Source organism: Kitasatospora sp. NPDC006697, assembly GCF_042869935.1.
Classification (GTDB): Bacteria; Actinomycetota; Actinomycetes; order Streptomycetales; family Streptomycetaceae; genus Kitasatospora.
Window position 1 is genome coordinate 394,252 of sequence record NZ_JBIAGU010000001.1, and the last position, 113,617, is coordinate 507,868.

98 protein-coding genes and 1 tRNA gene (2 of these 99 running past the window's edge) are annotated in these 113,617 nt (G+C 71.8%); 56 read left to right on the plus strand and 43 right to left on the minus strand.

The annotated features are described in order from the left end of the window. Positions 1-45 carry the beginning of a hypothetical protein gene (locus ACFYNO_RS01730; protein WP_388003485.1) on the minus strand. 483 nt of this gene lie to the left of the window's left edge, so only the first 45 of its 528 coding nucleotides appear in the window; its start codon is at positions 43-45; the stop codon falls past the left edge of the window. A gap of 104 nt (positions 46-149) precedes the next feature. Further along, positions 150-953: an N-acetylmuramoyl-L-alanine amidase gene (locus ACFYNO_RS01735; RefSeq protein ID WP_388003488.1), complete on the minus strand. Its 804-nt coding sequence runs from the start codon at positions 951-953 to the stop codon at positions 150-152. Positions 954-1,159: 206 nt separating this feature from the next. Here ACFYNO_RS01735 and ACFYNO_RS01740 point away from each other — a divergent pair, with 206 nt between their 5' ends. After that, positions 1,160-1,774 carry a TetR/AcrR family transcriptional regulator gene (locus ACFYNO_RS01740; protein ID WP_388003491.1) on the plus strand — a complete coding sequence of 205 codons (615 nt, stop codon included), beginning with the start codon at positions 1,160-1,162 and terminating at the stop codon, positions 1,772-1,774. Between the two features lie 7 nt (positions 1,775-1,781). Here ACFYNO_RS01740 and ACFYNO_RS01745 read toward each other — a convergent pair whose 3' ends face one another. After that, positions 1,782-3,155 carry a protein phosphatase 2C domain-containing protein gene (locus tag ACFYNO_RS01745; protein ID WP_388003494.1) on the minus strand — a complete coding sequence of 458 codons (1,374 nt, stop codon included), beginning with the start codon at positions 3,153-3,155 and terminating at the stop codon, positions 1,782-1,784. 367 nt (positions 3,156-3,522) lie between these two features. On the opposite strand from ACFYNO_RS01745, the gene ACFYNO_RS01750 reads away from it, so the two are divergent. The 4 genes from ACFYNO_RS01750 to ACFYNO_RS01765 all read left to right on the plus strand — a co-directional run bounded on the left by ACFYNO_RS01750 (position 3,523) and on the right by ACFYNO_RS01765 (position 6,133). Further along, positions 3,523-3,942: a hypothetical protein gene (locus ACFYNO_RS01750; protein WP_388003497.1), complete on the plus strand. Its 420-nt coding sequence runs from the start codon at positions 3,523-3,525 to the stop codon at positions 3,940-3,942. Positions 3,943-4,118: 176 nt separating this feature from the next. Further along, the gene (locus tag ACFYNO_RS01755) at positions 4,119-4,835 is read left to right on the plus strand and encodes a DUF3105 domain-containing protein (protein WP_388003500.1); all 717 of its coding nucleotides are present in this window, start codon (positions 4,119-4,121) and stop codon (positions 4,833-4,835) included. Then, the gene (locus ACFYNO_RS01760) at positions 4,832-5,518 is read left to right on the plus strand and encodes a DUF305 domain-containing protein (protein WP_388003503.1); all 687 of its coding nucleotides are present in this window, start codon (positions 4,832-4,834) and stop codon (positions 5,516-5,518) included. Before ACFYNO_RS01755 ends, ACFYNO_RS01760 begins: the two co-directional genes overlap by 4 nt. A 105-nt stretch (positions 5,519-5,623) precedes the next feature. Continuing rightward, complete coding sequence (locus tag ACFYNO_RS01765) at positions 5,624-6,133, plus strand: MarR family winged helix-turn-helix transcriptional regulator (protein WP_388003506.1); 510 nt, start codon at positions 5,624-5,626, stop codon at positions 6,131-6,133. Between the two features lie 7 nt (positions 6,134-6,140). On the opposite strand, the gene ACFYNO_RS01770 is transcribed toward ACFYNO_RS01765, so the two are convergent. The 3 genes from ACFYNO_RS01770 to ACFYNO_RS01780 all read right to left on the minus strand — a co-directional run bounded on the left by ACFYNO_RS01770 (position 6,141) and on the right by ACFYNO_RS01780 (position 10,505). After that, complete coding sequence (locus tag ACFYNO_RS01770) at positions 6,141-7,613, minus strand: AlkA N-terminal domain-containing protein (RefSeq protein WP_388003509.1); 1,473 nt, start codon at positions 7,611-7,613, stop codon at positions 6,141-6,143. Positions 7,614-7,711: 98 nt separating this feature from the next. Then, complete coding sequence (gene rsgA, locus ACFYNO_RS01775) at positions 7,712-8,815, minus strand: ribosome small subunit-dependent GTPase A (RefSeq protein WP_388003512.1); 1,104 nt, start codon at positions 8,813-8,815, stop codon at positions 7,712-7,714. 238 nt (positions 8,816-9,053) lie between these two features. Continuing rightward, positions 9,054-10,505: a YihY/virulence factor BrkB family protein gene (locus tag ACFYNO_RS01780; protein WP_388003515.1), complete on the minus strand. Its 1,452-nt coding sequence runs from the start codon at positions 10,503-10,505 to the stop codon at positions 9,054-9,056. A 148-nt stretch (positions 10,506-10,653) separates the two neighbouring features. On the opposite strand from ACFYNO_RS01780, the gene ACFYNO_RS01785 reads away from it, so the two are divergent. The 12 genes from ACFYNO_RS01785 to ACFYNO_RS01840 all read left to right on the plus strand — a co-directional run bounded on the left by ACFYNO_RS01785 (position 10,654) and on the right by ACFYNO_RS01840 (position 21,209). After that, entirely contained in the window at positions 10,654-10,737 is an 84-nt protein-coding gene (locus ACFYNO_RS01785) for a putative leader peptide (protein ID WP_329492070.1), read from the plus strand. Positions 10,738-10,936: 199 nt separating this feature from the next. After that, positions 10,937-12,661 carry a nitrite/sulfite reductase gene (locus ACFYNO_RS01790; RefSeq protein WP_388003518.1) on the plus strand — a complete coding sequence of 575 codons (1,725 nt, stop codon included), beginning with the start codon at positions 10,937-10,939 and terminating at the stop codon, positions 12,659-12,661. Then, positions 12,658-12,837, plus strand: coding sequence for a hypothetical protein (locus ACFYNO_RS01795; protein ID WP_388003521.1), 180 nt, complete (start codon positions 12,658-12,660; stop codon positions 12,835-12,837). Before ACFYNO_RS01790 ends, ACFYNO_RS01795 begins: the two co-directional genes overlap by 4 nt. Then, entirely contained in the window at positions 12,821-13,519 is a 699-nt protein-coding gene (locus ACFYNO_RS01800; RefSeq protein ID WP_388003524.1) for a phosphoadenylyl-sulfate reductase, read from the plus strand. The genes ACFYNO_RS01795 and ACFYNO_RS01800 overlap by 17 nt, the downstream gene beginning before the upstream one ends. Positions 13,520-13,687: 168 nt before the next feature. Beyond that, complete coding sequence (cysC, locus tag ACFYNO_RS01805) at positions 13,688-14,260, plus strand: adenylyl-sulfate kinase (RefSeq protein WP_388004302.1); 573 nt, start codon at positions 13,688-13,690, stop codon at positions 14,258-14,260. Next, positions 14,257-15,195, plus strand: coding sequence for a sulfate adenylyltransferase subunit CysD (cysD, locus tag ACFYNO_RS01810; RefSeq protein WP_388003527.1), 939 nt, complete (start codon positions 14,257-14,259; stop codon positions 15,193-15,195). The genes cysC and cysD overlap by 4 nt, the downstream gene beginning before the upstream one ends. Before the next feature lie 2 nt (positions 15,196-15,197). Then, positions 15,198-16,529 carry a sulfate adenylyltransferase subunit 1 gene (locus ACFYNO_RS01815; RefSeq protein ID WP_388003530.1) on the plus strand — a complete coding sequence of 444 codons (1,332 nt, stop codon included), beginning with the start codon at positions 15,198-15,200 and terminating at the stop codon, positions 16,527-16,529. Positions 16,530-16,747: 218 nt separating this feature from the next. Further along, positions 16,748-17,896, plus strand: coding sequence for an aliphatic sulfonate ABC transporter substrate-binding protein (locus tag ACFYNO_RS01820; RefSeq protein ID WP_388003533.1), 1,149 nt, complete (start codon positions 16,748-16,750; stop codon positions 17,894-17,896). Between the two features lie 154 nt (positions 17,897-18,050). Next, positions 18,051-18,851: an ABC transporter ATP-binding protein gene (locus tag ACFYNO_RS01825; protein ID WP_388003536.1), complete on the plus strand. Its 801-nt coding sequence runs from the start codon at positions 18,051-18,053 to the stop codon at positions 18,849-18,851. After that, positions 18,838-19,737: an ABC transporter permease gene (locus ACFYNO_RS01830; RefSeq protein ID WP_388003539.1), complete on the plus strand. Its 900-nt coding sequence runs from the start codon at positions 18,838-18,840 to the stop codon at positions 19,735-19,737. Before ACFYNO_RS01825 ends, ACFYNO_RS01830 begins: the two co-directional genes overlap by 14 nt. Positions 19,738-19,764: 27 nt before the next feature. After that, complete coding sequence (locus ACFYNO_RS01835) at positions 19,765-20,493, plus strand: sirohydrochlorin chelatase (protein WP_388003542.1); 729 nt, start codon at positions 19,765-19,767, stop codon at positions 20,491-20,493. Between the two features lie 38 nt (positions 20,494-20,531). Then, complete coding sequence (locus tag ACFYNO_RS01840) at positions 20,532-21,209, plus strand: DUF3152 domain-containing protein (protein ID WP_388003545.1); 678 nt, start codon at positions 20,532-20,534, stop codon at positions 21,207-21,209. On the opposite strand, the gene ACFYNO_RS01845 is transcribed toward ACFYNO_RS01840, so the two are convergent. The 5 genes from ACFYNO_RS01845 to ACFYNO_RS01865 all read right to left on the minus strand — a co-directional run bounded on the left by ACFYNO_RS01845 (position 21,190) and on the right by ACFYNO_RS01865 (position 24,171). Beyond that, complete coding sequence (locus tag ACFYNO_RS01845) at positions 21,190-21,678, minus strand: VOC family protein (protein WP_388003548.1); 489 nt, start codon at positions 21,676-21,678, stop codon at positions 21,190-21,192. The genes ACFYNO_RS01840 and ACFYNO_RS01845 overlap by 20 nt on opposite strands. 34 nt (positions 21,679-21,712) lie before the next feature. Then, positions 21,713-22,291, minus strand: coding sequence for a hypothetical protein (locus tag ACFYNO_RS01850; RefSeq protein WP_388003551.1), 579 nt, complete (start codon positions 22,289-22,291; stop codon positions 21,713-21,715). Between the two features lie 42 nt (positions 22,292-22,333). Further along, positions 22,334-22,585 carry a hypothetical protein gene (locus ACFYNO_RS01855; RefSeq protein ID WP_388003554.1) on the minus strand — a complete coding sequence of 84 codons (252 nt, stop codon included), beginning with the start codon at positions 22,583-22,585 and terminating at the stop codon, positions 22,334-22,336. A gap of 186 nt (positions 22,586-22,771) precedes the next feature. After that, the gene (locus ACFYNO_RS01860; RefSeq protein WP_388003557.1) at positions 22,772-23,011 is read right to left on the minus strand and encodes a hypothetical protein; all 240 of its coding nucleotides are present in this window, start codon (positions 23,009-23,011) and stop codon (positions 22,772-22,774) included. Then, complete coding sequence (locus tag ACFYNO_RS01865) at positions 23,008-24,171, minus strand: methyltransferase domain-containing protein (protein ID WP_388003560.1); 1,164 nt, start codon at positions 24,169-24,171, stop codon at positions 23,008-23,010. Before ACFYNO_RS01865 ends, ACFYNO_RS01860 begins: the two co-directional genes overlap by 4 nt. A 437-nt stretch (positions 24,172-24,608) precedes the next feature. Between ACFYNO_RS01865 and ACFYNO_RS01870 the strand changes: the two genes are divergently transcribed. From ACFYNO_RS01870 to ACFYNO_RS01880, 3 genes are all read left to right on the plus strand, one after another. Beyond that, a complete protein-coding gene (locus ACFYNO_RS01870; protein ID WP_388003563.1) occupies positions 24,609-25,871 on the plus strand; it encodes a helix-turn-helix transcriptional regulator in 1,263 nt (420 codons plus the stop codon). Positions 25,872-25,883: 12 nt separating this feature from the next. Further along, the gene (locus ACFYNO_RS01875; RefSeq protein WP_388003566.1) at positions 25,884-26,243 is read left to right on the plus strand and encodes a hypothetical protein; all 360 of its coding nucleotides are present in this window, start codon (positions 25,884-25,886) and stop codon (positions 26,241-26,243) included. Positions 26,244-26,433: 190 nt separating this feature from the next. Further along, positions 26,434-26,973 carry a hypothetical protein gene (locus ACFYNO_RS01880; protein WP_388003569.1) on the plus strand — a complete coding sequence of 180 codons (540 nt, stop codon included), beginning with the start codon at positions 26,434-26,436 and terminating at the stop codon, positions 26,971-26,973. Positions 26,974-26,985: 12 nt separating this feature from the next. Here the strand turns inward: ACFYNO_RS01880 and ACFYNO_RS01885 are convergent, their stop codons facing one another. The 3 genes from ACFYNO_RS01885 to ACFYNO_RS01895 are packed head-to-tail and all read right to left on the minus strand — an operon-like array spanning position 26,986 to position 29,266. Next, the gene (locus tag ACFYNO_RS01885; protein ID WP_388003572.1) at positions 26,986-27,990 is read right to left on the minus strand and encodes an ABC transporter permease subunit; all 1,005 of its coding nucleotides are present in this window, start codon (positions 27,988-27,990) and stop codon (positions 26,986-26,988) included. Continuing rightward, a complete protein-coding gene (locus ACFYNO_RS01890; RefSeq protein ID WP_388003575.1) occupies positions 27,987-28,871 on the minus strand; it encodes an ABC transporter ATP-binding protein in 885 nt (294 codons plus the stop codon). The genes ACFYNO_RS01885 and ACFYNO_RS01890 overlap by 4 nt, the downstream gene beginning before the upstream one ends. Continuing rightward, positions 28,868-29,266 carry a GntR family transcriptional regulator gene (locus tag ACFYNO_RS01895; RefSeq protein WP_388003578.1) on the minus strand — a complete coding sequence of 133 codons (399 nt, stop codon included), beginning with the start codon at positions 29,264-29,266 and terminating at the stop codon, positions 28,868-28,870. The genes ACFYNO_RS01890 and ACFYNO_RS01895 overlap by 4 nt, the downstream gene beginning before the upstream one ends. A 124-nt stretch (positions 29,267-29,390) precedes the next feature. Between ACFYNO_RS01895 and ACFYNO_RS01900 the strand changes: the two genes are divergently transcribed. After that, positions 29,391-29,693, plus strand: a complete 303-nt coding sequence (locus ACFYNO_RS01900; RefSeq protein WP_388003581.1) for a hypothetical protein — start codon at positions 29,391-29,393, stop codon at positions 29,691-29,693. 12 nt (positions 29,694-29,705) lie between these two features. Here ACFYNO_RS01900 and ACFYNO_RS01905 read toward each other — a convergent pair whose 3' ends face one another. Then, a complete protein-coding gene (locus ACFYNO_RS01905; RefSeq protein WP_388003584.1) occupies positions 29,706-30,785 on the minus strand; it encodes a winged helix DNA-binding domain-containing protein in 1,080 nt (359 codons plus the stop codon). A 145-nt stretch (positions 30,786-30,930) separates the two neighbouring features. Further along, positions 30,931-31,794, minus strand: a complete 864-nt coding sequence (ygiD, locus tag ACFYNO_RS01910; RefSeq protein ID WP_388003587.1) for a 4,5-DOPA dioxygenase extradiol — start codon at positions 31,792-31,794, stop codon at positions 30,931-30,933. Between the two features lie 226 nt (positions 31,795-32,020). Between ygiD and ACFYNO_RS01915 the strand changes: the two genes are divergently transcribed. Next, positions 32,021-32,746, plus strand: coding sequence for a G1 family glutamic endopeptidase (locus ACFYNO_RS01915; RefSeq protein WP_388003590.1), 726 nt, complete (start codon positions 32,021-32,023; stop codon positions 32,744-32,746). A gap of 85 nt (positions 32,747-32,831) precedes the next feature. Here ACFYNO_RS01915 and ACFYNO_RS01920 read toward each other — a convergent pair whose 3' ends face one another. Continuing rightward, on the minus strand, positions 32,832-33,851 hold the full coding sequence (locus ACFYNO_RS01920) for a gluconolaconase (protein ID WP_388003593.1): 1,020 nt from the start codon (positions 33,849-33,851) through the stop codon (positions 32,832-32,834). A 110-nt stretch (positions 33,852-33,961) separates the two neighbouring features. On the opposite strand from ACFYNO_RS01920, the gene ACFYNO_RS01925 reads away from it, so the two are divergent. Further along, complete coding sequence (locus ACFYNO_RS01925) at positions 33,962-34,822, plus strand: helix-turn-helix transcriptional regulator (protein ID WP_388003596.1); 861 nt, start codon at positions 33,962-33,964, stop codon at positions 34,820-34,822. 40 nt (positions 34,823-34,862) lie between these two features. Here the strand turns inward: ACFYNO_RS01925 and ACFYNO_RS01930 are convergent, their stop codons facing one another. The 3 genes from ACFYNO_RS01930 to ACFYNO_RS01940 form a co-directional block, all read right to left on the minus strand. Beyond that, the gene (locus ACFYNO_RS01930) at positions 34,863-36,560 is read right to left on the minus strand and encodes a DEAD/DEAH box helicase (RefSeq protein WP_388003599.1); all 1,698 of its coding nucleotides are present in this window, start codon (positions 36,558-36,560) and stop codon (positions 34,863-34,865) included. 160 nt (positions 36,561-36,720) lie between these two features. Then, positions 36,721-36,927 (minus strand): cold-shock protein, encoded by a 207-nt coding sequence (locus tag ACFYNO_RS01935; RefSeq protein WP_388003602.1) that lies wholly within the window; start codon positions 36,925-36,927, stop codon positions 36,721-36,723. Positions 36,928-37,253: 326 nt separating this feature from the next. Further along, positions 37,254-39,422, minus strand: coding sequence for an MMPL family transporter (locus tag ACFYNO_RS01940; RefSeq protein WP_388003605.1), 2,169 nt, complete (start codon positions 39,420-39,422; stop codon positions 37,254-37,256). 575 nt (positions 39,423-39,997) lie between these two features. On the opposite strand from ACFYNO_RS01940, the gene ACFYNO_RS01945 reads away from it, so the two are divergent. The 3 genes from ACFYNO_RS01945 (at position 39,998) to ACFYNO_RS01955 (ending at position 44,421) form a co-directional block, all read left to right on the plus strand. Next, the gene (locus ACFYNO_RS01945; RefSeq protein WP_388004305.1) at positions 39,998-42,199 is read left to right on the plus strand and encodes an MMPL family transporter; all 2,202 of its coding nucleotides are present in this window, start codon (positions 39,998-40,000) and stop codon (positions 42,197-42,199) included. 96 nt (positions 42,200-42,295) lie between these two features. Next, the gene (locus ACFYNO_RS01950; RefSeq protein WP_388003608.1) at positions 42,296-43,225 is read left to right on the plus strand and encodes a phosphotransferase enzyme family protein; all 930 of its coding nucleotides are present in this window, start codon (positions 42,296-42,298) and stop codon (positions 43,223-43,225) included. A gap of 167 nt (positions 43,226-43,392) precedes the next feature. Next, positions 43,393-44,421: a polysaccharide deacetylase family protein gene (locus ACFYNO_RS01955; RefSeq protein WP_388003611.1), complete on the plus strand. Its 1,029-nt coding sequence runs from the start codon at positions 43,393-43,395 to the stop codon at positions 44,419-44,421. A gap of 22 nt (positions 44,422-44,443) precedes the next feature. Here the strand turns inward: ACFYNO_RS01955 and ACFYNO_RS01960 are convergent, their stop codons facing one another. The 4 genes from ACFYNO_RS01960 to ACFYNO_RS01975 form a co-directional block, all read right to left on the minus strand. After that, positions 44,444-45,172 carry an exonuclease domain-containing protein gene (locus ACFYNO_RS01960; protein ID WP_388003614.1) on the minus strand — a complete coding sequence of 243 codons (729 nt, stop codon included), beginning with the start codon at positions 45,170-45,172 and terminating at the stop codon, positions 44,444-44,446. A 152-nt stretch (positions 45,173-45,324) separates the two neighbouring features. Then, entirely contained in the window at positions 45,325-46,647 is a 1,323-nt protein-coding gene (efeB, locus tag ACFYNO_RS01965; RefSeq protein WP_388003617.1) for an iron uptake transporter deferrochelatase/peroxidase subunit, read from the minus strand. After that, positions 46,647-48,707, minus strand: coding sequence for an iron uptake transporter permease EfeU (gene efeU / locus ACFYNO_RS01970; protein WP_388003620.1), 2,061 nt, complete (start codon positions 48,705-48,707; stop codon positions 46,647-46,649). The genes efeB and efeU overlap by 1 nt, the downstream gene beginning before the upstream one ends. 138 nt (positions 48,708-48,845) lie before the next feature. Continuing rightward, positions 48,846-50,117, minus strand: coding sequence for an SAV2148 family HEPN domain-containing protein (locus tag ACFYNO_RS01975; protein WP_388003623.1), 1,272 nt, complete (start codon positions 50,115-50,117; stop codon positions 48,846-48,848). Positions 50,118-50,478: 361 nt separating this feature from the next. Between ACFYNO_RS01975 and glgX the strand changes: the two genes are divergently transcribed. From glgX to treZ, 3 genes are all read left to right on the plus strand, one after another. Next, positions 50,479-52,584 carry a glycogen debranching protein GlgX gene (glgX, locus tag ACFYNO_RS01980; protein WP_388003626.1) on the plus strand — a complete coding sequence of 702 codons (2,106 nt, stop codon included), beginning with the start codon at positions 50,479-50,481 and terminating at the stop codon, positions 52,582-52,584. Positions 52,585-52,672: 88 nt separating this feature from the next. After that, entirely contained in the window at positions 52,673-54,940 is a 2,268-nt protein-coding gene (gene treY / locus ACFYNO_RS01985; RefSeq protein WP_388003629.1) for a malto-oligosyltrehalose synthase, read from the plus strand. A gap of 3 nt (positions 54,941-54,943) precedes the next feature. Then, positions 54,944-56,635 (plus strand): malto-oligosyltrehalose trehalohydrolase, encoded by a 1,692-nt coding sequence (gene treZ, locus ACFYNO_RS01990; RefSeq protein ID WP_388003632.1) that lies wholly within the window; start codon positions 54,944-54,946, stop codon positions 56,633-56,635. Here the strand turns inward: treZ and ACFYNO_RS01995 are convergent. The 4 genes from ACFYNO_RS01995 to ACFYNO_RS02010 are packed head-to-tail and all read right to left on the minus strand — an operon-like array spanning position 56,616 to position 59,007. Beyond that, positions 56,616-57,506, minus strand: a complete 891-nt coding sequence (locus ACFYNO_RS01995; protein WP_388003635.1) for a transketolase family protein — start codon at positions 57,504-57,506, stop codon at positions 56,616-56,618. The genes treZ and ACFYNO_RS01995 overlap by 20 nt on opposite strands. 18 nt (positions 57,507-57,524) lie before the next feature. Further along, positions 57,525-58,193: a thiamine pyrophosphate-dependent enzyme gene (locus ACFYNO_RS02000; RefSeq protein WP_388003638.1), complete on the minus strand. Its 669-nt coding sequence runs from the start codon at positions 58,191-58,193 to the stop codon at positions 57,525-57,527. 18 nt (positions 58,194-58,211) lie between these two features. After that, positions 58,212-58,448: a hypothetical protein gene (locus ACFYNO_RS02005; protein WP_388003641.1), complete on the minus strand. Its 237-nt coding sequence runs from the start codon at positions 58,446-58,448 to the stop codon at positions 58,212-58,214. Between the two features lie 43 nt (positions 58,449-58,491). Then, a complete protein-coding gene (locus tag ACFYNO_RS02010; protein WP_388003644.1) occupies positions 58,492-59,007 on the minus strand; it encodes a flavoprotein in 516 nt (171 codons plus the stop codon). Between the two features lie 105 nt (positions 59,008-59,112). Here ACFYNO_RS02010 and ACFYNO_RS02015 point away from each other — a divergent pair, with 105 nt between their 5' ends. From ACFYNO_RS02015 to ACFYNO_RS02045, 7 genes are all read left to right on the plus strand, one after another. After that, a complete protein-coding gene (locus tag ACFYNO_RS02015; RefSeq protein WP_388003647.1) occupies positions 59,113-59,598 on the plus strand; it encodes a hypothetical protein in 486 nt (161 codons plus the stop codon). Between the two features lie 85 nt (positions 59,599-59,683). Then, on the plus strand, positions 59,684-60,079 hold the full coding sequence (locus ACFYNO_RS02020) for a DUF6542 domain-containing protein (protein ID WP_388003650.1): 396 nt from the start codon (positions 59,684-59,686) through the stop codon (positions 60,077-60,079). Then, on the plus strand, positions 60,069-61,283 hold the full coding sequence (locus tag ACFYNO_RS02025; RefSeq protein ID WP_388003653.1) for an LCP family protein: 1,215 nt from the start codon (positions 60,069-60,071) through the stop codon (positions 61,281-61,283). The genes ACFYNO_RS02020 and ACFYNO_RS02025 overlap by 11 nt, the downstream gene beginning before the upstream one ends. A 67-nt stretch (positions 61,284-61,350) precedes the next feature. Next, positions 61,351-61,953 carry a helix-turn-helix domain-containing protein gene (locus ACFYNO_RS02030; protein WP_388003656.1) on the plus strand — a complete coding sequence of 201 codons (603 nt, stop codon included), beginning with the start codon at positions 61,351-61,353 and terminating at the stop codon, positions 61,951-61,953. 1 nt (position 61,954) lies between these two features. After that, the gene (locus ACFYNO_RS02035; protein ID WP_388003659.1) at positions 61,955-63,181 is read left to right on the plus strand and encodes an MFS transporter; all 1,227 of its coding nucleotides are present in this window, start codon (positions 61,955-61,957) and stop codon (positions 63,179-63,181) included. Then, entirely contained in the window at positions 63,178-63,636 is a 459-nt protein-coding gene (soxR, locus tag ACFYNO_RS02040) for a redox-sensitive transcriptional activator SoxR (protein ID WP_388003662.1), read from the plus strand. The genes ACFYNO_RS02035 and soxR overlap by 4 nt, the downstream gene beginning before the upstream one ends. 34 nt (positions 63,637-63,670) lie before the next feature. Further along, positions 63,671-64,234 (plus strand): 1,4-alpha-glucan branching protein, encoded by a 564-nt coding sequence (locus ACFYNO_RS02045; RefSeq protein WP_388003665.1) that lies wholly within the window; start codon positions 63,671-63,673, stop codon positions 64,232-64,234. 86 nt (positions 64,235-64,320) lie between these two features. Here the strand turns inward: ACFYNO_RS02045 and ACFYNO_RS02050 are convergent, their stop codons facing one another. The 3 genes from ACFYNO_RS02050 to ACFYNO_RS02060 all read right to left on the minus strand — a co-directional run bounded on the left by ACFYNO_RS02050 (position 64,321) and on the right by ACFYNO_RS02060 (position 66,916). Then, complete coding sequence (locus tag ACFYNO_RS02050) at positions 64,321-65,247, minus strand: hypothetical protein (RefSeq protein WP_388003668.1); 927 nt, start codon at positions 65,245-65,247, stop codon at positions 64,321-64,323. 37 nt (positions 65,248-65,284) lie between these two features. After that, positions 65,285-65,803 (minus strand): hypothetical protein, encoded by a 519-nt coding sequence (locus ACFYNO_RS02055; RefSeq protein WP_388003671.1) that lies wholly within the window; start codon positions 65,801-65,803, stop codon positions 65,285-65,287. Between the two features lie 162 nt (positions 65,804-65,965). Then, complete coding sequence (locus ACFYNO_RS02060) at positions 65,966-66,916, minus strand: AraC family transcriptional regulator (protein WP_388003674.1); 951 nt, start codon at positions 66,914-66,916, stop codon at positions 65,966-65,968. Between the two features lie 750 nt (positions 66,917-67,666). Here ACFYNO_RS02060 and ACFYNO_RS02065 point away from each other — a divergent pair. Next, the gene (locus tag ACFYNO_RS02065; protein ID WP_388003677.1) at positions 67,667-74,209 is read left to right on the plus strand and encodes an RHS repeat-associated core domain-containing protein; all 6,543 of its coding nucleotides are present in this window, start codon (positions 67,667-67,669) and stop codon (positions 74,207-74,209) included. Between the two features lie 122 nt (positions 74,210-74,331). After that, positions 74,332-74,760, plus strand: coding sequence for a hypothetical protein (locus ACFYNO_RS02070; protein ID WP_388003680.1), 429 nt, complete (start codon positions 74,332-74,334; stop codon positions 74,758-74,760). 40 nt (positions 74,761-74,800) lie between these two features. On the opposite strand, the gene ACFYNO_RS02075 is transcribed toward ACFYNO_RS02070, so the two are convergent. From ACFYNO_RS02075 to coaE, 4 genes are all read right to left on the minus strand, one after another. Next, entirely contained in the window at positions 74,801-75,232 is a 432-nt protein-coding gene (locus ACFYNO_RS02075; RefSeq protein WP_388003683.1) for a hypothetical protein, read from the minus strand. Between the two features lie 95 nt (positions 75,233-75,327). Continuing rightward, the gene (locus ACFYNO_RS02080) at positions 75,328-79,350 is read right to left on the minus strand and encodes an SGNH/GDSL hydrolase family protein (protein ID WP_388003686.1); all 4,023 of its coding nucleotides are present in this window, start codon (positions 79,348-79,350) and stop codon (positions 75,328-75,330) included. Positions 79,351-79,891: 541 nt separating this feature from the next. Further along, complete coding sequence (locus ACFYNO_RS02085; protein WP_388003689.1) at positions 79,892-82,018, minus strand: transglycosylase domain-containing protein; 2,127 nt, start codon at positions 82,016-82,018, stop codon at positions 79,892-79,894. Positions 82,019-82,188: 170 nt separating this feature from the next. After that, complete coding sequence (gene coaE / locus ACFYNO_RS02090) at positions 82,189-82,779, minus strand: dephospho-CoA kinase (protein ID WP_388003692.1); 591 nt, start codon at positions 82,777-82,779, stop codon at positions 82,189-82,191. Positions 82,780-82,870: 91 nt separating this feature from the next. Here coaE and ACFYNO_RS02095 point away from each other — a divergent pair, with 91 nt between their 5' ends. Further along, entirely contained in the window at positions 82,871-83,293 is a 423-nt protein-coding gene (locus tag ACFYNO_RS02095; protein ID WP_388003695.1) for a MarR family winged helix-turn-helix transcriptional regulator, read from the plus strand. A gap of 98 nt (positions 83,294-83,391) precedes the next feature. Continuing rightward, positions 83,392-83,544 carry a hypothetical protein gene (locus ACFYNO_RS02100; RefSeq protein ID WP_388003698.1) on the plus strand — a complete coding sequence of 51 codons (153 nt, stop codon included), beginning with the start codon at positions 83,392-83,394 and terminating at the stop codon, positions 83,542-83,544. 19 nt (positions 83,545-83,563) lie between these two features. Here the strand turns inward: ACFYNO_RS02100 and ACFYNO_RS02105 are convergent, their stop codons facing one another. Both ACFYNO_RS02105 and rpsA read right to left on the minus strand, forming a co-directional pair. Then, positions 83,564-85,858: an MMPL family transporter gene (locus ACFYNO_RS02105; RefSeq protein WP_388003701.1), complete on the minus strand. Its 2,295-nt coding sequence runs from the start codon at positions 85,856-85,858 to the stop codon at positions 83,564-83,566. 263 nt (positions 85,859-86,121) lie between these two features. Further along, a complete protein-coding gene (gene rpsA / locus ACFYNO_RS02110; protein WP_230052310.1) occupies positions 86,122-87,612 on the minus strand; it encodes a 30S ribosomal protein S1 in 1,491 nt (496 codons plus the stop codon). A 368-nt stretch (positions 87,613-87,980) separates the two neighbouring features. On the opposite strand from rpsA, the gene ACFYNO_RS02115 reads away from it, so the two are divergent. Genes ACFYNO_RS02115 through ACFYNO_RS02125 form a run of 3 tightly spaced genes read left to right on the plus strand, consistent with a single transcriptional unit; the run spans position 87,981 to position 91,726 of the window. Continuing rightward, a complete protein-coding gene (locus ACFYNO_RS02115) occupies positions 87,981-88,838 on the plus strand; it encodes a class I SAM-dependent methyltransferase (protein ID WP_388003704.1) in 858 nt (285 codons plus the stop codon). Between the two features lie 11 nt (positions 88,839-88,849). After that, on the plus strand, positions 88,850-91,375 hold the full coding sequence (gene hrpB, locus ACFYNO_RS02120) for an ATP-dependent helicase HrpB (protein ID WP_388003707.1): 2,526 nt from the start codon (positions 88,850-88,852) through the stop codon (positions 91,373-91,375). A gap of 42 nt (positions 91,376-91,417) precedes the next feature. After that, positions 91,418-91,726, plus strand: coding sequence for a hypothetical protein (locus tag ACFYNO_RS02125; RefSeq protein ID WP_388003710.1), 309 nt, complete (start codon positions 91,418-91,420; stop codon positions 91,724-91,726). Positions 91,727-91,784: 58 nt separating this feature from the next. Here ACFYNO_RS02125 and polA read toward each other — a convergent pair whose 3' ends face one another. Continuing rightward, positions 91,785-94,469, minus strand: coding sequence for a DNA polymerase I (gene polA, locus ACFYNO_RS02130; RefSeq protein ID WP_388004308.1), 2,685 nt, complete (start codon positions 94,467-94,469; stop codon positions 91,785-91,787). A gap of 238 nt (positions 94,470-94,707) precedes the next feature. Here polA and ACFYNO_RS02135 point away from each other — a divergent pair, with 238 nt between their 5' ends. The 6 genes from ACFYNO_RS02135 (at position 94,708) to ACFYNO_RS02160 (ending at position 101,296) form a co-directional block, all read left to right on the plus strand. After that, positions 94,708-95,205, plus strand: coding sequence for a PaaI family thioesterase (locus ACFYNO_RS02135; protein ID WP_388003713.1), 498 nt, complete (start codon positions 94,708-94,710; stop codon positions 95,203-95,205). A gap of 503 nt (positions 95,206-95,708) precedes the next feature. Then, positions 95,709-96,932, plus strand: a complete 1,224-nt coding sequence (locus ACFYNO_RS02140; protein ID WP_388003716.1) for an ABC transporter substrate-binding protein — start codon at positions 95,709-95,711, stop codon at positions 96,930-96,932. Positions 96,933-97,036: 104 nt separating this feature from the next. Further along, a complete protein-coding gene (locus ACFYNO_RS02145; protein WP_388004311.1) occupies positions 97,037-97,990 on the plus strand; it encodes a branched-chain amino acid ABC transporter permease in 954 nt (317 codons plus the stop codon). 22 nt (positions 97,991-98,012) lie between these two features. Further along, positions 98,013-99,755, plus strand: a complete 1,743-nt coding sequence (locus tag ACFYNO_RS02150) for a branched-chain amino acid ABC transporter permease (protein WP_388003719.1) — start codon at positions 98,013-98,015, stop codon at positions 99,753-99,755. A 3-nt stretch (positions 99,756-99,758) separates the two neighbouring features. Then, entirely contained in the window at positions 99,759-100,580 is an 822-nt protein-coding gene (locus ACFYNO_RS02155) for an ABC transporter ATP-binding protein (RefSeq protein WP_388003722.1), read from the plus strand. After that, positions 100,577-101,296: an ABC transporter ATP-binding protein gene (locus ACFYNO_RS02160; protein WP_388003725.1), complete on the plus strand. Its 720-nt coding sequence runs from the start codon at positions 100,577-100,579 to the stop codon at positions 101,294-101,296. The genes ACFYNO_RS02155 and ACFYNO_RS02160 overlap by 4 nt, the downstream gene beginning before the upstream one ends. A 72-nt stretch (positions 101,297-101,368) precedes the next feature. On the opposite strand, the gene ACFYNO_RS02165 is transcribed toward ACFYNO_RS02160, so the two are convergent. Next, positions 101,369-102,049, minus strand: coding sequence for an ANTAR domain-containing response regulator (locus tag ACFYNO_RS02165; RefSeq protein ID WP_388003728.1), 681 nt, complete (start codon positions 102,047-102,049; stop codon positions 101,369-101,371). Positions 102,050-102,118: 69 nt separating this feature from the next. On the opposite strand from ACFYNO_RS02165, the gene ACFYNO_RS02170 reads away from it, so the two are divergent. Together ACFYNO_RS02170 and ACFYNO_RS02175 are read left to right on the plus strand one after the other, a co-directional pair. Then, positions 102,119-102,191 (plus strand) — tRNA-Leu (locus ACFYNO_RS02170). A 428-nt stretch (positions 102,192-102,619) separates the two neighbouring features. Continuing rightward, positions 102,620-103,630: a glycosyltransferase family 2 protein gene (locus ACFYNO_RS02175; RefSeq protein WP_388003731.1), complete on the plus strand. Its 1,011-nt coding sequence runs from the start codon at positions 102,620-102,622 to the stop codon at positions 103,628-103,630. A gap of 40 nt (positions 103,631-103,670) precedes the next feature. On the opposite strand, the gene pyk is transcribed toward ACFYNO_RS02175, so the two are convergent. Next, positions 103,671-105,098, minus strand: a complete 1,428-nt coding sequence (gene pyk, locus ACFYNO_RS02180; protein WP_388003734.1) for a pyruvate kinase — start codon at positions 105,096-105,098, stop codon at positions 103,671-103,673. A gap of 273 nt (positions 105,099-105,371) precedes the next feature. Here pyk and ACFYNO_RS02185 point away from each other — a divergent pair, with 273 nt between their 5' ends. The 5 genes from ACFYNO_RS02185 (at position 105,372) to ACFYNO_RS02205 (ending at position 111,699) form a co-directional block, all read left to right on the plus strand. Further along, complete coding sequence (locus ACFYNO_RS02185; protein WP_388003737.1) at positions 105,372-106,511, plus strand: hypothetical protein; 1,140 nt, start codon at positions 105,372-105,374, stop codon at positions 106,509-106,511. Further along, entirely contained in the window at positions 106,511-108,169 is a 1,659-nt protein-coding gene (locus tag ACFYNO_RS02190; RefSeq protein WP_388003740.1) for a VWA domain-containing protein, read from the plus strand. Before ACFYNO_RS02185 ends, ACFYNO_RS02190 begins: the two co-directional genes overlap by 1 nt. A gap of 161 nt (positions 108,170-108,330) precedes the next feature. Next, complete coding sequence (locus tag ACFYNO_RS02195; protein WP_388003743.1) at positions 108,331-109,509, plus strand: hypothetical protein; 1,179 nt, start codon at positions 108,331-108,333, stop codon at positions 109,507-109,509. Then, positions 109,506-111,176, plus strand: coding sequence for a substrate-binding domain-containing protein (locus ACFYNO_RS02200; RefSeq protein WP_388003746.1), 1,671 nt, complete (start codon positions 109,506-109,508; stop codon positions 111,174-111,176). Before ACFYNO_RS02195 ends, ACFYNO_RS02200 begins: the two co-directional genes overlap by 4 nt. Beyond that, a complete protein-coding gene (locus ACFYNO_RS02205; protein ID WP_388003749.1) occupies positions 111,163-111,699 on the plus strand; it encodes a hypothetical protein in 537 nt (178 codons plus the stop codon). The genes ACFYNO_RS02200 and ACFYNO_RS02205 overlap by 14 nt, the downstream gene beginning before the upstream one ends. A 3-nt stretch (positions 111,700-111,702) precedes the next feature. On the opposite strand, the gene ACFYNO_RS02210 is transcribed toward ACFYNO_RS02205, so the two are convergent. The 3 genes from ACFYNO_RS02210 to ACFYNO_RS02220 form a co-directional block, all read right to left on the minus strand. Continuing rightward, entirely contained in the window at positions 111,703-112,020 is a 318-nt protein-coding gene (locus tag ACFYNO_RS02210; RefSeq protein WP_388003752.1) for a hypothetical protein, read from the minus strand. A 50-nt stretch (positions 112,021-112,070) separates the two neighbouring features. Then, positions 112,071-113,528, minus strand: coding sequence for an aldehyde dehydrogenase family protein (locus ACFYNO_RS02215; protein ID WP_388003755.1), 1,458 nt, complete (start codon positions 113,526-113,528; stop codon positions 112,071-112,073). A 71-nt stretch (positions 113,529-113,599) separates the two neighbouring features. After that, positions 113,600-113,617, minus strand: partial view of a helix-turn-helix domain-containing protein gene (locus ACFYNO_RS02220; RefSeq protein ID WP_388003758.1) — the final stretch only. Its footprint extends 855 nt past the window's final position; only the last 18 of its 873 coding nucleotides appear in the window; its start codon lies off the right edge, out of view; the stop codon is at positions 113,600-113,602.

Consider the following 113,617-nt stretch of genomic DNA (forward strand, 5'->3'; position numbering starts at 1 on the left):
CGGAATGCTGGACGGGCTGACGCTGTCGTACATGCTGCGGGTCATCAGGCGCTCCCAGGATCAGCGGCAGGCGCACGGTAGCAGATCCACTTAAACGGATTCCCCGAGTCCCCTTGCCCCAAGCCCCTTCTGACCGGTGATCAGTTCATTCAGGAGACCGGGCGCTGCCAGGCCGCGTTCCAGGTCTGCTCACCCACCACGCCGTCCACCGTCAACAGCCAGCCGTGCGCGGTGGAGTCCTGCTGGAACTGCTCGCAGACCGCCTTGGACTGCGCGCCGTACCAGCCGTCCACCGTCAACGGCCAGCCCCGGTCCGCCATCCGCTGCTGCCAGGTGCGCACATTGCCGTCGTGCAGCAGCGGCTGCTGCAGCCGCAGGTACTCGCCCGGCCACGGCGGCGCCGACGTGCCGCCTCCGCCGCCGCTCGCCACGCTGCCGCCGCCGGGGCGCGGCGCCCCCGCCTGCACCCAGGCGTACAGCGGGTCCCCGGGGCAGTCCGTCGCGTACCCGTCCCGGTGCCCCTTGATCTCCGGCCCGGCCCCGCCCTCCTGCCGCAGTAGCTCGATGGCGTCCCGCAGACCGGTGAGCAGATCGTCGGTCGGCTGGGTGATCCCGGAGTTCCCGATCATCCCGCAGACGGCGTAGTGCGCGAGATTGAGGGGCTGGTTGCCGTTGGCACCGGTTTCATGGTGGAGGCCGCGCCCCTCGAAAACATATGAATGTACACAGATCAGATAGTTGTATGCGACGTCGATCCACCCCTGCGTGGTATCGGCCATGTGGGCGGCCTGGATATCCCGCACCCGGCCCGCGCACAGGCCGTGGTCGTTCAGCACGCCCGTCGGCACCTCGGTGCCCTCGTAGTGCACCTTGACGCCCTGGGTGGCGGCGACGTACGCCCACGGCTGCCGCGGCGGCTGCGCACCCCACTCGGCGCGACTGACGAACTTCATCTGCTCTCCTCTGCAAGGGAATTGTCGGGCACTCAAGAGCGATTCATTCGAGCCGAGTCGCTTATACCCAGCCCCCGGCGCTCGACTCCTCGAAAGTCCACGGGAAAGGAGTTCGACCGCGGGCATATCTGAAAGTCGGCCTATTCGACTTTCTCCGCCCCGCTATCGTGTTCCCACCACCAACCCCCATGCCCGAGGAGTCCCCCATGACCTCGCCACGTCCGCGGCGGCCGGCGCGTCCCCGGGAGGAGGTGCTGGCGGTGGCGATGGCGGCGATCGCGGAGCACGGGCTGGCGAAGCTGACCATGGCGGGGCTGGGCAAGCAGCTGGGGATGAGTGCGGGTCACCTGCTCTACTACTTCGGCAGCAAGGACCAGCTCCTCCTGGAGACGCTGCGGTGGAGCGAGGAGCAGCTCGGCGAGCGGCGGCGGGCGGTGCTGGGACGGGCCGGGGCCTCGGGGTGGGAGCGGTTCGCGGGGTACGCCGACCTGTACCTGGCCGACGGGCCGGGGGATCCGCGGTGGATCCTCTGGGTGGAGGTGTGGGGGCGGTCGCCGGCCAGTGCGGAGCTGCGGGCCGGGCAGTTGGAGATCGAGGCGCCGTGGCAGGCGGACCTGCGGGCGCTGATCGAGGAGGGGGTGGCGGCCGGCGAGTTCCGGGCCGGGTCGGCGGCCGCCGAGCGGGCCGCCCAGCTGCGGGCGCTGCTGGACGGGTTCTCGGTGCCGCTGGCGATCGGGCTGCCCGGGGTGGAGCGGGCCAGGTCACTGGCCCAGGTGCGGGCGGCGGCGGCCGCCCTGCTGGGCGTGGCGGCCGGCGACTGACGGCGGGTCAGCCGGTCCACAGGGCGATGGCGGTGCGGTCGTCGGCGTAGCCCTTGGCACGGACCTGGATCTGGCGCAGGAAGTCGACGGTGCCGGGCGGGTGCGGGTGCGACCAGTGGGTGGCGAGGAAGTTGCCGACGGCGGTCTCCTCGGCGATCGGCTCGGCCAGGCCAGGGGAGGCGAGCAGCAGTATGTCGCCGGGCGTGGCCGGGACCAGCCGGAACCGGAACGGGCGGGGCTCCGGGGCGGGCGCGGCGGCCTCCGGCCCGTCCGGGTGGTAGAGCAGCCTGGCGCCGTAGGCGTCGATCCAGTGGCCGGAGCGCAGCAGGTAGAGGCCGCCGGGGCCGAGGCCGAAGGCCGCCCGGTGGGTGGCCTGGGGGTCCAGGGAGATCAGCAGGCAGTGCAGCGAGCCGGCGTCGGGGGCGGCGGAGCGCAGCCCGGCGGCGGCCCCGGCGGTGAGCCGCTGGAGCCCGTAGCGCAGCCGGTCGCGGGCACCGGCGCGCAGGTCGGCGGCGAGTTCGGCGCGGCTGCGGCCGATCGCCTCGGCGAGCTGGACGGCCGCGTTGCGGATGGTGTCCGGCAGCGGCGGGATCGCCAGGTCGGGCTGGGTGGCCGGACCGGCGGAGGGGTCGGCGCCGGCCTCGGGCCAGCCGCCGCGGGCGCTGCGCGGGTCGGTGGCGGGGCGGGCGCGGCTGCCGAGCACGGCCAGCAGCAGGCCGTCGGGGGCCTCGCCGAACCGGGTGAGCAGCAGCGCGTCGGTGCGGGACTCGCCGCGGTAGCGGGCGGAGTCGCCGCGGATGGAGGCGGCGCGCAGGGTGAGGCCGGGGTACTGGGCGCCGTCGAGCACGGTGTCCGGGACCAGGGAGCCGAGCTGTTCGGGGTGGGCGGTGGGCAGCAGGGTCGGCTCGGGGTTGTAGGTGGGCGGGCGGGTGCCGACGTGCGGGGCGGGGTCGGGGCTGACGGCGGGAGCGGGGGCGGCCGGGGGCGGCGCGGGCGCCGCGGTCGGGGGGTCGGGCAGCGGCGCGGGCTCGGGCGCGGGCACCCGCGGGGGCCGGTCCGGCTTCACCAGTGACACCCGCACCACGGGCTCAGCGGGCTCCGCGGACTCAGCGGCTGCTTCAGCGGACTCGACGGGCTCGGCGAAGCCGACGGGCTCGACCGGCGGAGCGGGCTCGACCGGTCCGGCAGGCTCCCGCCGCGCCCTGGACTGGATGAACCCCACCGCCGAGGCGATCGAGTCGAACCACTCGTCCACCGTCTCGTCCCCGCCCTCCGCCTCCGGGGTGTCGGGGAGCCGGCCGGCCGGGCCCTCGTAGACCCGGTGCCACCAGGTGTCCGCCCGGTCGCTCTCGCGCGGTGCGGGCACGCTGTGGTCGGTCATCTGCGGACTCCTGTCGGTCAACCGGTCAGCGGGCGTGCTTGCTCGGTCCGGCGGGGGTCGAGCCGCGACGACATTCTCCCCATCACCGGGCCCGCTGTCCGGGGTTTCCGGAGGATCGCGAACGCACCACGACGAGATCAGGACGAGATCAGGACGAGGTGAAGCGGCCGGCGCGGGAGAGCGCGGACCGTGGATTAATCCGAAAGTAGCCGCCCGAGAGGGGGACCATTTCACCCATTCGGCTGACTAATATGTGCGCATGACCGCGCCAGGACCTGTCCGACCCATGCCGGGGAGCGCCGCATCCGCGGGCCGTCCGGCCGGTCCGGGATCCTCGGCCGCGGTCGGCCCGGGCCGCCTGCTCTCGGTGTCCTGGAGCCTATCGCTGATCGGTCTGCTGATCGCCCTGCTGATGGCGCTGCCGTGTGCGGGTTCGGCGAGGGCCGCCGCTCCGGCCCACCGGGGCGGTTCCGGGCAGGTCGCCGCGAGCGCCGCCGACGCGGTCGCCCCGGCCGTCCCCGCCCCGGCCGTGCCGGGTGCCGTGGCGCCGGCCGAGAAGGCCTGGTGCGCCTCCGACGCCCCGCTGCCCGGCCCGGGCCACGGCTGCTCCAGCAACCCGTGGTGCGCCGAGCAGTCGCAGCTGCCGAACGCCCCGCCGCAGCCCGGTGCCGCCGCGCTGCCGGTGCTGGTGCCCCCGTCCCCAGCGCCCGTGCGGGTACCGCTGGCCGCGGTGGACTGGCCGGCACCGACCCCTGATCTCCACCTGCTCCAGGTCAATCGGCCCTGAGCGGAACCCCCCGCGGGTCCGCCCCCGATCCCGTCCGTCCCCGCCGTCCCTCGGCACCGCTCCGGTGCCCGGCCGGCCGGGTGCGGTCCGGACGGCGGCTCCGCGGTCTCCCCCTCCCCCGTTACACCTCATGCCGCCGCGCGCCCGAGCCGCCGGCGGGGACAAGGAAGATCTCCGTGGGTTCCGCTTCCAAGCAGAGCAACCAGAACAGCAACCAGGCCGAGATCGGCAAGGCCAACGCCAACAAGCCCAAGGGCGGCAGCAAGCAGGCCACCGCCGACCGCCGCGAGCGGATCGCCAAGCTGCGCGCCGAGGAGCAGCGCCGCGAGAAGCGCACCAGGATGATCGCCTTCTCCGTCGCGGGCGTGCTGGTGGCGGCGACCATCGCCGGTGCCACGTACATCGTGATCGACGCCAACAACAAGCACGACAAGCAGGTGGCGGCGGCCAAGGCCCCGATCCCGGGTGTGAAGACCTGGGACAAGCTGACCCGCAACCACGTGCAGACCCCGGTCAACTACCCGATGACCCCGCCGGTCGGCGGCGACCACAACCCGGTCTGGCTGACCTGCATGGGCAACGTCTACGACCAGCCGGTGAAGAACGAGAACGCCGTCCACTCGCTGGAGCACGGCGCGGTCTGGGTGACCTACAACAGCAAGGCCACCCCGGACGACATCAAGACGCTCTCGGACAAGGTCAAGCTGACCCCGTACTCGATGATGAGCCCGTACCCGACCGAGGACGGCACCATCACACTGAGCGCCTGGGGCACCCAGCTGGTGGTCGACAGCGCCACCGACCCGCGGGTGAACGAGTTCTTCACCAAGTACGTGCAGGGCCCGCAGACCCAGGAGCCGGGCGCCTCCTGCAGCGGCGGGGCGATGCAGTGACGGCCGCCGACGAGTACGACGAGACCGCGGAACCGCAGGAGGCGGAGCCGGTGAAGCGGCGCCGCACCCTGTGGTGGCCGGCCGCGCTGGCGGCGACGGTGGCGCTCTGCCTCGGCGTGCCCGCACTGGTGGCCGGCGGATCCTCGGCCTCGGGCACCGCGATCACGGCGCCGGCGGACAGCTCGCCGGAGGCGGGCTTCGCCCGCGACATGGCGACCCACCACCAGCAGGCGATCGACCTCTCGTTCATCGTCCGGGACCGGACCACCGACGAGGAGGTCCGCAACCTCGCCTTCGACGTGATCAACACCCAGGCGAACCAGCGCGGCATGATGATGGGCTGGCTGGACCAGTGGGGTCTGACCCAGAACTCGTCCGCGGCGCCGATGGCCTGGATGAAGATGACCTACCAGGCGCACGACGGCTCGCTGATGCCCGGCATGGCCACCAACACCGAGATGGACAAGCTGCGCTCGCTCAGCGGCAAGGACGCGGAGGTCTTCTACCTCCAGCTGATGATCGAGCACCACAAGGGCGGCGTCGGCATGGCGCAGGGCTACGTGGACCTGTCGAAGAACCAGTCGGAGAAGCGGCTGGCGCAGTCGATGGTGACGGCGCAGAGCTCGGAGATCCAGCTGATGACGGACATGCTGGCCGAGCGGGGCGCGAAGCCGCTCTCCTGAGGCCGCTCCGCTGAAGCGGATCGCACCGCTACGGTTCTGAGACGGGGTCTCAGCTGACGAAACGTCGGCTGAGACCCCGTCTGGCTACGGGTTACGCTGTCCGGCATGCCAGCCGCTCCCCACTCCGACGCCGCCCCGTCCGCCGACGCTCCCGACACCGAGGACCCGCTGGGCTTCGAGCCCGCGCAGCGGCTGACCGACGTGGTGACGAGGCTGCGCCGGGCACTGCGCAGCAGCATCCGCACCGACTACCCGTGGGAGTCGCTGCCGATGGCGCAGGTGGAGCTGCTGCAGACGCTGGCGGCGGCGCCGCTGCGGGTCGGCGAGCTGGCGGCCCGGCAGCGGCTGGCGCCGAACACGGTGAGCGGGCTGGTCAGCAAGCTGCTGGAGGCCGGCTTCGTGGACCGCCAGGCGGACCCGGGCGACCGGCGCACCGCCCGGATCGCGCTGACGGCGGCCGGGCACCAGCAGTTGGAGGACTGGCAGCGGGCCCACGAGCGGCGGATAGCGACGGCGCTGAGCACCCTCTCCGCCGCAGACCACGCGGCGGTGATGGCCGCGCTGCCGGGGCTGGAGCACCTGGCCACCGCGCTGGCCGGCCCGAAGGAGTCCTGAGGACCCCTCAGCCCGCCAGCGCCCAGAGGTGGTGCACGGCGTAGGACCGCCAGGGCGCCCAGGCACGGGCGGCCGCGTCGGCGCCCTTGGGGTCGGCCGGCCCGTCGAGCCGGGTGAGGCCGTGCCGGATGCCGATGTCGGTGGGCAGGAAGACGTCGGGGTCGCCGAGCGCGCGCATCCGCAGGTAGCCGACCGTCCACGGGCCGATGCCGCGCAGCGCGAGCAGCTGCTCGGCGGCGGCCTCGCGGTCCACCCCGCCGTCCAGCTGCACGGTGCCCTCGGCGAGCGCGGCGCACATGCCGCGCAGCGCGTTCTGCCGGGAGACCGGCATCGCCAGGTCGGCGGAGTCGGCGTCGGCGAGCGCGGCGGCGGTCGGGAAGAGCACGCTGAGGCCGCCACTGGGCTCGGGCAGCGGGGTGCCGTAGCGGGCGGCGAGCCGGCCGGCCAGGGTGCGGGCGGCGCTGACGGTGATCTGCTGGCCGAGCACGGCGCGCACCGCGAGCTCGTGCGGGTCGACGTGGCCGGGCGAGCGCAGCCCGGGGCGGGCGGCGACGGCGGGGCCGAGCAGCGGGTCGGCGCCCAGCTGCTCGCCGACGGTGTGCGGGTCGGCGTCGAGGTCGAAGAGCGCGCGCAGCCGGTGCACGGCGGTGGTGAGGTCGCGCAGGTCGGTGAGGTGCAGCCGGCAGTCGAGCCAGCCGCGGTCGGCGGGGGCGCCCGGCGGCAGGCCGTCCACCTCGGCGACGGCGGGGCCGTGCGGCAGGGCGAGGGTGCGGCGGTAGGTGCGGTGGGTGCCCCCCACCACCTCCTCCACGCCGGGGACGGCGCGCAGGGCGAGGAAGTCCATCAGGTGGCCGGTGTCGATCGGCCCCCGGTAGGCGAGCCGCAGCGCGAGCGCGCCGGCGGTCGCGGTGGCCCGCTTCGCCCCGGCCTCGGCGCGCAGCCCGCTGGGCGTGCGGTCGTAGACCTCGCGGACGGTGTCGTTGAACTGCCGTACGGAGGCGAAGCCGGCCGCGAACGCGACCTCGGTGACCGGCAGGTCGGTGGTCTGCAGCAGCAGCCGCGCCGCCTGCGCCCGCTGGGCGCGCGCGAGGGCGATCGGCCCGGCGCCGAGCTCCGCGGTCAGCTGCCGCTGCAGCTGCCGGGCGCTGTAGCCGAGCCGGGTGGCGAGCCCGGCCACGCCCTCCCGGTCGACCACCCCGTCCCCGATCAGCCGCATCGCCCGGCCCACCAGGTCCGCCCGGTGGTTCCACTCCGGCGACCCGGGCACCGAGTCCGGCCGGCACCGCCGGCAGGCCCGGAACCCGGCGCCCTGGGCGGCCGCCGCGGTCGGGTAGAACGTGCAGTTGACCCGCTTCGGGGTCACGGCCGGACAGCTGGGCCGGCAGTAGATCCCGGTCGTGGTGACGGCCGTGAAGAAGACCCCATCGAACCTGGCGTCCCGGCTGTCCACCGCCCGGTACCGCGTCTCGTCATCGATCACGCACCCCAGTCTGCTCCCGCCGCGACCGCAGGCCTAGCGGAAATCGGACACGACCGTCGGCCCGCCCCGGCGAGGGCGGGCGACGGTCGTGAGGGTGCTCAGTTCGGCTGGCGGGACCCGTGCCACGGGCGGATGTTGCCACGGGCGTTCTTCGAGCGCTGCTTCCACAGCCGTTCGCGTTCGGCCGCCAGGCGGGCGTCGCTGCGGGAGGCGATCCACTCGTTCTCGCGCTGCAGCTTGAGGTAGCTCTCCCAGCGTCGCTGCGGCAGGGTGCCGTCGGCCAGCGCCGCTTGCACGGCGCAGCCGGGCTCGGTGGCGTGGGAGCAGTCGGGGAAGCGGCACTGCCCGGCCAGCTCGTCGATCTCGGCGAAGGCGCGCTGCAGGCCCTCGCCGCCGTAGAGGCCGACGCCGCGCAGGCCGGGGGTGTCGATCAGCACGCCGCCGCCGGGGAGCGCGAAGAGCTCCCGGGTGGTCGTGGTGTGCCGCCCCTTCTCGTCGCTGTCGCGGGTGCGCTGGACGGTCATCACCTGATCGCCCGTCAGCGCGTTGGTGAGGGTGGACTTGCCCGCGCCGGACTGCCCGATCAGCGCGCTGGTGCGGCCCATGCAGGCGCGCAGCACGTCCAGGCCGGCGCCGGTCTCGGCGCTGACCACCAGCACGGTGGTGCCGGGGGCGATCCGCTCGACGTCCTCGCGGACGAACTCGGCGTCGTCCACCAGGTCGCCCTTGGTGAGCACGACCAGCGGTTCGGCGCCGCTCTCGTAGGCCAGGGCGAGGAAGCGCTCGACCCGGCCGAGGTCGGGGTCGGCGGCGAGCGAGACGGCGATCAGCACGGTGTCCACGTTGGCGGCCAGCAGCTGGCCGTCCGAGCGCTTGCCCGCCACCTTGCGCACGATGGCGGTGCGGCGGGGCAGCACGGCGGCGACGGTGGCCATCGGCTCGGCCCGCGGGTCGACCGCGACCCAGTCGCCGGTGCACGGGCTGTCGAGCGGGTCGCCGCCGCTGACCGGGCGGGTGTCGACCCGCAGGGTGTGCGCCTGCCCGGTGTCGGGGTCGGTGAGGACTGCGTCGGCGCGGCCGCGGTCGACCCGGGCGATCCGGGCCGGGCACAGGCCGGCTTCGGCGAGGGGGGCGAAGAGCTCGTCGAGCTCGTCGGTCCAGCCATAAGAGGTGAGAGCGGTGGAGACGGGTGCGTCGAACAACGCGGTGAAGCCCTTCGGGAGGAAGTGATCCCGGGGGGGGCTGAGCGATCGTCAGCCGGCGGCCGGGAACTGCAGGGGGGTGCGGGCGCTGCCCTGGGCAGCGTGGAACACGGCGACAGCCATCGGGCCCACCTCCTGCTTCTGCTTCGAACCGACGGTCGGATACGTCTCCAACGGAACGCGGACGCAGCCTAGAACACCCGCCCCGCAGCCCGCACCTGGTTTTCCCGCGGGCCCCTCAGCGCCCGTCCCACGGCGGCCGCGGCGGCTGCGCCGGCAGCGAGGTGTCCGCCGGGCCGGGGTCCGCCGGGTACCGCCCGTCGGCCCCCCAGGGCTCGGCGGGCCGCGGCGGCACCGGCTGCACGGGGGGACCGGGCTGCGCGGGAGGCACCGGCGGCACGGGCGGAACCGGCGGAACCCGGTGCCCGTGCACGCCCGCGGCGCCCTCGCCGCGCTCCGGCCGGTCGCTGTCCGGCGGGGGCGGCTGCGCGCGCCGCCGCCGGGCCCGGCCGCCGCCGGCCAGCCGCCCGCGCACGTTCCCCGGCGCCAGGAAGTCCGCCCACCGCTCCGGGTACTCGCTGGGCGCGTCGTCGTCCTCGCCGTCCTCCTCGGCGTCGTACTCCTCCTCGTAACCGTCCGCGAGCCCCAGCACCCGGGCCAGCTCGGCCCGCTCGGCAGCCCGCCGGGCGCCCGCCTCGCGGACCAGCGCGGCGGCCGCGTGCTCGCTGGCCCGCTCGTTCTCGGCCCGGCCCTCGGCGGTCTCCACGCTGGGCCAGCGCCGGTCTATCGCGGCGTTCATCGCCGCGCCGACCAGCACGGCGAGCGCCACCACGAAGATCCACAGCAGCACGGCGACCGGCGCCGCCAGCGAGCCGTAGACGGTCGGCCCCTCCACCGAGTGCACCAGGTAGAGCCGCAGCACCAGGCTGCAGATCACCAGCACCCCGAGCGCCACCAGCGCCCCGGGGATGTCCTCCCGCCAGGGCGTGTTGGCGGGCACGGCGAGGTGGTAGAGCGTGGTGAGGAAGACGATCAGCAGCAGGATCGCGACCGGCCAGTACAGCGCCGAGACCACCCCGGCGATGGTCGGCACGGCGGCCACCACCAGCCCGGGCCCGGCCACCAGCAGCGGCAGCACCAGCGAGCCGATCACCAGCGCGCCCATGTAGAGGGCCAGCGACATGGCGCGGGTCTTCACGATGCCGCGCTTGCCGTCCAGCCCGTACATCACGGTGATGGTGTCGATGAAGATGTAGAGCGCCCTGGAACCCGACCAGAGCGAGAGCAGGAAGCCGATCGAGATCAGGTCGGGCCGGCCGTTGGCGAAGACGCTGTTCAGCAGCGGCTGCACGATCTGGTGGATCGAGGAGGGCGAGAGCACCGTGCCGGCGGCCGTGAGGATGTCCGCCTGCAGCTTCTCGATGGTGCCGGCGCCGAGCAGGTCGTCCAGGTAGCCGAGGGTGCCCGCCAGGCAGAGCAGCAGCGGCGGGATGGAGAGCAGGGTGAAGAACGCGGCCTCGGCGGCGAGGCCGGTGACCCGGTACTCGACGCAGGTGTTGGTGGTGTCCTTGACCAGCTCCCAGGCGGTGGCCCGCCAGTTCGACCGGCGGGCGGCACGCCGGCTTCCCTTGCCCCGGCGCCGGGAGGGCCGTTCGGCGCCGGCTCTGCTGGTCTCACCTGGTGACTGCACGGTCCTAAGGTATCGGGCGGCGCGGAACCGGTGCTCACAGCCGCCCCGGAACACCGCGAATCCCCAGCCGTACCAGCATTCGAAACAAACGAGTCCGCACTCTGGACAGCAGTGGACCCGGAATAGTTCGGCATGCGAGTCTCTTGCCATGCCTAGCGCCGGAACCACCCTAGTTGGTCGACTCCACGTCGATCTCCTTCGCGTGTCCAGCGCCATCTGTCCGGTGATCTGAGAGCTACCCCCGAGCTGCCCCCCACCGCACCGGCGCCACCCCGCTGCCATCCCCGCCGTCGCGGATGCGCCCAGCTCCCGGTCCCGATCGCCGTCCCGCCGCCCTGCCCGCCCCGCGCACAGGCAGCACCGGGAACCGCAGGTCACGGCCGGGAGCGGGCGCGGCCCCGCATCAGAGCCAGCTGCCCGAAGGACATCACATGGCCACCAACCCCGACCAGGTCGAGGCCCAGCCCGCGAGCGCGCCCGAGGCGCCCCGCACCACTGGCGCCCGCAAGACCCGCCACCGCGGCGAGGGTCAGTGGGGCATGGGCCACTTCACCCCGCTGAACGCCAACGAGCAGTTCAAGAAGGACGACGACGGTCTCAACGTGCGGACGCGCATTGAGACGATCTACGCCCACCGGGGCTTCGACTCGATCGACCCGACCGACCTGCGCGGCCGGATGCGCTGGTGGGGGCTGTACACCCAGCGCAAGGAGGGGATCGACGGCGGCAAGACCGCGATCCTGGAGCCGCACGAGCTGGACGCCGAGTTCTTCATGCTCCGGGTCCGGATCGACGGCGGCCGCCTGACCGTGGCCCAGTTGAACGCGATCGCCGAGGTCTCCCAGCAGTACGCCCGCGGCACCGCGGACCTGACCGACCGGCAGAACATCCAGTTCCACTGGATCCGGATCGAGGACGTCCCGGCGGTCTGGCAGAAGCTCGAGGCGGTCGGCCTGTCCACCACCGAGGCCTGCGGCGACACCCCGCGCACCATCCTCGGCTCCCCCGTCGCGGGCGTGGCCGCGAACGAGATCATCGACGGCACCCCGGCGATCGACGAGATCCAGCGCCGCTTCATCGGCGACCCGGCCTTCTCCAACCTGCCGCGCAAGTTCAAGACCGCGATCTCCGGCTCCCCGCTGCTGGACGTGGCGCACGAGATCAACGACATCGCCTTCGTCGGCGTGGTCCACCCCGAGCACGGCCCGGGCTTCGACCTCTGGGTCGGCGGCGGCCTCTCCACCAACCCCAAGCTGGGCGTGCGCCTGGGCGCCTGGGTGCCGCTGCACGAGGTGGCCGACGTCTGGGCCGGCGTCTGCGGCATCTTCCGCGACTACGGCTACCGCCGCCTGCGCAACCGGGCCCGGCTGAAGTTCCTGGTCGCCGACTGGGGCCCGGCCAAGTTCCGCCAGGTGCTGGAGGACGAGTACCTCAAGTACCAGCTGGTGGACGGCCCGGCGCCGGTCGAGCCGAGCGGCGTCTGGCGCGACCACGTCGGCGTGCACGAGCAGCTGGACGGCAACTTCTACGTCGGCTTCGCCCCGCGGGTCGGCCGGGTGGACGGCGCCCTGCTCGGCAAGGTGGCCGCGCTGGCCGCCGAGCACGGCTCGGACCGGCTGCGCACCACCGCCGAGCAGAAGATGCTGGTGCTGGACGTGCCGGCGGAGAAGGTCGCCTCGCTGGTGGCCGGCCTGGAGGCGCTGGACCTGCGGGTCACCCCCTCCCCGTTCCGCCGCGGCACGATGGCCTGCACCGGCATCGAGTACTGCAAGCTGGCGATCGTCGAGACCAAGGAGCGCGGCCGCTCGCTGATCGACGAGCTGGAGGCCCGGCTCCCCGGGTTCGACGAGCCGCTGACCATCAACATCAACGGCTGCCCGAACGCCTGCGCCCGGATCCAGACCGCCGACATCGGCCTCAAGGGCCAGCTGGTGACGGACGACCAGGGCAACCAGGTGGAGGGCTACCAGGTGCACCTGGGCGGCGCGCTCGGCCTGGACGCCGGCTTCGGCCGCAAGGTGCGCGGCCTCAAGGTGACCAAGGACGGACTGGCGGACTACATCGAGCGCCTGCTGACCCGCTTCCAGGCGGAGCGGTCCGAGGGCGAGCGGTTCGCCCAGTGGGCGGCCCGGGCCGGCGAGGAGCAGCTGTCGTGAGCGAGCGAGCGGCCCCGTTCCATTGCCCGTACTGCGGCGACGAGGACCTGCGCCCGTCGGCCGAGGGCGGGCACGGGGCCTGGGAATGCGGCAGCTGCCGTCGCGCTTTCCAACTGAAGTTCCTTGGCCTGCTTTCACCTTCGAACGGGGGAGCGACAGATGAGCACCGCCACTGATCTTGAGGCACTGGCCACCGCCGCCGGGCGCGAGCTGGAGGAGGCCCCGGCGCAGGAGATCATGCGCTGGGCGGCCGGGACCTTCGGCAGCAAGCTCTGCGTCACCTCCTCGATGGAGGACGCGGTGGTCGCCCACCTCGCCTCCACCGCACTGCCGGGCATCGACGTGGTCTTCCTGGACACCGGCTACCACTTCCCGGAGACCATCGGCACCCGGGACGCGGTGGCGGCGGTCATGCCGGTCAACGTCATCACCCTGACCCCGCGTCAGACCGTGGCCGAGCAGGACGCCGAGTACGGGCCGAACCTGCACGACCGCGACCCCGACCTGTGCTGCTCGCTGCGCAAGGTCGAGCCGCTGCAGCGCGGGCTGATGGCCTACGACGCCTGGGCCACCGGCCTGCGCCGCGACGAGTCGCCGAGCCGGGCCGACACCCCGGTGGTGGCCTGGGACGCCAAGCGCCGCAAGGTGAAGATCGCCCCGATCGCCCGCTGGACCCAGGACGACGTGGACGCCTACGTCCAGGCCAACGGCGTGCTGGTCAACCCGCTGCTGTGGGAGGGCTACACCAGCGTCGGCTGCTCCCCGCTCTCCTGCACCCGCAAGCCGGGCGAGGGCGAGGACGGCCGCTCGGGCCGCTGGGCGGGGTCCGGCAAGACCGAGTGCGGAATCCATCTCTGATGGCCAGACGACACGGCCATCTCTGACGGCCGGACGACACGACCCCCGGGCCTGACCCGCCGTCAGAGTCGAGATCACACCTCCCGGCTCTGGACACCCGAACTGACCTGCGCTTCTCTTAATTTCTCTTACTTAATTTTGGAGTGAAACGTGACCACAGCCGACACCCTGGCCGCCGCGGCGGCGGCCACCGGGGCCGCTGTGGGCGAGCGCGGCGCCACGGTGTGGCTGACCGGCCTGCCCAGCGCCGGCAAGACCACCCTCGCCTTCGCGCTGGCCGAGCGGCTGCGCGCCGAGGGCCACAAGGTCGAGGTGCTGGACGGTGACGAGATCCGGGAGTTCCTCTCCAAGGGCCTCGGCTTCACCGAGGAGGACCGGCACACCAACGTCACCCGGATCGGCTTCGTCGCCGAGAAGCTGGCCCGCAACGGGGTCAAGGTGCTCGCCCCGGTGATCGCGCCCTACGCCCGCTCCCGCGCGGCCGTCCGGGCCCGGCACGCCGAGCAGGGCGCCGAGTTCCTGGAGATCCACGTCGCCACCCCGGTCGAGCTCTGCTCCGAGCGCGACGTCAAGGGCCTGTACGCCAAGCAGGCCGCCGGTGAGATCTCCGGTCTCACCGGCGTGGACGACCCGTACGAGGCGCCCGAGGACCCGGAGCTGCGGCTGCAGACCCAGGGCCGCTCGGTCACCGAGTCCGCCGCCGAACTGCACGCCTTCCTGGCCGAGAGGGGTCTGGCATGACGACCGCGACCGCACGCCCGATCGAGCACAGCGACACCCCGTACGCGCTCTCCCACCTGGACGCCCTCGAAGCCGAGGCCGTGCACATCTTCCGCGAGGTGGCGGGCGAGTTCGAGCGGCCGGTGATCCTCTTCTCCGGCGGCAAGGACTCGATCCTGATGCTCCACCTGGCGCTGAAGGCCTTCGCCCCCGCGCCGATCCCGTTCGCCCTGCTGCACGTGGACACGGGGCACAACTTCCCCGAGGTCATCGCCTACCGCGACCGCGTGGTGGCCGAGCACAGCCTGCGCCTGCACGTCGCGAACGTCCAGGACTTCATCGACGACGGCCGGCTGCGCGAGCGCCCCGACGGCACCCGCAACCCGCTGCAGACCGTCCCGCTGCTCGACGCCATCGAGAGCAACAAGTTCGACGCCGTCTTCGGCGGCGGCCGCCGGGACGAGGAGAAGGCCCGCGCCAAGGAGCGCGTCTTCTCGCTGCGCGACGAGTTCGGCGCCTGGGACCCGCGCCGCCAGCGCCCCGAGCTCTGGTCGCTCTACAACGGCCGGCACGCCCCGGGCGAGCACGTCCGGGTCTTCCCGATCTCCAACTGGACCGAGCTGGACGTCTGGCAGTACATCGAGCGCGAGCGGATCGCCCTGCCGGAGATCTACTTCGCCCACGAGCGCGAGGTCTTCAAGCGCGACGGCATGTGGCTGACCGCCGGCGAGTGGGGCGGCCCGAAGGAGACCGAGACGGTCGAGCGCCGCCTGGTCCGCTACCGCACGGTCGGCGACATGTCCTGCACCGGCGCCGTCGACTCCGACGCCGCCACCATCCAGCAGGTCATCACCGAGATCGCCGCCAGCCGGCTCACCGAGCGCGGCGCCACCCGGGCCGACGACAAGCTCTCCGAAGCCGCCATGGAAGACCGCAAGCGCGAGGGGTACTTCTAAGCATGTCCAGCAACACCGTCGAGTCCGCCGAACTCACCGCCACCTCCCTGCTGCGCTTCGCCACCGCGGGCTCCGTCGACGACGGCAAGTCCACGCTGGTCGGCCGCCTGCTGCACGACTCCAAGTCGGTGCTCGCCGACCAGCTGGAGGCCGTCGAGCACGCCTCCCGCAAGCGCGGCCAGGAGGCCCCCGACCTCGCGCTGCTCACCGACGGCCTGCGCGCCGAGCGCGAGCAGGGCATCACCATCGACGTGGCGTACCGCTACTTCGCCACCGCCCGGCGCCGGTTCATCCTCGCCGACACCCCGGGGCACGTGCAGTACACCCGCAACATGGTCACCGGCGCCTCCACCGCCGAGCTGGCCGTGGTGCTGGTGGACGCCCGCAACGGCGTGGTCGAGCAGACCCGCCGGCACGCGGCGGTCGCCGCCCTGCTGCGGGTGCCGCACGTGGTCCTCGCGGTCAACAAGATGGACCTGGTCGACTACGCCGAGCCGGTCTTCGCCGCCATCGCCGAGGAGTTCACCGCCTACGCGGGCAGCCTGGGCGTCACCGACATCGTCGCCGTCCCGATCTCGGCGCTCGCCGGGGACAACGTGGTCGAGCCCTCCGCGCACATGGACTGGTACGGCGGCCCGACGCTGCTGGAGCACCTGGAGACCGTCCCGGTCGGCTCCGACCCGTCCACCGAGCCGGCCCGGTTCCCGGTCCAGTACGTGATCCGGCCGCAGACCGCCGAGCTGCCCGACTACCGCGGCTACGCGGGCCAGCTGGCCTCCGGCGTGCTGCGCACCGGCGACACCGTCACGGTGCTGCCGGCCGGCCGCACCACCACCGTCGCCGGCATCGACGTGCTGGGCGTGGAGACCGACATCGCCTGGGCGCCGCAGTCGGTCACCGTGCGGCTGGCCGAGGACATCGACGTCTCCCGCGGCGACCTGATCGCGGCCGGCCCGCTGCCGGAGCCGGTCAAGGACGTCGAGGCGACCGTCTGCCACCTGCACGAGCGCCCGCTCAAGGCCGGTGACAAGGTGCTGCTCAAGCACACCACCCGCACCGTGCGCGCGCTGGTCAAGGAGATCGCCTACCGGGTGGACATCGACACCCTGCGGCCCACCGGCGCCGGCGAGCTGCACGTCAACGAGATCGGCCGGATCGTCCTGCGCACCGCCGAACCGCTGGCGCTGGACTCCTACGCCGACAACCGCCGCACCGGCTCGTTCCTGCTGATCGACCCGGCCGACGGCACCACGCTCACGGCCGGCATGGCCGGCGAAGCCTTCGACGGGGCGCTGGCCGCTCCGGCCGAAGCGGAAGAGGAGGACTGGGTCTGATGTCCGGCGAGGCGTTCTCCGGGATGGACAAGGAAGGCGGCCGCATCGGCAGCGGCGTCCGTGGCAGCGGCCAGGGCGGCATCGGCCGATGTGCCAGTGGACGGGGCTGCTGACGCCCCGTCACCGGGAGCAACCCGCCGTCCTCGGCTCCTCGACGACGGCACCCGGCGTGCCTAGCACCACTGCTTCCTTGCCCGTTCCAGTGAAGGACACCTCCCATGGCTTCCACCCAGACGCATTCCTCCGCCCGCCCCAACGCCGGTCGGGTGAGACGCTCCGCGCTCGCCGCACTGGCCGGCCTGACCGTCGTCAGCCTGCTCTCGGCCTGCTCCTACGGCTCCAAGTCGACCAAGAGCAACCCGGCGCCGGCCGCCGCGGCGAGCTCGGACGCGCCGAAGCTGTCCGCGGACACCGTGAAGATCGGCTACTTCGCCAACCTGACCCACGGCACCCCGCTGGTCGGCCTCCAGGAGGGCCTGTTCCAGAAGGAGCTGGGCGGCACCCAGGTGAAGACCCAGGTCTTCAACGCGGGCCCGTCCGAGATCGAGGCGCTGAACGCCGGCTCGATCGACATCGGCTGGATCGGCCCCTCCCCGTCGATCAACGGCTACGTCCAGTCCAACAGCTCCAACCTGCGGATCATCGGCGGCTCGGCCTCCGGCGGCGTGGAGCTGGTGGTCAACCCGGACAAGATCAAGACCGTGGACGACCTCAAGGGCAAGAAGATCGCCACCCCGCAGCTGGGCAACACCCAGGACGTGGCACTGCTCAACTACCTGGCGACCAAGGGCTACAAGGAGGACCCGCAGTCCGGCGCCGGTGACGTCTCGGTGGTCCGCACCGACAACAAGGTCACCCCGGACGCGTACTCCTCCGGCTCGATCGACGGCGCCTGGGTGCCCGAGCCGACCGCCTCCGCCCTGGTCGCCAAGGGCGCCAAGGTCCTGATCGACGAGAAGGACCTCTGGCCGAACCGGCAGTTCGTGATCACCAACATCATCGTGTCGCAGAAGTTCCTCAAGGCGCACCCGGACGTGGTGGAGGCCGTGCTGCGCGGCTCGGTGAAGACCAACGCCTTCATCAAGGCCAACCCGGCCAAGGCCGAGCAGGACGCCAACGACGCGATCAAGGCGGCCGGCGGCAACGCCCTGCCGGCCACCATCCTGGACCCGGCCTGGAAGAGCATCGACTTCCTGGACGACCCGCTGGCGGCCACCCTGCAGTCCGAGGCCGACCACGCCGTCACCGCGGGCCTGCTGAAGAAGCCGAACATCGCCGGGATCTACGACCTGACGCTGCTCGACAAGGTGCTCCAGGCCCAGGGCCAGCCGGCCGTCGCCGACGCCGGCCTCGGCACCAAGTCCTGACCGGCGCCTGACCCGGCCGAACCGCACCGGAAGCTCCGGCGTCCGTCCTCCGCCCCGGTCCCGTCGATGCCCATCACAGGGCCGCGGCGGGGGACGGACTCCGGCCCCCAAGCAAGCTCCCGCTCGCCCCACACACGCCAGGAGGTGCCCGCCCATGGGCACGGCACTCACCACCACCGACCAGACCACCGACACGACCGCCGCCGCCGGCGCCGCCGTGCGGATCACCGGCGTGCACAAGACCTTCGGCCGCCCCGGCGCCGGCACCCACGTGCTGGACGACATCGACCTCGAGGTGCGGGACGGCGAGTTCATCTGCCTGCTCGGCGCCTCCGGCTGCGGCAAGTCCACCCTGCTCAACCTGGTGGCCGGCCTGGACAAGCCGACCGCCGGCAGCATCGAGGTGCCGGCCGGCCGGCCCGCCCTGATGTTCCAGGAGCACGCGCTCTTCCCCTGGCTGACCGCCGGCAAGAACATCGAGCTGGCACTGCGGCTGAACGGCGTGCCGCGCGCCGAGCGCCAGGAGCGCGCCGAGGAGCTGCTGGAGCTGGTCCGGCTCGGCGGCTCCTACCGCAAGCGGGTGCACGAGCTCTCCGGCGGCATGCGCCAGCGGGTGGCGCTGGCCCGGGCGCTCGCCCAGGGCAGCAAGGTGCTGCTGATGGACGAGCCGTTCGCCGCGCTGGACGCGATCACCCGCGACCTGCTGCACGAGGAGATCGTCCGGATCTGGCAGGAGCGCGGGCTGACCGTGCTCTTCGTCACCCACAACGTGCGCGAGGCGGTCCGCCTCGCCGAGCGCGTGGTGCTGCTCTCCTCCCGCCCCGGCCGGGTGGCCCGGGAGTGGCGGATCGACCTGCCCCAGCCCCGCCGCATCGAGTCCGCCGCCGTCGCGGACCTGTCCGTCGAGATCACCGAACACCTGCGTGGGGAGATCCGCCGCCATGGCCAGCACTGAGACCACCGCCCCGGCCGCCCGGGCGGCCGACGACCTGAAGGGCGTCGAGGCCGGCCTGGACGCCCTGGACACCGTGCAGGTGCAGCGCACCCCGCTCGGCCAGGTGCTGCGCGAGAAGGTGCTGCCGCCGGTGCTCGGCGTGCTGCTGGTGCTCGCCGTCTGGCAGATCGTCTACAGCGCGCACGTCACCCCGTCGTACAAGCTGCCCAGCCCGCTGGACGTCTGGCACTCGCTGACCGACCTCTGGTACGCGGGCACGCTCTTCTCGATCATCTGGACCAGCGTCTGGCGCGGTATCAGCGGCTTCCTGGCCGCCGTGGTGATCGGCACGCCGATCGGCCTGGTCGTCGCCCGGGTGAAGTTCGTCCGGGCCGCCGTCGGGCCGGTGCTCTCCGGCCTGCAGTCGCTGCCCTCGGTGGCCTGGGTGCCGGCCGCCGTGATCTGGCTCGGGATCAACGACCAGGCGATGTACGCGGTGATCCTGCTCGGTGCGGTCCCCTCGATCGCCAACGGCCTGATCTCCGGCATCGACCAGGTGCCGCCGCTCTTCCTGCGCGCGGGCCGTACCCTGGGTGCCACCGGCCTGCGCGGTGCCCGGCACATCCTGCTGCCGGCCGCCCTGCCCGGCTACCTGTCCGGGCTGAAGCAGGGGTGGGCGTTCTCCTGGCGCTCGCTGATGGCCGCCGAGCTGATCGCCTCCTCGCCGGACCTGGGCATCGGCCTGGGCCGCTACCTGGAGAACCAGCGGGACGCCTCGGACATGTCCGGCGTGCTGCTCGGCATCATCCTGATCCTGGTCGTCGGCGTGGCCATCGACCTGCTGGTCTTCACCCCGGTCGAGCGGTACGTGCTGCGCTCGCGCGGGCTGCTGCAGACCACCCGCTGACCCGGCTCCCTACCGAAAGCCCCGCCGATGTCCCCCTCCCCCGCCCTCCTGCTGATCGCCCACGGCAGCCGTGACCCGCGGCATGCCGCGACGGTGAACGCCCTGGTGCAGGAGGTGCGGGGGCAGCGGCCGGGCCTGACCGTGACCACCGCCTACCTGGACCACTGCGCGCCGCGGATCGCCCAGGTCGCCCCGCTGCTGCGGAACGCGGTGGCCGTGCCGCTGCTGCTCAACCGTGCCTTCCACGCCAAGCACGACATCCCGGCGGCGCTGCTCGCCGCCGGTGCGGGCGCCCTGCCGGTCGCCGACGTGCTCGGCCCGTCTCCGCTTCTGCTGGACGCCCTGGACCGCCGCCTCGCTTCCGCAGGCCTGGACGCCTCCCTGCGTCCGACTACCGGCGTGGTGCTCGCCGCCGCCGGCTCCACCGACCCGGCCGCCGACGCCGCCACCCGCGCCCTGGCCGCCGCCTGGCAGCGCCGCGCGGGCTGGGGCGCGGTCACCGTCGCCTACGCCTCCGCCGCCGGCCCCCGCGTCCCGGACGCCCTGGCGCTGCTCCGCGCCCAGGGCGTGCGGCGCACCGCCGTGGCGCCGTACCTGCTGGCGCCCGGTCTGCTCCCCGACCGCATCGCGGCGGCCTCGGACGGCGCCGACCACCTCGCGGGCGTCCTGGGCGCGGCGCCGGAGCTGGCCCGGCTGCTGCTGATCCGCTACGACGAGGCGCGCGCGGCGGCCTCATCGCGCTCCGCTGCCGCCTGAGTGTGAACCGCCGGTCGGTAATCGAACGTCCATGAGGTATGGACCGGAAGAACCCGCGCATATCGACCCGCCGTCTCGCCGCGCTCGGCGCGGCCCTGCTGGTGGCCGCCGCCACGGCGAGCGCCGGACTGCTGGGCTGGCCCCCGTTCTCCAAGGACCACTCGCTGCACTTCACCACCGCAGCGGGCGGCTCGCCGCAGTTCGGCACGACCGGGCACGTCTACCGCTACAAGGTCCGGGTGGAGAACGGCCTCCCCGTCACCCCTGACCAGTTCGCCGCCGCCGTCGACACCGTCCTCGGCAATACGCAGCGGGGCTGGGCAGCGGGCGGCGATGTCGCCTTCGAACGCCTGCCGTCCGACCCGGTCGACTTCACCGTCTACCTCGCGACCCCGGCGACCACGGACCGGATCTGCGGCCAGTACAAGCTGGACACCGGAGGCACCGTCAACTGCGGGGCGGGGCACCAGGTGGTCATCAACTACAAGCGTTGGACCGACCTTTCGCCGTTCTACCTGGGCCACCCCGAGGACTACCACGCGCTGGCGATCAACCACGAGGTCGGCCATGTGCTCGGCCACGGCCACGCGGGCTGCCCGGGACCGGGTCAGCCCGCGCCGGTGATGATGCAGCAGATCCTGGGGCTGCACGGCTGCGTGCCGAACGTGTGGCCGTACTCGGAGAGCGGGTCGCTCCTCAGCGGTCCCCCGGCGTGATGCCGACGGCCGCGAGGTTGCGGGCCTCCTGACCGGCCGGGTCGAAGGGCTTGGCGGCGGTGTAGACGATCCGCGCCTTCTCGGGAGTGGTCACGCTGACGTCGCGGGTGTTCCAGGGGGTGTCCTGCGCCACCGCGCCGCACGCCTCGGCGATGGCGTCCACCTCGCTCAGCACGCAGGCGAAGCTCACGCTCACCGCCGGGGCCTCCTCGGGCACCCGCTCCGCCGGCACCAGCAGCACGTCCTGGAACGCCCACCGCCGCAGGTGCACCAACCTCCCGGGGATGCTGAAGAGTTCGAAGAATCCGAGCTTGCGGGTCCAGAACTCCACCGACTCCGTCAGGTCGACGGTGGGGATCGTCACGAAGGCGGGCATCCCGTAGATGCCACGGAACGGCTCCGGCGGCACGGCATCCGGACCGGGGGTGGGCACTGGGCTCATCTCGAAGGCGTTGTAGTAGTCGCTCATGGGAGCGAGGCTTCAGCCTGACGTAGCGTCAGAGTCAAGCGCTGCTGAGCTGGGAGCCCAGGCCGAGGCTCCGGAACAGCTCGTAGACGGCCGCCTCGGTCTGCCGCTCCCAGCGGTTGCGGACGGCTGCGGCCACCGCTGCCGCGTCGACCTCGAGGCCGGCGGCGGCCGCCCAGGCGAGGACCTGCGCCAGCACCTCCGCCCGGGCGGCTTCCCACTGGACGGTGACCGCCTCGACGCACTTCTCCCACTCGGGCTCCCCCTCCCGAACCCCGAACTCCTCGCGCACGGCGTCCCAGAGGTCGAGCTCGACGTTGAACTCCGCCCGCCAGAGCTCGCCGCCGGGAACGCAGCCGCGCAGGGTCGCGTAGTCGCTCCTGTACACCTGGCACACCAGCACCGGCGAGCCGGTGATCGCGGCCACTGCACGCACCGGCCCGTCCGGCACCAACTCCCGGTGCGAATGGTCGCGCAGGCGGAAGACGCGCCAGCCGTCGGCGTAGGTGGCCGGATCGTCCAGGTACTCCTCGGTCCAGGAAGGGAGCCGGAACAGCTCCGCGAAGCTCTCGCGCGTACGAGCGAGCACCAGGTACCCGTAGAAGCCCACCGCCACCAACCCTTCCTGGGGATCACCAGCAGGCTACTCGGCCCAAGGTCAGCGCAGGCGCCCCACTCGCCGGGCCCGCGCCCGCAGGATCGGGCCGCAGCGGGGGCAGTCGCAGGGCGGCCACTCGCCGCCGATCGGGCCGCGCCAGTAGGACTCGCCGCGCCAGACCTGGCGGCGGGAGAGCTCGGTGACGGCACCGGTGGCAGCGGTGATGCGGTAGACCCGCAGGGTCATCACGCTGGCGCCGTCCTCGTCGTCGTCTTCGCCCTCGACGTCGGGGGCGCACTCGGGGTTGTGCATGGGTTGCTCATTTCCTCGCGCACACCGGGCAGTTAGGCCATCCGAGCGGACAGGCCGAACGGTCCGGTGCGATGCGTGTGATCATGGTTGAACGCGGCGGGCGAAGGGTCGCGCCCGCCGATCTCGCCGTCCAACGGCTGACGAGTTCCAACCGCCATGCAAGCGGCGGGCGCCCGTGCCAGCCTCTCAACTCCCCTGCTCAGCGCGGGCTGCCAACGCCTCATGCAGCAGTTGCGTGATCTCCCGCACCACCGCCGGCCGAGCGCGGCCCAGTTCCACCAACACCGCTCCGGTGAAGGATCCCTGCCAGTCCTCTCCCAAGGACGGCAACTGGATCCCGGCCCGCGCCAGCACGGCGCGCAACTCCGCGATGGCCTCCCGCGCCTCCTGCCGGGCTTCGATCGTCAGTGAACGAATGCGCGTCATTCGTCGACCTCCCGCCCACTGAGCAGCTCATTCCCCGGCTCGTCCAGCCATGCGGTCTCCTGCTCAGCGCTGACGGTCAGTCCGAACCTGTCGATCTCGGGTGCGTCCTGCTCCAGCCACCACTCGTGGACGGCTTCGAGGTCGCCCCACAACCGGCGCCGGCCCGACTGGTACACGTCCCAGACCGCTTCCTCGTCGTAGAAGACAGCCGCCCAGGAATCGTCGGTGAGGCTGTAGAGCCAGAGCACCGTCACCCCGTCCTCACGCCGGTGCACGAGGTGCGTCACGCCTGGGAGCATCAGGCCGGCGACGAAGGTGAAGGCCTCCCAGTCCCCGAGCGGAGGGCGGACGGTCGTCGAGGATTCGACCGCATCGCCCGGGAAGTCCGGGTGACGTGGCGGGTGCAGGCGGTGGGCCCGGAGCTTCATGAACTGCACCGGCGCGAGGAACGGCCCCGAGGCCGTCCCGTCGGCCGCGACGGAGAGGCGAACCAAGGCATCCTGGTGCCCGTAGTGCGTCCCCCAAGGTGCCAGGATGACACCGCCTGCGCGGGCCTGCTCCAGCCAGGCGTACGGGATGCGCCGCAGGCCGCAGGTGGCGATGATCCGGTCGTAGGGCGCGCCGGCGGGCCAGCCGAGTCGGCCATCCCCGCACACCACCGTGGGGGCGAAGCCTGCCACCCCGAGCATGGCACGGGCCCGGACCGCGACCTCGTCATCGATCTCGACCGAGAAGACATTTCGGTCTCCGAGTCGGTGCGCGAGGAGGGCAGCGTTCCAACCGGTCCCGGTGCCGATCTCCAACACCCGCATCCCGGCGTCCACGTCGAGGTCGCGCAGCATCGATGCGACAAGGGACGGCATCGATGCCGAACTGGTGGGAACCGAAATGGGGTTCGGGGCCTCAGTAGTCCCGTCGTCCCACTGCGTCACGACCGGAACGTCGGCTTCGGCGGCGGCAGACCAAGCGTGCCCGTCGACGCTACGGGCGAGAGCCCGGTTGGTGCCCGTGGCCATGTCGTGGGCCCAGATCAGGTCCGGTAGGAAGAGGGAGCGCGGCACGGAGGCGAAGGCCCCGGCCCATGCAGGTGTCACGTTGTCGGGAAGGCGCCGTCCCGCTGCGTGGACGGGACGGCCTTCCCGCTCGGAGCCGAGCGTCACTTGCGGTGCCCTCCGTTGCCGGGCGGCGGTCCTCCGTCGGGCGACGGTGGACCGGAGGGCGGATTCGAGGGCGAGGGCGGCGTAATCGGCGCCTTGTCGCCCGAGTGCTTACCCAAAGGGTGATCTCCTTTCGAGTGACGGACAGTCAGGATCTTCGCGTCAGCGGGGCGGAGCTGTCGGGCCGGGCGGCCGCTCGGGCGGGTCACAGAGCATGGATTGATCTCCTCTCCTCCGTCTTGCAAATGGCGGGAAATGATGCGACGGTCAGGCCCATTCGATTACCTTGAGCAATCAGTTGGTGACCGATGACTTCAGGTAACCAGGGCACGTCGCACCGAGCCAGAGCAGAAGTGGCGCACTTCTGCGGCATTCTCGCTGCATCAGGCCCCGGACCTGGGCAAACTCCTTGAACGAGCGAGAGGACGGAGGGAGGCCGCATGAGGCATCGTTTGGCACAGTGCCGAAGGGCCTTGGGTCACAGTCAGGAGTCGTTCGCTGTCGCCCTCCAGGTCGATCGTTCGACGGTCGTACGCTGGGAGCGCGGCAACACTACGCCGCAGCCCCACTTGTGGCCCAGGCTCGCTCAAGTGCTCCAGGTGACGCTTGCCGAACTCAACGTCCTTCTGCTGCCCCAGTCACCAGATCAGGACGCCCCACCGACGCCCGGGAACCGTGCTGATACGGAGGAGTTGGACGAGATGAACCGTCGTGACTTCATCCGAGCACTCAGCACCGCCGGCACCCTCCTCGCGCTACCGGGATTCCAAGTGGAGCCAGGTGACGACACGCCACCCGCCACGACGACAACCGGGCTCGCCGAGCACGAGATGCTCAGCGCTCACCTGTGGCAGGTGTTCTCCCTCTCCAGGTCGAAAGCCTCGGTCTACCCAATGGTGAGGTACCAACTCGGCGTACTCACGACCGCACTGCAGCAGCCCCACGGGCCGACAGCACATCAACGACTGTGCCTACTGGCGGGTGACCTGTTCCAGTTGGCCGGAGAGGTCTTCTTCGACAGCAATCGCTACACGGACGCCGTGTACTGCTACTCACTCGCCACAACGGCCAGCAGGGAAGCGGGGGCCCATGACCTGTGGGCCTGTACTCTCACTCGCCAGGCGTACATCGGCATTCACGAACGACAGTTCGCCGACGTACTTCCTCTCCTCGAAGCCGCCTCCAAGGTCGCGAAGCTCGGAGACAGTCAACTCGCCACACGGCACTGGGTAACCGCCGTTCAAGCCGAGGCATTCGCCGCCGTGGGCGACTTCGGGGCCTGCGAACGCTCGCTGGACGTGATGCAGACCGTACACGCACTGAGTGCGCCTATGCAGAACGGCGGATGGCTACGATTCGACGGTTCACGGATCGCTGAGGGGCGTGGAAGCTGCTACCTCGACCTCGGCCGAACGGAACTGGCCGAACAGGCACTGACCGAGGCCCTGGCGCAGCCTCTTTCCCCCCGTCGGCAAGGAACCGTTCTGACAGGGCTGGCGACTGTAGGAGTCCAACGTGGCGACCACGACCTGGTACTGCACTATGCGACCGGTGCCGTCGAGTTGGCAGGGGGTGGCGATTCCGGATACGTCCGTCGGAAGCTGCAGGGACTTCAGCGACAGCTCGATCCGCTAGTGTCCGATCGACGCATCGCTGAACTGAACCGTCGGATCTCGGATCTCGCCACAACGTCCCAACTCTGAGGAGAACTCGCCATGCACCAAGAACCCGGCCGCCTCTTCCGCGAGGCCTGGATCACCGGCGTCCTGAAGCACTTCCCCGGCGACCCCAAGCCCGGCTACATCACCCCCTGGTCCGACACCCCAGACTGGGAGCGCCTGTCCGCCGCCGCCGTCGAATCCCAGGTCCTCGACTTCATCCGCCTCTCCGACGGCAACACCGCCAAGCTGACCCGCACGCAGAAGGGCCGCTTCATCGCCCTCTGCTGGATCGCCCAGATCCACAAGCACATCGCCGACCCCAAGCCCGCCTACGTCGCCGACTGGGACGACCTGCCCGCCTGGCAACAGGAAACCGACGCCGACATCTTCGAGCGCATCGAACAGGAGTCCTGACCTGCCCGCCCCACTCCGGCAACGAAACCGACACGACCTCATCTCGACCCAACACAACTACCGCACGCAACAACCCTCCGCCTGACCATACTTGGCTACCTCGCGAGCGGGGATCACGGAGCGGGCCCAGGCACCCACCCGGCCCTCGCAACGCCCCGCCCCCACCTCACCACCCCGAGGAGCCAACGCCGTGAGACCCCTGCACACCTGGCGCACCGCGACCGCCGTCCTCCCCCGCCGCGCCGCCCTCCGCCTCCTCGCCGCCTCCGCCGTCACCACCACCGTGGCGGCCTGCAGCGGCAAGAGCGCGCCCGGCTTCACGTCCGTGGCGCTGGGCAAGTTCGCGGCCGGCACCTGGACGGTGGCCATCCCGAAGGCCCACTACAGCAGCGCGGTCATCACCGTCGCCGAATCCGGCACCTGGACGGGCAAGTTCGCCAACAGCGACGACCCCTCGGAGACCGGCGCCTCCTCCGGCACCTGGGCCCTGTCCGGCCAGTCGCTCCAGATCACCTTCGAGCAGACGGACAGCGCCTTCGAGTCCCCGACGGGCACCGCGCTCAACGTGCCGCTGACCGTCTCGGGTGACGCGAAGGCGGCGTTCACCTGGCAGTACGAGGCGATCAGCCAGATGCAGGCCTCCTACGTCTCGGCGACCCGCACGCTCACCCTCGACCGGCATTTCGGTCGCGGGACGACCCACCAGACCATCACCGCCATCCGCACCTGAGCCTGCCCGCCCTCAGGCCAGCCGCCGCCGGATCCACCCGACCGTGACCACCGCCAACAGCACAGCCGCGCCCAGGCAGATCAGGCTCTCCATCCCCTGCAGCGGCCAGTAGTCGGCGGCACGGTGCAGGTCCGTGAACTCCTTCGTCCCCGCGTACTTGGCCGCGCACTGCGCCCCGTCCCCCGGGAAGCAGTCGTAGTACGGCAACCGCGTACCGTCCGGGCGGACGAACCCATGTCCGAACACCCAGGTGGTGTTGGTCAGTTCGGGGCGCTGCCCGACCACCGTCCGCCCGCTCCACAGGTACGGCCGCACCGAGTACAGGACGTACTCCACCAACCCGGTCAGCACCAGCGTGACCGCCATCGCCGGCAGCGTGCGCCGCAGCAGCGCGCCGACCAGCGCGCCCAGCGCCAGCGCGAGCAGGCAGGCCGCAACCAGCGCCGGACCGCCCGAAGCAAAGAACGCCTGGCTGTACCAGCCGATCCCCGACACGTTGTTGCCCGAGGGCTGCCACACCCACCGGTACATCAGCGCCAGCACCCCCGACACCACCGCGACCAGCAGCCCGGCCGACGCCAGCTTGGCCAGCACCCAGCGACCCCGGCCGACTCCCTGGCTCAGCACCAGCTTCCAGGTGCCGCGCTCCAACTCCTGTCCCAGCAGCGGCGCGCCGATGCCCGCTCCGACCACCGCCGGCAGCAGGGCCAGCAGCAGGCCGCTGCCGAGCAGCGTCCGGCCGTAGGTCGCGCGGAACTCCAGCACCCCCTGCTGGATGCCCGGTCCCTGGCAGTGCGGGTCCAGGCTGATGGCCTCGCAGCCCGCGATGCCGTGCGAGGCGATGTAGTCGACCTCCTGCCCGTGGAACCACACCGCAGCCACTCCGGCTACCACCACCAACCCGAACAACACCCAAACCGCCAACCGGAGCTGACGCCACATCAGCCACCTCAGCCCGCGCGGCGCCAGGCCCGCGAACGCGCGGCGCCGCACCGGCGCCTCCAGCACGGCGGTCATCCGCCCACCTCCACCAGTTCCTCGATCCGCGCTTCTGCGGTCAGCAGCGCGGGGGCCTCCCCCGCCCGCAGGTGCTCCAGCACCAGTTCCTCCAGCGACGGCACCCCGCCCTCCCAGGGCGGCGGCACCGGGCCGGCCATCCGCACCAGGGCGGTCAACTGCCGCCCCGCCTCCCGCCGCGCCACCACCCGCGCGGCGGCGAGCGTGCCGGCCGCCTCGGCCGGGCCGGTCAGCATCCGGTGCCGGGCCAGCAACTCCTCGATGTCACCGGCGAGTCGGACCTGCCCGGCGGACAGCAGCACCAGGAAGTCGCAGGCCTCGGCCAGTTCGGCGATCACGTGCGAGGACATCAGCACGGTGGTGCCGTGCTCGGCGGCCTCCGCCATCAGCACACCCATCAGCTCGTGCCGGGCCAGCGGGTCCAGCTCCGCCATCGGCTCGTCCAGCAGCAGCAGTTCGGGCCGGGCGCCGAGCGCCAGGGCGAGCGAGACCCGGGTACGCTGACCGCCGGAGAGCGCACCGATCCGGGCGCCGGACGGGAACCCGCCTGCCGCCAGCACCTGTTCGGCCTTGGACTGGTCCCAGCCGGGGTTCAGCTCCCGGCCCATCCGCAGCACCTCCGCCACAGTGAAGCCCTGATAGAGCGCCCGCTCCTGGGGGACGAAGGAGACCCGCTCCACGGATCGCGCCACCGCCCCGGCGGTCGGCGTGAGCAGGCCGGCCGCCATCGCCAGCAGCGTCGACTTGCCCGAGCCGTTCGGCCCGACCAGCGCGCAGATCCGGCCGGCCGGCAGCGCGAACGAGCACTCCCGCAGCGCCCAGCCTCGCCGATACCGCTTGCCCAGACCGCGCACGGCCAGGGCAACCTGTGGTTCAGTCATCCCTCTCCCCTTTGCTCAGCACCGAACTCCTGCTCCACCACCGAGGCCACCAGGGCCGCGACGTCCTCCCGGCCGAGCCCGGCCCGCCTGGCCCGGGCCGCCCACTGGGCCAGCTCGGCCCGCAGTGGCGAGTCGGCCGTGCCCTCCTCCCGGGCCAGCGAGCGCAGCACGAACGTGCCCAGCCCCGGCTTCGGCGCGACCAGGCCCTCGCGCTCCAGCTCCCGATAGGCCTTGAGCACCGTGTTCGGGTTGATCGCGGTCGCCGCCACCACCTCCTTGGCGGTGGGCAGCTTGTCTCCCGACAGGAGCAAGCCCAACCGAAGCGCGTGCTTGGTCTGCTGGACGATCTGCAGATACGTCGCCACGCCGCTGTTCCGGTCGATGCGGTAGTCCATCCTGCATCACCATTCCACTAAGGCATTAGTGGAATGGTGATGCACGGATGAAAGATCGTCAAGTCCTCGCAGTCGTCGGCGCACGACGGCCGGGGTACTCTCGGGCCCAGAGGGAGGGGACGTCATGGCGGCATGGCTGGGCGGAGTGCTCATGGGCGGCGTACTGATCACCGGCGGGGTCGCCACCCTGCGCGGCTGGCAGCCGGACTCCGCCAAGCGCCCGCGCCTGACCGGCTGGGCGTCGGTCATCGGGGGCCTCGGCTTCCTCGCCTCGGCAGCCATGCTCCGCTTCTCCGACCCGTCCACCGGCCTCCTCAGCTGGTGGAGCGCCGCGATCGGACTGCCCTTGGGCCTCAGTCTGGTGCTGCTGGTCGCCAGCCGACCGAGGACCCGCCTGGACAGCCGTCTCAGGTTCAAGCGGCGCTAGCGCCGGCCCCCGTCAGCCCTCCGCCCGCAGGAAGCGGCCCACGGCAGCCACCTCCACCGCCAACCCCTCCGCGACCGCCGACGGCAGCGGCTCGAACTCCTCGATCCCGACCACCCGCGCGCCGGTCCTGCTCCAGGTGGCGACGGCCAGGCCGTCGGCGAGCGCGGTCGGCCGGATCACCCCGCCGCCCGGCCACACCCGCGCCTGCTGGGGCCCGGGGACGGACTCCTCGCGGGTGCGGTACGCGAGCAGGTAGCCGTCGTAGGCGGGCAGCAGGCGGACGTCGGGGGCCGCCGACGCGTCCCGGGGAGCGGGCGTCCAGCCGGCGGGCACGGTCTGCGTCCCGTACTCGGCCGTCGCCCCGGCGCGCGCCAGTGCCGCCCAGGCCCGCCGCGCCCAGCCGACGGGCAGCCCGGACCAGGCGGCGAAGTCCTCGACGGCGGCGGGCGCGTGCGCGGCGAGGTAGCGGCGGGCCAGTTCGGCGACCGCGGCCTCCCCCTCGGGCCGGCCGGGCTGGTCGGCGGGCAGCCAGTCGTCCAGCAGCGCGTAGGTGGCGGCGCCGTCCCGGCGCGGCCCGTGGCAGAGGATGCCGCCGAGCGCGGCATGGCGGATCAGGTGGATCGGCGCCTGCCCCTCCGGGGCGACGCCGAGGGCGGTCAGACGCTCCGTCAACTCCATACGCGTGAGCGGCCCGTGCTCGCCCAGGGCGCGCCGCAGCAGCCGGTCGGACCGCTGCCGCAGCCCGTCGTCCAGGCCCAGCTGCCCGTAGCGGCGGCCGGTGCCGGCCAGCAGCCGGGGGGCGAGCAGCCGCAGCAGCCAGCGGTACTCCTCGGCGGGAACGGTGTGCAGGGTGCCGCGCATCAGCCAGCCGCGGACGATGCTCCGCTGGTCCTCGTACGCGGCCCGGACGCCCTCGGCGGTGATCTCCCGCCCGCGCACCCGGATGCCGAGGCCGGCCGCGGTGGCGTCCTGCGCCTGCACGGCGAAGACGCGGCGGACCACGGCCGCCACCCCGGCCTCCCGGACACCGCCGGCCAGCGCCTGGGAACGGGCGCGCTCGGTGCGGAGGCTGAGGCTCTGCTGACGGGTCATCTGACGGTCCGTCCGTTCCTGCTCGGGTGGCGGCGGCGGCCTCGGGAGGGCGCCGAGGAGGAGGCTCTGGCCGCCTTCCGGGCAGCCTGACCGGGCGGCAGGCCGACCGCCAAGCAGCCCGGCCCGGCCACCGTACCCGGGCCGCCTACGCGTTCGTCCCCTCCGCCGGCACCCCCTCCGGCATCCCCGCGGCCGGCCCGCTGCCGCCGCCGTCCGGGCAGTTGACGTCCAGGGTGTACGCGGTCATCGAGAGCGAGCCGAAGCTGTACCCGTCCACCAGCACGTCCGTCCCCCGCCCGGCCTCCGCCGCCAGCCCGGCCAGGTAGAGCAGCGGGATGAAGTGGTCGGGGGTCGGCACCGCGTAGCCGTAGTCCCGGTGCCCCAGCAGGTCCAGCGCCGCCTCCGGGGTCTCCGTCATCAACTCCCGTGCGCTGTCGTCGAACCGCTCGGCCCAGGCGAAGCCGCGCTCGGGCTGGCGCGGGTCCAGGCCGCGCAGGTTGTGCACCACGTTGCCGCTGCCGACCACCAGCACCCCGGTCTCCCGCAGCGGAGCCAGCCGCCGGCCGAGGTCGAAGTGGTAGGAGAGCGGCTGGTCGGCGTTGATGCTCAGCTGCACCACCGGTACGTCGGCCCGGGGGAAGGCGTGCCGCAGCACCGACCAGGTGCCGTGGTCGATGCCCCAGCTGTCCCCGTCCGCGCCGACCCAGGTGGGCCTGACGGCCTCGCTGACCTCGTCCACCAGCCCGGGCAGCCCCGGCGCCGGGTACTGGACGTCGAAGAGCTCCTGCGGGAAGCCGTAGAAGTCGTGGATGGTGCGCGGCTGCGGCATCACCGTCACGGCCGTGGCGTTGGTGTACCAGTGCGCGGAGACCACCAGCACGGCGCGCGGGCGCGGCACAGCCTCGCCGAAGGCGCGCCAGGCGGCGGTGTAGCGGTTCTCCTCGATCGCGTTCATCGGGCTGCCGTGGCCGAGGAAGGCGGCGGGCATCAGGGCGGGGGCGGTGCTCATGGGTCACTCCTGTCGCGTCGTCAGCTCCGACGATAGGAAACCGGTCCACCGTCCGCCCGGCGCGACACCGCGTCAGCCCTCGGACGTTTGCGCGCGCACTGAAATGTCCGTCGGACTATTGCCCGGCTCATGACAATAGGTCATCCTGTACTCCCTCGCCCCCAGTCAGTACCCCCACTGGGGCGGGTCCCTGGGCATCCTGCTCGTCCCCCACGAAGGAGCAAGCGTGCGCACGTTCGCCATACGCGTCGCCACCCTCGCGGCCGCGATCACCACCATCGCCGCCCCCATCGCCCCGACCACCGCGGCCGCCGCCGCACAGGGCCTGGCGTTCCGCCCGCTGAGCCACAGCGGCTACAACATCAACGGCTACAACTGGGGTGGCTACGCCGCCCAGGGCAGCGGCTTCACCTCGGTCTCCGCCAGCTGGACCGAGCCGAACGCCAGCTGCAACTCCTCCAACGACCTCTACGCCCCGTGGGTCGGCATCGACGGGTACGGCTCCTCCTCCGTCGAGCAGACCGGCGTCGCGACCGACTGCTCCAGCGGCAGCCCGGTCGACCAGGCCTGGTACGAGATGTACCCGGCGAACCCGGTCTACCTGAGCACCAGCTCCTACCCGGTCCGGGCCGGCGACACCATCAACGCCTCGGTGACCTACGCCGGGAGCAACCGGTACACCCTGAAGCTCAACGACTCCACCCGGGGCTGGACCTACACCACCACCAAGACCCTCTCCGCGCAGCGGGTCAGCGCCGAGGTCATCATCGAGTCGCCGACCGGGGCCTACCCGAACTTCGGCACCCTGCACTTCACCAACGCGACGGTCAACGGCGCCTCCCTGGGCTCCTACAGCCCGGTCGCGATGGACCCCTCGAACGGCGCCTACGAGGCCCGCACCAGCGCCCTGAGCGGTGGCACCGCCTTCACCGAGACCTACCTGACGGAGTAGTAGCAGGCCCCGCGCCGGGGCGGCCCCGCCTGGCCGCCCCGGCGCACCTGTCGCTCCTGTCGCTCCTGTCACTCCTGGCGCTCCGTCAGATCCGGCGGAGCGTGAACTCCTCGGAGAGCCCCCCGCCCAGCAGCACGTCCATCCGCCCCGACAGCACGTAGTGCCGCCCGCCCGGGCCGCGGGTGACGGCGGTCGGCGCCGGGTCGGGCCAGCTGCGCACGGTCGGCAGCGCGGTGCGCCAGCCGTCGGTGGAGCGAAGCTCGACCAGCTGGTCGGTGGTCGCGGCGCCCAGCGTGTTGGTCACCCCGAGGATCCGCCCGGGCCCGGCCCCGAGCAGGCCGTCCAGGCCGAGCAGCCGCCGGTCGGCGATCACCGGCCGCACGTCCTGCGGCCGCACCCGGCCCGCGCGGTCCAGCGGCAGCCGCCAGACCGCGCCCGTCGCGTAGGTGCCGACCAGCAGCTGACGGCCCTGCAGCACGATGCCGTTCAGGCCGAACTGCCCTGGCCCGGCGCCGATCACGTCGAGCCGCAGCAGCACCTCGGCCCGGCCGTCCACGCCGACCCGGTAGACCACGGGCGCGAAGGAGTCGGTCACGTAGGCGGTGCCGTCCTCCGCCACCACCACGTCGTTGGCCAGGTGCGGGCCGCCGTCCCCGGCGACGGCCGCCAGGTCGGTGTACCAGCGCCGGCGCCCGCCGGCCAGGTCGTAGCAGCCGAGACCGGAGACCCGGCCCTGGGTGGCGGCGGTGCTGCGCACCGACCGTCCGGCCGGATCGGCGTTGCAGGCCAGCACCCGGCCGCGCGCGGCGTCCACCTTGAGGCCCACCACGGAGACCAGCTCCGGATCCGCGACCAGGGTCCGCGCCACCCCGTCGGGCCCGACCGTGCTGACCGTGCCCTGGTGCAGCGAGCTGATCACGAACCGGCGGCCCGCCGGGTCCCACCCCGCGCTCTCCGGGTGCAGGTCCTCGCCGTGCCCGTGCAGCACCGGCCCGTACCCCTCGCCCGAGGCCGCGGCCGCCGCCGGCCCGGCCGCGACCAGCGCGCCCGCGGCCGCCAGGCCGGCCACCAGCGCGGTCCGCCTGCTGAACTGATTGCCCGTCATCTGCGGTTCCTCCACTCTTCCGTTCGGTTCCAAGCCTCGAACGGGAACGGCGGGCGCAGCAGTGCGTGGCGATACTGGTAGTCGTACTGCCAGCTTGAGGGGGAACCACGATGTCCGACCAGCAGCAGGTCCGCAGGGACGCGCTGGCCAACTTCCTGCGCACCAGGCGGGCCCGGCTGACGCCGGCCGACGTCGGCATGGCGCCGGGCGTGCGGCGGCGCACGCCGGGGCTGCGCCGGGAGGAGATCGCGGTGCTCGCCGGGGTCGGGGTGACCTGGTACACGTGGTTGGAGCAGGGGCGGGAGATCAACCCCTCCCCCGAGGTGCTGGGCAGCCTGGCCCGCACCCTGCGGCTGGACACCGCCGAGAGCGACTACCTGTTCCGGCTCTCCGGCGCGATGCCCGCGCCGCGGCCGCTGCCGGACACCGTGGAGGTCCCGGCCGCGCTGGTGCGGCTGGTGCACGCGCAGTCGCCCGCGCCGGCCTTCCTGATCGACGCCGACTGGGCGGTGCGGGCCTGGAACCCCTCGGCGGAGGGGCTCTTCGACTTCCCGGCCTGGGAGCCGGAGGACCTCAACCTGGCCTGGATCGCCTTCGCCCACCTGCCGGGCCGGGCCCGCACGGTGGACTGGGAGCAACACGCCCGCCGGCTGCTGGCCCACCTGCGCTCCACCTACGCGGCCCGGGGCGGCCAGGACACGGCGGCCGGGCGCCGGGTGGCCGCACTGCTGCGACGGCTGCGCGAGCACTTCCCCGAGGCCGACGCCTGGCTGGACGAGCACCAGGTGCAGGACCGCGCCGGCGCGGCCAAGGACCTGCTGCACGAGAGGCTGGGGCCGCTGCGCTTCGACCAGGTGGTGCTGGTGGCGCCGGACGCCCTGCAGCTGGTGGTGCTGTCGCCGCGCGACGCTGAGACCGCCGACAGGCTGCCGCTGCTCACGGCCGGCGAAACGGCCCCGGCCGCCGCCTGACGCGTGGTCAGGGGGCGGCCGGGGCCGTGCTGCGGGACCGTCAGCGCGCGGTGCGCCGCTGGCGGCCGGTGCCGTAGTTGGAGCCGCTCTTCGAGCCGCTGCCCGGCTTGGCCGAACCGCTCGTCTTGCCGATGAAGCCGGCCGCCATCCGCGACCCGCCCTCGCCGGAGCCGGCCCCCGCGCCGAGCCGCTGCTTGGGGCGGCGCTGCCTCGGGTTGCCGTTGATGTCCACGTCGGTGGGCAGCTTGCTGCGCGGGCCGGAGCTGCGGCGGCGGTTGCCGCCGCCGGCGCTGCCGCCGGTCTTGGCGGCGGGCGCGGCCGGCTCGGGCGCCGGCGGCAGCGCGATGGTGACCGCGACGCCGCTGGGCGTGCGGGCGCCGGTGATCCGGGTCAGCTCGGAATCGCCCGGGCGCACCTTGGTGGTGGTCGGGCGGATGCCGGCGGTGGTCATCAGCTTGGCCATGTCGCGGCGCTGCTCGGGCAGCACCAGGGTGACCACGGTGCCGGACTCGCCGGCCCGGGCGGTGCGGCCGCCGCGGTGCAGGTAGTCCTTGTGGTCGATCGGCGGATCGACGTTGACGACCAGGTCCAGGCCGTCGATGTGGATGCCGCGGGCGGCGACGTTGGTGGCGATCAGCGCGCTGACCCGGCCGTCCCGGAACTGGTCCAGGGTGCGGTTGCGCTGCGGCTGCGACTTGCCGCCGTGCAGCGCGGCCGCCCGCACGCCGTTGGCCAGCAGCTGCTTGGCGAGCCGGTCGGCGCCGTGCTTGGTGTGCACGAACATGATCACCCGGCCGTCCCGGGAGGCGATGTGCGTGGTGGTCGAGGCCTTGTCGGCCGGGTCCACCTGGAGCACGTGGTGCTCCATGGTCGTGACGGCGCCCGCCGAGGGGTCCACCGAGTGGACCACCGGGTCGGTCAGGAAGCGCTGCACCAGCCGGTCGATGTTCTTGTCCAGGGTGGCGGAGAAGAGCATCCGCTGGCCGCCCTCGACGACCTGCTCCAGCAGCTTGGTGACCTGCGGCAGGAAGCCCATGTCGGCCATCTGGTCGGCCTCGTCGAGCACGGTGATCCGCACCTCGTCGAGGAAGACGTCCTGGCGGTTGATCAGGTCGTCCAGCCGGCCCGGGGTGGCCACCAGCAGCTCGGCGCCCCGGCGCAGCGCGTTGGCCTGCCGGGTGATCGACATGCCGCCGACCACGGTGGCGATCCGCAGGTTGACGGCGGTCGCGTACGGGGTGAGCGCGTCGGTGACCTGCTGGGCCAGCTCGCGGGTCGGGACCAGCACCATGGCCAGCGGACGGCGGGCGTCGGCCCGCTGGCCGGCGGTGCGGGCGAGCAGCGACAGGCCGAAGGCCAGCGTCTTGCCGGAGCCGGTGCGGCCGCGGCCGAGCACGTCGCGGCCGGCCAGCGAGTCGGGCAGGGTGGCGGCCTGGATCGGGAAGGGCTCGGTGACGCCCTCCCGGGTGAGCGCCGAGAGCAGCGCCCTGGGCATCTCCAGCGCGGCGAAGCTCTCCGCCGGCGGGCGGGCCGGGGTGCCGGTCACGGTGGTGAACTCGGCGGCCGCGGGGGCCGGGCGGGGTCCGCGGCCGGCGCCGCCGCCGCGGGGGCGGGACTGGCCGCCGGTGCGGGGGGCGCCGGAGCCGCCGGTGCGGGGAGCGCCGGTGCGGGGGCGGCCACGGCCTGCGGTCCTGGGGGTCCCCCCGGCCGAAGGCTGGGGGAGGGACTGTTCGGTCATACGGGTACTACTCCGTCCTGAGCGGTCACCACTGGGGGTGAGCCTTGGGTCGGCCGCCAGGAGAAGAATTCGCCGCCCCGGCCGATGTGGCGGCATGGGCGAAGGCCCGCACCGTGCGGTGCGGGCCTTCGCCACGTCACGCGTGTCCAGCAGGCGCTGGTCAGCCGATGACGGTGATGTTCTCCGCCTGCGGGCCCTTCTGGCCCTGGGTGACGTCGAACTCGACCTTCTGGCCCTCGACCAGCTCACGGAAGCCGTTCGCCTGGATGTTGGAGTAGTGGGCGAACACGTCCGGGCCGCCACCCTCCTGCTCGATGAAGCCGAAGCCCTTTTCGGAGTTGAACCACTTCACGATGCCGGTAGCCATAACCGTTTCCTCACATACCTGGGGCTACGAGAGCCACACTGCGTGACCCTCGCGTCGCCGCGATCCCCATCCGGAGATGACCTGCCGGACAAAACAAATGCGCCTGTTGGTTGATTACCAGCAGGCGCACACAAACGTTCATGGGAACCAAAACTGCAACTGGTTCGACTGTAGCACGGGGGCAGCCCGGATGATCGGATAATTTTCGGCCGGTTCGGCTCGTTTCCGATCAAGGCGAAACCGCAGGTGAACGTGGGCTGACGGGAACGGGCGGGCCGCCCCGGGGAAACCCCCGGGGCGGCCCGCCGCGCGTGCTGCCGGTCCGGCTACTCCGCGCTGCGGTAGCGGGCCGGGACCATCTCGTCGCGCTCCGTCCACTCGCCGGCGGCGACCGGCTCGGGCTCCTGGTGGCCGGGCCACCAGGCGGCCTTGCCGAGCAGGGCGGTGAGGGCGGGGGTGAAGAACATCGCCATCACGAAGGCCGAGATCGCGATGCCGAACGCGATCGAGAAGCCGATCTCGCTGAAGAGCACGTTGCCGGCCAGCATGAAGGTGGCGAACGAGGCGGCCAGGATGGACCCGGCCGAGCCGACGGTCGGGCCGCCGTGCTTGATCGCCTGGTAGGCCGCCTCGCGCGGGTCGCGGCCCTCGCGGGCCTCCTCCCGCAGACGGGCGATCATCAGGATGTTGTAGTCGGTGCCGATCGCCACCACGAAGAGGTAGATGAAGATCGGCAGCATGAACATGATGCCGGGCTGGTTGTCCAGGTGCTGGAAGACCAGGCTGGTGGCACCCAGGGTGGCGCCGAAGCCGAGGCCGACCGAGGCCAGCAGGTACCAGGGCGCGACCACGCTGCGCAGCAGCAGGCCGAGGATCACCATGATCAGCACCGCGGCGATCGGGAAGACCGTCCGGTAGTCGTGGTTCATCGCGGCGTTGATGTCCGCCTCGACGGCGGTCTGGCCGCCGACCACGGCCTTGGTGCCGGCCGGAGCCGCCTTGTGCGCGGCGTCGCGCAGGCCGCCCATGGTGTCCAGCGCCGCGTTGGAGGACGGGTCGTCCTTCAGCGTGACGGTGAAGTTGGCGGTCAGGCCGTCCTTGCTCTCCTGCGGCTTGGTGCCGACCTCGGAGACGCCCTTCACCTGGCCGAGCGCGTGGGTGTAGGCGTCGAACTGGCCCTTGTCCAGCGGGGTGCCGTTGGTCGAGGTCAGGAAGACCTGCGACGGGTCGGCGGCGCCGGCCGAGAACGCGTTCATCATCGCGCTCTGGACGACCATCGACTCCTTGGTCTTCGGCATCGAGCCGGAGGCCAGGTCGAAGGTGCCCTTGTAGCCCAGCGAGGCCAGGGTCAGCAGGATCAGGAGGCCGCCGGACAGGGCCGCGACCAGACCGGGGCGGCGCTGGGTCGCCCGGCCGAGCGCCGCGAACCGGGCGCCGTCCTTCTCGTGCATCCACTTCTTGCCCGGCCAGAAGAGCGCGCGCTCCGGGATGACCGAGAAGACCGCGGGCACCAGGGTGAGCGAGGCGAGCGCGGTGGTGACCACCGCGATGGCCAGCGCCGGGCCGATCGCCTTGAACAGGCCGAGGCTGGAGAGGATCAGCACCGCGAAGGCGACGGTGACCGCGCCGGCCGCGGAGGCGATCGCCTCGCCGACCCGGCCGATCGCGTTGACCATGGCCTCCTTGCGCGGCTCACCGGCTCGCAGGCGTTCCCGGTAGCGGAACATCAGGAAGAGGAAGTAGTCCGTACCGACGCCCAGCAGCACCACGATCAGGATCGCGGACATGGTGTCGTTCGCCTTCAGCCCGAAGAGCTTGGTGGCGTCGGCGATCAGCGAATTGCTGGCAGGCATGATCACGGCCATGATCAGCAGCAGCGGCAGTACCGAGATGATCGCGCTGCGGAAGATGACCGCCAGGATCGCCACGATCAGCAGGAAGCTGCCGAGGAAGATCAGCGTGTCGGCGGTCTTCGAGGAGTCCGCCTGGTCCAGCTGCTGACCGGCCTGGCCGCCGAGCTGCACCTTCAGGCTGGTGCCCTGGACGAGCTTCTTGGAGTCGTCGCGCAGCTTCTTGGTGTTGTCCGTGGACTGCTGCGGGGCGTCCTTGGCGTAGCCGACCGGCGCGAGGGCGTACTTGCCGTCCTTGGAGATCGACTTGTCGGAGGGCGCGACGATCGTCTGGACGTACGGGATCTTCTCCGCGGTGAGCCCGTCGGTCACCTTGGTGATGTCCCGCTTGTCCTGGTCGGTCAGCTGACCGCCGTCGGTGCGCTCGAAGAGCAGCAGCGCGTTCGGGTTGAACGCGTTCGGGAAGGCCTGCTGCTGGAGGCTGGAGGCGACGATCGACTCGTAGTTCTTCGGGAGGAAGTCACTCTCGTCGTTCGAGCTGACCAGCTTCGGCGCGCTGGCGCCCAGGGCGATGACGGCGACCACCCAGGCGGCTATCACCCACCAGGCCCGCTTGACGACGAATTGTCCGATTCGGTGGAACATGCTGTGCGATGCCTCCTGGCATGGTTCACCGCAGCCCTTGGGGACGGGGGCACTGGGGGCGACGGATGGTCGGCCTCGATCCGCTTCGGTCTCCACGGTCTTAGCCGGTCGGCAGGTAAGTGTGCTGAGGGAAGCATCATACGAGAACTTACCGGCCGCCCGGCAAGCGAGTTCTACCGCTCCTCGAGCCGGACTCCAGCCCACTTCGTGGACGATCCCCCTGAGGCCCTGATGGTGCCCTGGACCATCCTCACCTGCCGGAACGGCCCTTCACCTCGTCCCCCGGGTGGAGATCCCTCCCCCTCAGGGTGGAGTCCACCCCGTACCCAGGGTGGAGCCGGGGGTGGGGTAAACCCCACCCCACCCCTGGGGGAAAGCCCAGGGGTGACTCACCCGCTGGCCGGATTACCCGTCAGCTGCGGCTTCCCTAGGGTCAGTTGCGGCCCCGGAAACCGCTCCGCGGCCACCCCGCACCGCCGCCGTCCTTCCGCACCGTGTCCCTGGGGGAGAGTCCAGTGTCCACCACCCGCCGCGCCAACCGCAGACGAGCGTCCAGGCCAGGCCTGGCCGCGGCGATGGGCGCCTGGAGCGCCCGCCACCGCAAGACCGCCGTCTTCGGCTGGCTGCTCTTCGTCGTGCTGGCCGCCTTCCTGGGCGGCGCCGCCGGCAGCCACAAGATCACTGACGCCGAGTCGATGCCGGGCCAGGTCGCCCAGGCCGCCAAGATCCTCGACCAGGCCGGGATCAAGACCCCGGCCGGTGAGACGGTCCTGGTCCAGAGCACCGACCAGACCGCCGACAGCACCGCCTTCAAGGCCGCGGTGGACCAGGTGGTGACCGCGCTGAACGGCACCGGCAAGGTCGCCGACGTCCGCTCCCCCTACGACACCAAGGCGATCTCGGCGGACCAGCACTCCGCCCTGGTCCAGTTCAACCTCCCCGGCGACAAGGACCAGGCCGCCAGCAACGTCACCGCCGCGCAGAACGCGGTGGCCGGGGTCCAGAAGAGCAACCCGGCGCTGCGGATCGAGGAGTTCGGCGAGGGCAGCGCCAACAAGTGGATCACCGACCAGTTCAAGAACGACTTCTCCAGCGCCGAGTGGACCGCCGTGCCGCTCGCCCTGGGCATCCTGCTGATCGCCTTCGGCGCCCTGGTCGCCGCCGTGCTGCCGGTCGGCCTGGCGCTGACCGCCTTCATCGCCGCCAGCGGCCTCACCGCCCTGAGCAGCAGCTTCCTGCACACCAGTGACGACGCCAGCTCGGTGATGCTGCTGGTCGGCCTCGCCGTCGGCGTCGACTACTGCCTCTTCTACCTGCGCCGCGAGCGCGAGGAGCGGGCCGCCGGCCGCGACGCCGCCACCGCGCTGAAGATCGCCGCCGCCACCTCCGGCCGGGCCGTGCTGGTCTCCGGCGTCACCGTGGTGGTCGCCATGGCCGGCATGTTCCTCACCGGCATCGCCGACTTCCAGGCGATGTCCTACGCCACCATCGTGGTGGTGATCACCGCGGTGCTCGGCTCGGTCACCGTGCTGCCCGCGCTGCTCTCGATGCTCGGCGACCGGGTGGAGAAGGGCCGGGTGCCGTTCCTGCACAAGCTCAAGGCCAAGGACCCGGCCCAGGGCAGCCGGATCTGGAACGCGGTGCTGACCCCGGTGCTGCGCGCCCCGCTGGCCGCCACCGTGCTGGCCACCGCCGCGCTGCTGGCCCTGGCCAGCCCGCTGCTCGGCATGCACACCGCCAACCTGACCTTCAACCAGCTGCTGCCCAAGGGCAACGCCCTGGTGCAGACCTCGGAGCGGATCGAGCAGGCCTTCCCCGGCGCCCCGGCCCCGGCCAGCGTGGTGGTCAAGGCCGAGGACATCAACTCGCCGCAGATGAAGCAGGCCATCGCCGACTTCCAGACCCGGGCGCTGGCCACCCACCAGATGCACGGCCCGATCGAGGTCACCCTGCACCCGGAGCAGAACGTCGCCATCATCGACGTCCCGCTCAACGGCAGCGGCAACGACACCACCAGCACCAACGCCCTCAAGGCGCTGCGCGACGACGTCGTGCCGCACACCCTGCTCACCGTGCCCGGCACCCAGGCGCCGGTCACGGGCAACACCGCCGCCTCGCACGACTTCAACGAGCAGATGACCAACAGCATGCTGCCGGTCTTCGCCTTCGTGGTGGTCTTCGCCTTCCTCCTGATGCTCGCCTCGTTCCGCTCGCTGGGCATCGCGATCACCGCGGTGCTGCTCAACCTGCTCTCGGTCGGCGCGGCCTACGGCGTGCTCACCCTGGTCTTCCAGCACGGCGTGGGCGCCTCGCTGCTGGGCACCGCCGGGGTCGGCGCGGTGGAGTCCTGGGTGCCGCTCTTCCTCTTCGTCATCCTCTTCGGCCTGAGCATGGACTACCACGTCTTCGTGGTCTCCCGGATCAAGGAGGCGCACGACCGGGGCGAGTCCACCCGGGACGCGGTGGCGCACGGCATCCGCTCCACCGCGGGCGTGGTGACCAGCGCGGCGATCATCATGGTGGCGGTCTTCGCGGTCTTCGGCACCCTGTCGATGCAGTCCATGAAGCAGATGGGCGTGGGCCTGGCGGTGGCGGTGCTGGTCGACGCCACGGTGATCCGCGGTGTGCTGCTGCCCTCCGCGATGACCCTGCTCGGCGAGCGCAACTGGTACCTGCCGAGCTGGCTCTCCTGGCTGCCCGACCTGGGCCACGATGAGGTGCCGGCCACCGGCACCGCGGACCCCTCGACCACCGGCCCGGAGCTCGTCGCCCGATGACGGAGACTGTGGTGAACCGGTGATCATCTGACGGTTCCTCAGCGCAGGACCCACCGGCCGTTCCCCATCGGGGGAACGGCCGGTAGGTTCGTCCACATGCACGCCGCCCTCGAACCGCGCTTCGACGAAGACCGGGCCCGCGATCTGCTCGCGCTGGCCTGCGCATCCCTCGGCCTCCCCGAACCGGGCGGCGCCCGCCTGCTCGCCCTCGGCGAGAACGCGGTCTTCGACCTCGGCACGCCCGAGCTGGTCGCCAAGGTCGGCCGGCACCCGGAGCTGGCCGAACGGGCCGCCCGGGAGCTGGCGGTGGCCCGCTGGCTGGACGACGCCGGCATCCCGGTCTGCCGGCCGGCCGACGGGCTGGTCGAGCAGCCGCCGGAGCGGGTGGCCACCGCCGCCGGCCACCCGGTCACCTTCTGGCACCGGCTGGCCCCGGAGGTCCGCCCGGCCACCGCGGCCGACCTGGGGCCGCTGCTACGCGCGTTGCACCTGCTACCCGGCCCGCCCCCGCTGGACCGGCCGCTGCCCCGGCGCAGGCTGCTCGACCCGGTGCCGCGCTGGCTGCGGGCCGGCGAGGGGGTGCTCGACCCGGCCGACACCGAGTTCCTGCTGCAGCGCCGCAAGGAGCAGGAGGCGGCGATGGCCGAGCTGGTGCCGATGCTGCCGACCGGCGTGATCCACGGCGACGCGCTGCCGCGCAACGTGCACCTCGGTCCGCACGGCCCGGTCCTGATCGACCTGGAGACGGCCGCGGACGACCTGCGCGAGCACGACCTGGTGGTCCTCACCCTGGGCCACCAGCGCTACGGCGTGCCCGAGTCCGACTACCTGGCGTTCACCCGCAGCTACGGATGGGACGTCCGGGACTGGGCCGGCTACCCGGTGCTCAGCGGTGCCCGGGAGACGGCCGGCGCGGCCTGGCTGGCGCAGCGGGTGGCGGGCGACCAGCGCGCGCTCGCCGAGTTCCGCCGACGGGTGGCGACGCTGCGCGAGGGCGACCGCTCGGCCCGCTGGTACGCGTTCTGACCTGCGCAAACGCCCGCGGGGACAGGGCTTCTCACGGTTCTCCCAGGAGGCGTGAGATAGCTCTCACAATCCTCTCAGCATTTCGGAACTGAGGGCGGCGCGGCCATCGTCGTAGGGAGCAGCCGCGACCGTCCGGGGGCGGCTGGTCCGACCTCAGGAGCTGCCGCATGCCGGTCCTCGGCACCCACCGCACGCTGCTCCGCCGTGCCGCCTTGGGCGGTACGGCGGCGCTCACCCTCGCCCTCGCCTGCGCCTGCGGCCCGGCCACCCAGGGTGGCGGCGACAGCGCGCAGAGCTCGCCGAGCGCCGTGGCGACCAGCCTGCCGAGCAGCAGCCCCAGCGCAGGCCCGAGCGCCGCGGCCCCGTCGGACCCGGGCACCGCTGCGGCCACGCCCGGCAGCCCGAGTGCCAAGCCCAGCGCCAAACCGAGCGCCAAGCCGACCCCGCACCCGAGCGGCACGCCGTCCGACTCCGGCTCCGGCAGCGCCACGCCGACCGCTCCGGCTCCCTCCGGCTCGACCCCCACCGGCTCGACCCCGACCGGCCCGGCGCCGGCCACCACCGCCGCCGCCCCGCGCCCGGCCCCCGACGCGCCCGGCAGCTCGATCGTCTACGGCACCGCCACCGGCGGCCGCACCGTCGCGCTCACCTTCGACGACGGCCCCGGCAAGGCCACCGGCCAGGTCCTCGACCTGCTCGCCCAGTACCACGCCAAGGCGACCTTCTGCGAGATCGGCCCGCAGGCCGCCGCCAACCCGGCCCTGGTGCAGCGCATCCTGGCCGACGGCCACCGGCTCTGCGACCACACCGTGCACCACCCGCAGCCGATGCACACCCTGCCGCACGACCGGCAGACCTACGAGATCGACGCCGCCAAGGACATGATCACCACCGCCGGCGGCCCGGGCACCCAGGTCAGCTGGTTCCGCGCCCCGGGCGGCGACTTCAGCGCCGAGAACCGCCAGATAGCCGTGCAGGACGGACTGCGCCCGCTCGGCTGGACGGTGGACACCCGCGACTGGGCCAAGCCCGGCGTGCCGCAGATCCTGGCCAACGTGCAGAAGGAGCTCAAGCCCGGCGGCATCATCCTGATGCACGACGGCGGCGGCGACCGCTCCGAGACCGTCGCCGCGCTGGGCCAGCTGCTGCCCTGGCTGGTCCAGCAGGGCTACACCTTCGACTTCCCGGCGGGCTGACGGCCCCTCCCCCGACGGGCCGTCAGTGCATCGGCCAGCGGGCGTCCACCACGGCCTGCGGGTCCTTGCCGGCCCGCAGCCAGGACTGCAGGCCCTCGGCCCACTCCCGGTACCAGTGCACCTGCTGCCGGTGCAGCTCGGCCAGGGTCAGCCGCCCGACCTGCTCCGGGTAGCGGCGGCCGAGCGCCACCGCGACCTGCACGGCCGCCAGCGCGTCGCTGGCCGCGTCGTGCGCCTGGGACAGCTCCACCCCGTAGACCTCGCAGACCCGCTGCAGGCCGCGCGAGCCCTTGCGGAAGCGGTCCACCGCACGGTCTATCACCAGGGCGTCCAGCACCGGCGCGACCAGCTCCCCGGCCAGCCGGTCGGCCAGCGGCGCCCGGCCGTGCCGGCGCAGCTCGGCGTCCAGCAGCGAGAGGTCGAAGGGCGCGTTGAACGCCACCACCGGCGTGCCCCGGCCCAGCAGCTCGCAGAGCGCGACCGCGATCTCCTCCACCGCCTCGGCGGCCGGCCGGCCGCGGCGGGCCTGCTCGTCGCTGATGCCGTGGATCGCCCGGGCCTGCTCCGGTATCGGCACCCCGGGGTCGAGCAGCCAGCACCTGGTCCGCACCGGCTCCCCGCCGGCCGCCTCGACCAGCGCGGCCGTGACGATCCGCGACTGCGCCGGGTCCGTCCCGGTGGTCTCCAGGTCGAATCCGACCAGCGGCCCCTGCCACCACGGCGGGGCCGCACCCGCCTCAAGCTCGCCCATACCAGCGCTTCTCCGTCCCAAGTCGACGTCCCCCTGTCGTTCCGTCGGGTCCCATGATGGCCGCGACCTGTGACAGTGGATCGCCCAGGGTGCTGCTCCGGGCCCCTGGGACGGATGCGAAGCAGCCCGGCGGCGGGGCTGCCGAAGCGGCGTCAGGCCGCCGCGAACATCGTCCGCCCGAGCCAGTCGTTCGCGTCCCGGACCCCAGGCAGGACGAAGAAGTACCCGCCGCCCGTCGGGGAGATGTAGTCCACCAGCGGCTCGTCGATCAGCCGGGTCTGGGTGCCCTCGAACTGGCGCACCACGTCCTGCTGGTAGCAGCAGAACGCCAGGCCCATGTCGAGGTTGCCCACCTTGTCCACGCCGCGGTCGTAGTTGTAGCCGCGGCGCAGGATGCGGGTGTCGTCGGTCTTGTCGGTGCGCGGGTTGGCCAGCCGGATGTGCGCGTCCAGCGGGATCGCCTTGCCGTCCGGATCCTTGGCGTAGTCCGGCGCGTCGGTCTCGTTGGCGCCGTCCAGCGGGGCGCCGGTGTCCTTGCGGCGGCCGAACATCTTCTCCTGCTCGGCCAGCGAGACCCGGTCCCAGAACTCCACCAGCATCCGGATGATCCGGATCACCTGGTAGGAGCCGCCGGTCGCCCAGGCCGGCTCGCCCATGCCGTCCTTGACCCAGACCAGGCGGTCCATCTCCCGGCCGGACTTCACGTCGGGGTTGACGATGCCGTCCTTGAAGCCGAGCAGGTTGCGCTGCGCGCCGGCCGGGCGCGGGGCGCTCTGGAAGCCGTCGATCCGCCACTTCACCTGCATCGCGCCGCGGGTGTGCCGGGCGATGTCGCGCAGCGCGTGCAGCACGGTGTCCTGGCTGTTGGCGCAGATCTGCAGCGAGAGGTCGCCGTGCAGCTCGGCGGCCTGCAGGTTGTCGTTGGGGAAGGTCCTCATCGGGTTCAGCTTGACCGGCTTGGCCTTGCCCAGCCCGTACCGCCCGTCGAAGAGCGAGGCGCCGACGCCGACGGTGACGGTCAGGTTGTCGCTGGGCACGGTCGGGCCGAGGATGCCGTTGTCCGCGGGCGGCGCGCCGACCCCGAGGTCGGGCGGGGTGCCGCCGGCGGTGAGGAAGCGGATCCGCTCGGTCAGGGTGCGGAACAGCTGCTCCAGCCCGGCCCGGTCCTGGGCGATCACGTCGAAGGAGACGAACATCGCCGCGGTCTGCTGCGGGGTCAGCACCCCGGCCTGGTGCTCGCCGTGGAAGGCCACGGCCTGGTCGGGCCGGTTGCCGTCGGCCGCCGCGGCCGGCTGCGAGCCGCTGCCGAGCGCTATCGCCCCGCCGGCCAGCGCCGCGCCGGCCGCGCCGACGCCGAGCGCGGTGCCCAGGAACCGGCGCCGGGCGGGCCCGGCCGGGCAGCCGGCCGGCTCGGCAGCAGCGGCGGCGGCGTGTGGGAAGGGGCAGGAGCCGGTCGTGGGCTGCTGGCTGGTCATCAGGCGGACTTCCGGATCTCAAGAAGGTCGGGAATCGGGGCGAGGTCTTCGAGCAGCTGGCCGGTGGCGCCGTTCAGCTGCATCCGGGCGGCCGGGTCCAGCTGCTGCACCGGGGTCCAGGAGCCGTCCGGGTGCTGGGCGGCCGTCAGCAGGTCGCCGAGCCGCTTCATGCCGGCGTTGACGGTGTCCAGCAGCTGCGGGCTGCGGGCCTGGATCAGCGGCTGCAGCACGGTCAGCAGCTCGCGGGTGCCGGCCACGTTGGCCTGGGCGGTGGCCAGGTTGGTGCCGCTGCCCGCGTCGGTGTCGCCGGAGAGCTCGAACTGGAGGGTGTTCTCCAGGATCTCGTGGGTGCGCAGCGGCAGGTCGCCCGGGTCGAAGTCCTGGCCGGGGAACTTCTGCTGCAGGTCGGCCACGTCGGCGGTGAGCTGGTCGGCGGCCGGGGCGAGGCTGTCCGCACCCTCGCCGTGCCAGAGGCCGTACTCCACCCGGTGGAAGCCGGTGAAGTCCGGGTCCTGGAGGCCGCCGGGCAGGCCGTCGGCCCGGCCGTTGATCTTCTTGTCCAGGTCGGCGAAGGTGCCGTAGGCGGCGCCCAGCGAGGAGTACGCGAGGTGGGCGGTGAGCCAGTCGGCCCGGGCCGCCGCCAGGTCGCCGCCGTGCACGTCGGCCTGCAGCTTCTGGGTGAGCGTCAGCAGGTCGGCCAGGCCGCCGTTGACGTACGCCTTGTACTGGTCGAGCGGCGCGTTGAGGTCGTCCTCGGAGACCGGCAGCACCGCCTTGACCTCGCTGCCGCCGCTGATGTGCACGGTGGCGGAGGTGACCGGGTCGCCGCCGGTGGGCACGCAGCGCCAGGCCAGGTCGCCGTTGCCGATGGTGGCGGTGAGCGGGCGGGTGGTGCCGGGGGCCAGGCCCTCGATCTCGCCGTAGACCGCGTTGGTGGCCGGGTTGACCAGGTAGACCTCGGAGGTCTTGCTGCCCGCGTTGTGCATCTGGAAGGTCTGCTGGCCGGGCCGCGGGGTGCCGAAGCCCTTGCCGCACTCGCTCCCGGCGTCCGAGACGGTGACGGTGGCGGCCGCGGCCGGCTTGCCGCCGCTGACCGCGATCACCGTGCCGGCCAGCACGGCGGGGACGGCGACCAGCGCGGCCGGCAGCAGCCAGCGGTTGCGGGTGGGCGCCTGCGCCACCGGGGCGGCCTCCGGCTTCGGCTCGGCGGCGGGCGACTCGGCGACGGCCGGCTCGGCCGCCGGCTTCGGTGTCCGCACGCCGCGGACGAAGAGCGTCAGCACCACGGCGAGGTAGGCGACGTAGGCGAGCACCTGCAGCCAGGTCATGGTGACGGTCAGGTTGAAGACGCCCTGCACCAGCGTCGCGTACCAGGAGCCGGCGTCCAGCGAGCCGCTCAGGTCGAAGGCGTAGGCGTGCCCGCCGGGCAGCACCCCGCCCTCCTGGAGGTCGCGCAGGCCGTAGCTGAGCACGCCGGCCGCGATCACGATCAGCACCAGGCCGGTGTTGGTGAAGAACCGGGTCAGATTGATCTTCAGCACCCGGCGGTACAGGCCCCAGCAGAGCCCGGCGGCGAGCACCAGGCCGATCGCGGCGCCGATCGCCGGGCCGGTGGCCTCACCGGCGGAGCGGGCGGTGGTCCAGAGGAAGAGCGAGGTCTCCAGGCCCTCCCGACCCACCGCCAGGAAGCTGGTGACGACCAGCACCCCGGCGCCCATGCCGAGCGCGGCGGTGACCTTCTCGCGGATCTCGGCGGAGAGGTTCCGGGCGGACCTGCGCATCCAGAACACCATCGCGGTGACGAAGGCGACCGCGATCAGGCTGAGCACGCCGCCGAAGGCCTCCTGCGCCTGGCCGGAGAGGTTGGCGGCGGTGAAGGTGAGCACGGCGCCGAAGCTGAGCGCGAGCGCGATGGCCGCCAGCACGCCGGTCCACACCTGGGGGAGCCGGCCCTTCTGACCGGAGCGGACCAGGGTGGCGACCAGGATCGAGACGATGAGTCCCGCTTCCAGGCCCTCCCGAAGCCCGATCAGAAAGCTTGGAAACGCGTCGTCCCACATCGGTGGCGACTCTCCTAACCTGAAACCTGGCCCTAGGCGTGCGTGGGCCGCGATCGCGACCGGTGCTTAGCTTAGGCATACCTTAGTCAGGGCCCGGCGCCAGGGTCCATGGGAGCTGGATCACAGGTTAGGCAAGCCTCAGCTCACCGGTCGCGAATCGCCCCAAACCCCCTCGAACTCCTCGCGGTAGACCTCCAGCAGGCCTGGCTCGCCGTCCCGCGCGGGGTCCGGCTGGGGCGCGGCGCGCAGCACCAGGGCCGGCGACTCGATGCCGCGGGCCTTGCGCAGATAGGGCTGGATCACCCCGAGGTCGCCGGTGCGCCGCCGCGAACCGGGCACCCGGGCGCCCTCCACCAGGTAGGCGGTGAACCGCGGGGTCTCGTCGAAGACCCGGATCTCGAAGCCGCCCGGGTCACGCAGCCGGGCCCGCACCCGGCGCACGTGCATGATGTTCATCTCGATCGAGCGGGCCAGCTCGCCGCGCCCCAGGCCCAGCTCGCGCTCGCGCCGGCGGACGGCGCTGCTGGCCGGGTTGAGGAAGAGCAGCCGGGCCCGGCAGCCGTCCGCGGCCAGCTTGACCAGCCGCTTGCCGGTGAAGTTCTGACAGAGCATGCCCAGGCCGATGCCGATCGCGTCCAGCCGGCGGGCCCCGTCCAGCAGGTCCTCCACCGGCAGGTCGCGCTGCAGCCGGACCCGGTCGGCGTGCACGGCGGCGACGTCCGCGTACCGGCCGGCCACCAGCTCCTCGATCACGTCGGCGGGCAGCGCGGCGGCGCCGACCGGGCGCCCGTCCAGCAGGCCGAGCACCCGGGCGGCGGCCCGCTCGGTCTGCGCCAGCACGGTGGCGGAGAGGCTGCGGTTGCGCGAGACGACGTGCCGGGCCACCTCCAGCTCGTCCAGCGCCAGCTCGATCTCGCGCCGGTCGTCCAGGTAGGGCTCGAAGCAGGGCCAGTGCTGCACCATCAGCTCGCGCAGCTGGGGCAGGGTCAGGAAGACCAGCGGGTCGTCGTCGTCCGGGTCGAGCAGGAAGCCCTTGCGCCGGCTGACCTCGCGCACCGCGGCGGCCCGGCGCACCCACTCCTCGCCGACCGGTCCGGCCGCGGCGGTCACCCAGTCGGAGCCGTGCGCGGGGGCGTAGACCGGGCGGAGCAGTTCGTCCAGCAGCGAGCGCAGCCGCTGCTCGACCAGGTTGAGCCAGACGTACGCCCGGCCGGTCAGCCGCACCCGCTGGTAGGCGCGCTGCCACTGGTCCTCGCCCCAGGCCGCGGTGGGCGGCTCGCCGGAACCCGGCGGGCCGGGCAGCAGCCGGCCGCCGCCGGGCGAGCCGAGCAGCACGGTCGGCGCCTCGGCGCGCGCCGAACCGCCGCCGAGCAGGGGCCCGTCCGGCCAGTCGTCGGCGGGGAACCCCATGCGCAACCTCACCTCTAGGCCGCCCCTCCCCGGGTGGAGGCGACGTGACGATCAAGGGTACTGCCCGCCCGGGCGGCCGGGCAGTCCGTTGGCGATCGGGCTTGCGGCAACCGTCCCGACGGGCCGTCAAGGCCGCCGCGCGGCCTGCCGCCCCGGACACCCGTTCAGGCGAAAGTAGGCCGAAAGGGCGTCAGATGCGTGCGGCGCGGAAACATGCCAGTGACAGTGTGTCAGTCGGCGGCACACCGTGCGCCGCGACCGGCGGGCGGCGCGGATGTGACGTGCGCCACCCCTCCGGGCGGCGCCCGGTGTCGGCCGACGGACCGTCAGGACGACGCCATCAGAGGGAAGTTGAGGCTTCATGCAGGTCTGGCCAGGGCAACCGTATCCGCTGGGTGCCACCTATGACGGGGTGGGCACCAACTTCGCGGTCTTCTCCGAGAGCGCCGACCGGATCGAACTGTGCCTGCTGCGGCCCGACGGCTCCGAGCAGACCGTCGAGCTGCGGGAGACCGACGCCTTCGTCCGGCACGCCTACCTGCCCGGCATCCAGCCCGGGCAGCGCTACGGGTTCCGGGTGCACGGACCGTACGACCCGGCGCGCGGGCTGCGCCACAACGCCGCGAAGCTGCTGCTCGACCCGTACGCCAAGGCGATGAGCGGCACCATCGACTGGGACGAGTCGGTCTACGGCTACCACTTCGGCGCGCCCGAGCGCCGCAACGACCTGGACTCGGGCCCGCACACCATGCACTCGGTGGTCATCAACCCCTGGTTCGACTGGGGCAACGACCGGCCGCCGCGCACCGAATACCACCGCTCGGTGATCTACGAGGCGCACGTCAAGGGCCTCACCCGGCTGCACCCGGGCATCCCCGAGGAGATCCGCGGCACGTACGCGGCGCTCGGCCACCCGGCCGTCATCGAGCACCTGTGCAAGCTCGGCATCACCGCGATCGAGCTGATGCCCGTCCACCAGTTCGTCCGCGACCACCGGCTGCGCGACCTGGAACTGACCAACTACTGGGGCTACAACACGATCGGCTTCTTCGCCCCGCACGGCTCCTTCTCCTCGGTCGGCGACCGCGGGCAGCAGGTGCAGGAGTTCAAGTCGATGGTGAAGGCGCTGCACGCGGCCGGCATCGAGGTGATCCTCGACGTGGTCTACAACCACACCGCCGAGGGCAACCACCTGGGCCCGACACTCTCCATGCGCGGCCTGGACAACGCCTCCTACTACCGGCTCGCCGCCGACCGCCGCTACTACACGGACACCACCGGCACCGGCAACAGCCTGCTGATGCGCTCGCCGCACGTGCTGCAGCTGATCATGGACTCGCTGCGCTACTGGGTGACCGAGATGCACGTGGACGGGTTCCGGTTCGACCTGGCGGCCACCCTGGCCCGGCAGTTCCACGAGGTGGACCGGCTCTCCTCGTTCTTCGACCTGGTCCAGCAGGACCCGGTGGTCTCCCAGGTGAAGCTGATCGCCGAGCCCTGGGACGTCGGCGAGGGCGGCTACCAGGTGGGCAACTTCCCGCCGCTGTGGACCGAGTGGAACGGCAAGTACCGGGACACCGTGCGCGACCTGTGGCGCGGCGAGCCGGCCACCCTGGCCGAGTTCGGCTCCCGGCTGACCGGCTCCTCCGACCTCTACCAGCAGGACGGGCGGCGGCCGATCGCCTCGATCAACTTCGTCACCTGCCACGACGGCTTCACGCTGCGGGACCTGGTCTCCTACAACGAGAAGCACAACGAGGCCAACGGCGAGCAGAACCGGGACGGCGAATCCTTCAACCGGTCCTGGAACTGCGGGGCGGAGGGGCCCACGAAGGACCCGCAGGTGCTGGCGCTGCGCGACCGGCAGCAGCGCAACTTCATCGCCACCCTGCTGCTCTCCCAGGGCGTGCCGATGCTCTCGCACGGCGACGAGCTGGGCCGCACCCAGCGCGGCAACAACAACGCCTACTGCCAGGACGGCGAGCTCTCCTGGGTGGACTGGCCGGGGGATCCGGCGCTGCTGGAGTTCACCCAGGGCATGGTCTGGCTGCGCCGCAACCACCCGGTCTTCCGGCGCCGGCGGTTCTTCCGCGGCCAGCCGGTGGCCGGGGTGCGGGACGAGCTGACCGACATCGCCTGGTTCACCCCGGCCGGGCAGGAGATGACCGAGCGGGACTGGCACACCAGCTTCGCCAAGTCGCTGACCGTCTTCCTCAACGGCGCGGCGATCTCCGAGCCGGACCGGCGCGGCGGGCGGATCAAGGACGACTCCTTCCTGCTGATGTTCAACGCGCACTCCGAGTCGCTGCAGTTCACCGTGCCCAGGGACCACGGGGACGGGTGGCGGGTGGTAGTGGACACCACGCTCGCGACACTCCCGACTCCGGGTACCGGGGCGGAATTCGCCTCGGGTGACTGGATCAAGCTGACGGACCGTTCGCTGCTGGTGCTCCGGCGGCCCGCCTGAGGCGCGCGGGGCGGCCTGGCGGGGCGAAACCGTCGTATCCGGGCGGGCGAACGGGTAAGCAAGGGGTGTGACCCCACAGCCACGAAGTGTGACCGCCCTGCCGCGCGCTACCTACCGGCTGCAGCTGCAGCCCGGGTTCACCCTGGCGGACGCCGAGGCCGCCGTGCCGTACCTGGCCGGGCTCGGCGTCTCGCACCTGCACCTGTCACCGCTGCTGGAGGCCGTGCCGGGGTCCACCCACGGGTACGACACGGTGGACCACGCGCGGATCAGCGAGCAGCTGGGCGGCGAGCGGGCGCTGCGCTCGCTGGCCGCGGCGGCGCGGGCGCACGGGCTGGGGCTGATCGCGGACGTGGTGCCCAACCACATGGCGGTGCCGGTGCCCGAGCGGCTCAACTCCGCGCTCTGGCAAGTGCTGCGGGACGGGGCCTCGTCGCCGTTCGCCCGCTGGTTCGACATCGACTGGGCGGCGCAGGGCGGGCGGGTGCTGCTGCCGGTGCTCGGGGACCGGCTCGGGGCGGTGCTGGCGGCCGGCGAGCTGAAGGTGGACCAGGAGACGCTGCGGTACTACGAGCACGTGCTGCCGCTGCGGGCCGGGACGGCCGGGCTGCCGCTGCCGGAGCTGCTGGCGCGGCAGCACTACCGGCTGGCGTGGTGGCGGCTGGCGGACGGCGAGGTCAACTACCGGCGGTTCTTCACGGTGAACCAGCTGATCGCGGTGCGGGTCGAGGACCCGGAGGTGTTCGCGGCGACGCACGGGGTGCTGCTGCGGCTGTACGGGGAGGGGGTGCTGGAGGGGTTCCGGGTGGACCATCCGGACGGGCTGGCGGATCCGGCGGGGTACTTGGGGCGGCTGGCGGCGAGCACCCGTGCTTCCGCTCGGGGCCGCGAGGCCTACACCGTCGTCGAGAAGATCCTCAGCGGCCCCGAGCGGCTCCCCGCCGACTGGGCCTGCGCCGGCACCACGGGCTACGACGCGCTGCGCCGGATCGACGGGGTGCTCACCGACGGGCCCGGCGCCCGCCGCCTCGCCGCGCTCTACGCCTCGCTCACCGGGGCCCCCGGCGATGCCGCCAGCGCCGCCCGGGCCGGCCGCGCCGAGCTCGCCGCGGGGGAACTCACCGCCGAGGTCGACCGCCTGGTCCGCCTCGCCGGCCGGATCAGCGCCGCGGAAGTCGACCTGGCCGACTTCCCCGCCCCTGCCGTCCGCCAGGCCCTGCTGGAGCTCTACACCCGCTACACCGTCTACCGGCCCTATGCCCATCCGTCTGCCACTCCCGAGCGCACCGTCACCGTCCCCGCCGACGCGCACCAGTTCGTCGAGCTGCTGACCCATGGTCAGCTGGGCAGCAGCCCGCTCAAGGACGAGTTCCGCACCCGGTTCGCACAGACCGCCGCCGCCGTGGCCGCCAAGGGCGTGGAGGACACCGCCTTCTACCGCTACCACCCGCTGCTCAGCCTCAACGAGGTGGGCGGCGACCCCGCGCACCCGGGAGTCGAGCCGGCCGACTTCCACGACTGGTGCGCCTGGCAGGAGCGGCACTGGCCCGGCAGCATGACGGTGCTCTCCACCCACGACACCAAGCGCAGCGCGGACGCCCGGGCCCGGCTCGCGGTGCTGGCCGAACTGCCGGAGCGCTGGGTCGAGGAGTGCGCGGCCTGGTCGGCGCTGGCGGGCGGACCGGCGGGCGGGCTGTCGGACCGCAATGCGGAGTGGCTGCTCTGGCAGACCCTGGTGGCGGCCTGGCCGATCGGGCCGGAGCGGCTGGTCGGGGTGCTGCTGAAGTCGCTGCGGGAGGCCAAGCTCGCGACCAGCTGGACGGCGCCGGACACCGGGTACGAGGCGGAGGTGACGGGGTTTGCGCGCCGGGTCCTCGACACGCCCGAACTCGCGGGCCGGATCAGCGCGTTCGTGGACTTCCTGGCGCCGTTCGCACAGTCGAACTCGCTCTCGGCGGCGCTGCTGCACCTGACCGTGCCCGGGGTACCGGACCTCTACCAGGGCTCCGAACTGCCGCTCCACACCCTGGTCGACCCGGACAACCGGGGAGTCGTCTCCTTCGGCGGCCCGGTGCCCGCGGGGTTCGCGGCGCGCAAGCTGCACCTCACCCGCACCGCCCTCGCGGTGCGCGACCGGCTGGGGCCGTACCGCCCGCTGGCCGCCGATCCGCACCTGGTGGCGTTCCAGCGCGGCCCCGACGTCACGGTGCTGGCCCCGCGCCTGCCCTTCGCGCTCGCGCAGCGGACGCAGCCGCTCGTCTTCGACCTTCCGGGTCGCTGGCGGGATTTGTTGAATGAACGTGCATTTACTGGTGCGGTCGACGGCGCCGCTCTGCTGATCCGGGAGAGTGACTGACCCGTGGAGTACCAGGTGTGGGCCCCCTCGGCGGGCCGCGTGGAAGTCGAAGTCGACGGCACCCCCTTCGCCATGACCGCCGCCCCCGGCGGCTGGTGGCATGCCACCGCCCCGGCCGGCCAGTCCTACGGCTTCCGCCTCGACGGCGCGCCCGCCCGCCCCGACCCCCGCTCGCCCCGCCAGCCGGACGGCCCCGACGGGCTGAGCCGGACCGTCGACCACGGCGCCTTCCACTGGTCCGACACCCCGTGGCACGGCCGCCCCCTGGCCGGCGCCATCGTCTACGAGCTGCACATCGGCACCTTCACCCCCGCCGGCACCTTCGCCGGAGCCGAGCAGCACCTGGACCACCTGGTCGCGCTCGGCGTGGACTTCGTGGAGCTGATGCCGGTCTGCCCGTTCCCCGGCACCTACGGCTGGGGCTACGACGGGGTGGCCCCCTGGGCCGTGCACGAGCCCTACGGCGGCCCCGAGGGCCTGAAGCGCTTCGTCGACGCCGCCCACCGCAAGGGCCTCGGCGTGATCCTCGACGTGGTGCACAACCACCTCGGCCCCTCCGGCAACCACCTCCCCGCCTACGGCCCCTACTTCACCGACCGCCACCACACCCCCTGGGGCTCCGCCGTCAACCTCGACGCCCCCGGCTCCGACGAGGTCCGCGCCTACTTCCGCGAGAGCGCCCTGAGTTGGCTGCGCGACTACCGGATCGACGGACTGCGCCTGGACGCCGTGCACGCCCTGGTCGACGACCGCGCGCTGCACTTCCTCGAAGAACTCGCGGGTGCGGTTGACGAGTTGTCCGTCGCTGTGAACCGCCCACTCTTCCTGGTCGGCGAATCCGACCTCAACGCCCCCCGGATCACCGACCCCCGCCAGGCCGGCGGCTACGGCCTGACCGCCCAGTGGAGCGACGACTTCCACCACGCCCTGCACACCGCCGTGACCGGCGAATCCCAGGGCTACTACGCCGACTTCGCCGAGGACCCGCTGGCCGCCCTCGCCCGCGTACTCACCCGCGGCTGGTTCCACGACGGCACCTGGTCCTCCTTCCGGGCCCGCCACCACGGCCGCGAGTTCCCCCTCCCCTACGGCCACCGCCTGCTCGGCTACGCGCAGACCCACGACCAGATCGGCAACCGCGCGATCGGCGACCGACTCACCATCCCCCAACTCGCCCTGGCGGTACCCCTGGTGCTCAGCTCACCGTTCACCCCGATGCTCTTCATGGGCGAGGAGTGGGGTGCGAGCACCCCCTGGGCGTACTTCACCGACCACACCGACCCCGAGCTGGCGGAAGCCGTCCGCCAGGGGCGGCGGCGCGAGTTCGCGGCGATGGGCTGGTCGGAGGAGGACGTCCCCGATCCGCAGGCCCGCGCCACCGTGCTGGGCTCCACGCTCGACTGGTCCGAGCCGCGGAGTGGCGAGCATGCGGAACTGCTGGCCTGGTACCGCGACTTGATCCGGCTCCGGAAGTCCTCTCCCGACCTCACCGACCCCGACCTGCGCCGGGTCCGCGTGGAGTACGACTCCGCCGAGGGCTGGCTGCGACTCCACCGCGGGCGCTTCCAGATCACCGTCAACTTCAGCGATAAGCCCGTCGATGTCGCCGCGGGCACCCCGCTCCTCCACTGGGGCTCGCTGTCCGACACCCGCCTGGGCGCCCGCTCCTGCGTCATCACAGCTTCAGAAAGCTGACCAGCCGCTCCCGAATCCCGGCCGCATCCAGCCCGTAGGCGCGGATGTGGTCGTCCATCTCGCCGTAGTGGCGGTGCTCCTCCTTCGGGACGCCCAGGCCGAGCACCCGGTGCGGGAGGTCGGCGAGGGCGTCGTGGGCGGCGTTGTTCGAGGTGCCGGCGAGGTAGGGCTCGACCAGCACCACGTCGGTGTTGCCCGCGGCCCGCAGCGCCGTCCCGTCGAAGGGGCGGACGGTGGCGGCGTAGAGCACGGTGACGTCCATGCCCTGGGTCGCTTCCAGCACGGCGTCCAGCATCGGGCCGACAGCGACGACAGTCGCCTTGCTCCCCTCGCGCACCGTCAGGAACCTCCCCGCCTCAACTTCCCGCGCCTGCTGGTTCTGATGGTTCGACAGCCGCACGTACACATTGCGGTCCCCATCCGCGACCGCATGCCGCAGCAACTTCTCCGCCTCGTCCGGATGGCCGGGCACGTGCACCGTCCAGTCCGGCAGCGTGTCCAGCAGCGCCACGTCCCCGGGCGACATGTGGGTGCGCCCACCGGTCGGCCAGTCGTACGAGCCGAGCGCGCTCACGAGGACGGCGCCCACGCCCTGGTGGTTGAGGTCCAACTTGATCTGCTCGAACGGCCGCTCGATCAGGAAGCTCGCGAAGGTGTGCGCAATCGGCCGCATCCCGGCCAGCGCCAGCCCACCGGCCACGCCGATCAGCAACTGCTCGCGGATCCCTACATTCAGCACCCGGTCGGGGTGGGCCTGCGCGGCCCCGCCGAACTGGCTGGCGCTGATGTCGGCGAGGACGACCGCCGTGCGCGGGTCCTCGTCCAGCAGGTCGGTGGTGACGGAGACGAACCGCTCCCGCATCGTGTCCATGGTCTGTGGCTCCCCTTCTCAGTTCTTCGGCTCAACGCGGGCGATGACGGCGTGCGGTTGGTTCGGGTGCTTCACGGTGTAGGCCTCCAACAGCGCCCCATGGTCATGGCCATCAACGGTTTCGGTTGACCACCCGTGCACCGCGAACCGCGCGGCGATCCCGCCCTCCCAGCCGTGCGAGGCCGAGGAGTTGTCGATGACGATGACGTGCAGGTTCTCCAACCCGACGGCCCCGGCGTAGGCCAGCGCCTCGTGGTTCGATCCCTCGTCGAACTCGGCATCCCCGATCAGCGTCCACACGGCAGCCGAGTCCCCCTGCGCCCGCAGCCCGAGCGCCGTGCCCACCGCCAGCGGCAGACCGTGCCCGAGCGACCCGGACCCGATCTCGGCGGCCGGAATCAGCACCCGGTCGGGGTGATGCCCGAGCGGCGAGTCGTACCCGCCGAACCCGTCCAGCCACTCCGCGGGGATCAGCCCCTTGGCGGCCAGGACGGCGTAGTAGGCCATCGGCCCATGCCCCTTGGAGAGCAGGAACCGATCCCGCCCCTCCTCCCCCGGCGCCCCTCGGAGGACCCGGTCATACAGCACCCAGAGCGCATCGAGCGTGGAAGTGGCCGCCGGCCCGTGCTTCTCGGCACCGGTCATCCGCCCCATCAGCCGGGGCAGGTCCGCGTAGTTCGTCGTCATGCGGACAACGATGCAACCTCAAGCCGACTTGAGGTCAAGCCTGGCCCAGACGCGCTTCCCGATACCCTCGCGCTCGCCCACACCCCACTCGACAGCGAGCGCCGCGACGAGCATCAACCCGCGCCCCGCCTCGGCCTCACCGCCCACCTGACGGGCCACCGGCTGCCCCGCGCCGGCGTTCTCCACGGAGATCAGCCGCTCCAACACGGCCTCAGGGTTCTGCACGACCGCCTTGAGCTCGGCCTCGATCGCCAACGTCTCTTCCTCACATGACCCGGTGTGCATCCGTCAGCGGTGATCACCCTGAATCAACCATCTCGCACTCCGACAAGGCCCGTGCCCACGGAAACTCCTCCCCCGCCCCCACCCGCTCCAACACCCGAACACCCGCGCCCCTCAGCACCTCAAGGCTCCGCGCCCACTGCGGATGCGCTGCCAGTGCCTCGTTGACACTCGGCACCGCCACCAACCGGATGCCCTTGCCGATCGCCTCCGCCGCGAACGCCACCGGCCACTCACTCGTCAGCCCGAGCGCCCACGAGTTGACCGCGTTGAAGGTCACCGGAGCCACCAGCGCGACCGCCGCCTCCGGCCATGGGTCGACTTCTTCCGGCCGGCGGTGCCGGTGCCGCACCGGACGCCATGTCAGCGACTCCAGCTCCCGTACCCCGGTCCCCAGCCACTCGGCCGCGCTCCCCGTCAGCCCGACGCACACATCCCAACCCGCCGCTTGCGCCAGCTCCACAGCGCCACGGATACCCAGAACCGCCGGTGCGGCCGAACCCAGCAGGTACAACACACGACCTGTCGCCATGCCGAAAAGCTTACGGAGTGCACCGGAACCTGGTACGCCTGAAGACTCGTCATCATCCCCATACCCGCCCACGGGCCGTCCGCATCCACCCCCGAAAGGCCGTCCATGCCCGCAGCCGTCCGCGCCACTTCCCTCCTCCTCGCCGCCGTCCTCCTCGCCTGGTCGGCCGCCGCCCTCGGGGCCCTCGCGCTCTACGTCCGCCTCATCTCGGACATCCGCGCCACCGTCAACGGCGAAGGGCAGTTCGCCGGCCTCCTCTGGCTCACTCTCCTCTCCCCCGGACTGCTCGCCATCACCGTCCAGCTGGCCCTCTGGCTCCGGGCCGCGGCCTCCTGGCGCAAGCAGCGCACCGACGCCACCGAGCGGATCAAGGTCGCCACCGTCCTGACCGCGCTCTCCCCGGTCCTCCTCGCCATCGCCCCCGCCTGGGCGATCCCCTACCGGACGCACCTCCTCATCGCCCTCGCCACGCTTGCCGCCCTCGCACTCGCCACCGCATGGACCGCACACCGCCCGGCGGCCCGCGCCCACCTCACCGAGCGCCCCCGCCGCATCCCCCGCTACGTCCCGACCCACCACCCCACCGCCTGACGCGCCTCCCCCGCCCCGCCCCCACCCCTTGCTACATTGCGCCATCAGGCAACTACAGCACCACGCAGAGCGAGGGCATCCCACCGTGGCAGCGGCACCACCCGGACGCACCCTCGTCCCCGCCCTGTTCCTCGGCATCCCCGCCCTCGGCGCCCTCGTCGACGAGGCCATCGCCCCCGGGCTCGGCCTGCTCTTCGCCGGCTCCGCCGTCCTCGGCACCGCCTCCGCGACCGCCCTCGCCAGCCGGGCCGGCTGGTGGTGGGTACTGCCCGCCTGCCCGATCGTCGTCCTCGCCGTCACCGCCGCCGCCGAACTGCTCGGCGACGGCGCGAAGTACCGGGGCGGCAACAGCCTGCTCGCCGGCGCGATCCGCTGGGCCGTCAACGGGTTCCCGGTGATGCTCGCCGCCCTCGCCGTCGCGGCGCTCGTCGTCCTGGTCCGCATCCTCCGCGACCGGAGGACGGCCCGTCATGCGGCCTGAACGCCTGCCGCGCCTCCTCGGCCGGTCGCTCCTGCTCACCGCCGGCCTCGCCGTGCTGGCTGCCAGCGGGTTCGCCTACTACACCTACACCTCCCTCACCGGCGCCCTCACGACCTCCAGCGCGCTCACCACCGTCCGCCAGAGCGCCCCGCCGCACCTGGACAACTCGGTCAACCTCCTCCTCATCGGCCTGGACAGCCGCAAGGACATGAACGGCAACGACCTCCCCCCGCAGTTCGTCCAGGACGAGCTGCACGCGGGCGACAGCAGCGAGATCGGCGGCTACAACACCAACACGCTCATCGTGCTGCACATCCCGGCCGCGGGCGGCAAGGTGACGGCGCTCTCGCTCCCCCGCGACGACTACGTGCAGACGGACGGCGCCGACGGCCGGATGCACAAGATCAAGGAGGCCTACGGCATCGCCAAGGGGATCGCCGAGCCCAAACTGGCCGCGCAGGGGCTCACCGGCGGCCAGCTGGAGCAGCGGAGCCGGGAGGCGGGGCGGGCCGCGACCCTCGCCACCGTGCAGGACTTCCTGGGCATCCCGATCGACCACTTCGCCGAGGTCAACCTGCTCGGCTTCTACGACATCGCCCAGGCCCTCGGGCCGATCACGGTCTGCCTGAACCACGCCGCCAGCGACCCGGCCGAGCAGGGCCAGGGGTCCGGGTTCACCGGCCGGGCCGGCCTGAACACGCTCGACGCCGCCCAGGCCCTCGCCTTCGTCCGCCAGCGGCACAACCTGCCGAACGGCGACCTCGATCGGACGCACCGTCAGCAGGCGTTCATCTCCTCCGTCGAGCAGAAGCTCAAGAGCGAAGGGCTCTTCAGCGACCTGGGCAAGCTGCAGTCGCTGCTGAACGTGGTCAAGAAGGACGTGGTGATCGACGACCGGCTCGACGTCCTCGACTTCGCCCAGCAGGCCACCAACCTGACGGGCGGGAACGCCGAGTTCAACACCCTGCCGATCACCGGCTTCGCGAACATCGGCGGCGAGGCCGTGAACACCGTCGACCCGGCGCTGATCCGCCGCGAGGTCCAGCAGCTCTTCGGCCACGACCCCGGCCCGGCCCCCACCCCCGCCGATTCCCCGACCCCCACCCCGCCCCCGACCCCGGTAACGCCCTCCTCACCGCCCGCCTCGCCGCTCCCCATGGCCGGCGCGCCCGTCACCATGGGCGGCATCCCCTGCGTCAACTGACGCCGTTCACACCCTCATTTCAAGCAAAGGCTTGAGAACCTGACGCCCCCTCACCTACATTCCAAGCATGTCCTTGGAATCCCCCACCCCCCGCCGCCGCCTCCTCGACGACCCACGCAGCATCCGCGCGCTGGCCCACCCGATCCGCCTCCAACTCCAGTCGATCATCGGCCGGGCCGGCCGGATCACCGCCGCCGACGCCGCCCGCGAGCTGGGCATCAGCCACGGCCTCGCCTCTCACCACCTGCGCCAACTCGCCAAGTACGGCTTCGTGCAGCAGGTCGACGGCGCCGACAACCGCGAGCGCCCGTGGCAGCTGGTGCACACCTCGCACTCCGTCGAGGGCATCGCCGCCGTCCCGGGCGGCAATGAGGCGCTGGCCGCCTTCGAACAGGTCGCCGCCGAACGCGCGCTCGACGACCTCGGCCGCTGGCAGGAGCAGCGCACCGGCTGGTCGACGGGCTGGCTGGAGCACGCCGGACTCAGCCGCAGCACCGTCTACCTGACGGAAGAGGAGTTCACCAGCCTGATGACGGCCTTCGACGCACTGATCACCGCCTACGTCGAACAGCGCCCGCTGGACGACCTCGCCGCCCGCCCACCGGGCTCCCGAGCAGTCGACCTGACGGTGATCGCCACCCCGCAGGACCCGATGGAAGCCGAGCAGTGAGGTGCGCGCCATCGCCCTGGCACTGCGTCAGCGCAACCTGCGCCTGCTACTCGCCGCGGGCCTGATCTCGCTCACGGGCGACTGGATCCTGCGCACCGGCCTCGCCTACGCCGTCTACGCCCTCACCGGCGACACCCTGGCCTCCGCCCTCACCGTGGTCGCCTCCTTCGTCCCGCAGATCCTGCTCGGTTCGCCCGCCGGGGTGTTCGTGGACCGCTGGGACCTGCGGCGCACCATGGTCGTCACCAACCTGCTGCTGGCGGTCGGCCTGCTGCCGCTGCTCGCCGTCCACGATCGGAGCCAGCTCTGGATCGTCTACGGGGTCACCGTGTGGCAGGGCTGTGTGCAGCAGTTCTTCGAGCCCGCCGCGCAGAGCCTGCTGCCGCGCCTGGTGCCGGACCGTCAGCTCGTCACGGCGAACGCGCTGAACGGGCAGAACGCCGACCTGTCCCGCCTGCTCGGCGCCGCGCTCGGCGGGGTGGCGGCCGCGGCGGGCGGCATCACGCTGGTGGCGCTGCTGGACGCCGCGAGCTTCCTCTGCGGCGCGCAGCTGATGGCGGCGATCCGCGTCCCCTCCGCGCCGCCCCCACCCACCGCCGCCCGTCCGCCGCTCCCCAAGGACTGGCTCGCCGGCCTCCGCCTCACCCTCCGCCACCCGGTTCTGCGCGGCGTCCTCGCCTTCCTCCTCGTCACCAGCGTCGGCGAGGGCATCATGAGCACGCTCTTCGCCCCGTTCGTCCGCTCGGTGCTGCACGCGGGGGCGAGCGCGTACGGCGTGATCGGGGCGGCCCAGGCGGTGGGCGGGCTCGCGGGCGGGCTGTGCGCGGCGGCGCTGGGCGAACGGCTGCGCGGGCTGCCGGCGCTGGCGATCTCGGCGGTGGCCTTCGGCCTGACCGGGCTCGCGATCTTCCTCTACCCCACCTTGACCACCGCCCTCTGGCCGGCCGTCACGCTGATGGTCGTGGCGGGCGTGCCCGGCGCCTTCGTGCTCACCTCCGCCATGACCCTGCTGCAGCAGCACAGCACCGATTCCCACCGCGGCCGGGTCTTCGGCGCCCTGGGCACCGTTCAGGGCGCCGCCGTCGTCACGGGCACGGTCGCGGCGGGCCTGCTCGCGGGACCGCTGGGCATCGTGCCGGTGCTCGCGGTGCAGGGCGCGGGCTACGTCGCGGCCGGTCTGCTGGTCGTACTGGTGGCGGGGCGCCGTCCAACTACCATCCCCTCATGACCAGCGCCATCCGTGACCGCCTCACCATCGGCGAGCTCGCCGCCCGCAGCGGCATCGCGCACTCCGCCCTGCGCTACTACGAGGAGCTGGGCCTGATCCACTCCGAGCGCACCGCCGGCGGCCGCCGGCACTACGCGCGGCAGACGCTGCGCCGGCTGGCGTTCATCAAGGCGGCGCAGACGGTCGGCCTCTCGCTGGACGAGGCCCGGGAGGCGATGGCGGACCTGCCGGCCGAGCGCTCGCCCACGCTCGCGGAGTGGAAGCCGGTGGCCACCTCCTGGCAGCAGCGGATCGACGAGCAGATCGCCGACCTGCAACGCCTGCGCGACCACCTGACGGGGTGCGTGGGGTGCGGGTGCCTCTCGCTCGGGCGGTGCGCGCTGTACAACCCGAAGGATATTCAGGGCGCCGAGGGACCGGGAGCACGCAAACTACTCCCGAAGCTAGACCGCTGAAACACTGACAGATCGAGCACCCCCGGAGCACACCATGGCCACCGTCCAGGACACCACCCTGACTCCCGGCAAGCTGGAAGCCCTCGCCGACTGGCTGCCCGCGCAGCCCTGGTACCGCGACCCCGGCGGCGCGGCCGCGCTGCAGCGGTGCGGCGGCTTCCGGCTGGACGACCCGGCGGGCGAGGTCGGCATCGAGTTCATCGTCGTTGTGGAGACCGCCGGAACCGAGCCCACCGCCTACCTCGTCCCGATGACCTACCGCGGCGCCCCGCTCCCCGACGCCCCCGCCGACGCACTGATCACCACCTCCGAGCACGGCATCCTCGGCACCCGCTGGTTCTACGACGCCACCAAGGACCCGGTCGCCCTCGCCGAACTCGCCGCCCTGCTCCGCGGCGAGGCGATCGCCCAGCACCAGTACGAGTCCGACACCCTCGACCCCACGGTCACCGTCGTCCCCGTCCCGCACGCCACCGCCGCGAACGTCCGCATCACCCGCATACTCACCCCGGACACCACCGGCCCCCTCACCGCCGGCTGGACCCAGCCCGACGGCACCCCGGCCCGCGCCGCCTTCGCAGCTGTCGCCCACGGGTGATCGCCTGGCGCACCGGGTGTGGGCGACCATGACGCGCCAGGTCCAGAAGGGTCGGGCGAGTCAATGGCCCGACCGCAGCTCCGGAGTCACGGCCCGGCGAGGACCTCGGCAGCCTTCGCGATGACGGCGTCGAGGGTGCCGCGGTCCGTCTCCAGGGCTGCTCGGTTCTGCTCGATGTACTGCTGTTGCAGCTGGACCTCAGCCTGGTGCCAGACCTCGGCCACGTGCTGCGAGTTCCGGCAGGTGAGATCCGCGGTGGCCGTGGCGACCTCCAGTTTCGAGACGCGACCCTTCGGGTCGAGCCCGAAGCGCGGGTCGTCGTTCGCATCCAGCGGGGACTTGTAGGTGAAACCCCGCTGACTCATGCAGGTGGACCAGTCGGCGAAGGCCGCGAGGACCTTGGGGTCCTTCATGGATTCCTGGTACGACTGGTCGCTGAGATCCTGGACGAGCTTCGAGACACCGTGCGTCGCGCTCCCCAGCTCCTGCCGGGCCTGGCCGAAGCAGCCACCTTGGGGGATCTGCTTCCCGCCCACCACACCCGCCCGGGCGGAGGCGTCGGCCTTGGCCAGCGCCTCCGGTGGAGTGTCGGTGCCGCCGAGCAGCACCTCGGTGTCGGCCGGGGTGGGCGGCAGCTTCGACTGTTCCTGGAGCGCCGCGTTGTAGCGACTCTCATCGGCTGCGTCGAGCTGGTAGCCGCGCTGTTCGGCGAGGTGGAGGTCATGGATGCCGTACCGCCGGTCCAGCATGTTCCGCGGACCATGCGGCGGCAGTTCCGGGTCGATTTGCCACACGACGCCGTAGCCGCGCACGCAGGCCCCCACCAGCTTGATCTCGGCCTTGCTGATCGCCTTGTCCTGCTCGGCGGTGGGTTCGAAGGCCAGCAGGGGAAGCGTCCAGGTCGACGGGTCGACAGTGGCCGGTGCGTTGGCGACCGACGCAGCCGGTGCCGTTGGCTCCGCACGACCGGCCGAGCAGCCCACGAGCACGAGTCCGAGCGCGGTGAGCAGCACTCCGCCCACCCCTCCCCTGCTGGTCTTCATCGGCTTATCAGTTCTGGAAGAACTCGATGGACCGGTTGTTGTTCCTGGTGACGCCCAGATCACGGCCGCTGTTGGGGTAGAATGTCTCGTAGGAGCCCGTGTAGTTGTGGCTGTAGTAGACGTTGGCTTTGTAGCCGTTGTACCAGTTGTACGCGGACGCCGAGTTGTTCCCCGCTCCCTGACCAGCACCGTCGCCAGTGCCGTCACAGAAGTTCAGCGACGCGTAGCTCATCCCGTCAGAGACATAGAAGGACGTCAGATCAGAGAAGTTGTGCCCCACATTGACCCACGCACCTCGATAGCCCGTGTGGTAGTAGAAACGGAAGCGGAAGACATCGCTACTCCCGGCGCAGGTCTCCGGCGAGAAGAAGGCGTCAGAGCCGTTCGAGGCTAGGAAGCCGGTCGGGTCACCTTCGGCCATCGCCGGGCTGGCGAGGGCCAGCGGGCCTGCGAGGGACAGGGCGACGGCGGCCACCGCACCGGCGGCAGCCGTACGCAGGCGGGCGCGCCTCGGGATGGTCTTCATGTCTTCCTCCACAGATTCGGGGCGATGGTCCGGAACGTACGAGGTGTGCTCGTGCTCAGCCTTCCGCGGGCGCCAGCGCGCGCCTATCCACTTCCGTGCCGCATCGGCACGCGCTTCTGGATAGCCACTCCTCAAGGGGTGATCCGCCGACCGGAAGGTCCGTCAGAGGGCACTGCGCAAAGTGGCTGACGGCAACTCGCCGTAGGCCTGCCGGTATTGGGCGCTGAACCGGCCGAGATGAGTGAACCCCCACCGGATCGCGATGTCGGTCACCGTCCCGCCTTCCCGGCCGTCCGCCACGGTCCGCAGGTCGCGGTGGACGAGGTCGAGCCGCACTCGGCGCAGGAACGCGAGCGGAGTGGTGTTCAGGTGGCTGCGAAAGGCAACCCGCAGGCTCTGCTGGCTGACTCGGGCCGCCGCGGCGATGTCGGCCACCGACACGACCTCGTGCGCGTGCTCCTCACAGAACGCCACCGCCCGGCGCAGTGCCGCGGGAGCGACCGCCAAGCCGTGGTCCGGCGCCGGGGCGGACCAGGAGCTGGGCTGGGCGTCCACCAGCGCGTCGACCAGGAGCCGCTCGAAGTGCCCCAGCCCCAGTGGCGAGCGGCTGCCCAACAGCGAGGTGACGAACTCCTGGAAGCTCAGGGCAAGTTCCAGCCAGGCAGCAACCGCCGGGTTCCGCTCGTCCAGCACCGGCTCGAACCGCGGCAGGGCGCCGGGGGACTCCTCCAGGCGGGCTCGAAGGGCCTGTTCGACCATGCGCGCCGGCAGGATGAGGATGCGGTTGCGCGCGGCCCCGTCCCAGGTCATCGCGAGCCGCTGGCCGGGGCCGGCCAGCCACGGGCCGACCGGCAGGGCCGCGCCGTCAACGGTCACCAAGCCGGCGCCGGAGACCGGGAGCTGGATGTTGTAGAAGTCGGGCAGTTCCCCGGGGACCACCTGGACCTCAGCGCCGTAGCCGAGTTCGTAGAGCGACAGCTGACCCTCGTGAAGGCAGTGGAACCGGCCGTTCAGGTGCTGTCGCTCGGACAGTACCGTCAGGCGGTGCGGTGCGAACCGTTCGGCCACCATGTGGTGAATACTCTCGACACGGTCCCCGTCGTACAGCAACACGGTGGCACTCCCAGAAGCGTCCAACCACGGGCCGCCCCACCACGGTAATCCCCGCAGGATTTAAGCATTCGATGCTCGGCCCGACCTGTTGTCGGATTCTCATCACGGCAGGTATCCAGGTGTCAAGAACAATTCTCCGGTTCGGATGCGGTGTACCCCAGGACCTCCCGGATTCACGGGATACCTGGTTTGCCACCTCTTGTCCGATGTGGAGGTGAAAAGAAGTCCAGCCGGAAGCGGTGCGGCACGCTCCACTACTCGACGGCGGGCTACTTTTCGGCCGCTTTCGTCCATTCAGGACAGATCTATGTCAACCGGTCGGCACCGGCCGGGATTTCACCTGAATCGGTGGCATCGCGTGCAAATCACCGCTAGATTGAGCCGGTGCTCCCTGGGGCGGCACGGGTGGCGAACTCGCCTGGACTCCTCTGCGTGGGCCGCAGCCGTCCGCGCCAACCTGCAGTCACTGCTGGGCTCGACCCGACATTACCGATCGCACTCTCGGTAGCGGATTTACGACCGGATCCTCGGTAGCGGATTTACGACGAAGCCTCGGTCCGGGTGCACGGCCATCACGCGGTACCAGTTCCGTGACGAACAGTGCTCCACAGTACTCGCACGCAATCCCATCTTCCGAAGGGGCGTCAGCGACACATGCCATTATCCAGGATTCGACAGAAAACACTCAGGTGGTACACGCTCGGCATCCCCGGCGTGCTTGCTCTCTCCCTCTGCCTCGCCGTCGGGGCCATGTCCCCCGTCCAGGCGGCCGACCGACCGCCCTCTCCCAACACCTCGGCCGCCGCACCCGCGTCCACCGCTCCGCTCGGCCCCGCCGGCGACGTACTGCTCAACGCCTGGGGTGACCAAGCGGGTTACCACCTCGCGGTGGCCCGCGGCGGCAGCGGCTACAACTGGCACGAGGTCGCCCTGCTGCGCCCGGCCGGCATCTCCGACGACTCCTGGACCGGCTACCAGTGCACCTCCGGCGACGGGAAGTTCGCCGCCGTCACGGTGCTGCCCGCCGGAGCCGTCAACCAGGCCGAGGCCCGCGACCACGGCGCCTTCGCCTACTCCGTCAGCCTCACCGACGGCACGGTCAAGCCACTGGCCGCCGGAGTCGCGCTGAAGTACCACTCACCGGGCTGCGGCACCGCGGACCTTGCCACCTTCACCTCGAACCCCGGCACCGGGCAGCAGAGCACCCAGCTGCTCACGGCCGACCTCGCCGCGGGCACCGTGCTGCGCACCACTACGGTCGACGCGCAGGTCACCTCGGTGGTGCCGACCGCCGACGGCCCGGTCGGCGTGATCGGCGCCAACCTGGTGCAGATCCCGGACAGCGGCGAGCCGAAGCAACTCGCCGCGGTCAAGGGCTCCGCCTTCGACCTGCGGCCGCTCGCCGACGGCGCGCTCGGCCTGGTCACCGTCCGACCCGGCGATCCGCGCGCCACCGTGCTGAAGGAGCACGGCGGCAAGCTCACCGAGGTCGGCTCCGGTCCGCGCGACGCGGTGCAACTGCTGCCCGGCCGTGCCGGCAAGCCCGTCGCCGTCGGCACCGACAAGCTGGACGGCAAGGCCGGACTGGTCGCGGCCGGCACGCACGGCCTGCCGCTCGGCGTCGGGGCCGTCTCGCTCGACGGCGGTGCCGTCCTCGGCCCCGGCCCGCAGACCGACGCTGCCACGCCGCTGGTGGTCGCCACGGCCGGCAGCACCCCGCTACAACGCGGCAAGGCGGACAACTCGGCGACGGCGTCCACCGTGCTGCCAAACACCACGGTCGGCACGGATCCGCTCGCCGGCCCGGCGAAGCCCGGCCAGAGCCCACCCGGCGCATCGCCCGACCCGGCCCGGCCGCAGGCCGCGGCCCCCGATCTCACCGCGGCCAACACCACCACCCCGAAATGCGCCGTCCCCCGCCTCACCGAGAACCGCCAGGTGATGCAGCCCTCCGCCGCCCAGGTGGAGTGGGCGATCCAGATGGCCGAGCAGGGGCTGCTGACCGGCACTCAGTACACCCGCCCCGCGAACTTCGCGAACCTCGGCCTCGTCGCGTACGCCCCCAACGGCGACTTCCCGCGGATTCCGCTCCAGCACCCGGCCGGTGACACCTGGGACTCCGTCCCGCGCTCCGTCTACCAGGCCATCGTTGCGCAGGAGAGCAACTTCAGCCAGGCCTCCTGGCACTCGCTTCCGGGCGTTCCCGGTGACCCGCAGATCGCCGACTACTACGGCGCCGGCGGCACGGTCACCCAACTCGATTACTCCAAGGCCGACTGCGGCTACGGCCTGGGTCAGGTCACCGCGGGCATGTCGGCCGGCGACGGCACGTACTCCGTCCACGGCCAGTGGAAGATCGCGGTCGACTACCAGGAGAACGTGGCCGCGGGCCTGCAGATCCTGGAGAACACCTGGAACAAGCTCTACAGCATGGGGGCGCTGGTCAACGGCGGCGACCCGCGCTACCTGGAGAACTGGTACCTGGCCGCCTGGGCCTACAACTCCGGTATCCAGCCGACCGCCGCCTACGGCAACACCACCAACTGCACCCCTTCCGCGACCTGCACCGGTCCGGACGGCACCTGGGGCCTGGGCTGGGGCAACAACCCGATGAACCCGGACTACCCGCCCAACCGCACCCCGTACCTGTCCACCACGTACGACGACGCGCGCCACCCGGGCAGTTGGCCCTACGAGGAGCGGATCATGGGCTGGATTGGCAGCCCGATCCTCCGCTCGACCGGCACCGCCTTCGCTCCCGCCTACGCCAAGCCGACCTACCACGGCGGCAAGAGCTGGCTGCAGATCCCCGCAATCAGCACGTTCTGCACGGCGGACGACAAGTGCGACCCGAGCTACGTCAACTCGTCGAATCCGAGCATCAGTTACTGCACCCTGGCGGACCGGGAGTGCTGGTGGCACTCTTCCGCCGGCTGGGTCCCCGACTGCACCACCACCTGCACCACCAGTGACTACTCCTGGTCCTCCGGTTCCACCGAGCCCAGCCAGAGCAACCCGCATCCGCCCACCTGCAACCTGGACACCAGCAAGGTGCCCACCAGCTCCAACGGCGCGCCGATCATCGTGGACGAGTCGCAGAGCTACCCGCCGCTCAACCTGGTCGGATGCGCCAACCCCAATTGGAGCCAGGGCGGAACGTTCGGCTACTCCTTCGGTACGAACTCCGCCGGCGCACCACTGGGCGCGATCGACACCCACCAGCTCGGCGTCGGCTTCGGGGGCCACATCCTGTTCACGCACACGGTGGACGGCAGCGACCCGAGCCAGGTCGACACCGGCACCTGGACGCCCAACCTGCCCAGTCTGCAGTACTACAAGATCAAGCTTCACCTGCCGGCCACCGGCGCCACCGCCACCAACGTGGTCTACACGATCAACCCCGGTGGCGGCGTCAGTCCGTGGAAGATCCGGGTGAACCAGGACTGGGGATCCGAACAGTGGGTCACCATCGGCACCTTCGCGATGCAGAACGGCGGCAACGTCCAACTCACCAACAAGAGCGACGTCCCCGCCACCGGCAACGTCAACTACGCCAACTACGACGTCGCCTTCGACGCGATCGCGTTCCTCCCGATGGGAGGCACACCGGGCAAGCCGATCGGCGGACCGCCGACGATCCAGGACGCACCGAAGGGCAGCAACCCGGCCTTCATCCAGTGTGGTTGCGCCCGTCGCACCGCCGGTGACCCGGTGGACACCAGCACCGGCTACTTCGGTGACCAGTTCACCGACCTGAGCACCCCTGGACGGGGCCTGCCGCTGGACTTCACCCGCAGCTACGCCTCCGCGCTCGCCGATCCGAACGGGCCCAACGGCTCGCTCGCCGTCAACGGGCCCTTCGGCTGGGGCTGGACCTACTCCTACAACCTCAGCACAAGCACCGACTCCAGCACCGGCAACGTGACCGTGCGCCAGGAGGACGGCTCCCAGGTCACCTTCGTCAACTCGTCCGGCAGCTATGCGCCGTCGGCCCCGCGCTTCGACGCCACGCTGGTGAAGAACGGCCCGTCGTACACGTACACCCGCCGCTCGAAGGAGATCTACACCTTCGACGCCGCCACGGGTCGACTCACCGCCGAGACCGACCTGGCCGGTTCCAAGGCCAACCCTCCCTACGCCACCACCCTGGCCTATGACGGCAGCGGCCACCTGGCCACCATCACCGACCCGGCCGGCCACGTCTACACGCTCACCTGGTCCAGCAGCCACATCACCGGCCTGTCCGACAGCGCCGGACGGCAGGTGACCTACGGCTACGACGCCAACGGCAACCTGACCGACGTCTACGGTGTCGGCACCACCCGCACTCCCGTCCTGCAGGACGACGACCACGCCCAGTACGGCTACACCGCCGCGCACCTGATGAGCTCGATTCGCACGCCCGCCCAGTACGGCAGCACCGCCACCCCGACCCCCGTGGTCTCCATGACCTACGACGCGTCCGAGCGGGTGCTGACCCAGACCGACCAGGTCGGCGGCGTCACGGGGTTCACCTACGGCCCCGACAGCACCGACAACCTCACCGCCGGCCAGACCCTGATCACCGATCCCGCCGGCCACAAGAAGCTGGACACCTACCAGAACGGCCTGCTGGTCACCGAGACCAAGGGCTACAGCACTGCCGACGCCGGCACCTGGAGCTACTCCTACGACCCGGTCACACTTGGCGTCATCGGCATCACCGACCCCAACGGCGCTGTGCAGACCTTTAGTTACGATGACCACGGGAACCAGATCGCGGCCAGCGACCAACGCGGCTACAGCACCTCCAGTGCCTACAACGGCACCGACGACCTGATCGTCACCACCGACCCGGACGGCCTGCAGACCACCTACAACCACGACGAGAGCGGACACACCGCGGTCAGTGGAGCTGATCAGCTCACCAGCATTACCCAGCAGTCCGCCGACGGCCTGACCACGCCCAGGACCCGCTCGGTCTACTACGACGACCCGGCCCACCCCGCCGACGCGACCCGGTCTGTCGACGCCCGAGGAAACACCACCGGGACCACCTATGACAGCGCGGGCGAGGTGGTCACCAGCACCGATCCGCTCGGACACGTGACCAAGAACGGCTACGACCAGGGCCGCGGCCTGCTCACTTCGACCGTCACCCCGACCGGCACCGCTGCCGGCACGGTTCCCGGCTGCACACCACCGGCCAAGGGCTGCACCACCTACCGGTACGACGCCTGGGGCAACCGCACCGGCACCACCGACCCGCTGGGCCACAGTGTCACGTCGGCTTACGACGCCGACGGCAACAAGACCTCGGAGACCGACGCCAACGGCCGCACCACCACCTATACCTTCGACCCGGCCGACCGGAACACGGTGACCACCCAGGCCGACAACACCCAACTGGCCACCAACTACGACCCGGACGGCACCATCGCCAGAACGGTCGACGCCGCCGGCCACGCCACCGGCTACGGATACGACGGCCAAGGCCGCCAGATCAGCCGCACCGACCCCGACAACCACACCACCACCTCGACTTACGACAGCGCCGGCAACCACAAGACCACCACTGACCCCTCGGGCCGGAGGACGACCTTCGGCTACGACCCGGCGAACCACCAGACCTCTGCCACCTATTCGGACACCGCCACGACAGCAGTCACCATGAGCTACGACGCCGCAGGCCGCCAGGTCGGCATGACCGACGCCAGCGGCGCCAGCACGTGGAACTACGACGTCTTCGGCGAGCTGCTCACCCACACCAACGGCTCCGGGGCGGCCACCGGCTACGGCTACGACCCCAACGGGAACCGAACGAGCATCACCTACCCGGGCGTTGCCGGCCAGACGGTGATCCAGTCGTTCGACGCTGCCGACAACCTCGCTTCGGTGACCGATTCGAGCAGCAGAAAGACCGTCTTCGGCTACACGCCGGACGGTCAGTGGTCCTCGACCACCTACCCGAACGGCACCAGTACCACCACCACGTTCGACGACACCGATCAGCCGGCCGGTGACACGCTCTCCAAGGGGGCGAGCACCCTGGCCGCGCTCACGTATACCCGTGACAACACGGGTCGGCTGAGCAGCCAGACGCCGACGGGCTTGGCCGATGTCGCCCAGACCTACCAGTACACCGCGCGCAATCAGCTCAGCACGGTCAGGACCGCCACAGCCACCATCGGCTACTCCTACGACCAGGCCGGAAACCCCGGCCAACTGGGCAAGGTGACCCAGGCCTTCGACCCGGGCGGAGAGCTGTGCTGGAGCACCGGCGGGGCTGCGCCCGGATCACCGTCCTGCGCCCAACCGCCCTCCGGCGCAACCACCTTCGGCTACGACAGCCAGGGCAACCGCACCGCCCGCACCACCGGAACCGCCGTCTCGACGTTCGGATACGACCAGGCCGGGCACCTGACCTCGGTCAAGACGCCAAGCGCCAGTGCGACCTACCAGTACGACGGATCCGGCCTACGGACCAGCAAGACCGTGGGTGGTGCGACCGACAGCTTCACCTGGGACTCCGGCTCGGTGCCGAGGCTGCTGACCGACAGCACGACCACCTACCTGTACGGGCCGGGCGGGCTGCCGATCGAACAGATCACCGCAGGCGGCACGCAGTGGTTCTTCCATGACCAGCTGGGCTCGACCCGGGCGCTGACCGATGCCACCGGAGCGGTCGTCGCCGGCTACGGCTACGACTCCTACGGCACGGTGACGAGCCAGACCGGCACCGCAACCACCGCACTGCAGTATTCCGGTCAGTACCGGGACGCGGAGACGGGGCTGATCTATCTCCGGGCCAGGTTCTACGACCCGACCACTGCACAGTTCCTCACCGTCGACCCGGCGGTGCAGCTGACGCTCTCGCCCTACCTGTACGCCAGTGACGACCCGCTCAACCTGACGGACCCGTCCGGTCTGTTCGGGTGGGGCAGCATCGTCAACTTCGTACACCAGCATGCGGACCTCATCGGCCAGATCAACTCGGTCGCCACCGCGGTCGCTGTGACCGCCGCTGTCGTGGCCGGCGCATGCGGTGCCGTCGGCGCGCTGCCTTGCGCCGCGGTGGCCGGTGTCGTCGCCACCGTTGCCACCGTGGTCGTGGTCGGGACCCAGGCCCTCACCACTGTCGACCAGTGCTCAACCGGAAGCGGATGGGGCTGCGCGTCGTCGGCTCTCTACCTCGGAGCGGACTTGGTGGGCGCGAAGGGGACCTCGAAGTTGACCCAGGCCGTCATCCAGAGTTCGAGGAAGGTCGGGGTCGACACTACCCTCGACGTGTGGAAGAAGATCTGCTCCAGGTAGCCACCGAGCCTTCCTGATCGGGCGCGCTTCGGGGCGTCACGGACTCTCCCGGTCCGTGACGCCCCACTCGCTGCTCCGCTTCCCGTCCAGTCGTTCCGCGCTACCGAACGGTAGGTCCATAGATGTCCGACCCGAGGCCAACCACTCTGCGAGTCAACAGCACGTTCCTCGTGAGAACGCTGGCGGTGTTCGTGCTACTCGCCGCGGCCAGGGCCGTCCTGACCTCGGACCCGGTGAGCATGGCGGCCTGGTCGTTCACCACCGGTGTCCTGGTCGCGGCACTGCTGCTGACCCGGGCCCCGCTACTGCAACTACGCAATGATCGGCTCTACTTCTGGCGGAAGGTGCGCCGTACTTCGGTCGAGGCGGCGGAGGTCACCGGCGTCCGCATCAAATCCGCGGGCCGGTCCACCTTTCTCGTCGTGGTCGTGGGACACCGCGCTCCGATCCGAGTCCCCCTGAGTATGAGCAGGTCGGAGGACCAAGTCCGGCTCTTGGCAGCGCTGCAGGAGTGGCTGCCGCCAGGGGTTCCCGTGACACGTGCCTCCTGACCCGCCGCCGGGTGGCGGCGCCGCCACGTCCGACTGCTCGTCAACGCACTGAGAGCTGCTCGGAGGCCGTTGCCCACCTGGTGGGAAGAGCGGAGCACGAGATGCTCAGCAGTTGGCCGCTGACACCGGAACTGCCGCGTATGAGCGTGTCTTGGTAGCAGTACTGCGCCAGCGAGCCGGTCCAGCCATCCGCGTAGCTCGTCTCGGAGATGAAGGCGATAGTCACGGACGTGCTTGTCTGGTTGGCGAAGACGTTCGTCACGGTGCTGTTCCTCGCCAAGGCCTGCAGGGAGGTCACGGTCTGCGGGCCTGTGGAGAAGGCCGAGGTCAGCTGGTCGGCGAAGGTGTGCGCACGGGCGTCGACGGCTGCCAGTGCCGCCCTCTTGTTCTTCTTTGGAACGTCCACGAGCTGTTCGTAACCGTTGATCCCGATGACAGTGGCGGTGACGGCCAGGATTCCGACGACAGCCAAGCAGCCGATTCGGACAGCTCGCATTGTTTGCTCTCCACGGTTCGTGGCCGGGGCCCGGGCCCCGGCCACGATGAGTTGCAGGTTTGTGTGGCCGGTCAGTACTGGATACCGCTCAGTGCCATCTGCAGCGCCAGGGCGTATCGCTGCGTTCCCGTGTTGTTCGGGTGGTAGGCCTCCATGCTGACACAAAGCCAGGTCGACCAGTCGGTGGGCTTGACCGGGCAGGAGAAGTCTGCCGGGCCGGTGGGCGCTAGGACGACGTCGTTGATGCCCTCCCCACTCGCGCCGCACACACCTTGGCTGAGGAACTCCACGCCGGGCCAGTAGAAGGTGACCGGCGCCGGGTCAGTGGGGTCGCTCTGCGCCGCGGTCGCCGCGCGCTGCTGGGCATCCCGCATGGCGTCCGCCCAGCCGTTGAGTTGGGTCGCTGCGCTCGGTGTCATCACGCTGCAGCCGGCTGCGTAGTGAGACATATCGAAGAGTTCGGGATAGCCGAGCAGGACGATCTTGGCGTTCTTGGCCTTGTCGTGGATGTGCTGGATCAGGCTCTGGAGCGGTGTGACGATGTTGTTGATCTGGGTTGCGACGGTGCTGTTCTGCGGACAGTTCAGCTGTCCGCAGGCTGCCACTACCGAGCCGAATCCTGCATCGTTGCCGCCGGCGGTCAGGGCGACCAGGGTGGTGTTGTCGTCCAGGAAGCCGGAGGTGAGTTGGGGCACCTCGTGGTGCAGGCCGAGTGAGCCCCAGCCGGCTGCTGGACCCATCGTGTCGATGTCGAAGGTATAGGCACCCGAACAGGCTGTGCTGTGGTAGTCGAGGGTGCCGTCATAGGAGTCGGCCATGCTCCCGACCGTGCCCGGCCTACCGGGCAGCACTGACTTGCGGATCCACGAGTTCTGGCTCCGCCGGCAGGCGTTCCAGCCGCGGCCTGGTGACGACTGCGTCTTCTGATCGGCGTACGGACCCGTGTCGGTCCCGGAGATGTACGGCTCGGCTCCTTCGCCCGAGGCGTAGGAGTCTCCCATCTGGACGACGAAGTCCCTCGGCTTGGCCGGGAGCGGTTGGAAAGCGGTGGCGTCCCAGGCCACGTCCTCGCCGCCGACGCCGACGCCGTCCTGGGTGTAGTTCGTCAGCTGCAGCCCTTGGAACCCCGTTCCGGCGGCGAAGTCGAACACGCCGAGGCTGATCCAGTGATTGGAGTTGGAAGCGACGTTCAGGATCCGGTTCTCGGTCTTCCCGTTGCCGAGGTTCACGGTGTAGATGGCTTGCTGGGTCTTCGAGCCGCTGTCGGGAAGGTGGACGAAGACCCGGGTCCAGGCGTTGATCGGCTGGTTCAGCTGCCAGGTGCCCGTGATCGCCATGGTGCCGGTGGGCTGGGGCGGCTGCGTGGACGGGTCGGTGCTGTTGGTGACGTACGAGTTGCTGTTCGGGGCGCCGCGGGTGTGGGCGTACCAGAAGTGGTCGTCGAACCCGCCGCCGATCTGGTGGAGGTCCGCCTTGGCTTCGTAGGTGCCGTTGGCGTCGGGCTGGAAGTTGAAGCTGAGCGTGCCGGCGTCGGTCCAGCTGACAGCGCACTCCGGCCGCAGCGGCGGGGTACCGCCCGATACGGAGTCGATGACGAGGGAGCCGGCCGGCGGGGTGTCACCGCCGCTGCCGATGGCGCGGCAGTCCGGCGCACCGGTGGTGCCGTTGCCCGGTTCGGTGCGCAGGGTCTTGTAAGTCAGCGTCTCGTGGCCGCAGTTCCCACCGGCGCAGTCCTTCCAGGTGGCATCGCCGTGCCACCAGTAGGGGGTGTCGCAGTTCGGGTCGCCGACGTGGTTGAGTTCGCAGCCGGGCGGCGCCAGGACACTGCAGTTGTTGGCGGCGTTGCAGAACGTGTCGAGCGAGGGCTTGACCAGGCTGCGCTCGCCACTGGTGAGCCACCAGGCGGCCGCGTAGCCGGCGGTGTTGCCGTGGTTGGGGTTGCCGTTGTCGTCGTACGAGCGGCCGGTGTCGATGGGCCAGGCCGCCCAGCCCAGCACCTTCTCCTCGTAGGGCCAGTTCTGCGGGTGGGCAGCGTCGGCGTAGTGGTTGTTGTCGAGGAAGGGGGTGCGGATGGGCGGGTAGATCGGGTTGGCCGGGTTGTTGAGGTAGCCGAGTCCCCACGGCGCGCTGGGGTTGCCGGGCTGGTACTCGTTGAAGCCGGCATTGTAGGCCCAGACCGCGGCGAACCAATTCTCGATGGCGGACGGGTCGTTGTTGTTGATCTTGACGGAGCCCAGCGGGTCCTGGAGCTGGTTCCACTTGCTCGCCAGGGTCTGGGCGGCGACGGCGATGTTGGAGGTGTAGTCCAGTGCGACGGCCTTCTGCCAGTTCGCGGGCCACACCACGTCGCCGGGGCGGAGCTGGTTGGGGCCGTGCATTCCGTCGGTCTGCTGGCCGATGCCGTACCCGCAGTCGACCTTCGTCCAGTCGATCTGCCACGGGTTGGCGGCGTTGGAGCCACTGGGGAGGCCGTAGAAGTTGCCGGTCAGCGGGTTGCCGAACTGGCCCGGGATCGCGCCGCCTTCGGCCTGCCAGAGGTTGGATTCCTGGGCCAGGACGCCGAGCAGGATCTGGGCGGGGATGCGGCCGCCACCGGAGAGCGCCGGCAGCGGGAACATGCCCTGGGGGTCGGCGGTGCCCAGTCCTTCGAGGGAACGCCAACCGCCTTGGCGGACCCAGCTGCTGGTCAGATCGCCGCGAACCGCCATGTCCGCGGCCCACTCGACCTGCCCGCCGGTCGGCTGATAGGCCTGTTGGCGGGGATCGTTGCGGGGGACGGAGCAGCCGCGGTCATCGTCCACGGTCGAGCTGGGGCTGCCCGCGATCGACGGGGCGGCGGCACTGCCGGCCTGTGCGTTCGGCGAGCCCTCGCTTGCTCGCGCCGCATTCGCCAGTGCCGGCGACGTGACCTGGCCGCCGCCGCTGGTCGGGTCGTCCGCTGCCAGGGCGAAGGAGAGCTTCTTGCCGGTGGCGGGCACCTCGGTGTCGATCTGCACCGGCCCTTGGCCCCCGTCGTCACTGGGCGGGTCGAGCGGATTCCTCGCCATGGCCCGGACGCGGGCAGAGGTTACCTGGTCGATGGCGATCGCGCCCTTGGTGGAGACCTCGGAATCGGGACGGACGGCGAGGCGCTTCACCGGCGCGGGCAGACTGGAAACGGCATCCGGCTGCCCGGTGAGGAAGACCGTTCCCCCGCTGCCCGCGGAGAGGTCGAGGTTGCCTGGCTTGCCGTGCGCGAGCTCCGCAACGCTGTCCTTGGACAGGCGCTTCGCGGTGCTCGTCGTACCGTCGGTGTCCATGAAGGCGATGCCGCCGTCCGCGTCCGGGTGGACGGAGAAGGCCGGACGGGTGGTGGCGGCGAGGACCTGGCTGTGACCGGCGTCGTCGACGTGCACGAGTCGGGTGCCGGCGGCGGCGACCACGCCGTCCCCGACCGGCACGGCCGAGGTGAGTTCTCCCGGCACGGTGGTCGCCGTGAGCTGCTTGCCGCTCGCAGCGTCGAACCTCAGCAGCCGGGTCCGGCCCAGGTCCCCGTCGCCGCCCTGGGTGAAGACGACGTCCTCCCCCGCGCCGCAGCCCGGGTCGAAGTAGGCCAGGGACACCTGGTCGGGCAGTTTGGTGACGGCGCCGGTCTGCAGGTCTACGATCGCCGCGAACGCGCCGCGTTGCATCAGGTCGGGCGTGTTGGTGAAGCCGCGCGGGGCGTAGACCACCGCCGCGCGCTTGCCGGACGCGGTCACGCAGGCGTTGCCGATCCACAGGTCGGCCGGGACCGGCTCGGAGAGGGAGGCGGCCGTACGCCACTGGTAGGCCTGCCCGCTGTCCGCGACGAGGACGTGAAACCCCGCCTGGTCCCCGCTGGTCGTCACCGCGCGGTCGCCGGAGGTCCTCCAGTCCTTGGGCAGTGACGCATCCGGATCCGAGACCTTGGCGGATCCGCCTTGGCCCGGTTGACCGCCGGCCCCCGCGGAGGGGGTCGCCGTCGCCACCGGGCCCGCCGGTGCGGCATGAGCCGTGGCCGGCAGACCGATCGCCAGGCCCGGCAACAGGGCGAAAACGCCGGCCAGGAGTGTACTTCGTCGTTTGCGTCGCATCGATTCCCCTCGACGAACTTCGTGGTCAGTGGAACCACTGAGGTGCAGGAACGCAGCAGCGCGCAATCACGCCGGCACACCAACCGTCACGCAGGCATGAGCCTTTGTCGAGATCTCCTTGAGGTGCATCGACGTCCGACAATTGGCGGTCACACGATGGCGAATGACGACCTGCCCGCCAGTCAACTCGCCTACTGGAAAACTAATCTGATAGGCAGTCAGCTGAGCAGCCCGCCCTTACCCTCAGCGGGGTTTGCTGCTCCAAACTAGGCGACAGTTCGCCCTCGACGCTACCAGAATCCGTGAAATGGCTTCTGACCAGGACTCGTTGCGGGCGATCGGAAGCGGGTTTCAGTTCGCATGAGATGCAATGTCGGACATGTGCCGCGTGGGCGAGCAAGTAGCCGCGCCCCCAACTGCACTGCGTGGGCGGCCGGTCCGCGTTCCGCCGCCCATGCCTGCCGGAACGCCGAGGGCCCCGGCTCGCGCATCGCTGCGCGGGCCGGGGCCCTCGGACTGTCATACCGTCAGCTCAGGAGCATCACGGCGACGGGCTCCCGCCCGGCGCCGGCGAACCCGAGGCGTTCGGGTCCGGGCTCGGGGTCGGGTTCTGCGGCGGGACCGGCGGCAGGTTGACCTGCGGGAACTGGCTGGCCGGAACGCCGTCCAGGGCGCCGGCCATCGCGGTGCGCCAGACCGGGCCGGCCACCTGGGCGCCGAAGGCCTGCGTGATGGTGGAGCCGCCGAAGCGCTGGCCCTGCAGCGGCTCCTGCGCACCCATGTCGCTGACCAGGGTGGCACCCACCAGGTCGGGGGTGTAGCCGACGAACCACACCTGCTTGCCGTCGTTGGTGGTACCGGTCTTGCCCGCGTTGTCGCGGTCGTCCAGGCCGATGCCGTTGGCGGTACCGCCGTCCTGCACCACGCCCTTGAGCATCGCGCTGATGGTGTCGGCGGTGGTGGAGGTCATCGCCGGGGAGCAGTTGCTCGGCGGGATCGGCAGGTTCTTGCCGTCCGGGCCGGTGACCCCGGTGATCGCGGTCGGCGTGCAGTAGGTGCCGTGCGCGGCGAAGGCGGCGTAGGCGGCGGCCATGTCCAGCGGGGTGAGCTCGTTGGTGCCCAGTGTCATCGAGGCGACGACCGCCAGCTTGTCACCGCCGGCCTGCTGGGTGATGCCCAGCTTGTTGGCCATCTGGGCGACGTTGCAGAGGCCGACCTGGCCCTCCAGGGTGGCGAAGTAGGTGTTGATCGAGGCGGCCAGCGCGTTGGACATCGCGAAGGTGCCGGCCTCACTCGGCGAATCGTTGTGCACCTGGCCGGCCGGCCCGCGCGCGGCGACGAGGCGGGCACCCTGGCAGTCCGTCATCGTCGGCCACACGATGCTGTACGGGGTGTTGAAGTTGGTGTCGGGGCCCATCCCGGCCTCCAGCGCCGCCGCGGCCGTGATCGCCTTGAAGGTCGAGCCGGTCTGGAAGCCTCCGCCGCCGCCCATCGCCTTGCTGACGTTCAGGTTCAGCGTGGTCTGGTTGTCGGACAGGCCGTACGGGCGGCTCTGGCCCATCGCCAGGATCTTGCCTGTGCCGGGCTGGACCATGCTCATCACGGCCACCGGCTTGTCGGTCGCCTTGGCCTTGGTGGTGAGCGCGGTGTTCAGCGCGTTCTGCGACTTGGGGTCCAGGGTGGTGTGGATCTGCAGGCCGCCGCGGTTCCACAGCGCCTGCCGGTCCGCCGCGCTGGCGCCGAAGGCGGGCTGGCTGAGCACCAGCTTCTTCACGTAGTCGCAGAAGAACCCTTCGCCGTTCTTGGCGGTGATGCAGCCCTGCTGCGGGCGGCTGACCTGCAGCTTGATGTCGGTGGCGATCGCGGCGTCGGCGTCGGCCTTGGAGACGGAGCCGTACTGCGCCATCTTCTTCAGGACGGTGTCGCGGCGCTCCTTGGCCTTGTCCAGGTGCAGGATCGGGTCGTAGTTGGTCGGCGACTGCTCGATGCCGGCCAGCAGGGCCGCCTGCGGGAGGGTCAGGTCCTTGGCGTGGACGCTGAAGTACCGCTCGGAGGCCGCCTCGATCCCGTACGCCTGCTCACCGAAGAAGGTGATGTTCAGGTAGTTGGTGAGGATCTGGTCCTTGGAGAGGGTCTTCTCCACGTCGATGGCGTAGCGCATCTCCTGGAGCTTGCGACCGACGGTCTGCCGCTGCGCCTGGGCCACCTTGGCCGGGTCGTCGCCGGCCTCGTCGACGAAGACGTTCTTCACGTACTGCTGGGTCAGCGTGGAGGCGCCCTGGGTGCCGCCGCCGCTGGAGTTGTGGCTGAGTGCGCGGGCGATGCCCTTGGGGTCGATCGCGCCGTGCTCGTAGAAGCGGTTGTCCTCGATGTCCACCAGGGCCTTGCGGACCAGCGGCGAGATCTGGTCGGCCGGCACCACGGTGCGGTCGCGGTCGTAGGCGACGGCTATCAGGTTGTTGCCGGCGTCGAAGATGGAGGAGGCCTGGGACAGCGGCGGAGTCTTGAAGTCGTCGGGCAGGCTCTCGAAGCTGTCGGCCGACGCCTTGGCCCCCAGCCCGATTCCCCCGACGAACGGCAGCGCCATGCCCGCCACCAGCAGACCGGCCGTACCGCTCACGAGCAGGAAGCGGAATCCCAGCACGGTCAGCGCGATCGGGCCGCGCACTCGGGTTGAATTCTTTGACGTCACGTCAGAAGGGTACGATCCTATTTTTTAAAATCGGCCGCCGGGGTGCCCCTGCTCGTAACAACTCCGCTACAAACGGCGTGGCGACTGGGGACCGGACGGCTTCGGAGCGTCAGAACCGCAGGTCAGGGGCCTGAAGGCCCGGTCGCTCAGGCGGCGGTCAGCCGCTCCCAGACGGATTTCACCTGCTCCTCGAGTTCCGCCAGGCTGCCATTGTTCTCCACCACCAGATCGGCGATCGCGAGCCGCTGCTCACGGGTGGCCTGGGCGGCCATCCGGGAGCGGGCTTCCTCCTCGGTCATGCCGCGCAGCCGGACCAGGCGGTCCAGCCGCACCTGCTCGTCGGCGTCCACCACCAGCACCTGGTCGTAGAGCGGCGCCAGCCCGTTCTCGGCGAGCAGCGGCACGTCGTGCACCACCACGGCGCCGGGGGCGGCGGCCGCCTCCAGCTCGGCGGACCGCTCCCGCACCAGCGGGTGCACGATGGCGTTCAGCGCCTTCAACCGCTCGGGGTCGGCGAAGACCACGGCGCCGAGGGCGGGGCGGTCCAGCGAGCCGTCGGGGGCGAGCACGCCGGGGCCGAACTCGGCGGCGACGGCGGCCAGGCCCGGGGTGCCGGGGGCCACCACCTCACGGGCGATCAGGTCGGAGTCCACCACCACCGCGCCGTAGGAGGCCAGCAGCCTGGAGACCGCGCTCTTGCCCGCGCCGATCCCGCCCGTCAGTCCGATCTTCCGCATGGCGGCAGCCTATCCGGCTGCCGCCGAGCGCCGACGGCCCCCCAGCGGAACTGCGCAGTTGGGCTGTACACGACCTGGGTAGAGTGAGCCCATGAGCACCGATCCCGACCCGCTGCAGCTCGCCGCCGAGCTGCGCAGCACCATCGGCGAGCTGGTCCGCCACCTGCGGGACGTGGAGTCCACCATGCCCCAGCCGCAGTCCGCCGCGCTCGGACTGCTGGTCCGCGAGGGGCCGCACACCACGGCCGAGCTGGCCGACCGCCAGCGGGTGCGGCACCAGTCGATGGCCCGCACGGTGGCGCAGCTGCGCGAGGCGGGGCTGATCCGCCAGGAGGCGCACCCGACCGACGGGCGCAAGGTGGTGCTGCACGCCACCGAGGCGGGGGTGGCGGCGCTGCAGGAGCAGCGGCGGCGCCGGGAGGACCGGATGGCGGCGGCGATCGAGCGCGAGCTGTCGCCGCAGGAGCGCCGCCGGCTCGGCGACGCGGTGGCGCTGCTGCGGCGGATCGTCTGAGCCGGCGGGGAACCGTTCACCTGATCGGCAGTCACCTTCCGGCGCTGCGCGCGTTGTCCAGGGCGATCCATCCGCCGATCGCCCCCGAAGGACCGACCGTGACCGCCTCCCTGCGCAACTCCCTGATCGTCGCCGCCGCCCTGGCCGGCCTGCTGCTGGCCGGCGCCGGCAGTGCCGCCGCCTGTGCCAGCGGCGATCTGGCCTCCGCCCTGAACTCCGACTTCGGCAACGCCTGCGTCAACGGCCGGTAGCCGCCCCCGCAGTCGGCCCTCACACCGTGGGGGCCGGCTGCGCCAGCTTGGGCGCCCGCGGCGCCGGCAGGGCGATGCCCGCAGCCGCACCCGTGCCGGTGCCCGCGGCCTGCCGCTCCGGCAGCCCCGCCCCCTCCGCCTCCAGCGGCGAGAGCGGCGGCAGCTCCACGTGCTCGCGCAGCCCGTACCGCCGGTAGAGCCGCTTCAGCGGCGCGGGCGCCCACCAGTTGAACTCGCCGAAGAACGACATCGCGGCCGGCACCAGCAGGCAGCGCACCAGCGTGGCGTCCACCGCCACGGCCACGGCCAGCGCGATGCCCATCTCCTTGACCATCAGCATCTGCCCGGCCGCGAACCCGGCGAAGACGATCACCATCAGCGAGGCCGCCGAGGTGATGATCCGACCGCTCTGCTGCAGGCCCACCTGCACGGCCTGCTTGCAGCCGTACCCCTGGTCCTTCAGCTCCTTGATCCGGGCCAGCAGGAAGACCTCGTAGTCCATCGACAGCCCGAAGGCGAACGCGAAGACCAGCACCGGGACGAAGGTCTCCAGGCCGCCGGTCGGGGTGAAGCCCAGCGGCCCGGCGAACCAGCCGTGCTGGAACACCAGGGTGAGCGCGCCCAGCGAGCAGCCCAGCGACAGCAGGTTCATCAGCAGCGCCTTGACCGGCATCACCACCGAACCGGTCATCAGGAAGAGCAGCACCAGCGTGCCGACCGCGACCAGCCCGAACGCCCACGGGCCGCGGCTGACCAGTTCGTGCTGGAAGTCCACCACGCCGGCGGCGTCCCCGGTGACGTAGGTCTTCAGCCCGCCGCGGTGGTCCCGCAGCTCTTCGACCACCTGTTTGGCGGCGGCGCCCTGCGGATCGCCGTGCACCAGCACGTCGACGGTGCTGACCCGCGGGCTCACCTCCTGCACCGCGCGCACGCCGGAGACGCCGGGCAGCTTCGCCACCACCTGGTCCGCGTACTGCGCCGCGGCCTGCCGCCCGCCCTCCACCACCACGGTGACGGGGGCGGGCGCGGCCTGCGGGAACTTCTCCTTGACCGTCTCGGCGACCTGCCGGCCCACCGAGCTGGTGGGCAGCGCGGCGACGCCCGTGCTGCGCATCTCGGCGCCGAGGAAGGGCGCGCCGGCGGCGGTCAGCAGCGCCACGCAGACCAGCGCCACCGGCACGGCCCGACGCTGCACCAGCCGAACGGTGCGGGCGAAGAAGCCCTCGGACGGCTCGGCCCGCTTGGGCGGCTTGATCCGGTGCCCGGCGAAGCCGAGCAGCGCGGGCACCAGGGTGAGCGCGGCCAGCACGGCGATCACCACCACGCTGACGCCGGCCGCGGCCACCGCCCGGAAGACCGGGCTGGTGAAGACGAAGAGCCCGCTGAGCGCCACGGCCACGGTCAGGCCGGAGAACGCCACGGTGCGGCCCGCGGTGGCGGCGGTGCGGTCGATCGCCTCGGCGATCTCGGCGCCCCGGCCGCGCTCCTCGCGGAACCGGTTGACCATCAGCAGCGCGTAGTCGATCGACAGGCCCAGGCCGAGCACAGTGGCGATCGGCAGCACCGAGGTGTCCAGGTCCATGATCCGGCTGAAACCGAACATCGCCAGCAGCGCCCCGCCCACCGAGGCGACCGCGCCGATCACCGGCAGGCTCGCGGCGGCCAGTCCGCCGAAGACCAGCACCATCACCACCAGGGTCAGCGGCAGCGTGACGATCTCGCCGAAGGTGGTGTCGGACTGGGTCTGTGCCTTGACCTCCTGCTGCACCACCAGGTCGCCGCCGACCTTGACCTGGCTGCCGGGGGCCTGGCCGCCGGGATCCTGGATGGCGGCCAGCCGCTGACTGACGGCCTGCTGCTGGGCGGTGCCGGCGCCGTCCGCCATCCGCACGTCGACCAGGCTGCCGCTGCCGTCGGCCGCGGTCAGCGCGGTGGCCTGGCCGGGCTGGTAGGCGTCGGAGACGGAGAGCACTCCGGGCAGCTTGGCGATGTCGGCGGCCGCCGAGGTGACGGCGGTGCGCACCGCGGGGTCGTCCACCTGACGCCCGGAGACCACGGCGGTGATCGAGCCGGCCGACGGGTTGGCGGCGGCCACCACGTTGCCGCCCTGGGCGGATTCGGCGCCGCCGGAGGCGGTGTGGGTGACCGAGCCCTCGAACACCCGGCCGCCGATCAGCACGCCGAGCGCGAGCACGGCCACCCAGAAGGCCAGGACCCACCGGCGGTGCCGGCGGCAGGCGCGGCCCAGCGCGGCGAGCCGGCCGGGGGCCGCGGCAACAGGGGAGTTCGCGGGGGTGGCAATGAGGCGCAACAAGCGGATCTGCCTAGCGTTCGGGACGGGAGAACCCCGTCGGGCGACTCATCCCACGCTAGGTGTTCTGTCCTAAAAGACCCATAAAAACGGAATGAGCCCCTCATCACAACGCCATCCGCAGTGAATCAAGGACGGTCCGCACACGGACCGATGATCTTGGAAGAGGGCCTGGCAGGAGGCCGGAAACGCCGGTGGGCCCCACCCGGAATCCCGGGTGGGGCCCACCGACTTGCAGCCGTTCAGCTACCTACCGCTGTGCGAGCTCAGCTCTGGCCGCCGGCCAGCTTCTCGCGCAGGGCAGCCAGCGCCTCGTCCGAGGCGAGGGCGCCGGCGCCCTCGTCGCTGGAGGAGGAGTAGTTGCCGCCGGCAGCGGCGGCAACCGCGTCGCCACCCTCGGCAGCGGCCTCGGCATCGGCCTCGCGGCTCTTGATGACCTGGGCCTGGTGCTGCTCGAAGCGGGCCTGCGCCTCGGCGTACTGGCGCTCCCACTCCTCACGCTGCTTCTCGAAGCCGGGCAGCCAGTCGTTCGCCTCGGGGTCGAAGCCCTCCGGGTAGATGTAGTTGCCCTGGTCGTCGTACGAGGCAGCCATGCCGTACAGGGTCGGGTCGAACTCGACCGACGCCGGGTCGGCACCGAGGGACTCGTTGGCCTGCTTCAGCGAGAGGCTGATGCGGCGGCGCTCGAGGTCGATGTCGATGACCTTGACGAAGATCTCGTCGCCGACCTGGACGACCTGCTCCGGGATCTCCACGTGGCGCTCGGCCAGCTCGGAGATGTGGACCAGGCCCTCGATGCCCTCGTCCACGCGGACGAACGCACCGAACGGAACCAGCTTGGTGACCTTACCCGGGACGACCTGGCCGATCTGGTGGGTCCGGGCGAACTGCTGCCACGGGTCCTCCTGGGTCGCCTTCAGCGACAGGGAGACGCGCTCGCGGTCCATGTCCACGTCGAGAACCTCGACGGTGACCTCCTGGCCGACCTCGACGACCTCGGACGGGTGGTCGATGTGCTTCCAGGACAGCTCGGAGACGTGCACCAGGCCGTCCACGCCACCCAGGTCCACGAAGGCACCGAAGTTGACGATGGAGGAGACGACGCCGGAGCGCACCTGACCCTTCTGCAGGGTGGTGAGGAAGGTCTGGCGGACCTCGCTCTGGGTCTGCTCCAGCCAGGCACGGCGGGACAGGACCACGTTGTTGCGGTTCTTGTCCAGCTCGATGATCTTGGCCTCGAGCTCCTTGCCCACGTAGGGCTGGAGGTCGCGCACGCGGCGCATCTCGACCAGGGAGGCGGGGAGGAAGCCGCGCAGGCCGATGTCGAGGATGAGACCACCCTTGACGACCTCGATGACGGTACCGGTGACGATGCCGTCCTCTTCCTTGATCTTCTCGATCGTGCCCCAGGCGCGCTCGTACTGGGCGCGCTTCTTGGACAGGATCAGACGACCCTCCTTGTCCTCCTTCTGGAGGACCAGGGCCTCGATCTCGTCACCGACGGAGACGACCTCGTGCGGGTCGACGTCGTGCTTGATCGACAGCTCGCGGGACGGAATGACGCCCTCGGTCTTGTAACCGATGTCGAGGAGCACCTCGTCACGGTCGACCTTCACGATGATGCCCTCGACGATGTCGCCATCGTTGAAGTACTTGATGGTCTCGTCGATCGCCGCGAGGAACGCGTCCGCGTCGCCGATGTCGTTGACCGCAACCTGCGGGGTGGTGCTGACAGAGGTGTCGGTGGGGCTCGTCATTAGGAAAGGGGCTCCGGTACGGACATGAAAGTCGTAGTAATGCCACGCGGGGGCCCGTATTCGCTCCCACCGAAAAGCCCGTGGGGTCTTCGACAGATGCGAGCGCGACCTGCTCCGTCCGAGGCGCGCAGGCCCGCAGCGCAACTTGTAGCATACGGGGACAGCCAGGCACGGTCAACGCCGAAGAGCACGAGACCGACACAGGCAGGTACGGATCAGGCCATATCCTCCAACTGCGCACGCACCAGGACCGAGAGGACCCGGTGCAGGGCGGCAGCCGGCGGGGCCTGACTCCCCGGATGCCACCGTGTGGAACTGGTTCCACGCAGCGGCGCTTTCCGCAACCCCTAGCCTACGCGAGGCCGGACATGACTCTGGACACCACCCCCGACCGCGACCCGGCCCCGGCGCCCGAGGAGGACGACGACCTCGCGCTGCGCCGGCCGGCCGCCGCCGGGGAGAGCAGCCGGGCCAGCCGGCAGTGGTGGGACCGGAACGCCGACGAGTACCAGGAGGAGCACGGCGCCTTCCTCGGCGACGACCGGTTCACCTGGTGCCCGGAGGGGCTGGACGAGGCCGAGGCCCAGCTGCTCGGCCCGACCGCCGGACTGCGCGGCCGCACGGTGCTGGAGATCGGCGCCGGCGCCGCGCAGTGCTCGCGCTGGCTGGCCGCCCGGGGCGCCCGCCCGGTGGCGCTGGACATCTCCTTCCGGCAGCTGCAGCACTCCCGCCGGATCGACGAGCAGCGCGGCACGGCCCGGGTGCCGGTGGTGCAGGCCGACGCCGCCGTGCTGCCGTTCGCGGACGGCGCCTTCGACCTGGCCTGCTCGGCCTACGGCGCGGTGCCGTTCAGCGCCGACACCGCTGAACTGATGCGCGAGGTGCACCGGGTGCTGCGGCCGGGCGGGCGCTGGGTGTTCTCGGTGACCCATCCGATCCGCTGGGCCTTCTCGGACGAGCCGGGCCCGGAGGGGCTGACCGCGGTCGGCTCCTACTTCGACCGCACCCCGTACGTGGAGCAGGGCGCCGACGGCCGGGCCAGTTATGTGGAGCACCACCGCACGCTGGGCGACCGGGTGCGGGAGCTGGTCGGGGCCGGGTTCACCCTGCTCGACCTGGTGGAGCCGGAGTGGCCGGACCGGCTGGCCCAGACCTGGGGCGGCTGGAGCCCGCTGCGCGGGCGGCACCTGCCGGGCACGGCGATCTTCGTGGCCCGGCGGGCCTGAATACTGGTGCGGTGACCGACCGCATCCCGCTCGACCTGCCGATCCGCCCCGCCCTGCCCGCGCTGGCCGGGGCGCTGGCGGAGACCGGCGCCGCCGTGCTCGCCGCGCCGCCCGGCACCGGCAAGACCACCCTGGTCCCGCTGGCGCTTGCCGGGCTGGCGCCCGGGGGCGGGCCGCGGCGCCGGGTGCTGGTGGCGGAGCCGCGCCGGCTGGCGGTGCGGGCGGCGGCCCGCCGGATGGCCTGGCTGCTCGGCGAGCGCACCGGGGAGAGCGTGGGCTTCACGGTCCGCGGCGAGCGCGTGGTCGGCCCGCGTACGGTGGTGGAGGTGGTCACCACCGGTGTGCTGCTGCAACGCCTGCAACGCGACCCGGAGTTGCCGGGGGTGGACGCGGTGCTGCTGGACGAGTGCCACGAGCGGCACCTGGACGCCGACACCGCCCTGGCCTTCCTGCTGGACGTGCGGGCCGCGCTGCGGCCGGAGTTGCGGCTGCTGGTCGCCTCGGCCACCTCGGACACCGCGGCCTGGGCCGAACTGCTCGGCGGGGCGCCGGTGGTGACGGCCGAGGCGGCGGCCCACCCGGTCGCCGTGGTCTGGGCGCCGCCGCCGCGCGCCGTGCGGCCGCCGCAGGGCACCCGGGTGGACCCGGCGCTGCTGGAGCATGTGGCGGCCACGGTGCGGCGGGCGCTCGGCGAACACGACGGGGACCTGCTCTGCTTCCTGCCCGGGGTGGGCGAGATCGCCCGGGTGGCGGGGCTGCTGGCCGGGGTGCCGGCCGAGGTGCTGCAACTGCACGGGCAGGCACCGGCGGCGGTGCAGGACGCGGCGCTCAGCCCGGGGACGGGCGGGCGCCGGGTGATCCTCTCCACCTCGGTGGCGGAGTCCTCGCTGACCGTGCCGGGGGTGCGGATCGTGGTGGACGCCGGGCTGGCCCGGGAGCCGCGCACCGACCACGCCCGGGGGCTGAGCTCGCTGGTGACGGTGCGGGCCTCGCTGGCCGCCGGACGGCAGCGGGCCGGCCGGGCCGGGCGCGAGGCGCCGGGGGTGGTCTACCGCTGCTGGGCGGAGGCGGCCGACGCGCTGGCGCCGGCCTTCCCGGCGCCGGAGATCGCGCTGGCCGACCTGGCGCCGTTCGCGCTGCAGGCGGCCTGCTGGGGTTCGCCGGACGCGACCGGCCTGGCGCTGCTGGACCCGCCGCCGGCCGGAGCGCTGGCCGCCGCGCGGCAGACCCTGACGGCGCTCGGCGCGGTGGACGCGACCGGGCGCGCCACCGAACGCGGGCAGTTGCTGGCGCGCACCGGCCTGCACCCCCGGCTGGCCCGCGCCCTGCACGACGGCGCCGCCCTGGTCGGCGCGCGGCGGGCGGCGGAGCTGGTGGCGCTGCTCTCCGAGGAGCCGCCGCGCACGGCCGGCGACGACCTGGCGGCGCTCTGGCGGGCGGTGCGCGGCGGCGGCCTCGAACCGGCTTACCGCGCCCGCTGGAAGGACGAGACCCGGCGCCTGCTCAACCAACTCCCCGGCTCCGCGGACGGCGGGCCGGACGACACCGCCGCCGCGGGCCTGATCACCGCCCTCGCCCACCCGGAGCGGGTGGCCCGGGCCCGCACCCCGCGCCCCGAACCCGGCGCACCGGCCGCCTACCTGATGGCCTCGGGCACCGCCGGCGAGACCGCGGCCGGCTCGACCCTCGGCGGCGCCCCCTGGCTCGCCGTCGCCGTCGCCGACCGCCCGGCCGGCGCGCCCACCGCCCGGATCCGCCGGGCCGCCGCCCTGGACGAGCGCACGGCCCGCACGGCCGCCGCCCACCTGCTCACCGAGCGCGAGGAAGTGCACTGGTCACGCGGCGACCTGACGGCCCGCCGGGTCACCGCCCTGGGCGCCCTGGAGCTCGAGACGGCCGCCCTGGACCGCCCCGATCCGGCCCTCGTGCGCGCTGCCCTGCTGGACGGCCTGGCCCGCGAGGGCGTCTCCGACCTGCTCCGCTGGACCGAGGCCGGCCGCTCGCTGCGCCTGCGCCTCGCCTTCCTGCACCGCGTGCTGGGCGACCCTTGGCCGGACGTCAGTGACCCGGCCCTGCTCGCGGCGGCCGAGCAGTGGCTGGAGCCGGAGCTCTCCCGCGCCCGCCGCCGCGCCGACCTGGAACGCATCGACACCGCCTCGGCCCTCAACCGCCTGCTCCCCTGGGCCACCGGCGAAGCGGGCCGCCTCGACGAACTGGCCCCGGAACGCATCACCGTGCCCACCGGTTCCCGGATCCGGATCGACTACACGGCCGACCACCCGGTGCTCGCCGTCAAACTCCAGGAACTCTTCGGCTGGACCGACGCCCCCCGCCTCGCCGCCGGCCGCATCCCGCTCACCATCCACCTGCTCTCCCCCGCCGGCCGCCCAGCCGCCATCACCGGCGACCTCGCCTCCTTCTGGACCACCGGCTACCCCGCCGTCCGCGCCGACCTCCGCGGCCGCTACCCCCGCCACCCCTGGCCGGAGGACCCGACCACGGCGGAGCCGACGAGACGGACGAATCCGCGGAGGTGATGCTGTGGCTAGGCTGAGTCCGAGACAGCCTTGGAGGCTCCGATGAGCTCTCGGCACTACGAGCTTCTGGAAGAAGCCCGACGCGCCCTCCCCCAGGGCTTCAAAGCCGAACTGTCGGGCGACGTCATCGTGATGCAGGCCACCCCTTCGACCATTCACCAGCGCAATCTCTTCCTGGTCCGGCGTCAGTTCGATCCCCATCAGCCCGCCGGGGTGCTGCCCTCCGAGAACACGGACCTGGCCTCGCCCTCCGTGGACAAGGTGCGCAACCCCGACCTGACCTACCTCCCGGACGGGAGTCGATCGACATCCCGCCGCCCTTCGGCTTCACGCTCGACACCAGTGGGCTGATGCCCTACTGACACGCGAACGGGCCGGATCCCATGGGATCCGGCCCGTTGAAGCGGCCTCAGTGCGCCGCCGCCTCCCAGTTCGCGCCCACGCCCACCGAGACGTCCAGCGGGGCCCGCAGGTCGTAGGCGCCGGCCATCTGTTCGCGGACCAGGGACTCGACGCGGTCGTGCTCGCCGGGGGCGAGTTCCAGGACGATTTCGTCGTGCACCTGGAGCAGCATCCGGGAGGAGAGGCCGGCCTCGCGGAGGGCGTCGTCGACGCGGAGCATGGCGATCTTGACGATGTCGGCGGCCGAGCCCTGGACCGGGGCGTTGAGGGCCATCCGCTCGGCCATCTCGCGGCGCTGGCGGTTGTCGCTGGTGAGGTCGGGCAGGTAGCGGCGGCGGCCGAGCAGGGTCTCGGTGTAACCGGTGGCGCGGGCCTCCTCGACGACCCGGTGCAGATAGTCGCGGACGCCGCCGAAGCGCTCGAAGTAGGTGTCCATCAGGCCCTGGGCCTCGTTCGGCTTGATGCCGAGCTGCTGGGAGAGGCCGTAGGCGGAGAGGCCGTAGGCGAGGCCGTAGGACATCGCCTTGATCTTGCGGCGCATCTCGGCGTCCACCTCGCCGGGGGCGACCTGGAAGACCGAGGAGGCGACCGTGGTGTGCAGGTCCTCGCCGCTGGCGAAGGCCTCGATCAGCGCCTCGTCCTCGGAGAGGTGGGCCATGATCCGCAGCTCGATCTGCGAGTAGTCGGCGGTGAGCAGCGACTCGTACCCCTCGCCGACCACGAAGGCGCGGCGGATCAGCCGGCCCTCCTCGGTGCGGACCGGGATGTTCTGCAGGTTGGGATCCTGCGAGGAGAGCCGGCCGGTGGCGGCGACCATCTGGTTGAAGGTGGTGTGGATCCGGCCCTGCGGGGAGACGGTCTTCAGCAGGCCCTCGACGGTGGTGCGCAGCTTGGCCTGGTCGCGGTGGCGCAGCAGGATGACCGGCAGCTCGTTGTCGGTCTGGGTGGCCAGCCAGGTCAGCGCGTCGGCGTCGGTGGTGTAACCGGTCTTGATCTTCTTGGTCTTGGGCAGGTTGAGCTCGCCGAACAGGATCTCCTGCAGCTGCTTGGGCGAGCCCAGGTTGAAGGGGCGCCCGGCGGCGGCGTGCGCCTCCTCGACCACCCGCTGGATCTCGGTGGCGAACTGCTTCTCCAGCGAGTCCAGCCACTCCCGGTCGGCGGCGATGCCGGTGCGCTCCATCCGGGCCAGCAGCGCGGCGATCGGCAGCTCCATGTCGTGCATCAGCTCGACGGCGCCGGCCTCGGCCAGCCGGGTGTCGAAGAGCTCGGCCAGGTCGAGCACGGTGCGGGCCTCGACCATCAGCGCCTGGGCGCCGGCGGTCGCGTCCTCCTCCGGTGCGTCGAAGGCGAGTTGGCCGCTCTCGGCGGCGGCGGCCGGGGTCAGCGAGCGACCCAGGTACTCCTCCGCCAGCACCTCCAGGGTGAAGGTGCGCCGGCCGGGCTTCTCCAGGTAGGCGGCGAGCGCCGTGTCCTGGGCGACGCCGGCCACCGTCCAGCCGCGCTCGGCGAAGGCCCGCATCACGTGCTTGGCGATGTGCAGCGCCTTGGGGCGCTTGGGGTCGGCGAGCCAGCCGGCGAAGGCCTGCTCGTCCTGCTCGGCGAGCTGGGCCGGGTCGAACCAGGCGGCCGTCTCGCCGGTGGCGAGCGCGACCTCGCGCACCTCGCCGCTGCCCAGCGCCCAGTCGTAGAGGGAGGCGAGCGCGACGCGGTCGCCGGCGGCCGCGTGCCGCTCCAGCCAGCCGGCCAGCGCGCCCGGCTCGGTGAGCAGGTCGCCGTCCACCTCGATGCCGGGGGCGGCGGCCAGTTCGGCGGCCTCCACCACGGCGCCCGGGTCCAGGTTGTAGAGCCGCTCGCGGAAGTTGGGGTTGCGGAACTCCAGCGCCTCCATCAGCCGCCCGACCGCCTCGCGGTCGAACGGGGTGCGGGCCAGGTCGTCGACGCCGAGCGGGAGTTCGACGTCGCGGACCAGCTCGGTGAGCACCCGGTTGCGCTTGACCGAGTCCAGGTGCTCGCGCAGCTTCTCGCCGATCTTGCCCTTGACCTCGTCGGCCCGGTTCACCAGTTCGTCGAAGGAGCCGAACTGGTTGACCCACTTGGCCGCGGTCTTCTCGCCGACGCCGGGGATGCCGGGCAGGTTGTCCGACGGGTCGCCGCGCAGCGCCGCCAGGTCGGGGTACTGACGGGGCGTCACCCCGTACTTCTCGGCGACCTTCTCGGGGGTGTAGCGGGTCAGTTCGGAGACGCCCTTGGTCGGGTAGAGCACCGTGACGTGGTCGGTGACCAGCTGCAGCGAGTCGCGGTCGCCGGTGACGATCAGCACGTCGAAGCCGGCCGCCTCGGCGGCGGTGGCCAGGGTGGCGATGACGTCGTCGGCCTCGAAGCCCTCGATCGCCATCCGGGGCACGCTCATCGCGTCCAGCAGCTCGCCGATCAGGCCGACCTGGCTACGGAACTCGTCCGGGGTGGTGGCGCGGTTGGCCTTGTAGTCGGGGAACTCGGCGGACCGGAAGGTCTTGCGGGAGACGTCGAAGGCGACCGCGAGGTGGCTGGGCGCCTCGTCCCGCACGGTGTTGGCGACCATCGAGGCGAAGCCGTAGACGGCGTTGGTGGGCTGGCCGGTGGAGGTGTTGAAGTTCTCCACCGGGAGCGCGTAGAAGGCCCGATAGGCGAGGGAATGCCCGTCGAGCAGCATCAGCCGGGGGCGGTCTCCCGCCGCGCCCGCACCGCCCGCGCCCTGTGCCGCACTCTGCGTAGCCACGTCCACGTCCGTTCCTGCCGATTCCGACTGCCGCCACCGATCCTAGGCGGCCGCACCGACATCACCGACCAGCCACGACAGCACCCTGGGGGCCCGCCGGAGCTACCCGCCCGTACGATCACGAAAGGCCGTGCCCCGCGGCCGACCCTCGACCGGCAGGAGCGTTCCCCCGATGAGCACGCAATCCGAGCAGCCCGAGCAGCCCGAGCAGGCGGGCGCCGACCGCGGCCCGCTGGTGCTCACCCTCCCGAAGGACGTGGCGGACCACTTCGCCGAACTCGGCGTGGAGCCCAGCACCTTCAGCGGCGGCCGGCTCGGCGACAAGATGGACATCCGGATCGCCGAGGCCTCCCCGGACCGGGTGGTCGGCACCATGCCGGTCGAGGGCAACCAGCAGCCGTACGGGCTGCTGCACGGCGGCGCCTCGGCCGCACTGGCCGAGACCCTGGGGTCGATCGGGGCGATGCTGCACGCCGGTCCCGGCCGGTACGCGGTGGGCGTGGACCTGAACGTGACGCACCACCGCTCGGCCACCTCCGGCCTGGTGACGGGGGTGGCGACCGCCGTCTACAAGGGGCGCACCGCGGCCACCTACGAGATCGCGATCACCGACGACACCGGCCGGCGGATCACCAGCTGCCGGCTGACCTGCGCGCTGCGCGACCTCTGAGCGCCCGCTCGCGCCCCCGCACCGCCGCGCCACCGCCCGCTCCCCTCCCGCGCCCCCTCCGTTTGGCCGCCGCCCCCGCTGGGCAGGTCTGGCCGACGAGGGGGCGCGGCGCTTTCCGCCCGCGGGCCGCCCTCCGCTCGCGGTGACCCTGCGTAACACACAGGAAATCCGCCAGGGGTGCTCGAAATCGGCTCGACATCCCCTCGCCACAGCCCGGGTCGTCCGCATTCCGGACGCGAGTGCCCGCCGGGAGCGAGCCGGACATTGCCGTCCGCCCACCGAACGGATCGTCTACTGCCTGTGTTTTCAGCTGGCTTGGATGATCCAAGCGGACCGATCGACTGCCCGATCGGGCACCGGCGATGTCCGGACGACCACAATGCGGATGGTTGGCATGGGTTGCTCATAACAGAAGAATCACAGCGTTGGCACATTGCTGCCCCTCCCGCTCTCAGCCCTCTAGAGTCACGGCCAGTCACCGCCAGACCTTGAAGGGGACCCTCGTGCGGAATCGTTCACTGCTCGTCCTCAGCATCGCCCTCACCGGGGCCCTCACCGTCACCGCCTGCGGCTCCCGCGGCGGCAGCAAGACCGGTGACTCGTCCGCCGGCGGAGACCTGACCGTCACCATCGGCGTCGACGCTCCGCTCTCCGGCCAGAACTCGGCCACCGGCCTCGGCATCCAGTCCGGCGTGGAGATCGCCGTGGACGACGCCAACAAGAACAAGACCGTGCCCGGCGTGACCTTCAAGGTGAAGGCCCTGGACGACCAGGCCCAGCCCGGCATCGGCCAGCAGAACGCCACCGCCCTGGTCAGCGACGCCAGCGTGCTGGGCGTCGTCGGCCCGCTCAACTCCGGTGTGGCGCAGTCGATGCAGCAGGTCTTCGCGACCGCCAACCTGGTCGAGATCTCGCCCTCCAACACCAACCCGGCGCTCACCCAGGGCCCCAACTGGGGCAGCGGCAAGAAGGTCCGGTCGTTCCCGACCTACTTCCGCACCGCCACCACCGACGCGCTGCAGGGTGCCTTCGCCGCCCAGTACGCCAGCGCCACGGCCGGCAAGAAGAAGGCCTTCGTGGTCGACGACAAGCAGACCTACGGCGCCGGTCTGGCCGCGATCTTCCAGGACTCCTTCACCAAGGACGGCGGTGCGATCGCCGGCAGCGACCACGTCAACACCGGTGACAAGGACTTCTCCACCCTGGTCACCAAGATCAAGAACTCCGGCGCCGACATCCTCTACTACGGCGGCCAGTACGACGAGGCGCAGCTGATCACCAAGCAGCTGAAGGACGCCGGCGCCGCCATCCCGGTGATGGGCGGTGACGGCATGTTCTCCGACACCTACATCACCACCGCCGGCACCGAGTCCGAGGGCGACCTGGTCACCTCGGTCGGCGTCCCGGTGGACACCCTGGACTCCGCCAAGGACTTCATCGCGAAGTACAAGGCCGGCAACTACAAGGGCGACTACGGCACCTACGGCGGCTACTCCTACGACGCCGCCACCGCCATCATCAAGGCGGTCGGCACCGCGATGGGCTCCGGCAAGAAGCTGCCCTCCCGCGCCGACGTGGTCGCCGGCGTGCAGAAGTCCGACTTCACCGGCATCGCCGGCCACGTCTCCTTCGACGAGTTCGGCGACACCACCAACAAGCAGCTGACGGTCTACCAGGTGAAGAGCGGCAAGTGGGTGGCGGTCAAGTCCGGCACCTTCGGCGGCTGACCCGACCCGGCCCGACGGCCCCGGGGCCGCACGCGCGCACCCCGCGCGGGCGGCCCCGCGTCCCCACACCCCCGAGACGCCAGCACAGCGACATGGAGGCTGCGGTGCACACCCTGCCGCAACAACTCGCCAACGGCATATTCCTTGGCGCCACGTACGGGCTCATCGCCATCGGCTACACGATGGTCTACGGCATCGTGCAGCTCATCAACTTCGCCCACGGCGAGATCTTCATGACCGGGGGCTTCGGCGCGCTCTCCGTCTACCTGGTCCTGCCCCACGGCACCAGCCTCTGGCTGGCCCTCCCGCTGATGCTGCTCGGCGGCGCCCTCACCTCCGTGCTGATCGCACTCGGCGCCGAACGCTTCGCCTACCGGCCGCTGCGCAACGCCCCGCGACTGGCCCCGCTGATCGCCGCGATCGGCCTCTCGCTGGCCCTCCAGCAGGCCGTGCACAACCTCTACCCGAACGCCACCAACCCCCGGGTCTTCCCGCAGATCCCGCCGCTGCACGGCACGATCACCGGGCTGCACATCCAGAAGGCGCTCGACATCCACCTGCAGACCGGCGACCTGTTCACCATCATCGCCGCCCCGATCTGCATGGTGGTGCTGGCCCGGTTCGTCCTGAAGTCCCGCACCGGGCGCGCCATGCAGGCCACCGCCCAGGACCCGGACACCGCCCAGCTGATGGGCGTGGACACCAACCGGATCATCGCCACCGCCTTCGGCATCGGCGCCCTGTTCGCCGCCGTCGCCGCCGTCTGCTACGGCCTGCGCTACGGCCAGGTGGACTACTCGATGGGCTTCCAGGCCGGACTCAAGGCCTTCACCGCCGCCGTGCTCGGCGGCATCGGCAACATCTACGGCGCCATGCTCGGCGGCCTGGTGCTCGGCCTGGCCGAGACCATGGCCACCGCCTACATCGCCGACATCCCCGGCATGCACCAGCTCGGTGGCGGCAGCTGGGCCAACGTCTGGGCCTTCGTGCTGCTGATCGTGGTCCTGCTGGTGCGGCCCCAGGGCCTGCTCGGCGAACGCGTCGCGGACCGGGCCTGAGGCCGGAGGAGGAGACCCCACCATGACCACCGCAGCTCTCCTGCGCGCCTCCACCGGACGCGCCCTGGCCAAGATCGAGGGCACCGTGCCCGCCCCGGTCGCCCGCGGCCTGATCGCCGGCGGCGCCGTGCTCACCGCCGCGTCCGCCTTCCTCTCCTGGACCTGGACCGACCGGTTCCCCGGCGACCTCACCGTCTCCGGCTACCCCGGCGGCCTGCAGTGGCTCACCGTCGCCGGCGGCCTGCTGCTGCTGGTGCAGGCGCTCGCCGCCTACGGCGTGCCGGGCCTGCGGGTGCTGGCGCCCACCGGCCACACCGGCCCGCTGCGCGGCCTGGCCGCCACCGCCTTCGCCACCACCTGGTTCACCCTGATCGCCATCGTGGCCGAACTGCACGGCCTGGTGAACCTCACGACCGGAGGCTGGATCGCCGGGATCGCCGTGCTGCCCGCGCTCTTCGGCGCGCTGGCGCTGCCCGCGGACCGGCACCAGGCGGCACCCGCCGAGCCGTTCAACCCCTGGCTGGAACGCCTGGTGATCACCGCGCTGGCCGCCCTGGCGCTGGCGCTCTTCACCTACGCCATCGGCACCCCGTACGGCGAGCTCTTCGTCGGCTTCCTGATCGCCGCGGTCGGCGCCGCCGGCAGCTGGGTCCGCTCCGGGCTGTTCGAACGGCTCTCCGCGCTGACCGCCCGCAACCGCGCCTTCGGCACCGCCGCCGGCTTCGTCGCCGCCGCGCTCTTCCCGCTCACGCAGGGCAACGACCACGACGCCAACCTCGGCGTCAACATCCTGATCTTCGCCACCGTCGCGCTCGGCCTGAACATCGTGGTCGGCCTGACCGGCCTGCTCGACCTCGGCTACGTCGCCTTCCTCGGCGTCGGCGCCTACACCGCCGCGATCGTCTCCGGCTCGCCGTTCTCCCCCTTCGACGCACCGATCCCGTTCTGGTGCGCGGCCCTGCTCGGCGCCGCCGTCTCGATGGTCTTCGGCGTGCTGATCGGCGCCCCCACCCTGCGGCTGCGCGGCGACTACCTGGCCATCGTCACCATCGGCTTCGGGGAGATCTTCCACATCGCGGTGGGCAACCTGGACGGCAAGTCCGGGCCGAAGATCACCAACGGCCCCAACGGCATCGCCCAGGTCCCCGACATCAACCTCTTCGGCCTGCAACTCGGCCACAGCTGGCAGCTGTTCGGTACCTTCACGGTCGGCCGGTTCGCCAACTACTTCTTCCTGATGCTGATCGTCACGCTGATCGTGGTCGGCGTCTTCAGCCGGGCCGGCAACTCCCGGATCGGCCGGGCCTGGATCGCCATCCGGGAGGACGAGACCGCCGCCGAGGCGATGGGCATCAACGGCTTCCGGGCCAAGCTCACCGCCTTCGCGCTCGGCGCCGCCCTGGCCGGCCTGGCCGGCACGGTCAGCGCCCACGTCACCTACAACGTGGTGCCGCAGCCCTACGTCTTCGCCGGCTCCGCCCCGCCGAACTCCGCCTTCCTGCTCGCCGCCGTCGTGCTCGGCGGGATGGGCACGGTCAGCGGGCCGCTGCTCGGCGCGGCGCTGCTCTACCTGATCCCGGAGAAGCTGGAGTTCATGCAGAACTACCAGCTGCTCGCCTTCGGCGTGGCGCTGATCCTGCTGATGCGCTTCCGCCCCGAGGGGATCATCGCCAACCGCCGCCGGCAGGCCGAGTTCCACCAGGCCGACCTGCCCGCCCAGGGCACCGGCACCGACACCAGCAGCCTCAGCAAGGCAGGGGCCTGAGCCATGACCACCACGACCGACACCCCGGGCGCCGTGCTGCTCGATGCCACCGGCGTCACCATGCGGTTCGGCGGCCTGACCGCCGTCAACGGCGTCGACCTGACCGTCCGCGAGGGCGAGATCATCGGCCTGATCGGCCCCAACGGGGCCGGCAAGACCACCTTCTTCAACTGCCTCACCGGGCTCTACGTGCCCACCGAAGGGACCGTCAGGTTCCGCGGCCAGGTGCTGCCGCCCAAGCCGCACCTGGTCACCCAGGCCGGCATCGCCCGCACCTTCCAGAACATCCGGCTGTTCGCCAACATGACGGTGCTGGAGAACGTGCTGGTCGGCCGGCACACCCGCACCGACGAGGGGCTGCTCTCGGCCCTGCTGCGCGGCCCCGGCTTCCACCGCGCCGAGCGGGAGAACCGGGCCAAGGCGATGGAGCTGCTGGAGTTCACCGGCCTGGCCGGCAAGGCCGGGCAGCTCTCCCGCAACCTGCCCTACGGCGAGCAGCGCAAGCTGGAGATCGCCCGCGCCCTGGCCAGCGAGCCCGGCCTGCTGCTGCTCGACGAGCCCACCGCCGGCATGAACCCGCAGGAGACCCGGGCCGCCGAGGAGCTGGTCTTCGCGATCCGCGACCGCGGCACGGCGATCCTGGTGATCGAGCACGACATGAAGTTCATCTTCAACCTCTGCGACCGCACCGCCGTGCTGGTCCAGGGCCAGAAGATCGTCGAGGGCGACCGGGCCACCGTGCAGAACGACGAACGCGTCATCACCGCCTACCTCGGCACCCCGCTCGAAGCGCAGCCCAATGAGCCCACGGAGCCCTCCGCATGACCACCGCACTGCTCGAGGTCGAGGACCTCCGCGTCGCCTACGGCAAGATCGAAGCCGTCAAGGGCATCAGCTTCACCGTCGCCCAGGGCACCGTCACCACGCTGATCGGCACCAACGGCGCCGGCAAGACCACCACCCTGCGCACCCTCTCCGGCCTGCTGCGCCCCACCGCCGGCACCATCCGGTTCGACGGCGGCGAGCTCGGCGCCACCCCCGCGCACAAGATCGTCGCGCTCGGCCTGGCCCACTCCCCCGAGGGCCGGCACATCTTCCCCCGGATGACCATCGAGGAGAACCTGCTGCTCGGCGCGTTCCTGCGCAAGGACGCCGCCGGCATCCAGCAGGACGTCGAGCGCGCCTACACGCTCTTCCCGATCCTCGGCGAGCGCCGCCGCCAGGCCGCCGGCACCCTCTCCGGCGGCGAGCAGCAGATGCTGGCGATGGGCCGGGCCCTGATGTCCCGTCCGAAGCTGCTGATGCTGGACGAGCCGTCCATGGGCTTGTCACCGATCATGATGCAGAAGATCATGGCCACCATCGTGGAACTCCGCTCCGGCGGGACCACGATCCTGCTGGTCGAGCAGAACGCCCAGGCGGCGCTCTCGCTCTCCGACCAGGGCTACGTGATGCAGACCGGCCGCATCGTGCTCAGCGGCACCGGCGCCGAGCTGCTCAGCGACGAGTCGGTGCGCAAGTCCTACCTCGGCGAGGACTGACCCACCGGCAGCAGACGTCAGGTGCGGGCCGCCTGGACCGGCCCGCACCTGACCCGCGCACAGGCTCCGGCCCTACGCCTGCTCCTCGGCCTTCTTGCGGTCCTGCGCCTCGCCCTCCTCGATGACCGCCTCGGCCACCGCGGCCATGGTCATCCGGCGGTCCATCGAGGTCTTCTGGATCCAGCGGAACGCGGCCGGCTCGTTCAGCCCGAACTTGGTCTGCAGCACGCTCTTCGCCCGGTCCACCAGCTTGCGGGTCTCCAGCCGCTGGGTGAGGTCGGCGATCTCGCCCTCCAGCGCCCGCATCTCGGTGTACCGCGAGACGGCCATCTCGATCGCCGGCACCAGGTCGCTCTTGGAGAACGGCTTCACGATGTACGCCATCGCGCCGGCGTCCCGCGCCCGGTCCACCAGCTCCCGCTGCGAGAACGCGGTCAGCATCAGCACCGGTGCCAGGTGCGCCTCGTGGATCCGCTCCGCCGCCGAGAGCCCGTCCAGCACCGGCATCTTCACGTCCAGGATCGCCAGGTCCGGCTTCAGCTCCTCGACCAGCCGCACCGCGGTCTCCCCGTCGCCGGCCTCGCCGACCACGGTGTACCCCTCCTCCTCCAGCATCTCCTTGAGGTCGAGCCGGATCAACGCCTCGTCCTCCGCGATGACGATCCGGGTGACCTGCGGCGCATCGGTCTCCAGCGCCTGGCTCTGCTCGTCGGCGGTGCTCACGTGACTCCTCGTTCCGGGCGGGGGCTGCATGCATGAGGGTACCCAGACGCGATATGTTTGAGGTCCGCAGGGTCGAGGGGAACCTTTGATTCTGAGGGCGCCCCGGTAGCCCAGCGGGAGAGGCACGGTGCTCAAACCACCGACAGCGTGGGTTCGAATCCCACCCGGGGCACTTTTCCTTCCTTTACAAGGTCGATGAGAGTTCCGGTCCGGACGGACGAATTTCACTCTCCGGTATGAGCCGACGACCCGCCGGCGGCTCCTGCGGCCGATTTCCACGACAGCCGGTCCCGTGTCCGCCCCGACCCGCCACCGCGGAGCTCCCGGCCCCGGGGCCTGTTCCCCCCTGCTCGGCCGCCGCCTCGGCGAGGGCCACGCCGTCCGCCCGCGGCCAACCGGGCCTCCCGGACGGTGAACGGCACCCACCGATCCCCCACCGCGCCCGCGTCGCGGCGCCCGACCATCGCATCGGTCCCGAGGACCGGCTGTTGTCCCGGCCGTGAGGATCTGGTGTGCACGCCGGGCGGTTCAGCCGCATTGGCCCGGTTTGCGCTGTGCGAAGGCTTGCCACCGTCCCCCCCTGCACCTAACTTCTGGCCCATGCCACAACCGCTCCTCTCCGTCGTCGTGCCCGCCTATGACCAGCAGGGACAGCTGTCCGCCTGCCTGGATTCGGTGCTGGGCCAGTCGTTCGGCGGGTTCGAGGTGATCGTGGTGGCCGACCGGTCGCCGGAGTGCCCGGCGGGGGTGGCGCAGGCGGAGGGCGACGAGCGGGTCTCGCTGCTGCGGCTGAACGCGGCGGTGGGCGTCGGGCGGGCGCGGAACGCGGGGGCGGCGCGGGCCAGCGGGCGGTACCTGCTCTTCCTGGACGCCGACCACCTGGTGTCGCCCGGGGCCTTCCTGAGCCTCGCCGACCGGGTGCGGGAGGTGCCGGACGCGGACCTGCTCCTCTTCGGGCACACCCGGCTGCACCGGGGCCGGGTCTGGCCGGGTGCCGCGGAGGCCGCGCTGGACCGGCTGGGCGAGGAGGTGTTCGCGCCGACCGAGCGGTCGGAGCTGTTCGGGGTGCCGGCCCAGGCCTGGGACCGGCTGATCTCCCGGGAGCTGTGGATCGGCGAGCGGCTGGCCTTCCCGGACGGGCAGTACGAGGAGGTCTCCACGGTCCACCACGCGCTGCTGCGGGCCCGCCGGGCGGCCGTGCTGCCGCGCGAGCTGGTGCAGCTGCGGCGCCGTCAGACGGTGCACCCGGCCGGCTCGCCCGGCAGTACCGTCTTCGACCTGTTCGACCAGTACGAGCAGAGCTTCGAGCTGCTGGAGGGGCTGTCGCTGGCCACCGCGCAGGAGGTCCGCCCGCACCTGTTCCGGCGGATGGTCCGGCACTACCTGTTCGTCCTGGACCTGGCGGGCTGCGTCAGCCGGACCGAGCGGCCGCAGTTCTTCCACCGCGCCGCGGAGCACTACCGGCGGCTGCAGCCGGCCGGCTTCCAGCGCCCGGCGGGCCGGGAGGGCGTGAAGTTCTCGCTGCTGGCGGGCGGTTCGTACAGCGCCTTCGAGGTGGCGAAGCTGACCCAGATCGCCCGCACCGCCGTGGCGGGCCGGACCGGGCTCTGACCGAAGGGGCCGGGGCGGGCCACCGCCCCGGCCGCGGTGGTCAGTTGTCGAGTTCGCCGACGTGGTGCACGCGCACCAGGTTGGTGGAGCCGGCCAGGCCGGGCGGCGACCCGGCGGTGATGATCACGATGTCGCCGCGCTCGCAGCGGCCCAGGCTGAGCAGCTGGGCGTCCACCTGCGCCACCATCTCGTCGGTGGTGGGCACGAACGGGCCGAGGAAGGTCTCCACGCCCCAGGTGAGGGCCAGCTGGCTGCGGACCGCCTGCTCGTAGGTGAAGGCCAGCACCGGGATCGGCGAGCGGTACCGGGTCAGCCGGCGCGCGGTGTCGCCGGACTGGGTGAAGGCGATCAGGTACTTGGCGCCCAGGAAGTCGCCGATCTCGGCGGCCGCGCGGGCGACGGCGCCGCCCTGGGTGCGCGGCTTGGAGCCGGCGGTCAGCGGCGGCAGGCCGGCGGCCAGCACGTCGGACTCCACGGCCTCGATGATCCGGCCCATGGTCTTGACCGTCTCGACCGGGTACTTGCCCACCGAGGTCTCGCCGGAGAGCATCACCGCGTCGGTGCCGTCGAGCACGGCGTTGGCGACGTCGGAGGCCTCGGCGCGGGTCGGCCGGGAGGCGTTGATCATCGAGTCCAGCATCTGGGTGGCGACGATGACCGGCTTGGCGTTGCGCTTGGCGAGCTTGATCGCCCGCTTCTGCACCAGCGGCACCTGCTCCAGCGGCATCTCGACGCCCAGGTCGCCACGGGCGACCATGATGCCGTCGAAGGCGTCGACGATGGAGTCCAGGGCCTCGACGGCCTGCGGCTTCTCCACCTTGGCGATCACCGGGAGGTAGCGGCCTTCCTCGGCCATCACGGCGTGCACGTCCTCGATGTCCTTGCCGCTGCGGACGAAGGAGAGGGCGATCAGGTCGGCGCCGGTCCGCAGGGCCCAGCGCAGGTCGGCGACGTCCTTGTCGCTGAGCGCGGGCACGGAGACGGCGAGTCCGGGCAGGTTGAGGCCCTTGTGGTCGGAGACCAGGCCCCCTTCGATGACGAGGCAGTTCACCCGGGGGCCGTCGACGCTGACGACCTCCAGGCAGACCCGGCCGTCATCGACCAGGATCCGCTCACCGCGGCTGACGTCCGCGTTGAGCCCCTTGTAGGTGGTGCCGCAGACGAACCGGTCGCCCGGGACGTCCTCGACGGTAATGGTGAACTCGTCGCCGCGTTCGAGGAGTACCGGGCCCTCGGCGAAGGTCTCCAGGCGGATCTTCGGGCCTTGAAGGTCCACCAGGATGCCGACGCTGCGGCCGGTCTCGTCGGCGGCCTTGCGGACCCTGCGGTACCGCTCCTCGTGCTCGGCGTGCGAGCCGTGGCTCAGGTTGAGTCGGGCGATGTCCATGCCGGCGTCGACCAGGGCCTTGATCTGGTCGTACGAGTCGGCGGCGGGCCCGAGAGTACAGACGATTTTTGCTCGGCGCATGACTGAGAGAGTAAGCACTACCGGCGCGTAACAACGACGATCCGACGGTCGGTCACATGACCGCTGCGGGAAGGTTCGTTGAACTTTCTGACGGGTCATGACTCTCCCTACCAGCGTAGAGAGTTGAAGCAGAACCGCCGATTCCGGGTGCTGTTTCGTGAAAGCTTGTTCAGCACCGGTTCATTCGGTGTACTGTCACGGATCGCCACCCCGCGCGACGCTCTGCTGTCGGCCGGTGTGCCGGTCCCCCGATCGGCTGACCAAGGGAGCGCGATGCGACGTACGTTGCCCGGGATCCTGCTGGTGCTCGTCCTGGTGGCGGGGGCGGTCTACGTCTTCGTGGGCCGGGGCCGCCACCACGGCCCGGCGCCGGTGCCCACGGTGGCGGCGGCCGGGCTGATCGGCTCCGAGAAGCAGGACTTCTTCGCCGACAAGGACGCCGACCAGGCTTTCCGGAGCCAGGGGCTGGCCGTCTCGGTGCGGCAGGCCGGCTCCTGGAACATGGGCAGCATGGCCGGCCCGGGCACCGACTTCGCCATCCCGGCCAGCTCGGTGACGGCACAGGCGGTGATCAAGGCCGACTCCGCCCGCTACCAGGGCGAGTACACGGTGTTCTACTCACCGCTGGTGATGCTCAGCACCGTGGAGGTGGCGAAAGCCCTGGGGCGGAAAGGGGTCGCCGAGCAGACTTCGGACGGCACCTGGATCATCCACATGAAGATGCTGCTCACGGCGATCACCAGCACCGACCCCGCGCTGAACACCTGGGACGCGATCACCACGAACCCGCCGGCCTGGTTGAAGGGACCGGTCTACGTCGCGACCACACCGACGGACACCTCCTCCTCGGCCTCGCTCTTCCTCGCCACCATGTCCTACCTGGCCAACGGCAGCAAGCCGGTCGCCAGCACCCAGGAGCTGTGCCAGGTCGCCCCGCAGATGCGCCAGTTGATCCAGGCCGAAGGCGGCTCCGTCGGCACCAACAACCAGCTGACCAGCGACTGGGCCTCCGGCATCAGCACGAAGCCGCTGACCTGGACCTACGAGTCCGAGGCGGCCGAGCAGGTGCTCGCCGGGGTGAAGCCACCGAACGGCGTGGTGCTCTACCCGGACTTCTACATGCCGAGTGACCACACCCTGGTGCAGCTCTCGCCCAAGGGGGGCCAGGTCAAGGACGCGCTGCTGCACGACCGGACGCTGCTCGACCGGGAGGCGCACTACGGCTTCCGCCCGGCCGGCGATCCGACGGCCTTCGCGAAGGCCGTCGAGGCGAAGGGCGCGTCCTCGATCTTCCCGTCGAACCTGCCGAGCGTCGGACTGCACCCGATCAACCCCCCGGAAACCTCGATCCTGCAGAGCCTGTCGGCCATCGCCGCAGGCACCGCCGCCCCCGGCACCGGCGGGTGCAGCTGATGGCCGCCCCGCTCCCCCGCCGCGCCGCGCTGGCCGCGCTGGCCGGGGCCCTGCTGGCCGGCGCGGCCGCCTGCAGCGGCGGCTCCGACCGTCCGCCGAGCCCGACCGGGGGGCCGGAGGCCACCGAGCCGCCGCCCTCCAAGGGCCCGGCGTACACCCTGCGGGTGCTCGGCGGCGCCGAACTCCTGTCGCTGCTGCCGGTCCTGAAGGACGCCCAGCAGGCCACCGGTGTGGGTACCTTCCTGAGCCCGACCAACACCCTGGACGCCGCCGACGCGGTCCGCAGCGGGCGGGCCGACGGGGCAGCTGACGTGCTCTGGCTCCCCTACAACACGTACCTCGGGCTGGACCGGGCCGCCGCCGCCAAGCTGGTCTCGCCGACCCCGGTGATGGGCACCCAGACCGCCGTCGGGGTGCGCACCGCGCTGCTGGCCGAGCTGGGCTGGGATCCGGCGACGGTGACCTGGGCGCAACTGGGCGACGCGATCGGCGGCGGCCGGCTGACCTTCGGCATGACCGACCCGGCGCACTCCGCCGCCGGCCTGTCGGCGCTGGTGGCCCTGGCGGCCGTGTTCTCCGGGGCGCGCTCCGCGCTCACCGACGCCGACGTCGCCCGGGCCGCACCGGCCCTGCACACCTTCTTCGGCGGGCAGAAGCTGACCTCCGGCTCCTCCGCCGACCTGCTGCGGGCCTACCAGGCCGGCGGCGCCAGTCCGCCGGTGGGCGCACTGGTGGAGTACGAGTCGGTGCTGCTGGAGCTGAACGGCTCGCTGCCGGACCCGGCGAAGCTGACAGTGATCCGCCCGGCGGACGGCGTGCTGACGGCCGACTACCCGCTGACCCTGCTCGCCTCGGCCGCCGCCCCGGCCCAGGACGCCTTCCGCCGTCTCACCGCCTACCTGCTGCGCCCGGAGGTGCAGCAGCGGATCACCGCTCTCACGCTGTGCCACCCGATCCTCGCCCGGGTGCCGCCGGCCACCGGGATCGGCCTCGAGCAGCGGCTCGAACTCCCCTTCCCCGGTGAGCGGTCGGTGGCCGACGGCCTGGTCCGGGCCTACCAGGACGAGCTTCGCCGCCCCTCCCGCACGCTCTACCTGCTGGACACCTCCGGCTCGATGAAGGGCGCTCGCCTCGCCCAGCTGCAGCAGGCGCTGGGTGCGCTGACCGGTGACGACGACAGCCGGGCGGAGAACCGCTTCCGGGCCCGGGAGGAGGTCACCCTGGTCTCCTTCGCCGACACCGTGAAGTGGTCGCGGACGCACCAGGTGCCGGCCACCGCCCCGGGCTCCGAGCTGGCCGCGATCGAGGCGGACGTGCAGGCCCTGTCAGCCGCCGGCGGGACGGCGATCTACAGCGCCCTGGAGGCCGCCTACCAGCAGCTCGCCCAGCAGCAGGCCGCGGCGCAGGACGACCGCTTCACCTCGATCGTGCTGATGACCGACGGCGAGAACAACGAGGGCGCCACCGCCGACCAGTTCACCGCCTTCCACCACGCCCTGCCCGCCGCCCAGCAGTCCGTCCCGGTCTTCCCGATCCGGTTCGGCGAGGCCGCCGTCAACCAGCTCCAGGCCATCGCCGACCTGACCGGCGGCAAGCTCTTCGACGGGACCACCGGGTCGCTGCAGGACGTCTTCGCCCGGATCCGGGGCTACCAGTAGGCCTTCGTCAACTGATGGCCCACGTACCGATACCGATCCGAGAACGCCTGTTCGCCTCTGGTTCACCGTCACGTCGGTTGGTGCTCCTGGCTCCTGGAAAGGATCAGGGTCCGATCGGTGCCTTGTCCGCAGGGCTCGCACACCGCAGGGGGACAACCGGAATGCGTCGGGATTCGTTTCTGGGGATCGCCGTGGTCCTGGCCGTGGTCGCCACGGTGGCCACGGGGATCACCTGGAAGGTGTGCTGCGACGGGCCGCCGCACCCGGCACCGCACCCGCCCGCGTCCCCGCCGCCGTCGCCGACCCAGCCGCTGGAACTGACCGGGCTGATCGGGTCGGAGAAGGACGCCTTCTTCAACGACCCCGACGTGCAGGCCGAGTTGGGCAGGCTCGGGCTGAAGGTGACGGTGACCGACTCCGGCTCCTTCGAGATGGCCGCCATGGCGAAGCAGGGCCACTACGACTTCGCCTTCCCGGCCAGCATGGAGGCGGCCGACGCGATCCGGGGCGGCGACAACGGCGGGAGCAAGTCGGTCTTCTACTCGCCGCTGGTGGTGGTCACCACCCCGGCGGTGAAGCAGTTCCTCGTCGACAACGGCCTCGTGCAGAAGCAGCAGGACGGCACCTGGGCCTTCCTGTTGAGCAAGTTCCTCGAACAGGTCGACACCGGGCATGCCTGGGAGGACCTGAGGACCGGCACCCGCCCGCCCGCGCTGACGGGTGACATCTACCTGATCAGCACCGACCCGACCCGCTCCTCCTCGGGCGCCTTCTACCTGGCGATGACCTCCTACCTGGCCAACGGAGGGAAGGTGGTGGCGGACGCCTCCGGCGTGCGCCAGGCCACCCCGACGGTCCAGAAGCTCTTCCGCGAGCAGGGCCAGCAGGCCAACACCAGCCGCAACCTCTACCAGGACTTCCAGGCCGGCAAGGGCCGCCCGCTGATCTGGACCTACGAGTCGGAGCCGGCCGCCCAGGTGATGCACGGCGCCTTCGACACGACGAAGACAGCCGTGCTCTACCCGGACGTCGACATCGAGACCGACCACACCCTGGTGGCGCTCACCTCCGGCGCCCAGAAGCTCGCGGACGCCCTGGTGAACGACGACAAGCTGATCGACCTGGAGGTCAAGTTCGGCTTCCGGCCGTATGCACCGGCCAACCAGGGCAGGTTCGCCGGGCAGTTGGCGCAGCTGAAGGCCCCGATCGACTTCGCGCCCTACTGGGCGCCGAACGCCGTCACCCAGCAGCCGCCCACCCCGCAGTTGAGCGTCCTGGAGTGCCTGGCGAACACGGCGATCTCCACCTCCGACGCGCCGGTCGCGGGGTGCCCGCAGTGAGCGCCCCGCTGACCCGCCGCACCGCACTCACCGCCCTGGCCGGCGCCCTGCTGGCCGGCGCGGCCGGCTGCACCAGCGGTTCGGCGAAGCCGCCCGCGCCCAGCAGCCCCTCGCCCTCCTCCCCGCCGGCCGGCACCCCCGTCCCCAGCGGCTCGCCCGCCACCCTGCGAGTGCTGGGCAGCAGTGAGCTCTCCGACCTCCAGCCGGTCCTGGACGACGCCGCCAAGGCGACCGGGGTGACCGTCAAGCTGGACTACACCGCCACCCAGAGCGGTGCCGGCCAGGTCAGCCAGGGCCAGGCCGAGCAGAACTACGACGCGCTCTGGTTCTCCTCCAACCGCTACCTGCGGCTGGACCGTTCGGCGGCCGACAAGCTGCTCTCCGAGACCCCGACCATGGTCTCCCCGGTCTGCTTCGGGGTGCGCACCTCGGCGCTGACCGCACTCGGCTGGGACCCGCAGGCGGTCAGCTGGGCGCAGATCGGCGACGCGGTCGCCCGGGGCAGGCTGAGCTACGGGATGACCGACCCCTCGAAGTCCAACTCCGGCCTCTCCGCCCTGATCGGGGTGGCCACCGCCTTCTCGCACGCCCGCTCGGCGCTGACCGCGCAGGACATCGTCCAGGCCTCGGCCGCGCTGCACACCTTCTTCGGCGGGCAGAAGCTGATCGCCGACTCCTCCGGCTGGCTGGCCCAGGCCTACCAGCACGCCGCCTCCACCGGCACGGGGGTGGACGCGCTGATCAACTACGAGTCGGTGCTGCTGGAGTACAACCGCACGCTGCCCAACGACGCCCAGCTGACCGTGGTCCGGCCGACCGACGGCGTGGTCTCCGCCGACTACCCGCTGACCCTGCTGAGTTCTGCGGCCGCCCCGGCCCGGGACGCCTTCCGCCGGCTGACCGGCTATCTGCTGCGCCCCGAGGTGCAGAAGAAGATCACGGACACCACCGAGCGCCGCCCGATCACCGCCGGGGTCTCCCCCGGCCCCGGGCTGGCCGACCTCCAGCTCCCCGAACTCCCGTTCCCCGGCGACAGGTCGGTGGTCGACGGCCTGGTGAACGCCTATCAGAACCAGCTGCGCCGCCCGTCCCGCACGGTCTACGCGCTGGACACCTCCGGCTCGATGAGGGGCGACCGGCTGGCGGCCCTGCAGTCCGCCCTCGGCCGGCTCACCGGCGCCGACGGCCGGCCCTCGCCGGACGGCTTCCGCGAGCGCGAGGAGGTCACCCTGATCTCCTTCGCCACCGCGGTGAAGTGGTCGCGCACCCACCGGCTCCCGGACGCGAACCCGCAGGCCGAGCTGGCCGCGATCGACGCGGACGTGAAGAGCCTGGCGGCGGACGGCGACACCGCGATCTACAGCGCCCTGGAGGCCGCCTACCAGCAGCTCGCCCAGCAGCAGGCGGCCGCCCAGGACGACCGCTTCACCTCGATCGTGCTGATGACCGACGGCGAGAACAACGAGGGCGCCACCGCCGACCAGTTCACCGCCTTCCACCACGCCCTGCCCGCCGCCCAGCAGTCCGTCCCGGTCTTCCCGATCCGGTTCGGCGAGGCCGCCGTCAACCAGCTCCAGGCCATCGCCGACCTGACCGGCGGCAAGCTCTTCGACGGCATGTCGGGCTCGCTGGACGACGTCTTCGAGGAGATCCGTGGATACCAGTGAGACCCCCCTGCGGCGGCTGGTCCGCTGGTTCAACAGCCGCGCCGGCTACCTGGCGGCGGGCGGGGCCGTGCTGGGCTTCGCGGCGGCCATGGGGGCCGGCCTGGGCGCCTGGGAGGTGCTGGCGGCGGCCGGCGCCCTGTACGCGGCGGGCGCGGTGCTCGGCGAGATGGTGCTGCCCCCGGGCGGACCGGTGGTCGGGAAGGGGTCGAATCCCCCGGCCCTGCCGGCGGACCACCGGCTGGCCGCGGTGAGCGCCGAGGTCGACGGGTGGCGGCAGCAGCTGGGCGCCTGCGACTGGTCCACCCAGGCGCTGGAGGCGGCCGAGCAGCTGCTCACCGCGGCCGCGGCGGCCCTGGCCGGTCCCGCCGCGGCCGACCGGGCCGACACGGTGGCGAACAGCCTCGGCACCACCCTGGACTGGTACGAGCGGGCGCTGAGCTGGTGGCGCCTGGAGGGCCAGGGCACCGGCCCGACGGTCGAGTTCCTGCGCCGGGTGGCCAAGGAGCTGGAGCGGCTGTCCTAGCGGTCAGTGCGCGGAGTGGTGCTCGGCGCCGCGGTGGCGGTGGCCCTTGAGCTCGGCGTGCGCCGGCCGGTCGCCGGTGTGCGCGCGCTCCTCGCCGGAGCGGCCGGCCCGGCCGAACGGGCCGGTGCCGGCCAGTGCCGCGTAGCCGCCGGTGCCCTTGGCGGCGGCCGGCGGCTGGGTGTGCAGGAACGGACCGACCGGCCGGGGCCGGTCGTCCGGGGCGGACATCATGCCGCGCCGCTCCAGCAGGTCCTGGGTGCCGCGGCGGAGCCGGTGGGTGGCGTTCGGTCGCTTGATCATCTCGGGGCCTCCGATCAGCATCTTCTGTGATGGTATGCCCCGAAATGAGACCCCTCAGAACGGGCCGTGCCCTAGAACGGGAAGCGGCTGCGCCCGTGCTGGATCGAGATCCACTTCTGCGTGGTGAACGCCTCCACCGTGGACTCGCCGTTGAGCCGCCCCACGCCGGAGTTCTTCTCCCCGCCGAACGGCACGATCGGCTCGTCCGCGATGGTCCCGTCGTTGACGTGCACCATGCCCGACTCGATCCGCTGCGCCACCCGCACCCCGCGCTCCACCGAGCCGCTGTGCACCGCGCCGGAGAGGCCGAACGGGGTGTTGTTGGCGAGCTCCACCGCCTCGTCCTCGCCGTCGAACGGCAGCAGGATCGCCACCGGGCCGAACAGCTCGCGCTGCAGCACCGGCGCGTCGGGGGCGATGCCGGTGAGCACCACCGGGTCCACCATGGTGCCGACCGTGGCCCCGCGCAGCAGCACGGTCGCGCCGTCGGCCACCGCCCGGTCCACCTCGGCGGTGATCGCGTCGGCCTGGGTGGAGTTGATCAGCGGGCCGATCTGGGTACTCGGGTCCTTGGGGTCGCCGACCTTGAGCGAGGCCACCTTGGCGGTGAACTTGGCGCTGAACTCCTCGAACAGGCTGCGGTCCACCAGCACCCGGTTGGCGGCCATGCAGACCTGCCCCTGGTGCGCGAACCGGCTGAACACGGCCGCGTCCACCGCGTAGTCCACGTCGGCGTCGTCCAGCACGATCAGCGCGCTGTTGCCGCCCAGCTCCAGCACCGAGCGCTTGAAGTGCGAGGCGGCCACGGTCGCCACGTGCCGGCCGACCCGGTCCGAGCCGGTGAAGGCGATCGCCTTGGGCACCGGGTGCTCCAGCAGCGCGTCGCCGATCTCGGCGATGTCGGTGACCACCACGTTGAGCAGGCCGGCCGGCAGCCCGGCGTCCTCGAAGAGCTTGGCGATCAGGGTGCCGCCGGTGATCGGGGCGTCCTGGTGCGGCTTGAGCACCACGCCGTTGCCGAGCGCCAGCGCCGGGGCGACCGCCTTCATGGAGAGGAAGAGCGGGAAGTTGAAGGGGCTGATCACGCCGACCACGCCGACCGGCAGCCGGTAGACCCGGTTCTCCTTGCCGTCCACCGGCGAGGGCAGGATCCGGCCCTCGGCGCGCAGCGAGAGCTGCACGCACTCGCGCAGCATGTCCTTGGTCAGCGAGAGCTCGAAGCCGGCCTTGAGGTAGGTGCCGCCGAGTTCCGCGATGATGGTCTCGGTGATCTCCTGCTCGCGCTCCTCGACCAGCCGCAGGACCCGCTCGAAGACCAGCCGGCGGTCGTAGGCGTTGCGCTTGGCCCACTCCTTCTGCGCCCGCTCGGCGGCGCGGTAGGCCTGGTCCACCTCACCGACGGTGGCCACGGTGATGCTGGCCAGCTTCTCGCCGTCGAAGGGGTTGATGTCGACGATCTCCCAGGAGCCGCTGCCCTGGCGCCACTGTCCGTCGATGTACTGCAGGGCGAGTTCAGTAAAGTGCGACACCAGGCACCCCTCGGCGAGCCGTGCCCGCGAGCTGTCTACGCGAGCTGACAGCCGATCATCCTACTGATACGTCAGGCTTCTTGGCGCAT

What these genes read in the sequence shown, in the direction of transcription:
- ACFYNO_RS02210 (WP_388003752.1), bottom strand. Translation starts at nt 112,020, where the DNA reads ATGCTGATCGGAGGCCCCGAGATGATCAAGCGACCGAACGCCACCCAC.
- ACFYNO_RS02080 (WP_388003686.1), bottom strand. Translation starts at nt 79,350, where the DNA reads ATGCGACGCAAACGACGAAGTACACTCCTGGCCGGCGTTTTCGCCCTG.
- ACFYNO_RS01920 (WP_388003593.1), bottom strand. Translation starts at nt 33,851, where the DNA reads ATGACGGGCAATCAGTTCAGCAGGCGGACCGCGCTGGTGGCCGGCCTG.
- ACFYNO_RS01835 (WP_388003542.1), top strand. Translation starts at nt 19,765, where the DNA reads ATGTCCCCCTCCCCCGCCCTCCTGCTGATCGCCCACGGCAGCCGTGAC.
- ACFYNO_RS01800 (WP_388003524.1), top strand. Translation starts at nt 12,821, where the DNA reads ATGAGCACCGCCACTGATCTTGAGGCACTGGCCACCGCCGCCGGGCGC.
- ACFYNO_RS01825 (WP_388003536.1), top strand. Translation starts at nt 18,051, where the DNA reads ATGGGCACGGCACTCACCACCACCGACCAGACCACCGACACGACCGCC.
- ACFYNO_RS01960 (WP_388003614.1), bottom strand. Translation starts at nt 45,172, where the DNA reads ATGGGCGAGCTTGAGGCGGGTGCGGCCCCGCCGTGGTGGCAGGGGCCG.
- coaE (WP_388003692.1), bottom strand. Translation starts at nt 82,779, where the DNA reads ATGCGGAAGATCGGACTGACGGGCGGGATCGGCGCGGGCAAGAGCGCG.
- ACFYNO_RS01870 (WP_388003563.1), top strand. Translation starts at nt 24,609, where the DNA reads ATGAGGCATCGTTTGGCACAGTGCCGAAGGGCCTTGGGTCACAGTCAG.
- polA (WP_388004308.1), bottom strand. Translation starts at nt 94,469, where the DNA reads ATGCTGCTCGACGGGCATTCCCTCGCCTATCGGGCCTTCTACGCGCTC.
- ACFYNO_RS01740 (WP_388003491.1), top strand. Translation starts at nt 1,160, where the DNA reads ATGACCTCGCCACGTCCGCGGCGGCCGGCGCGTCCCCGGGAGGAGGTG.
- ACFYNO_RS02070 (WP_388003680.1), top strand. Translation starts at nt 74,332, where the DNA reads ATGTCCGACCCGAGGCCAACCACTCTGCGAGTCAACAGCACGTTCCTC.
- ACFYNO_RS01735 (WP_388003488.1), bottom strand. Translation starts at nt 953, where the DNA reads ATGAAGTTCGTCAGTCGCGCCGAGTGGGGTGCGCAGCCGCCGCGGCAG.
- ACFYNO_RS01995 (WP_388003635.1), bottom strand. Translation starts at nt 57,506, where the DNA reads ATGGACACGATGCGGGAGCGGTTCGTCTCCGTCACCACCGACCTGCTG.
- ACFYNO_RS01745 (WP_388003494.1), bottom strand. Translation starts at nt 3,155, where the DNA reads ATGACCGACCACAGCGTGCCCGCACCGCGCGAGAGCGACCGGGCGGAC.
- ACFYNO_RS02175 (WP_388003731.1), top strand. Translation starts at nt 102,620, where the DNA reads ATGCCACAACCGCTCCTCTCCGTCGTCGTGCCCGCCTATGACCAGCAG.
- ACFYNO_RS01895 (WP_388003578.1), bottom strand. Translation starts at nt 29,266, where the DNA reads ATGGACTACCGCATCGACCGGAACAGCGGCGTGGCGACGTATCTGCAG.
- ACFYNO_RS01940 (WP_388003605.1), bottom strand. Translation starts at nt 39,422, where the DNA reads ATGTTCCACCGAATCGGACAATTCGTCGTCAAGCGGGCCTGGTGGGTG.
- ACFYNO_RS02135 (WP_388003713.1), top strand. Translation starts at nt 94,708, where the DNA reads ATGAGCACGCAATCCGAGCAGCCCGAGCAGCCCGAGCAGGCGGGCGCC.
- ACFYNO_RS02160 (WP_388003725.1), top strand. Translation starts at nt 100,577, where the DNA reads ATGACCACCGCACTGCTCGAGGTCGAGGACCTCCGCGTCGCCTACGGC.
- ACFYNO_RS01790 (WP_388003518.1), top strand. Translation starts at nt 10,937, where the DNA reads ATGGCCACCAACCCCGACCAGGTCGAGGCCCAGCCCGCGAGCGCGCCC.
- ACFYNO_RS01945 (WP_388004305.1), top strand. Translation starts at nt 39,998, where the DNA reads ATGGGCGCCTGGAGCGCCCGCCACCGCAAGACCGCCGTCTTCGGCTGG.
- ygiD (WP_388003587.1), bottom strand. Translation starts at nt 31,794, where the DNA reads ATGAGCACCGCCCCCGCCCTGATGCCCGCCGCCTTCCTCGGCCACGGC.
- ACFYNO_RS01875 (WP_388003566.1), top strand. Translation starts at nt 25,884, where the DNA reads ATGCACCAAGAACCCGGCCGCCTCTTCCGCGAGGCCTGGATCACCGGC.
- ACFYNO_RS02185 (WP_388003737.1), top strand. Translation starts at nt 105,372, where the DNA reads ATGCGACGTACGTTGCCCGGGATCCTGCTGGTGCTCGTCCTGGTGGCG.
- ACFYNO_RS01905 (WP_388003584.1), bottom strand. Translation starts at nt 30,785, where the DNA reads ATGACCCGTCAGCAGAGCCTCAGCCTCCGCACCGAGCGCGCCCGTTCC.
- ACFYNO_RS02025 (WP_388003653.1), top strand. Translation starts at nt 60,069, where the DNA reads ATGCGGCCTGAACGCCTGCCGCGCCTCCTCGGCCGGTCGCTCCTGCTC.
- ACFYNO_RS02115 (WP_388003704.1), top strand. Translation starts at nt 87,981, where the DNA reads ATGACTCTGGACACCACCCCCGACCGCGACCCGGCCCCGGCGCCCGAG.
- rpsA (WP_230052310.1), bottom strand. Translation starts at nt 87,612, where the DNA reads ATGACGAGCCCCACCGACACCTCTGTCAGCACCACCCCGCAGGTTGCG.
- ACFYNO_RS01815 (WP_388003530.1), top strand. Translation starts at nt 15,198, where the DNA reads ATGTCCAGCAACACCGTCGAGTCCGCCGAACTCACCGCCACCTCCCTG.
- ACFYNO_RS02045 (WP_388003665.1), top strand. Translation starts at nt 63,671, where the DNA reads ATGGCCACCGTCCAGGACACCACCCTGACTCCCGGCAAGCTGGAAGCC.
- ACFYNO_RS02030 (WP_388003656.1), top strand. Translation starts at nt 61,351, where the DNA reads ATGTCCTTGGAATCCCCCACCCCCCGCCGCCGCCTCCTCGACGACCCA.
- ACFYNO_RS01885 (WP_388003572.1), bottom strand. Translation starts at nt 27,990, where the DNA reads ATGACCGCCGTGCTGGAGGCGCCGGTGCGGCGCCGCGCGTTCGCGGGC.
- ACFYNO_RS02155 (WP_388003722.1), top strand. Translation starts at nt 99,759, where the DNA reads ATGACCACCACGACCGACACCCCGGGCGCCGTGCTGCTCGATGCCACC.
- ACFYNO_RS01845 (WP_388003548.1), bottom strand. Translation starts at nt 21,678, where the DNA reads ATGAGCGACTACTACAACGCCTTCGAGATGAGCCCAGTGCCCACCCCC.
- cysD (WP_388003527.1), top strand. Translation starts at nt 14,257, where the DNA reads ATGACGACCGCGACCGCACGCCCGATCGAGCACAGCGACACCCCGTAC.
- efeB (WP_388003617.1), bottom strand. Translation starts at nt 46,647, where the DNA reads ATGACCAGCCAGCAGCCCACGACCGGCTCCTGCCCCTTCCCACACGCC.
- ACFYNO_RS02150 (WP_388003719.1), top strand. Translation starts at nt 98,013, where the DNA reads ATGACCACCGCAGCTCTCCTGCGCGCCTCCACCGGACGCGCCCTGGCC.
- efeU (WP_388003620.1), bottom strand. Translation starts at nt 48,707, where the DNA reads ATGTGGGACGACGCGTTTCCAAGCTTTCTGATCGGGCTTCGGGAGGGC.
- ACFYNO_RS01830 (WP_388003539.1), top strand. Translation starts at nt 18,838, where the DNA reads ATGGCCAGCACTGAGACCACCGCCCCGGCCGCCCGGGCGGCCGACGAC.
- ACFYNO_RS01820 (WP_388003533.1), top strand. Translation starts at nt 16,748, where the DNA reads ATGGCTTCCACCCAGACGCATTCCTCCGCCCGCCCCAACGCCGGTCGG.
- ACFYNO_RS01890 (WP_388003575.1), bottom strand. Translation starts at nt 28,871, where the DNA reads ATGACTGAACCACAGGTTGCCCTGGCCGTGCGCGGTCTGGGCAAGCGG.
- ACFYNO_RS01900 (WP_388003581.1), top strand. Translation starts at nt 29,391, where the DNA reads ATGGCGGCATGGCTGGGCGGAGTGCTCATGGGCGGCGTACTGATCACC.
- ACFYNO_RS02010 (WP_388003644.1), bottom strand. Translation starts at nt 59,007, where the DNA reads ATGGCGACAGGTCGTGTGTTGTACCTGCTGGGTTCGGCCGCACCGGCG.
- ACFYNO_RS02190 (WP_388003740.1), top strand. Translation starts at nt 106,511, where the DNA reads ATGGCCGCCCCGCTCCCCCGCCGCGCCGCGCTGGCCGCGCTGGCCGGG.
- ACFYNO_RS01785 (WP_329492070.1), top strand. Translation starts at nt 10,654, where the DNA reads ATGCCTAGCGCCGGAACCACCCTAGTTGGTCGACTCCACGTCGATCTC.
- ACFYNO_RS02015 (WP_388003647.1), top strand. Translation starts at nt 59,113, where the DNA reads ATGCCCGCAGCCGTCCGCGCCACTTCCCTCCTCCTCGCCGCCGTCCTC.
- ACFYNO_RS01975 (WP_388003623.1), bottom strand. Translation starts at nt 50,117, where the DNA reads ATGGGGTTCCCCGCCGACGACTGGCCGGACGGGCCCCTGCTCGGCGGC.
- pyk (WP_388003734.1), bottom strand. Translation starts at nt 105,098, where the DNA reads ATGCGCCGAGCAAAAATCGTCTGTACTCTCGGGCCCGCCGCCGACTCG.
- ACFYNO_RS01925 (WP_388003596.1), top strand. Translation starts at nt 33,962, where the DNA reads ATGTCCGACCAGCAGCAGGTCCGCAGGGACGCGCTGGCCAACTTCCTG.
- ACFYNO_RS02095 (WP_388003695.1), top strand. Translation starts at nt 82,871, where the DNA reads ATGAGCACCGATCCCGACCCGCTGCAGCTCGCCGCCGAGCTGCGCAGC.
- glgX (WP_388003626.1), top strand. Translation starts at nt 50,479, where the DNA reads ATGCAGGTCTGGCCAGGGCAACCGTATCCGCTGGGTGCCACCTATGAC.
- ACFYNO_RS01855 (WP_388003554.1), bottom strand. Translation starts at nt 22,585, where the DNA reads ATGCACAACCCCGAGTGCGCCCCCGACGTCGAGGGCGAAGACGACGAC.
- ACFYNO_RS01860 (WP_388003557.1), bottom strand. Translation starts at nt 23,011, where the DNA reads ATGACGCGCATTCGTTCACTGACGATCGAAGCCCGGCAGGAGGCGCGG.
- ACFYNO_RS02000 (WP_388003638.1), bottom strand. Translation starts at nt 58,193, where the DNA reads ATGACGACGAACTACGCGGACCTGCCCCGGCTGATGGGGCGGATGACC.
- ACFYNO_RS01935 (WP_388003602.1), bottom strand. Translation starts at nt 36,927, where the DNA reads ATGGCTACCGGCATCGTGAAGTGGTTCAACTCCGAAAAGGGCTTCGGC.
- ACFYNO_RS02055 (WP_388003671.1), bottom strand. Translation starts at nt 65,803, where the DNA reads ATGAAGACCATCCCGAGGCGCGCCCGCCTGCGTACGGCTGCCGCCGGT.
- ACFYNO_RS02065 (WP_388003677.1), top strand. Translation starts at nt 67,667, where the DNA reads ATGTCCCCCGTCCAGGCGGCCGACCGACCGCCCTCTCCCAACACCTCG.
- ACFYNO_RS01950 (WP_388003608.1), top strand. Translation starts at nt 42,296, where the DNA reads ATGCACGCCGCCCTCGAACCGCGCTTCGACGAAGACCGGGCCCGCGAT.
- ACFYNO_RS02125 (WP_388003710.1), top strand. Translation starts at nt 91,418, where the DNA reads ATGAGCTCTCGGCACTACGAGCTTCTGGAAGAAGCCCGACGCGCCCTC.
- ACFYNO_RS01930 (WP_388003599.1), bottom strand. Translation starts at nt 36,560, where the DNA reads ATGACCGAACAGTCCCTCCCCCAGCCTTCGGCCGGGGGGACCCCCAGG.
- ACFYNO_RS02165 (WP_388003728.1), bottom strand. Translation starts at nt 102,049, where the DNA reads ATGCAGCCCCCGCCCGGAACGAGGAGTCACGTGAGCACCGCCGACGAG.
- ACFYNO_RS01765 (WP_388003506.1), top strand. Translation starts at nt 5,624, where the DNA reads ATGCCAGCCGCTCCCCACTCCGACGCCGCCCCGTCCGCCGACGCTCCC.
- soxR (WP_388003662.1), top strand. Translation starts at nt 63,178, where the DNA reads ATGACCAGCGCCATCCGTGACCGCCTCACCATCGGCGAGCTCGCCGCC.
- ACFYNO_RS01955 (WP_388003611.1), top strand. Translation starts at nt 43,393, where the DNA reads ATGCCGGTCCTCGGCACCCACCGCACGCTGCTCCGCCGTGCCGCCTTG.
- ACFYNO_RS01840 (WP_388003545.1), top strand. Translation starts at nt 20,532, where the DNA reads ATGGACCGGAAGAACCCGCGCATATCGACCCGCCGTCTCGCCGCGCTC.
- ACFYNO_RS02195 (WP_388003743.1), top strand. Translation starts at nt 108,331, where the DNA reads ATGCGTCGGGATTCGTTTCTGGGGATCGCCGTGGTCCTGGCCGTGGTC.